Source organism: Paenibacillus sp. MDMC362 (assembly GCF_003269305.1).
Classification (GTDB): Bacteria; Bacillota; Bacilli; order Paenibacillales; family Paenibacillaceae; genus Paenibacillus_AQ.
This window is the reverse complement of sequence record NZ_QLYT01000006.1, coordinates 1-115,343: the sequence shown is the minus strand read 5'-3', so window position 1 is coordinate 115,343 and position 115,343 is coordinate 1. Positions and strand designations below refer to the sequence as shown.

Sequence of the window (115,343 nt, the reverse complement as noted above, 5' to 3'; positions counted from 1 at the left end):
CGAACTGTCAGCATGAAGTCTAAAGTCCGAATTGGGAGCCATGTCAGCACACGGGGCGGATTTCTCGCAGCAGCCCAGCATGCAGCCGGGATCGGTTCACTAGCCTATCAGTATTTTCCGAAAAATCCGCGCAGTCTTCACTTGAAGATGCCGGACGTCCGCAACGCCGCCGCGTGCTTCAAGTTTTGTCAGGAACAAGGACTCGTTTCGATCGCGCACACCCCATATCCGACGAATATGGCGGTTGGCTTAACCCGGGGCGAAGAGTTTTACCAGTTGACCGTAGATTCCCTTAAGAATGATCTCATGATTGCCGAGGCTTGCGGATCGCTGGGTATCGTGGTTCATTTTGGGCATCTCAAGAGCCAGGATATCCTTGAAGGGTATCAGAATATTATCCGCTGCATGAATGATGTGTTGTCTTCCTGGACGGGAAGGGCTAAGCTGCTGATCGAGAATCAGGCGGGGGATCATGGAACTATGGGGATGACGCTTGAAGAAAGCGTGAAGGTCAGACAGCTTGCTGATTATCCGGAGAAAATAGGCTTTTGCCTGGATACCTGCCACTTGTTTGCCGCCGGGGGTTGGGATATTTCGAATACGGAGGAGCTCCTAGCCAGGGGCAAATCGCTGGCCTATTGGGAATCTACCGTTGCCGTTCATTTGAACGATTCGAAATATGGGGCCGGCTCAAGAAAAGATCGCCACGCCCGCATCGGACAAGGTATGATAGGTACAGAAGCTCTGAAACGCCTGGTTCTGGCGCCGGAACTTGCAGGCAAGGCATTTGTCCTGGAAAGTGAAAAAGGGGCTGACGGCACGCATCGGGAAGACATCGCCAAGGTGCTGTCCTGGTCCTGATTAAGGGAGAGAGTAATATGATTCATCTGTATTTAGACGACTGGCGCCCCAATCCAAAAGGATTTGCGCTGGCACGAAACGGGGAAGAGTGTTTGCTGATGCTCCGTGAATGTGAAGTGGATGTTCTGTCCCTTGATTTTGAATTGGGACATGGCCAAATGAACGGCGGAGACGTGGTTGCAGCCATGATCGCCGAAAATCTGCAGGCCCGAGAAATATTTTTGCATACCTCAAGCCCATCTGGCAGAAGAAAAATGTATGAGCTGCTCTATGAGCATATGCCGGAAAGCGTCCGGGTTCACAATGGACCGATGCCGGAATCCGTTCTGCGGGAAGTCGCCCAGGGTTCAAGATGATAGAGGTAACGCAGCGTGAATTGACGGAGAGGCTTGAATGGCACGAGCGCCTGACGAAACGGGATGCGAATGCGGACCCAGTCATCGTATTTTTACATACGCCATTCTGCGGCACATGTGCCGCTGCGCGTAAAATGATCAACATTGTAGAACATGTGGTGCCGGATGTACAACTGCTCGAAGCCGATGTGAACTTTCTTCCGGACATTGTGGAACGGTATCAAATCCGCAGTGTTCCTGCATTGCTGGCTATTCAGTCGAGTCCCCTCCCCGCACCGGAAGTGCTGTACCGGATGGGTTCCGTGCAGGATATCGTGAGTTTTGTGAGGAGCGTGAAGCCATGATTTCGCTACAGCATTTGTCGCTCGTCAGAGGGAGCCGTCAGATTCTGGATGATGTTAGTATCGAGATGAAGCCGGGACAGAACTGGGCCGTCTTGGGCAGGAACGGATCAGGCAAAACGACGCTGCTGGAAATGATGACAGGATATATGTTTCCTTCCAGCGGGCGTGTTGAGGTCCTTGGCCATGTTTACGGACAATGCGACGTTCGTGAGGTCCGCAAATCGATCGGTTATATTAGCCAGTCGTTATTGGAGAAATTGACGCTGAGCGACCCGGTCTGGGAGGTTGTGGCAACAGGGGCTTACGCCTTTCTGCGCTTTTACCAAGACATACCGGAAGAGGCCAGGAACCAGGCCCATGCCCTGTTGAACGAAATGAATTTCGGCCATCTGGCGGAGCAGCCTCTCGGGATGTTGTCACAGGGTGAACGTAAAAAGGTAATGCTGGCACGCTCCCTCATGGCCGATCCGAAGATTCTGATTATGGATGAACCGTGTGCGGGTCTGGATTTGTATGAACGGGAGAAGATGCTGCAGGAGATTGACAAGCTGAGGCAGCGCGAAATTACGGTTGTGTATGTCACGCATCATATCGAGGAGATTGTCCCTTTATTTACTCATGTGGCGCTCATGAAAGACGGCCGCTTAACAGGTGCGGGAACAAAAGAAGACGTATTAAACCATGAACTTATCAAACAAACTTATGATATCGACGCTCAGCTGGAATGGGACGGCGGACGTCCCTGGATCAAAGTTATTTCTGGAGGTTAATCCGTTTGGATGAATTAAATGTTATGCAAGAGCTTGAGGAACAGAATCAAAGTCACCGGGATTTTCACAGCAAGTGGGTATGTACGGCAAACCATGGTTTTGCTCCTTACGCCCAAGAAGAGCTGCGCCGGATGTTTGGCAGTATAAAGAGCACGATGATGATACCGGGTGAGGTGTTTTTGGCGACAGTCGGCAGCTCCGAAGATGAGGCGAAGCGGCTGATTACGTCTTCCCCGCCTATTTTTCTGCGGCATTTGTTTCCGGTACATCTGGAGGTGACAGCGGAAACCGCTGACGATGCATTGCATGCTGTCGTTGAGCATGTCATGAAGCGGGAGGAGATCGGCGGCAGCCGTGTATCCATCCAGATCCGAAAAACGGAGGACAGCTCGTGGAAGGAAAACCCCGCGGCTCTTCGGGATGAATTACAGCATCGTTTGGCTGCGCTGGAACTTGAATACACGGTACAGGCGCCGGAGTGGATCATTTCACTGTTTGCTGCCGACAGCGTCTGGTATGTGGGCGTGTCACGGCCGGAGGACAACCTGTCGGATTGGAACGGAGGCGCCGTCCGCTTTCAACGGGAAGAGGGACAAATCTCTAGAGCCAAATTCAAGCTCCTTGAGGCGGAGAAGCAGTTCGGAATTCCGTTTGATTCCTTTCGCAAGGCTGTCGATATCGGGGCAGCGCCTGGCGGATGGACCTCGTTTTTATTGGAGCGCGGGCTGCAAGTTACGGCCATTGATCCGGCGAAAATGCATCCATCCCTCGATGGTCACAAAAACCTCCGCGTGATTCACAAGAATGCAGCGGACGTATCGTTTAGAGATTCTGAGTTTGACCTGTTGGTGTGCGATATGAGCTGGAGTCCTAAACTAATGGCCAGAATGGTGACCGGGCTGCTGCACAGTCTTCAGACGGGCGGCACAGCTGTTATTACGGTTAAGCTGCTGACTAAGAAACCGATGGCGCTGGTGAAAGAGATCATGTCGGTGTTTGAAGAGTCCAGAATGCAGATTCAGGGAGCAAAGCAGTTGTTCCACAATCGGGACGAGATTACGTTATATATGATCAAGTATTAAAAAAGTCTTTACAAGTCAATGCATCATGTTCTATAATGATTCCAAAATTAACCAACGACAACAATAGGGAAAGCATCCCGCTATTCATCACGATTCAGTGATGCGGCGGAGTGCTTTCCTTTTTTGTTGTGCTTGTAAGTCAGGGGAGAGGGCGTTGAGATGAACCAGCCTTGCAGATTGGTGCATGGGGAAGTGTTGGGCGAGCGTTACGTGATTGACCGCGTGATCGGAGAAGGAGGCATGAGCTGTGTATATCTGGCCGAGGATCTGAAGCTGCCCGGGAAGAGATGGGCAGTGAAGGAGAGTTTGTCTGAACCCGGTATGCAGCGCACCGTTCAGGACGAGGCACAGCTTCTGATTAAACTCAGTCATCCGCGACTGCCGCGCATTGTCGATTTTTTTCATGCTCAGGCTACCGGCTACACCTATTTAGTTATGGATTATATTCAGGGCATGACATTGGAGAAGTACTTCCGGGGATATCGGGGGAATGTGAATCCGGACTTTATCATGGAACTGACGGAGCAACTGCTGGATGTTCTGGAGTATCTCCATAATCACGAACCTCAGGTTATATTCCGGGATTTAAAGCCATCAAACATTATGCTGACCGATCAGCTGGAGGTTCGACTCATCGATTTTGGAATCGCCAGAAGCTTTAAACAGGAGAGCGGCGAGGATACGGTCAAGCTAGGCACGGTTGGATTTGCAGCGCCGGAGCAGTACGGAGGAAGGCAAAGCGATGCGAGGTCGGACTTGTATGGGCTTGGAGCGCTTCTGCTTTATCTCTCAACCGGCGGTAAATTCAGTGAATGGATAACGGGCGTGGAGCGACATATCCGTGGCGATTTACCAAGAGAGCTTGTGCCCGTTATTCGAAAGCTGCTGCAATATGCTCCGGAGCATCGATATCAATCCGCGGCAGAAGTTCGTTCAGCGCTCAGTCGGCATCAGTCGATCACTGCCAATTTATCAAGCGCTCGGTCCAACACGCTAGCCGGGACGATTGTGGCAGCCGTATTGGGAGCATCATCCGGTGTAGGAACAACACATAGCTGTATCGCATTCGGGCATTACTTGGCTTCAAGGTACGGGAAGGTAGCGATCGTAGAAATGAGCGCAAAATCCACCGCCTTTACCCGGATTCAGGAAATTGCCGAGGGGGGGAAGCTGGGGTCTATCCGAAAGTTCGAAATCAACGGGATTCACTTTTGGCGGCAAACAGCCAGAACGGAAGTGATCTCATTGCTCGGGGGCAGTTACGATGCAGTGGTGTTGGATTTGGGAGCATACCGGGACAGCGAACGGCTTGAGGAGTTTCTTCGGGCCGATCTCCCTATCGTTATCGGATCAGGAGCGGAGTGGCGACAGCATGATGTGGTAACGCTGGCCCGGATGCTGTCAAGACATCCTCAGCCGGCCAGGATCTACGCGCTGCCTCTTGCTGGAGAAGAAACGATTCATGAGATGAGAAGAACGCTAGGAACGAATAGAGTTCATTCATTGCCCATGCAATTGGACCCGTTTGAATTGCCGGACAACAGCCGGGAGGCATTTGCACAGTTATTTCAGGACTACCTGCCGCCGGCAGAAAGGAAGCGAAGATTCAGGTTTCTAAAGAATTAACTGCAAATGAACTGAAGGAGATGAAGCAATGCCGATTATCAGGAGGCGTAGCCGCAAACTGATATTTGCTGGCCTAGCCGGCGCAGCCGTAACAGGTGCCGTATGTGCCGGGGCAATGATGTATTATGTGCACGGCCATAAGGAGCAGCAGAGTATAGAGCGTACTAAATACGAGCAGCGAATCACGGAGCTTGAAGAGACGCAGCTTCAGCAGCTCAACGCAATGAAAATTGCCTGGGTCCCGTTAAAAGATATTCCGCCTGGTCATTTCATCGATGCGAAGGATATTATGGAAGTGCGTTTGCCTGACGACGGTTATTCCAGCAATCTGTTCTCGATCAAGGAAGAGATTGCGGGGAAGGGGGCAAAGATCGAGCTGCTGCAGGGCACACCGATTACCCGCTCGATGCTCTTTGAAGAAGAGCCGACACCGTCCGATCTTCGTCATCGGGAGATGAAGTCCGTATATCTGCCAAGCAATTTACGCCAAGGGGACGTGATCGATGTAAGGGTCCAGTTTCCAAGCGGACAGGATTACATCATTTTATCCAAGAAGAAGATCGACAGGCTTCAACATCCGGCGTTCTGGACAACGTTAAGCGAACAGGAGATTTTATTGCTTTCCAGCGCTTTGGTGGATGCTTATCTGCATAATGCCACGCTCTATGCACTCACCTATGTAGAGCCGGAGCTGCAAGAGAGAGCCATACCTAACTATCCTCCGAACGTTGAAGTGACGAAGCTGATTGGAAGCAACCCGAATATTGTGAAGAAAGCCGAGAAGCATTTCGAGGTTACGCTGCGAAACACGCTGGAAGAGGATTTAAGCAAGCTTCAGCCGAATCAGCAGGCACAGGTATCCGATATGCATCACAACTCCATCTTCGCTAGTGGGGCAAGAAGTCCAGACTCCTGGAGTCCAGCATCCAATTTAAGCTCCCAAACGAAATCTTCATCGGATACAAAACGGAATACTGCTGACATCCGTCCTGACGACGAGGATAATACAGAGACTCCGCACCGTGAAGAGCGGGATTCAGAAGCGGAGCAGATATTGGGGTCATCCGGTCGGCCAGCGGCCGAGGCGGGCAGTGATAAGGAAACACAAGAAGCGGAGTTGATATTCTCAAGTCCTTAGTGAATACAAGGTTAAGCCCGAAGAACAGATGAGTCAGCGAAGGAGTGTAATCAAAGTGAAGACGTGGATATTTACAGGCATCTGTGATAAGAGCGACATGCTCCTCTACACGTGCAAAATATTAGCCAATGGACACAACAGGGTACTGCTCGTGGATGGTGCGATGGATGCGAAGTACAAACATTGCATAGGCGTGATGCACCCGAAGTTGCCGGTTATGGAGTTTGCCGGATTCGACGTGGCAACAGGATTTGAGAACTATACGTCGCTCATGGACTATCTGGAAGAAACAGACGAGAAGAAGTACGACTATATCGTCATGGACGTGGAGAGGTCGGAATTCCTGGACAAGATGCAGTGGGATACAGCGGATGCCCATGTTTGGGTTAGCGGGTTCGAGGTAACCGGACTGCGCAAGAGTACGGTTTTGCTTAATGAATTAAGAGCCGCAAGAACAGATGATCCGCTCCCTCCTTTTCATCGGGTATATGTTCAGGTCATTGAAGATTTGATGGATGAGTCCTACATAGAAGGCTATCTGGAAGACAGCCGGATTCAGTGGCTGGGTCCTCCCGTGAAAATGCCGTGGGATGAATTGTTCTTCGCCTTGAAAATAAAAAATGAACATGCCGGAAGACTGGGCATTAAGCCATTATCCAGACAGTATAAACGATCGCTTACCGAACTTCTCCGCCTATTAACGGAAATGGAGCAGCGGCATATTCGCCGGGCACTTCGGCAAGCAGGAAGGAGGCATGCATGAGTTTGATTGCTCTATGGAGTCCTTTGAAGAGCGGCAGCGGCAGTACGATGGTGGCATCGAGTTTACCTATCGTATTGGCGTTTGAATATCAGGTCAAAGTGCTGCTCGCCCATGGTGGACATGCAGGGGAGCGAGTGGAACAAGCTTTTTCCTTTAAGCAGGAATCATTTGATTATATGACGGCATTTCAAGATACCGGAATGGATGCCTTGGAACGACTTCGTACAAGCGGGAGGTTGAACCCGGAGAATGTACGCAACTATACTTTGCCGCTCCTGTCTGATCGACTAGATCTTTTATGTGGACCGAAGCCAATGTCCGCCGAGGATATACATATCGTGAGCAGTGCGGAGGACAGAAAACAGGCGGAACTTATGACCGGAGTTATGGGGTCCTCCAAGCGAAGTTACGACGTCACGGTGGCCGATGCAGGTAATGGAGGTCCGGGAGCGGTAGATCGCGCGATACTTCAAGCCGCCGACTTCATCGTGGTTGGTTTGAATCAAAATATGCATGTACTGGAGAATAAGCTTGAACAGCAGGGACTGCCCCCCGAACTGAAGGACAAGGCAAGTGTGTATATCGTCGGCAAATATGACCGGGAGAGTCATTGTACACTGCAAAATATCAAGCGCCGCTTTGGCATCAAGACGACGGTGCTCGGTGTTCCATATTGTTCCGGCATGACGGATGCATGGAATATGCGCTCCGTTATGTCCTATATGCAGCGAAGTCGGGGAGGCACTGACCTGAAACGCATGAGCTCACTGTATGATGCCGTTCGTAATTTGGCTGATGCCGCGGCCGAACAACTTGGTCTTCCTTCCGGGGGTTCGAAAGCGGGAGGCCGACATGCTTTTGGGTAATTCCATCAATACGATATGGATCATCGTCATAATATCGTTTGTCCTGCTGTTTGTATATCTGCGTTATTTGGATACCCGAAAACCGGCGGCTGCTATTTCGCGTGGATCGGATCCCTATTCTCTTGAAGCAATGACTGCGTTTGTCAAAGAAAGCCTCCATCAGCTGACGAACAGCCAGTTATCTGATTTAGGGCTGCACGAAGAGGAGTATCGCCGAAGGCTGAACAAGCGAAGTGAATTGAGAAGTGCCCTCAAGGGATGCGTATCCGGAGATGTGCTGGATAAAGCATATGTAAAGGATTTTTTAAAGCAGCTGCTGGTCAGAGATCTGGGTTTGAACGAGTCCAACATTCATGCGGCCATTCCGTTCGAAAACCTGACCGAGTTAACTGCCCAGGATCAATTCGAGATCATCTTATACCTGTATAAGCAGAGGCACGGAGAGAATGCGCTATCGGTACTTCTTGAGACGTATGATCTTGCAGCGCCGCGCGTGATACCCGGTTATGGAGATGGCAGCGTATATGCGGTAACCGCGGAAGATATTGCGTATATCTATGAGTCAGAACAGCGGCCGCTCTTGTTTCCGGAGAAGCTTGATATCGTCGTTCAGCGCATTTATCAGCAGTACAAAGGCTTTTCCGTCGTGGATGAAATCAGGGATCAACGGATCGACGGGATCAGTGGCGGAGTTAGTGGCATACCTGTTAACCGTGACAGCGGACAGGATATTTTTCACACCCAGGATGAGTTTTTGGGGTTTGGCTTTTCGAATACCGAATCGCCAGCAACAGGCTGTGAGAGTGTCTGGATTTTTTATCGAGGGGTGTCGCTGCATCTAGCTTTTTTATCGTTTGGTTCGATGCTGGAACTGAAGAGAGTATGTCAAAACATATACAAATACAATCATCCCGGGCAGCTTTCAGAAGCCAGCGGTTATAAAGTGAATGAGATGAAAGATGGCTCCAGGGTCGTTGTGGTTCGGCCCCCGTTTGCCGAGTCCTGGGCGTTCTTTGTCCGCAAGTTTGATCTGCCCAAGGCTTCGCTTGATCAGTTAATTACGGGAAACGGTTCGGAATTGGTGATCGGTTTGTTGAGGTATTTAATGAAAGGCAGCCGGATTACGGCAATCACCGGTGCGCAGGGTTCCGGAAAAACAACGCTGCTCATGGCGATGGTGGGTCATATTTATGCCTCCTATACCCTTCGGGTGCAAGAGATGGCCTTTGAGCTGCATTTAAGGAAAATCTATAGCCGCAGAAATATTCTCAGCTTCAGGGAAACCGAGCATATTAGTGGGCAGGCCGGTCTGGATCTGCAGAAGAAGACGGACGGTACCGTTAATATTCTTGGTGAGGTTGCCAGTGACGAGGTAGCGTCATGGATGATACAGATGTCTCAAGTGGCAAGTTTGTTTACCGTGTTTACCCATCATGCCAAGACATTCAAAGACCTTGTACAATCTTTGCGCAACTCCTTGCTCAAGAGCGGCGTTTTCAGGCAAGAGCATATTGCGGAGCAGCAGGTGGTCAGCGTGATCAACTTTGACATTCATCTAAGAAGAGACGCTTACGGTAACCGTTACATAGAACGTATTACAGAGTGCATCCCGGTTGAGAAGGGATCCCTGCCACCATTCGAGGGAACTTCAGAAAAGCGCTGGAAGAACAGTATGGAGGAATATTTTCAGTTAAGTACAGAACATATGCGGAGATTGAACGAAGTAAGTTATTTCGTATCTCGTAATGTGATTGAATACCGGGACGGCAGCTATATCGCTGCCGCCAAGTTATCCGAAAGCAGTGTTCGCGAAATGACGGAGCATATGCATCCGGAAGATGCCGAAGAATTCAGAGTGTTTCTGGCTTCGGGTTGGGGGGAACAAAGTGTCCTCTAAAGATGTAATAATTCTGATTTTAATCATATCTTTGGCACTATTTTCCATCACATTTGGTATCGTGTCGTGGATGAACAGAAGACGAGGGTATGGTGAGGTAGCTGTCGTAGAGGTTGATGCGGGCGAGGTAAGGTCATTGCGCGGGATGTACCGGCAATGGTTTCAATTGGCCTATAGGTATGGAATGAAGCTTCCTATAATCAAAGCCTATCTTAAACGGATCAGACAGCGGATCGCGATCATGCATCCCTATGACGAAATATCACTCCGGTTTGAAACCGTGAGATTAGCCTTCGCGATTACCGGTACGATCGGGTTAACCGCCATGCTCCTTATATGGAGTCATCCGGACCTGGGGTTTATTGTCATTGTTATTCTTGCAGCAGCGGTTATTAACAATATGCTTGTTGAGATGTTCATTAACCGACTGGAACGAAAAATACTTGTCCAATCGGTTGAATTGTTCTCCTCCGTCCGCCATCACTATCAGCAGCATGGAATGGTAGAGGAAGCTTTGTATGAGGGAGCGGAGACTTCAGGGCATGAAATTTCTATGCATGCTCATCGGATCTATAATGCCTTGGTATCCAACGATCCTAATGACGAGTTGGAGAGGTATTATGAGGTAGCGCCGAACCGATATCTTAAAGCGTTTGCGGGTATTTCACATCTTGTCATGGAGTTTGGTGATCATGCGAGAAAACAAGGCTCTATCTATCTGCATGGCCTAAGCGGGTTGACCAAGGAGATCCAATTGGAAATATTGCGCAGAGACAAGCTGGATTATTTAATGAAGGGCTTGAATGTGATTGCGTTGGCTCCGGTCTTTTTCACCAAACCGATTGAACGCTGGGCCAGGAGCAGTTTTCCGTCGATGGATGAGTTTTATATGAGCAAGCTCGGGTTTATGACCAAGATATCGATTTATGTCATCATTCTAATCTCTTACATCTTGCTTCAGAAGCTCCAGCAAAATCGGGAAACGGATTACCGCGCAGAGGTTCAGAAGATGACCCTGGAAGAAAGAATGTACCGGATTGCTGTTATGCGTTGGCTTGTGAAGGTAATGGCTCCGACACCCGGTACGGTGAAATATGACAGGCAGGTACGCTTACTAAAGGAAAGCAACGCGAGAATCAAGTTCGAATGGCTCTATATCAGAAGGGTGACGTTCTTCTGCCTGGCTTTCTTCCTGTCGCTATCGCTGGCTACAGGTCTGCATGTGCAGGCTAAACATCATCTGCTGTATGTCCCCGTTTCTTTGAATCATTCCCTGTTCGGCCAGATGAATGAGATCGAGCGTCGGCAGGCAGAGGAAACGGTTGAGCGCGATCGGCTGCTAATGGAACAATTGCATATGTCGCCGGAAGTGACCGATGATCAGGTCAAGCAGATGATTAGTGAGACAGATCCTACTTCATTGACCAAGGAACAAGTTGAGATCATAACCGATCGAATTATGACTAAACTGCAGCGCTATGACAGCGAGTATTTGAAATGGTGGGAGCTGCTGCTATCCTTTCTGGCAGGTGTGGCTGCATATGCGGCGCCATTATGGCTGCTGCATTTTCACCGGAAAGTACGCAATATGGAAATGAGGCATGAAATTTATCAATTTCAAACGGTCATATCCATACTGCGCGGAATGGAGCGCATCTCGGTTGAGGCCATATTGGAGTGGCTTAATCGGTTTGCTGTTATTTTTAAGATTCCCATTCAAAAAAGCTTGCTTCATTACGAACATGGCGCACAGCTGGCATTGCTGGAGCTGAAGGAAGACGTCTGGTTTCCTGAATTTCAGCGGCTGGTGGACAAGCTGCTGCTTGCGGTAGATAAAGTACCGATCAAGGATGTTTTTGATGACCTCGATGGAGAAATGATATACAGTTTCGAGCGACGCAAGCAGGAGTACGAAGCGATGATCGATACGAAGGCCGCATGGGGGCGAATGATCGGTTTTACTCCGATGTATGCGTTGATCTTTATGTATCTTGTTATCCCGCTTATCGGCATGAGTTTCTCCCAGATGGAAACGTATTATGAGCAAATTCAACGATTATAACGATACGTGGATTGGCTCAACCGGAATCATGATCGACAGGATCAAAAAATAATTGAAAGAATGAGGGAGATTTCAATGAATAATGCATCATCCGCTTTAAAGGTTGCAGCAGGCATATTTCTGACCATAGCACTGATTACCATTGTTGTTATTTTGTTTATTTCGGCGCAGGAGGCAACCAAAACCGCTCAAAACAATTTTTCAGATATTCAGACAGAGCTGTCCCAGGCAGCATTTACCGTGTATGACGGAACAACCATCAGCGGTTCTCAGGTGACAAACGCACTGCGCAAATACAAGGATAAGGATCAATTTGGCGTCTTTATAGCAACAGGGAAAAATAAAGCAGGGCAATGGTACGGCAATGTGTTGGAGAAGGACGGTTCGATTCTCAATCCGGATTCAAGACAAGGGAATATCGAACTCGTCATGGATGAGAAAAGCCCAGAGTACGTCAATCCAAGCGGGAAATTTAAGGCGACTATTGTTAAGGATAATTCTAACGTAATCAGAGGCATTAAATTCGATCAATAGTTATGAATGGAAAGGTGACTTGCCTTGCGTGGACAAACGATAAGTGCACTTGAATTGGCAGCAGCGGTGGCATTATTTCTTGGCGCAGCCCTGTATGCCTTCCATATTCAGACGATGGTGGATGGCGGTATATCAGCCGTAGGCAGAATGACTCAGGAGCAGCATGCGGGTGTGATCACCGTAGAGATGACGAACGAGAACAGAAAGCTCATTTATAAGGGAAGCGAAGTCTTATTCACGCTGCGAGAGGTTCAAGCTGGCGGCTTCAATATGTATGTGGATGGCGTGCTGTTCCAATCAGGCAGTAATCCGGAGGAACTGGATCTTTCGATCATCGATCTGGAAGCCCATTATGATGCGGAGTACGTTCGGAGGATCGATGGAGAAGTGGAGAGCATCCAGTTTGTAAAAGTGAGGTAACAACAATGTCAAACTCGGTTTCGAAATGGTTTGCTGCCTTTCTGGCCCTTCTTCTGCTGTACTTGGTTCCCGCAGGCGAGATGGCCAGAAGACAGGATGATCTGTCACGACTCGTTGTTTATCAATCCGTTACCAAATTCGTGGACAGTGTTCGTACGAAGGGGTATATTACTCCGATCATGTACAATGACTTCCTGCAAGAGCTGGCAGCCACCGGGAACATTTACAATGTGGAAATGGAACATCATCATAAGAAATACCACCCGGAATATGCCGATCCTTCAGATCCTGGAACATTCTTGAACCGCTATTCCGTCGTATATGATGCTTATTATCAGGAAGATGTTATGGGTTATCTATTCCCGGAGTCGAATGTCGATAAACAGGATGACAGACGCCGATACCGTCTAACGGCTGGAGATCACTTTCAGGTAAGTGTCAGTACTCTGAATCGAACACCCGGATTGTTCATGTTCGATGTGTTGACCGGATCAGATACTGGTGGCCAAGCAGCAATCGCATTTCCATACGGAGGCTTGGTACTGAATGAAGATTACTGATCTTGCCATCGTATTTACCGCCGTGTTTTTCCCCATGTTTATTATTCTGGGTATGCGCGCCGAGAGTCTGGAGGATGTCCGGTACGTAGAGATGAAATACTCGGCTGCTCTGCGCACTGCCGTCCAAGATGGCGGGATGATGCTGAACGATAATGAGACCCAGGACAAAGAGTCGGCTTATGATTCTTTAAAATTTATGCGTGCGGATAAAGAACGAGCGCTGGAGTCCTTTTCCCGTACGCTGTACATCAATATGGGGATCGCGGATGATCCGGCTGCGCAGTCTGCTCTGTGGTGGTATATTCCTGCTATCGTTGTTCTGGATTATGACGGGTTTTATATGTATGCTTCACAAACCTTCACCAACGCGGATGGGGAGGAGCTCATGGAGCATAGATGGACGCCCAAAATCCCTTATGCCTGGAATGATGGCAGGGGCAACAGCATCCAGTTTACATTGGATTCCTTCGTTCAGGCATATGAATCAGGTGGAGGCTCCTCCATCTGGCACTCCGGCTATCGAGAGGATCTGAGTGGCAGGACGGGTATAGCTTTGCTGGAAGATAAGGATAGGTTTGAACAAGTCAGGCGGATCACGATTGTGAATAGCGTTCAAGATCAGCTTGCTTATTACATACAGCGGCACAACCAAGTGGCGCTCCGAAACGGAGTATCCTATACGTTCGCGCTTCCGTTGATATCCCAGGAAGAGTGGGTGAATACGATGGATGACATCGGTATGATGGCGTTTATTCAAGGCATTCCCATGGGCGATCAGTATTATAATAACTATGCCCTTGGAGGCGGCAGACTTGTTAAAGCTCCGGTTTATTTCGGAGGGGTGGATAGCAGGGGACTCAAATATTATTACCGTGACGTCTGTCAATTCAACTATCGCGTCGAAGAAGTGTTCCCGAGTGCCAAGGATGCAGCGGCAGCAGGATATCAGGAGAAAAGCTGCTCTAATCCCGGTGTCCTCTAATCCCTGAAAGTTATGGTTTCTGCCGGACTCCATGATGTGATACAATAAACTCTTGACTGTGTATATTTTGCTAAATTAACATGAAATAAGTTCATTTTATACAGACAGGAGTTACTATAGCCATGAGTTTATTGACTGTAGAGAACGTATCGCATAATTTCGGGGAACGTACTCTATTTAAGAATGTATCCTTTCGTTTGCTGGCAGGCGAACATGTAGGTTTGGTTGGAGCAAACGGCGTAGGCAAATCAACACTAATGAACATTTTGACCGGGCAGCTGTTAAAAGACAGCGGCAAGGTGGAGTGGACACCGAAGATTCGGTACGGATACCTGGACCAGCACACCAAGCTGACACCTGGCAAAACGGTTCGCGATGTGTTAAAGGATGCCTTCCTGCCTCTACTGGAGCTGGAAAAAGAAATGATGGAGATCACCAACAAGATGAGTGATGCTTCTCCTGAAGAGTTGGAGCTGCTGCTCGAACAAATGGGTGAAATTCAGGAGCAGCTGGATATCGGGGACTTCTACATGCTGGACGTAAAGGTCGAGGAGATGGCGAATGGTCTTGGGTTATCCGTCATTGGCTTGGATCGCGATGTCGCAACATTAAGCGGGGGACAGCGTACCAAAGTACTGCTCGCGAAGCTTCTTCTGGAGAAGCCGAATGTGCTATTGTTGGACGAGCCTACCAACTATCTCGATGTTGAGCATATTGATTGGCTCACTCAATATTTAAAGCAGTACCCATATGCTTTCATTCTGATATCCCATGATACGGAATTTATGAACCAGGTGGTGGATGTGATCTATCATTTGGAATTTGCGAAATTAACTCGCTATACAGCGAACTACGAGAAGTTCCTGGAAATGGCTGATATCAATAAGAACCAGCATATTGATGCTTACGAGAAGCAGCAGGAGTTCATCAAGAAACAGGAAGACTTCATTCAGCGGAACAAGGCTCGTTATTCCACCTCTGGCCGGGCGAAGAGCCGGGAGAAACAGCTGGATCGCATGGAGCGGATTGACCGTCCGGAGGAAGCGGCTAAACCTGTGTTTAACTTCAAGGAAGCCCGTGCCAGCGGTAAAACGGTATTCGAGGGAATTGACTTTGAGATCGGATACGATCGGCCATTGCTCCCCAAAATGAATATCCTGATCGAGCGAGGAGAGAAAATTGCTATTGTAGGCTGTAATGGCGTAGGTAAATCTACGCTGCTAAAGACTATACTTGGCAAAATCCCAGCGCTCTCGGGGAAGACCTATCAAGGGGATTTCCTGGTGCCTGCGTATTTTGAGCAGGAAGTACGTCCAGGAAATATTACGCCCATTGATGATGTGTGGAACGAATTTTCCCATTTGAACCAGCACGAGGTCCGGGCAGCGCTTGCTCGCTGCGGGCTCAAAAACGAGCATATTACTCGTCCAATGAAGGCACTTAGCGGAGGAGAGCAAGCCAAGGTCCGTCTGTGTAAACTTCTGATGCGCGAAAGCAACTGGATTCTGTTTGACGAACCGACGAATCACCTTGACGTTGTGGCTAAGGAGGAACTAAGACGTGCTTTGAAAGAATATAAAGGCACGATTCTGCTGGTTTCCCACGAACCTGAGTTTTATGAGGATTGGGTGACCAAGATCTGGAACGTTGAAGATTGGTCCAACCAGAATTCCTGATTCATATCAAAATCTCCATCCTGCCCTCAGCAGGATATATGAAACCTTGATTAGAATGACTATACTAGTATTTTCATAAGGAGGATGGGCAGCTGCCTGTCCTCCTTTGGTTTATCCGGCAAGATGGTCGTACGATTTATGGTTTATTTGTGATATGCTAGAAACAACCTGAAATGAACGGAGGAGATGTTGATGGAAGACATGGACTTATCCATCGGGGCATTATTCTACGAAGGGGATTCGCATCCATAGCCCCATGAACCCGTGTAATTCCCTTCTGAAGGGGAGTCGTTTCTTAATGAATTCGGATAATAACTCAAGTCAGGGAGAAGAAGTCTTGCTCTCTCCTGAGAAGTTGGTTGTACGGCAGGGCCAGATTGTGTACCGCCCATCAGGACCTTGGACTCCGGCTATACACTCTTTGTTGAGGCATTTGAAGCATACGGGGTTTACGTTGATTCCGGAAATTATAGGTTCAGGATGTAATGAGAAAGGCCAAGAGATGTTAAGTTTTATCGAAGGCGAATTTGTTCATCCGGGGCCCTGGAGCGACGAAGGCATCGTCGAAGTAGGACAATTATTGCGTCAGCTTCATGACGCCGCCGCTACATTTAAACCGCAGCCCGGGAGTGTCTGGAAGCCGTGGTTCCTGCGTGAGCTGGGTGACAGCGGACTTGTATACAGTCATGGTGATATAGCACCTTGGAATATGGTTACCCGTGATGGGATGCCAATTGGGTTGATTGACTGGGAATACGCCGGACCTGTACATCCTATTGCCGAATTAGCCCGTGTGTGCTGGCTCTTTCCGCAGCTGCACGATGATGATGTTGCGGAAAGAGTCGGTTTGCCGGATGTTAATGCCCGTGCAAGGCAGCTGCGTTTATTGGTTGACGCCTATGGCGTCGATCCGTCCCTTCGGACAGCCCTGTTTGATATGATCGTTGAGGTGGTCGTTCGGGAAACGGCAGAGGAAGCGATCGAGCAGCAGATCACGCCGGAAACGGAAGGCCCTCTATGGGGATTGGCCTGGAGGGCGCGGAGTGCGGCCTGGATTTTGCGTCATCGCGGTGTCCTGGAGAAGGCGCTGAAAACAGGGTTGTTTTAGGCTGAAATGATATACAGCCCATCCTCTTCGGGGGATGGGTATTTCTAATCATAGGTTGTCATCCAAAAACTTCGTGAAGTCTTCTCTTATTTAGAAGATTTGCAGATATTGATCGGAGGATAATTCATGTCTCGTTTAAACGATAACAGAGAGGAAGCAAATCATACGCAGCCTCTCTTCATGGCAGCCTCGGAGTCCACGGACCGTGGTGTAGCAGTACCTATGGAACGAGAGGATCGATATTCTAGGCAAGAGCGGTTTACCCCATTTGGAAAAGAAGGTCAGCTTCGTCTCCGGGAGAGCCATGTGCTCGTCCTTGGTGCCGGGGCGCTGGGAAGCGCCGTTGCGGAAACTTTGGTTCGCGCAGGTGTCGGGCATGTAACCATCGTGGATCGGGATTACGTGGAATGGAGCAATCTGCAGCGTCAGCAGCTGTTTACCGAACAGGACGCGATCGATCGATTGCCGAAGGCCGTAGCAGCGGCTAAGCGCTTATCTGCAATTAATTCAGAGGGTATCGTGGACGGTATCGTTATGGATGTACGCGCTCAGGAACTGGCAGTACTCAGTCAAGGCGTTGATCTGATGATGGACGCTACCGATAATTTCGGAACCCGGCTGATCCTGAACGACATTGGATATAAGCATGGAATTCCTTGGATATACGGAGGCTGCGTCGGAAGCTCAGGCATGAGTTACACATTTTTGCCGGGAGAGACGCCATGCTTGAACTGTCTGCTTGGGACGATTCCCTTGGGCGGTGACACCTGCGACATTAACGGAATTCTTCCGCAAGCGGTACAGATGGTCGCTGCCCATCAAACGATGGAGGCGATGAAGCTATTATCAGGGCATCGACATGTTCTTAGAAAAAAGATGCTGTCCTTCGATTTGTGGCGTAACGAACGGGTGGAGTTTGGCGTAGACCGAGCGAAAAAATCGGACTGCCCCACATGTGGGGAGCATCCGAAATATCCTTACTTGACGGCTGAACACGCGGATAAAAGCGAAGTGTTGTGCGGGAGGGATACGGTACAGATCAGGCCAGCCAGACCCCTTGAGCTTCAATTGGACGAAATGGCCGAGCGATTGAACAGGCTACACCCAGGAAAAGCAACCGTAACACCGTATATGATCATCTACCAGGTGAATCCACATCGTTTGGTTATATTCCGGGACGGCAGAACCCTGGTGCATGGCACATCGGATATCGCCAAGGCCAGGTCGCTGTATAATCAATACGTTGGGGGTTAATCTGGAACAAACCTAAAAGCTACTTATTTAATCCGCCATACATCAAAAGGAGGGGTCCTATGCGACTCCTCCTTTTTAATGTTTTAGCCGGGTTATTGCACAATCAATTGAAAACCGTTCTGAATGAAAAACAAATCAGGATGGGCGATATTTTGCGTTGTCAGATTGTTAAATGTTGCCGACCCGTTGCCTGTATATGTGTAAATTGCCGCACCTGGATGAGGATTAGAGAATCTGGAGGATGTGACCCCGTCAAGCCCCGTACCGTCAATATGGATGTTGTTAAATACGATGTTCTGAAAGCCGCCGCCATAACCAAGCTGAACGGCGCTGCGCTGGGTGTTCAGGATATCGATGTTGGTAAACGTGACATTGCGGATCGCATCATTTGATGCTTCCAGATCGATGGCGCCGCGCTCTCCATCGTACAGGTCTTTACTGGTTCCACTCCCAATGATCGTTGTATCGGAGAACAGAATGCCGGTATTATTCTGGAAATGGTAACCCGGGAACACGGTATTCATTCGAATACCGGAACCGCCTACGGTGTCAACAATCAGGTTGTGAGTGGCCTTATGACCGCTTCCCCCAAAGAATGCAATTGCTGCCGCACGCCAATTATTTTCGATGGTGTTATAGGAGAAGTTGTTGTTAACGCCCGCAGGTGCGCCATTCACGTTACTCGTCCATACGGCGAGACCATCGTCTCCGTTGTTTCGAATGCTGCTGTTACGTACGGTTGAATGGCTGGTTCCTTGAGCAAAATTAACACCGTCCGCAAGATTATTGCGGATCCGGCTGTTTTCAATGATCAGCCCCTCCGCGATAATAGCTGGGGTGTGCGCATAATCGCCTACCCAAAATCCGCACTCAAAATGTTCAACCCACACATTGTGGATTTTGGAGTTGGTGCCGAAGTTATCCATAAATCCCTTGTAGACTGCGTTTTGATTATAACGCGACCGCAGATTTGAGTTGAGGTAGATATGGCTGAAATCAAGCTGACCCGCGATCCGAAGCGATATCCCTCCAGAAGCTGCATTCGGGTTGGTAAATTGAATATTTGTATGCCAGATGCCTGCCCCTATGATCTTGATGTCATCAATCATATTTCCAACCGAGCCGATCTTCCACATGTTGCCCAGATGGAATGTCCCTTCAGGAATGTATAAGGTTTTGCCGTTTGAAACGGCAGCCTGCACAGCAGCTTCAAACGCCGATAGGTCATCTTGGCCGTCGTTCGGCGTTGCACCGAAATCCGTTACGGAAACCGAGTTGGCCGGGCGGGCGATTGCTGCGGGGACCGGCTCGATTTCGATAAAATCAACGCCATATTCCAGGTTATCCGCATTGGACTTTTGAATACGGATTTTGTCACCCGGCTGGAGCGGCGTATCCATCTTCCAGTGTACTTCATCGAACCGGAAGAGAGGGCGTCCTCCATCAGGTGCGTCTGCAGGATGATCGCTGGAGAAATACTGCCAGCTGTAGTAAGAAGTTAATGGAACGGTTTTCTTCTTCGCACCATTTACATAAACGTCGAGCGAGCCGGTTAATCCCATGCCGTTCGATGAGTCCGGCATCGTGTAGCGCATAGTGACGCCGGCTCCGCCCTCGCCAGGTCGAACCGTCCACTCCAGATTGGACCCGTTGGAAGGAAGCGCGACATAACGCTGCCCGGATGCTTCCGATGCTGTAAGCGCTTGATCGAAGGTCGGCGCGGTCTTCAGCTGAGCCCCGCCGCCGCGTAATGCATCATCCGTATCGTATCGGGTATATGGCATACTGGCACCCCGAGCAGAATATACCGTGAGATTGGCCTGGCTGACGTTGTTCTCTCGTTTGAGGGGGACTTCGTTTGTGTCGGGTGCCACGGTTGTTGTTAATGTAAAGCTGCCATTTGCCGCTGTCCATGTACCCGGAATATGGATAGGAACAGAGGAACCTGCGGCAAGCGCGCCATCATAACTTCCGCTGAAGGTTTGAATTGTTGAACCGGCCGGATTCTTCAGAGCGACGGATATCGCGTGGGATCCGCTTGCCGTGGCTTTGTTGCCCTGGTTCTTAAGATTAACGGTAAAGGCTACTGCATTCCCTGCGACTGGAGTGGCGGGTGTCCATTGTACAGTTCCTACCAAATCGGAACTTTCAACGGCACCGATGACGAGCGGAGAAGCATGCGAATAGTTGTTATTTTCATCATTCTGTTCCATGATTTCATTATTCTCATCAACCTTGGCACTGACGGAATAGGATCCGGCGGCCTTGGTTCCGGCTTGTAGAGTTACCGTGGCGGAAGCGCCTGCCGCAAGCGGAGCTATCGGGGAGGAGCCTGCTTTATCCGCATTTAAGTAATAATTGAGCGTCGTAGCCCCGGCTTCCACGTCCCCAATGTTTTTAACTATAGCACGGAGTGTGATGTCATCGTTTTCAATCGGCGAAGATGGGGTCCATGACATATCCGTAATGGTCAGGTCCGGATTCTGGGCGGCTGTTCCGTAAACTTCGAATTCCGCAATCTGCCCGGCTGGCGCGCCGGTATTGGACGTTATGTTTAATTGAAGACGTTTCACAGTTGCCGTTACGGGAATCGTCACAAAGTTGCCGGACGCGGGGTTGAACGTATAGGACTGCGCCGATGCCAAATTGCTAAAATTTGTTGTGCTCTGGTCATGTCCGAGCACTTGTATGGTTTGGGTGCGCGTACTCCACGCCGGAGACGGATTCAGCTTCAGTACGATGGAGGTGATATTGTGATTCGTTCCCAAGTCGAGCGTCAGGGTGCTTGGATTGCTTCCGCCTTCCCAGTAGGTTTGGATGTCGTTGTCGTTAGCATGGGTTGCAATGTACGTAAAGGTGTTTGAGGAGGCGGTAATCGGTTTGCCGCTGGCGATATTGTTTCCCGTTGGAGGCGTTGGCGGGGAGACCGATGGTCCATAAATCTCGAACTCAGACAGCTGCGCAGCCGGCCACGTCGTGTTGCTGGTTACGGTCAGGCGAACATATCTCGTGCTCGCTTCGTCTAAACGGATGGTCACCGAGTTTTCTGCTGTAGAGGGGTTAAATTCATAGTCAGCCGAGTCCACCAAATTGGAGAATGTCGAACCGTTCGAGCTGCCTTGTACGGTTAGCGTTTGTGTCCGAGACTCCCAGGTGACAGGAAGTTTAAGGACGATCCGGTTGATGCTGGTGTCAGCGCCGAGATCGATTTGAATCCACTGCGGAAACGCATGATTCGTGCTTTCCCAGTACGAACCCTGATTGCCATCAATAACGTTAGCCGGCCCGTAGGTTTGGGATTGACCACTTGCTGTAACGGCTTTGCCAAGCGAGAGGTTGGTTTCGCCTGCTGCCGAAACCGGGGCTGGCGGCACTGCGGCCGAGCATACGATAGATATCAGTATAGCCATGACAAGAGGCCATACCACGAGTTTGTTGCGCATGTTATTTTCCTCCTCCAGAGTGTTCACTCGATATTTTTCGATGAAATGACTAATCGGTGAAGATATCCCCCTTTCTTAATCCTTTATCCCATTATAAAAATAGCGCTGCTGCGGAGATAAGATGTATTTCTACGGAAAACGTATGTGATCCGAGCATCTTTTGGAGTGAAAGCAGGATGAAACAGCCATACTTACATTAATAAGCGTTGAAAGCGGGGGGGAACCCGTGGAGAAAGTAATACTGATCGCGACAGATCATCAAGATCGGTTCCAGAGCGTTATGGAGATTTTGGAACAAGCGGGTTATAAGGTTAAACATGCCATGAATTATTCGGAAGTGGTCGCCGTTTTGCAGCACTCAGGCGCAGACCTGCTGCTTATCGACAGCAGATTGCCGGGTATGAGCGATTTTAATCTCGTGGAGCGATTGACGGGCAAGAGGGAACAGATCCCGATCATCGTCATCGGAAATGACGGATCTGATGAAGCCATTCAGGCATTGGAGGCAGGTGCCCATGACTACATCCCTAATGACAGAGATACAAGGGAGCTGCTGGCTCGCATTTCCAATTTATTAAAACTATATCAGATTGGTCGCATGGAGTTGGAGGAAGTCATCCGAATCGGAGATCTGGTGATCGATCCTCTGGGCCGGAATGTATCCCGAGCAGAGGAAGCGATCGAGTTGACTCATCGCGAATATGATCTGCTGTTGTTTTTGGCTAGAAGGCAGGGGCAGGTATGCACACGTGAGGATATATTAAAACAGGTGTGGGATTACGATTTTCATACAGGCACCAATGTGGTAGATGTTTATATTCTTCATCTGAGAGAGAAAATCGATCGAGGACGCAAACAAAAGCTGCTGCGAACGATTCGGGGAACCGGATATAAACTGCTATCGCAGGAAGAATTCAATGCTGCAAGCAAAAAAGACCGCCTTCCATGATTGGAAGACGGTCTTTGATATAATTCCATAGTAACAACGGTGTAGTAATTAAACTACAGTACGCGACGAGCTTTCAGGTAAGTTTTGCTCCAGTTGCCAGACAGGCTGGAGATGGTTACGCCGGGCTTGCCGTAAGTGTGCAAAATTTTGTTATTACCCATATAAACGGCAACGTGAGTCACGTTTCGGCCATTTGCACGGCTTCCGCTCGAGAAGAATACCAAATCGCCGGCTCTCAGGTTCGATTTCGATACTGCTTTACCCACTTTGGATTGGGCAGCAGATGTACGAGGCAGATTCACGCCGTATTTTTTGAAGATATGCTTCATAAAGGAAGAGCAATCAAATACTCTTGTAGTGGATGTAGACGCTCCGAATTTATAAGGTGTTCCCATATATTGTTTACCGAAGTTAACGACTCGAGTTCCCGTGCTTACCGATGCTGCTTCTACAGGAGCCGGTGGTGCAACAGTAAGAACTGCTCCTACACCCAAAGTTGCGCTCAAGCTGATTACTACGGCCTTCTTAATCCAATGCTGTCGATTCATGTTGTTATTACCTCCAAGCAGTTTTGTTTTTTGCGATGAACCGAGTATATCAGATTTGAAACCGACTATATTTTGGTTAATCGGCGTAAACCCTTGGGCCACATGAAATGAAAGCGGATTATTAAAATATCATTAAAAGTTACAAAATATTAAGAAATAGGTGCGGGTGATGAGTCGATAATGAGAAAAAACCCTTGATACACAAGGGTTTTTAACAATGAATTTGATTGTTAATATTACCGTGTTAAAGATGACAAAATAGTAACGATTAGCGGTCCTTACTCTGAATAATAAGGAGCAGACCGCCTTCGATCCGGACCGTCCCTTTGTCCTCAGCCAGCTTATTGCTGACTCCTAGTGACTGTCCCAAGCGCAATGTGGCATCGTGGAGCGGATACTCGAATCCTTCGAGATTAATCCCGGTAACTTCCGTTGTGAGCGGCAGCAGGGAGACATATGTAAACCCTTTGTTCTCGACAATGCAGCTGGAGCCTGTCAGGGTTATAAAGTTGTTCTCATCTAATATAGAACACGGAATATGATGCTGGAGTCCGCGAATCAGCATGTGGATGTTAGCCAGCGTGTGATCCAGGCGTGTCCCCGTTGCTCCCAGAATCATGATGGATTCGGGGGAATGCTCCAGTGCCAGCTCGAAGGCAAGCTCGGTGTCGGTTAAATTTTTATCGATCGGATCACAGTCAATTACCTTGCCGCTATTGGAGTGGATTTGATCCATCTGTTCTGGCGGAATGGAGTCGAAATCTCCAACCGACAGGTTAGGTTTGATCCCATGTTCAATCAGGTAGAGGGCTCCGCGATCGGCCCCTATAATGAAGTCCCCGTTTTGAACCTCATCCAGGAATCGTGGTGACAACTCCCCACCTGTAAAGATCAGGACGCGAGTGTGTTTCATTATAATTCCTCCTTTTTCGAGAGAATTGTCATTGTATTCTAGTATAGAGCAGTTTTCATGCTTGCACAATTTTAATAGGCGCGGCTACAATGTAGTATGTAAATTGACGGGGAGCGGGGGAACTGAATTTTGGACATGCATGTGTTTGACGTATTCAGTATCATTGGCACCATTGCGTTTGCCATGTCCGGAGCTTTTGTAGCTATGGAAGAGGAATACGATATTCTGGGGGTTGTGGTATTAGGTTTAGTCACGGCCTTCGGCGGGGGTATTATAAGAAACGTACTGATCGGCGTGCCGGTTACCACCTTGTGGGGACAGGGCGATTTAATCATGCTTGCGATGATTTCGGTATTTGTAGCGTTTGTGCTGCCGCTCGGGTTAATTCAGCACTGGAAGAAAACGGAGGCGCTCTTCGATGCGATCGGACTATCAGCCTTTGCGATTCAAGGGGCTCTATACGCTACGCAAATGAATCACCCCATGAGCGCGGTGATTGTGGCTGCCGTCCTTACCGGAAGCGGCGGGGGAATGGTCCGCGATTTATTGGCAGGGCGGAAGCCGCTGGTGCTCCGTGATGAGATCTATGCGGTGTGGGCCATGATAGCAGGGGTCGCCATCGGCCTTGGCGTGGCCACCAAGACTTGGGAGCTGCTTACCCTGTTTGTTGTGGTGATTGTATTCCGGATGCTGTCCGTGCTTTATAAATGGAGACTGCCCAGAAGGTCACTGCAAGAGGGCCATCCTGCTGCAGCCAGTGGGAAAAAAGTCAGTTCAGGTTAATGGATGGTAGGTAACGTCATTCATGAACGTAGAATTTTTAGTGAAGTGGCGATGAATTATAGCGTGAAGGAGAGAGGGTTATGGTATCCGTTTTATTTGTATGTTTGGGCAATATCTGCCGCTCGCCGATGGCGGAAGCGGTGCTGCGACATAAAATTGAACAGCGTGGACTGCAGGAAAAGATCAGTGTGGATTCTGCCGGAACAGGGGATTGGCATATCGGAAGCGTTCCTCATGAAGGAACCCGAAAGCTGCTGGACAGCTGGCAAATCAGCTACGAAGGAATGGTCGCTCGCAAAGTGGTAAGCCAGGACCTGACCAAGTTCGATTACGTCATCGGCATGGATGATTCGAATGTGGCGAATTTGCGCAAGCTAGCGGGAGGCAACCAGGCCGCGATTCTGAAGTTTATGGATTTGCTCCCTGATGAAAAGCTGCGTGAGGTGCCTGATCCGTATTTCACTGGAAATTTTGATGAAGTGTTCCGGCTTATTGATGCAGGGTGTGACATCTTACTGGACAAAATCATGAAAGAAAAGCTATAATCGATTCGAACAAGCGGTGAGTCTACCGCTTTTTTGACGAGAATAATTGAAAGCGATACCAAGAAGAACGGGCTGCTGAACATAAAAGATGAACAATGCACATTCCAGAAAAAATGCGCGGTTGTTCATCTTTTTTTGAAGTGAAGCAACAGGAGCGCATAGCTTGCGCTTAATGTAGCTTCAAAGGTATTCTTTTTTGCCAACTGCCATAAAGCGTAACGCGTAAAAAGTCCCCAGTGGGACAGGCAATGAACTTTGCTGTAACAGGTCATTTAAATAAGCCAACGGATTTTGCCAATCAATCGATTAATCCAGGAAGTACATAAGAGCAGCAGGGAGCTCTTTTTGCCAGAATCCCCAAAGGTGACGGCCGTCTTTTTCAAGATAAGATATGGTGGCACCCCGTTCTTCCAGCAACGCCTTTGTTGAACGATTCAATTCAACGAAGTTATAGACACCTGTATCGGTTGTATAGTTGTCTTCTTGCAAGCCTACAATCATATAGATGTCGAGCCAGGACAAATCCTTTTCTTCTCTGATCATAGCCTGGGACTTCTCATAGAAGGCGCCGGACAAGCTGATGATTCGGGTGAAGAGATGCGGGTAACGCAAGGCCAGATGCACGGATACGCTTCCGCCAAGGGAGTCGCCGGCGAGTACTCTTTCGGCAGGCTCTTTGCGCACAGGATATTTTTGTTCGACGAAGGGAATAATCTCTTCGGCGAAGCAGGATAGATAAGCATCGAACCGGTTGCCGAATGGCGCATACTCCTCGGTGCGAACTTTGGTGTTCACTTCCACGCCTACAATGATGAACGGCTCCACGCCTTCTTCGAGAATGAGCTGGTTGGCCCAAGTCGCGATGCGACCAAAATTGAAGAATTCCTCTCCATCCTGACAGTAAACAACGGGATAGCTGAGAATTTCATTGTATCCGGGAGGAAGATAGATGCGCAGCGTTCGATTCTCCTGCAGAAACTGGCTTTCAATCACTTCTTTTACGATGGTTCGCTTCAATAAACGTTCATTCGTCATCATTCGTCACCTTTTTCGGGTTAGTTTTTGAAATGCGGTAAACAATAAGTTAAAATTACCCTGACATGTTGAAGTTGGCTGCTGTTTTATGATGTTTGTCATACTGTTATAGTATTATTCACAAACTGTTATACATACAAACGTTAAGAAATGTGAAATTTTATCCCGTATTTCTTTGACGAATGAAGTAAAACAGGTGTATAATAATTCTATAACAGCGGAACTTGATATTCAAATATTTATTGAGGTGAAAAAAATGACCAAGGTTCCTTATGAAGTATATACCGAGGAAGTCGATACTCTATCTGTACTTTCCCCGGATGGCAAAATCGTAAACAAAGATCTTCTGCCTGAATTGTCAGACGATCAATTGAAAGAAATTATGTACCGTATGGTATTTACCCGTACTTGGGACGACCGTGCCGTAAATCTCGGCCGTCAAGGGCGTCTCGGTTTCTATGCTCCTGTATCCGGTCAAGAAGCAACGATGGTAGGTAGCGAATTCGCGCTTGAGAAAGACGACTTTGTCTGCCCGGGCTACCGTGATATGCCGCAAATCGTATGGCACGGACTTCCGCTTTATCAAGCATTCCTCTATTCCCGCGGACATCAGCATGGCGGGCAAATTCCGGAGGGTGTTAACGTATTGATGCCTCAGATCATCATTGGCGCGCAAATCTTGCATGCTATGGGTATCGCTATGGGTTACAAATTGAAGAAGCAAAAACAAGTGGTTATTACGTATACCGGTGACGGCGGCTCTTCCGAAGGCGACTTCTACGAAGGCTTGAACTATGCAGGCGTGTACAAACTGCCAGTTATCTTCTTCGTGCAAAACAACGGCTATGCCATCACGACTCCATTCTCCAAGCAGACTGCAGCATTGTCTATTGCACATAAAGCCGTAGCAGCTGGTATCAAGGGTGTTAAGGTTGACGGCATGGACGTCCTCGCTGTGATCAAGGCCGTTCGTGATGCTGCAGAACGCGGCCGCAATGGCGAAGGCGCAACGCTTATCGAAGCTGTGACATACCGTTTCCGTCCGCATTCCCTGTCTGACGACGCTTCGAAATATCGTACGAAGGAAGAAGAGGGCGAGTGGAACGAGAAGGATCCGATCGCACGTCTTGCGAAGTACCTGGAAGCAAAAGGCCTCTGGACAGAGGAAGATACAGCTCGCGTGAAAGAAGAAGCGAAAGCGAAAGTCAACGAGCAAATTAAAAAAGCAGAACAAACGGAAAAAATGACAGTACCTGGTTTGATCGACAGCATGTTCGAGCAAACGCCGAAGCATCTGGAAGAGCAGAAAGCTGATTTCCAATAAAAATGACGAGCCGATGATTGTCAAAGGTTGATCCTGGATAATCATCTGGTTTTGTCATGGCTGTATCAGGTCGGTTTTTGAACGTTTTGACATCGATATATACACTGAAGTTTTTAGTGAACTGTATTTCTTAAGGAGGAAATGAAGCAATGGCACAAATGAACATGAAAGAAGCGATTCGCGACGCCATGCGCGTTGAATTGAGCCGTGACCCTAACGTTGTCATCTTCGGTGAAGACGTAGGTAATGTCGGCGGTGTTTTCCGGGTAACGGAAGGCCTTCAAAAAGAATTCGGGGAAGAGCGCGTATTCGATACGCCGCTGGCTGAGTCCGCTATCGGCGGTTTGGCAGTTGGTCTCGGTATTCAAGGCTTCCGTCCGATCGCTGAAATTCAATTCGTTGGATTTATCTTTGAAGCGCTCGACCAAATCGTCGTTCAAGCAGCGCGTATGCGTTACCGTTCCGGTGGACGTTACAACTCCCCGATCGTATTCCGTACGCCATTCGGCGGCGGGGTTAAAGCGGCCGAGCTGCACACCGACGCACTCGAAGGTTTGATCACGCAAACCCCGGGTATTAAAGTTGTAGTACCATCCAATCCTTATGATGCAAAAGGACTCATGATCGCAGCAATTCGCGATAATGACCCCGTGTTCTTCATGGAACACTTGAACCTGTATCATGCGTTCCGCGCTGAAGTTCCTGAAGGTGATTACACGGTTGAGCTTGGTAAAGCTAACGTGGTTCGCGAAGGAACCGATGTTACGATTATCGCTTACGGTTTGATGGTTCATACCGCAACGAAAGCGGCGGACGAACTTGAGAAGAACGGAATTAAAGCGGAAATCATCGACTTGCGCACGATCTCTCCAATCGACATTGATACCGTGCTTGCTTCGGTTAAGAAAACCAACCGTGCCATCGTGGTTCAAGAAGCGCAAAAATCTGCAGGCGTAGCCGCAGAAGTTATCGCTCAAATCAACGAGAAGGCGATTCTGCACCTGGAAGCTCCAGTGCTTCGCGTGACTCCGCCGGATACCGTGTATCCATTCGCGCAAATCGAGGACACTTGGTTGCCTACACCAGCACGTATCGTGGATGCCGTCAATAAAGTATTGAATTTCTAATAGCAGCAATTTCTAGGGAGGTTTTTCAGTTGGCAAAATTTGAATATCGTTTTCCAGAGCTGGGTGAAGGTCTGCATGAAGGTGAAATCATCAAAATGCATATCAAGCCAGGCGACAAAGTAACAGACGACGACATCATCATGGAAGTACAGAACGACAAGGCGGTCGTAGAAGTTCCTTGTCCCGTGAACGGTACGGTTCAAGAAGTTTTTGCCAAGGATGGTCAAGTATGCCGTGTCGGTGAAGTGGTAGCTATCATCGATGCTGAAGGCGACATTCCTGAGCAAGAGGCTCCTGCTGAAGAGCAGTCTGCGCAAGAAGCTGACGCAGCTAAAGGCAGCGCGGATACAACTTCTTCCCCTGCTCAAGATGCACCGGCTGACGCTAAACAAGGCGGAAACGGTGGAGCAGCTGCACCGGCAGCGCCTAACCGTGAAGTTCTGGCTACGCCAAGCGTGCGCAAATTCGCTCGCGAGCAAGGTGTAGACATCGCACAGGTGCAGGGCTCCGGCAACAACGGTAAAGTGACTCGCGACGATGTTGAAGCCTTCAAGAACGGTGGAGGCCAAGCAGCAGCTCCGGCGCAAGAAGTCGCTTCCGAAGCGAAAGCAGCCCCTGCAGCAGCATCCGCAGCGGTGGACACTCGTGCAGAAGAAGAGCGCGTACCATTCAAAGGTATCCGTAAAGCGATCTCGAACGCCATGGTTAAATCGGCTTACACAGCTCCTCACGTTACGATCATGGACGAAGTTGACGTAACTGAGCTGGTAGCGTTCCGAACTCGCATGAAACCGATCGCTGAGAAAAAAGGCACGAAAGTTACGTATCTGCCATTCATCGTTAAAGCACTCGTTGCGGCTAGCCGTCAATTCCCGGCTTTGAATGCGATGATCGACGAAGAAGCGAACGAAATCGTGTACAAAAAATACTACAACATCGGTATTGCTACGGATACAGACAACGGTCTGATCGTACCGGTTATCAAAGATGCGGATCGTAAGAGCATCTGGATGATCGCTGACAGCATCCGTGACCTGGCTGCTCGCGGCCGTGAAGGCAAACTGTCTCCTAACGAAATGAAGGGCAGCACGATTTCCATCACGAACATCGGATCCGCAGGCGGCATGTTCTTTACGCCAATCATTAACTTCCCAGAGGTTGCTATTCTCGGTACCGGCCGCATCAGCGAAAAAGCGGTTGTGAAGAACGGCGAGATTGTAGCAGCACCTGTTATGGCATTGTCCTTGAGCTTTGACCACCGTATCATCGACGGCGCAACGGCTCAAAACTTTATGAACTATATTAAACAACTGCTCGCTAACCCTGAGCTGCTTGTTATGGAGGTGTAACTAATGGTAGTTGGAGATGCTTCTTTAGATATTGATACTCTAGTCATTGGTGCTGGTCCTGGTGGTTATGTGGCGGCGATTCGTGCCGCCCAACTGGGTCAAAAGGTTCTGATCGTTGATAAATCGGAACTCGGCGGTGTTTGCTTGAACCGTGGTTGTATTCCTTCCAAGGCTTTGATCGCTGCAGCTCATCAGTTCGAATCTGCTAAGCATGCCGATGCATTCGGTATTTCCGTGGAGAACGTAACGGTTGATTTCGCGAAAACACAGGAATTCAAAAACGGCGTTGTCAAAAAAATGACTGGCGGCGTAGCCGGTTTGCTGAAAGGCAACAAAGTGGAAGTTTTCAACGGTGAGTGCATGTTCATCAACGAAAACGAAGCGCGTGTATTCAATGATCATGAATCACCGCGTTACCGCTTCAAGAACTGCATCATTGCTACAGGTTCCCGTCCAATCGAACTGAAGCCATTCCCGTTTGGCGGACGCATCCTGTCTTCTACCGAAGCATTGAACCTGCCTGAAGTACCGAAGAGCATGATCGTAATCGGTGGCGGCTACATCGGTGCCGAGCTGGGTCAAATGTACTCCAAATTCGGTTCGAAAGTAACGATCATCGAAGGTCTGGACAGCGTTTTGGCTGGCTTTGACAAAGACATGACAAGCCTCGTTACGAAAAACATGAAGAAAACCGGTATCGAAATTATCACAGGTGCTAAAGCTGAAAGTGCTGAGCAAAATGATAAAGAAGTTACCGTGAAATACTCCGTGAATGGCGAAACCAAAGAAGTAACAGCAGATTACCTGCTGGTTACGGTTGGCCGTCGTCCGAACACGGACGGAGAGCTTGGTCTGGACCTGATCGGCCTCGATATGGATGAGCGCGGATTCGTGAAAGTCGACCATCAAGGACGCACAAGCATTCCTCATATCTTCGCGATCGGGGATATCGTGTCCGGTCTTGCGCTTGCACACAAAGCTTCCTATGAAGGTAAAGTGGCTGCTGAAGCCATTTCCGGAATGCCGTCCGTCGTGGATTACAAATGTATTCCAGCGGTTGTGTTTACGGATCCAGAATGCTCCAGCGTAGGTTACACCGAAGCTCAAGCGAAGGAAAAAGGCCATAAAGTGAAAGCAGGCAAATTCCCATACGCAGGTAACGGACGTTCCGTATCCTTGAACCATCCGGAAGGCTTCGTGAAGATCGTGGCTGAAGAAGGAACAGGACTTATTCTTGGAGCGCAAATCGTAGGTCTGGAAGCTTCCAACCTGATTGCAGAGCTCGGTCTTGCTATTGAGATGGGCGCTACGCTTGAAGATGTGGCCTTGACCATCCATGCGCATCCAACGCTTGGCGAAATCGTAATGGAAGCTGCGGAATTGGTTATGGGTCATCCGATCCACATCATTGCCCGTTAATCCAAACGACGTTCGCATTACGAGTCATTATATATTCGGCCAGGAGGCAGAGAACGCGCAGGCGGTTTCTGCCTCCTGTTTTTTTATGTGGATACGCAAGTGATATCCGGCCAATTCGGCAGGGTTATTTTAAGCATCCCAATCCTTCCACGAACATGATAGACTGTTGATATGAGATTCTCTAGTGAGGTGACTACTGATGAAACAATACTTGGAGCTGCTGCAAGACATTCTTGATCATGGCGTAGAGAAAGGGGACCGCACGGGGACAGGAACGTTATCCGTTTTTGGAAGACAGCTGCGGTTTGACCTTTCTAAAGGCTTCCCTCTGATGACAACCAAGCGAATTCACTTAAAATCGGTGATACATGAGCTTCTCTGGTTCTTAAGCGGGGAAACAAATATCCGGTATTTAAAAGAAAACGGCGTGCGGATATGGGACGAATGGGCTGATGAGAACGGCGATTTGGGACCGGTCTACGGCTCGCAGTGGCGAGCATGGGAAACGCCGGATGGACGCCATATCGACCAGATTGCCAATGTCATCGATTCGATTAAAAACAATCCCGACTCCCGGCGGCATATTGTCAGTGCCTGGAACGTGGCAGAGATCGATAACATGAAGCTGCCTCCATGCCATTTTGTATTCCAATTCTACGTGGCGGGCGGGAAGCTCTCCTGCATGCTTACCATGCGTTCCGTGGACAGCTTCCTCGGACTTCCGTTCAACATTGCAAGTTATGCACTGCTTACCCATATGGTTGCCCAGCAGTGCGGCCTGGAGCCGGGTGAATTCATCTGGTCCGGTGGCGACGTCCATATCTATTCCAATCATATGGAACAGGTCAGAACGCAGCTTGAACGCGAGCCTTATGAGCTGCCGAAGCTGATCATCAAGCGCAAGCCGGAGAGCATTTTTGATTATACATTCGAAGATTTTGAATTTGAGGGTTACCGGTATCATCCAACCATTAAGGCGACCGTAGCTGTGTAAATAAAAAAGTATGGCCGGTATTCGGCGCAATCCATTTGTACATGGAAGGAGTGACTGTGTAATGATATCGATGATATGGGCAATGGGCAAGGACCGGGTAATCGGACTGAACGGCACCATGCCGTGGCGATTGCCGCGGGATATGGCCTTCTTCAAGGAGACGACCCTGCACAAAACGATTCTGATGGGGCGCAAGACCTGGGAGTCCTTCGGCAGCAAACCTCTGCCTCACCGAAAGAATATCGTGCTGACGAGAGACAATAGTTTCACGCTGACGGACGAAGAGGGCATCGTGATCCATGATGTGGATGAAGCCCTTCCCTACGCGGAGAACGCAGAGCTGATGGTGATCGGCGGATCACAGATTTATGAATTGATGCTTCCGAAAGCGGATCGGCTGTACTGCACGTTTATTGATGAAACTTTTGAAGGGGATACGTTCTTCCCTGAAGTGAACTGGGACGAATGGAAAATTATCGAAGAAGTTCCCGGCATAACGGATGAAAAGAATCCGTATGCGTATCGGTTTGTTACGTTTGAACGAAAATAAAGAGCTTGATGGCGAGCTTTGAAGGGATAGACATACTCCAATCCATCCATGTTGACAATGTTTTGTTAGTAGGATAATACAAATGATCATGCATATAGTCCATTTAACAGGGGAAAAGCGAAATGCTACTATATTTTTAATGTTTATACAAATCGCTGCTTAAATAGCCGCTAATCATGGGGATTCATGCTCTGATAAAAAATTTTTTAGCATAAATAGAAAAAATAAATCAGACTGAAACCTGTTTCTTGGGTCATCTGAAGATCGATATCGGATGATTTATGATATGATAAATTGTACATGGTAACCAGCATGGATAGAACGGATGGGGGTAAAGCAGTATGTCTACACCAACAGGATTTATGGAATATCAGCGCCAGCTTCCGGCAGATCGGAGCCCGGCCGAACGAGTTAAAGACTGGGAAGAGTTTCATAAACATTTAGAAGAAGAAGAGCTCCAGACCCAGGGAGCACGCTGCATGGATTGCGGTACGCCATACTGCCATACAGGAATCGATATGCTCGGCGGCACTTCGGGCTGCCCGATTCATAATCTGATTCCCGAATGGAACAATCTTGTATACCGGGGCTTGTGGAGAGAAGCCTTGGAGCGTCTCCACAAAACAAACAACTTCCCGGAGTTTACCGGACGCGTATGTCCAGCTCCTTGTGAGGGTTCCTGCACCGTCGGTTTGATTGGGGAGCCGGTCACGATAAAATCCATCGAGCAAGCGATCATCGACAAGGGCTTTGAGGAAGGCTGGGTCGTTCCCGAGCCGCCGGCGAAGCGTACGGGACGCCGCGTAGCCGTTGTCGGTTCTGGTCCGGCAGGATTGGCTGCGGCTGCTCAATTGAACAAAGCAGGCCATTCCGTAACTGTCTATGAACGTGCCGACCGTATCGGCGGATTGTTGACTTACGGGATTCCATCCATGAAGCTGGACAAGGGTATTGTTCAGCGCCGTGTAGATCTGCTCGCAGCTGAAGGCGTTGAATTCGTTGTCAACACCGAGATCGGCAAAGACATTCCCGCCAAACAGCTGATGGAAGACTACGATGCCGTCGTACTATGCGGCGGGGCAACAAAACCGCGTGAATTCAATATTGAGGGAAGTGACCTCAAGGGCATTCATTATGCGATGGACTATCTGAACGGAACCATCAAGAGCCTGCTGGATTCGGGTCTCGAGGACGGCAACTACTTGTCGGCAAAAGACAAGGACGTTATTGTCATCGGCGGCGGCGACACCGGCTCTGACTGCGTCGCGACAGCGCTGCGTCATGGCTGCAGCAGCGTTACCCAGTTCGGCACGCATAAACAGGCTCCGCTGCAGCGTGATCCGATTGCGAACCCTTGGCCTCAGTTCCCGAACGTGTACACGCTCGATTATGCACACGAGGAAGCCAAGGCGCTGTTTGGCAGCGATCCACGCGAATTCTCCATTATGACGACGAAATTTGTCGGGGATGAAGAGGGCAATTTGAAGGAGCTTCATACTGTTCAAATCGAGCGTATTGTAGACGAAACCGGCCGTAAAGTGTATCAACCGGTTCCGGGCACGGAGAAAGTATTTCCTGCTCAAATGGCGTTCATTGCCATCGGTTTTGACGGACCGGAGCATACGCTGGTCGAGCAGCTTGGACTTGAAACGGATCGCCGTTCCAATGTGAAAGCACCGTATGGCAAATATACGACCAATGTGGATAAAGTATTTGCCGCTGGAGATATGCGTCGCGGACAAAGCCTCGTGGTATGGGCCATCAACGAAGGCCGGGAGGTAGCGCGCGAGGTAGACAAATATTTGATGGGTGCGTCCGTACTGGTTTAATCCTTCTCCTAAATATGCTATCATACTAATAGTAGTTAAAAGGACTTCGCGAGAGCGAAGTCCTTTTTGGAGTTAGCCACCGCGCCATGGTTACTCATCGGGAAGGAGAATGTCATTTGAAAACGTTGGTCATTGCCGAAAAGCCGGATATGGGACGGAACATCGCAGCGGTCATCGAGCCGCGGGCCAAGAATAACCGTACATATCTAGAAGGTGAGCAATACATCATAACTTGGGCTATCGGACATCTGGTTGGGCTGGCGGAGCCGGATGCATATGATCCGAAATACAAACGCTGGAATTTACGGGACCTGCCCATCATTCCGGAGCAATTCAAAATCATCCCGAATCCGAAAACCAAGGATCAGCTGAAGGTCATTGGAGAGGTCGCCAAGCGCTGCAGCCATATCGTAAACGCATGTGATGCGGGACGAGAAGGACAATATATTTTCGCTCTTATCCAACAACAATTAAAATTGAAACAGCCTGTAAAAAGACTATGGATTTCGGATTTAACGGCGGAAAGCATCGCCCGTGGCTTTGCGGAGCTGAAGGATGGGGTTGAATTCGAGAATTTAACGCAAGCTGCGCGCGCACGCAGTGAAGCCGATTGGTTGATCGGTATGAATGCGTCGCGTGCCTTTACGACCCGTCATCAGACTTTACTGTCGGTTGGGCGGGTCCAGACGCCGGTTCTGGCTCTGATCTATGACCGGCAGAAGGAAATTGAAGCTTTTGAATCGCAAACGTTCTACGACGTGAAGGCCGTGTTTAAGCAAGAGCAGCTGGAATATACCGGAACATGGCAGGGAGAGCGGCTGACCTCGCAAGAGAAAGCAGAGACGATTGCAGCCAAGGTTAATGGGAAGAATGCACTCATCACCAAATATGAAGTCAAAGAAACGAAAGAATATCCGTTTAAATTGTATGATTTGACCCTTCTTCAGCGTGAAGCCAATGCCAAATACGGATACTCTGCCAAAAAAACGCTGGATCTTGCGCAAGCGTTGTATGAGCGTCACAAGGTCATTTCATATCCGCGTACCAACTCCAATTACGTGAATGAACAGAACATCGAAGGCATGCACAAGGCACTTCACATGTTGAAATCGACCTCCTATAAATCGATGGCGGAAGGAGCGGATCCTAGCCGGGTGCACATTCATAATAAAGCGGTATGCAATCCGCAGCGGGTTGAGGATCACCATGCCATCCTGCCGACATTAAAGCGTCCGGGCACGCTCAGCAAGGAAGAACAGCATATTTACGATCTGGTCATCATCCGGTTCCTCTCGCATTTTTACCCGCCGGCCATGTACAAGCAGCATACGGTGCTTACCGAGGTTGAGGGCGAAACGTTCAAGACGGGAATTAAGGAACTGCTGTCGCTTGGCTGGAAGGTGCTGATTGCCCAGGATAAAGAGCAGAAGAAAGCCAAGTCTTCCAAGAAGGGAAAAGAGGACGAGGAAGAGGAAACCCAGGAATGGAACGACCGTTCCTTTGATCTGTCCCCCGATGATCCGGTGCACTGCAAGAAATCCGAAGTGAAAGAAAAGGCAACCCAGCCGCCTAAGAGTTATACGGAAGGAACGCTGCTGAAGGCGATGGAAAGTGCCGGTAAATCCATCGAGGATGAAGCGCTTCGGGATGCGATGAAAGATAGCGGGCTGGGAACGCCCGCTACGCGTGCAGCGACCATTGAACGCTTGAAGAAGGTCGGATACATTACGATGCAGGGCAAAAGAATCACGGTTACCCAAAAAGGAAGGACGGCGGTGGAGCTGATCCGTCATGCTGGCGTAGAATTACTTGCTTCGCCTGAGATGACGGGTCAATGGGAACGTCGTCTTCACCAAATATCCAAGGGCGAGGCTTCCGCCGACGTGTTCATGCAAAACGTGCAGAAGTTTACCATTTCGATCATCAATAAGGTATCCTCGCAGCGTCCCGCGCCTTCGTCGCTTTTCGGCGGAGATGAGGACAAGACCAAAGGCAGAGGGAAGCGAAGCGCGGGAAAAACTGCCGCAGCCCCACGCGACAAGGAAGAACGGGCGGCAAAGCGGACTCCGAAATTTAATGCCTCTACTTCAAACGAAACGTCGTCCGTACGTTCTTCATTAGGACGATGCCCTAGACCCGGATGTGAAGGGCATATTATTGAGGGACGCAAAGGCTATGGTTGTGCCAATTTCAAAACCGGCTGCAGTTATGTTATTTGGAAGGAATTTGCCGGGAAACAGGTTTCGCATGCGATGCTGAAATCCTTGCTGCTGCAAGGCAAGACCCAGGTATTGTCCTTTAAAAACGAGGACGGCAGCACGTTTAAAGGCAGAATGGTCCTAGCTGCTGAAGGGAACGGAAAGCTTGCTGTTCAGGCAGAGGACTCGAGTGAAGCCGTGAAATCGTGAAACGGCACAGTGAAATAAAAAAACCGAACCGATCAGGGATATCATCCTTGATCGGTTCGGTTTTTATTTTGACTAATCCAAATGCTCTTCAATGACCTCGGGCACTTCGGTCAGCGCCGATACGGTATATAACACGTTATGCGGCTCTTGCTTCAGTTCGACCAGGTTATATTGCCATTCGCGCTGCTGTTTGATATAGATGCTGTTGATGCCGGCCGTCAGCGCCGGTACGACATCGGTGCGAAGCGAGTTGCCGATCATCCACGTATCGGAGCGGGAGAATGTCCCCATCGTGAGGATTTCTTCCAACGCCGCAATATTTTTATGCTGGCGAATGTAGATTCGGTCTTTGAAGTAATCGGCCAGCTTCATCTGTTCGATTTTCCGTTTCTGAATCCTGCTCTCGCCTCCTGTGTAGAGATGGAGACAATGACCATCCTCCTGTAGCTTCTCAAGCGTCTCAACCATGCCGGGGTAGGCTTCGATTTCCTGCTCATATACACTGAGTCCTAATTCGTAGAGAAGCTCTTCTTCCTTGGGCGAACTTTCTCTTCCATGAATGCGGCCGAAATAATGATACGTGTCGATAAGGGACTGCGGGAAGTTCGCACTTGCAAATCCCAGCTTATCTATGCCGGCTACGTCGATCTCCATCTGCTTGGCTCGGACTTCTTCGGTAGTCAAGCCATAATGCTGAAACCATTCGGTCATCCACTCGAAGTAATCGCCAAGGATCAGATCGAAATATTTGTTGCAGTGTATTAATGTGTCATCCATGTCGAAGATAATATGCTGCGATGTTTTACTCATGGTTCACTCCTTCTTACTATGAAAGTCGAATGTATGACTCCAGGAACATCTGAAGTTCGGCAGCCCCATCCGGCCGCAGGCTGAATCGTTCGTTATTCTCGGATTTCAGATGGGAGCGCAGCAAGCCGGCTGCCCTCAAGATCATTAAGTGATGCATCAATTCCTCATAAGGCTGACCTAACTCGGACGCCATTTCGGACACGGCCTTCGGCTCATCGGCAATATATCGCAGGAGACGCAGGCGTTCCGGATCCGCAAGAGCCTCGGTCATGCGGAGGAGAACGACGGGCGGCTCATCTTCATCTTCTTCCGGGATATCGATCGGATACTGCAGCAGGAGTACGTTCTCATAGAAGCAATAGGTATTGATCGGCCGGAAATGCGTGCCCGGGAACAAGACTACATTCTCCTGAGGCACGTCGTCAAGTATAACGCCGCTAGAAGCATATTCGATTAAATTTTCGTCGTCCATTTTCGGAAGGAGCATTCGCTTCTCTTCGGCATCTTCTTCCAGGAGCTGGTACAGTTCAGGCTCCACTTCCGAGAAGTAGTGCTCATACCACAACTTCATCAACGGAGTGTAGTTTTCTCGAATTCTAGATGTTTCATCCAGCGAGAGGGACGGCAAGTGCGGCAGAAGCAGGTCATGCAGCTCTTCCACGGCGGAAGATTCGATCCAATTCAGAAAATCCGGGATTTCAAGGTGCTTTCCTCGAAGCATGATCAAGGCGTATAACACATCATAATCCGCGAGGGGCCATGAACGGGCTCGACTGAACTGGACACGAACAGGTTGAGGCAATCGCTCGTCCATCTCCGTTATCAGCTGTTTTCCGATATCCAGGTTATCGGTCCATTTCCTTGTTGCATATATCATGAAGCTGCCCAGCAGCTCGTAGACCATAGATACATCAATACTGACTTTATATTTCATTAACGGATACCCTCCCAATTGATGGCATTGTTATTATTATGGCTTGTATGGATTGGGCTTGTCCACTATAATGTTCATCTGACTGTTTAAATTCATCGTTTTTTCACATTAGAGGAGGACTATATTTCAGTGACAGAAGCTGTAACCCCCCGTCAGGGGAGAACTCATTATTTCATTTTAATTGCCGTCGTGGTTGCGGCTGGTTTAAGCCAGGGACTGTTATTGCCGGTGCTGGCTATTTTTTTGGAACGGATGGGCATCTCATCCTCCATGAACGGATTGAACGCGGCGGCCTTGTATGTAGGCTCGTTTGCGATGACGCTTGTTGCGGAAAGGCTTCTCGGCTGGGTCGGCTTCAAAAAGCTGATCATTTCGGGACTGGTCCTGGTAATGCTGTCACTGGTCGCCTTTCCGTTGATTCCGAGCGTGGCCGTCTGGTTTGTGCTGCGCGTGCTCGTGGGTATTGGGGACAGCGCACTTCATTATGCGGCACAGCTATGGGTGCTGATGATGTCAACGGCGAAGAACCGGGGGCGAAGCATATCCTTTTACGGCATGTCCTACGGTTTGGGATTCAGCATAGGACCGCTTGGCATTCCGCTGCTAAAGTATGGCGAGGCGGTACCGTTTATAATTCTGGCGGTGCTGTTCTTGTTCATTCTGCTGGTCGTGCTCTTTAAACTTCCGAACCTGAAGCCGGAAAAAAACGAGAACGGGGAGCAGCAGCCGGCTGGACGATATCTCAAAAGCTACCGCCTGGCCTGGTTTGCATTGATTCCCGCGTTTCTCTACGGTTATATGGAAGCAGGAATTAACAGCAACTTCCCGGTTTACGGTTTAAGAAGCGGATTTACATTGGGCGAACTATCAGCATTGCTTCCTTTTGTAGGCATCGGCGGTCTGGTGCTGCAGCTTCCGCTCGGCATTTGGAGTGATAAATTCGGACGCAAACGGGTGCTGACAATCGCCGGTATTGTGGGCGGATGCTGTTTCTTGCTCATTCCTGCGGCAGGAACGAATTTCTGGGCAACCTTAATATTGCTAACGCTGGCCGGCGGACTGGTTGGCTCCTTCTTCTCGCTTGGTTTGGCTTATGCGGCGGATATCCTTCCCAGAGTGCTGCTCCCGGCTGCCAACGTCGTGGCTTCCTTCCATTTTAATGCAGGCAGCATAGCAGGTCCGAATGCCGGGGGCGCCATCATGGAAACGGGGTGGAACGGGGGGATCTTCATTCTGCTTGGAGGATTGTATATTCTGTTTGCGTGTACGGGATTATGGTTTAAAGTCAAAACTGCATCAGCACAGGGATAGAACATGCGTTCTCATGGCAATTGCTTTCGCTTTCTTCTAAACTAGAGAGTAGGAATATGCACTTGACGGGAGAGACGATAACATGATTAAAGTGGATCGGCTGAGGAAAACGATGGGTCCTGAACGCACGCCGGTGTTAAAGGATATCACTTTTCAGATGGAGCACGGGGAAATGATCGGTCTGATCGGTGCTAGCGGAAGCGGGAAAAGCTTGTTAATGAGCTGTCTATCCATGCAGCAAAAATGGGACGGCGGCAAATTAACGATTGATGGCGAAGATATGATGAATCCTGCGGGAAAACGGAAAATTCGCCGGGAATGGGCTTATCTTGAGCAGAACCCGTCCTTGAATGTTAATCGAACGGCACTTAAGAATGTATTGATCGGACAATCCAGCCAAACACCGCTGTGGCGGATGGTAACCGGGATGGTCCGATCTGATGATTATATGGGGGCTATGGATACGATCGAGCACCTTGGGTTGTTGGACAAGGCCAAACGAAAGGCCGGCGAGTTAAGCGGCGGCGAGAAGCAGCGAATTGCTATTGCCCGCGCACTTGTGCATGGTGCCAAGGTCATTTTGGCGGACGAGCCGGTCACGGGACTTGATCCAGCCTCGGCCGAGCATGTATTGAAGACTCTTAAAACCTTGTGCGAGGAAGAACGTTTAACCGTATTTACCGTGATACCCTTGGAGCTGGCCGAGAAGTACTGCACCCGGATCATGGGTCTATCCGGCGGAGAGCTTGCGGTGGATGTGACCGGGAGACGTTTAACCCATGGCGAGAAGTCAAGACTGTAATTATCGATCACCAAAAACGCCAGGTGAATGTATAGAAATGAGTTGATACTTATTGAAATATAGAGTGATGCAAGCCCTCTTGGCAGGCTTGTTACTATTGATCATAAGCGGCTGCACGTTTATTCAGGACCCGGTCTCCTTAATGAAGAAACCGGATTTGCCGACGGATAAAGCGACGCTGAATGGTGCTATCCAATCTGCGCTTCTGAAGAATAAGCTGGATGGCGGTGCCATTATCCGGCCGCGGAGTGACGTGGACAGCAGTTCGATCCGTATCCATGACCTGGACAATGACGGAATATTGGAGGCTGTCGTCTTCTATCAGACGCCGGACGACGAAGTGAAAATCCATGGCATGATCATGCAGCAGCAAGGCGACACCTGGGTGAAGAAGCTGGATTTCGATGGAGAAGGGACGGTATTGGAGTCGTTTGATTTCGTCGATTTTACGAATGACGGCAAGGTCGACATCGTAGCCGGCTTCTCCCGCGGAGAAGAGGAACTTCAGAACCTGCTAGCTGTGTATTCTTTCTCTGGGGACTCGCTCGAAAAAATACCGGCTTTGCCATATACACACTTTAATATCGGAGATATGAACGGTGACAAGATCAACGATATTACGGTTGTCTATCTTCAGCAGAAAGAGCTCTCGTATATCAGCACCTACCAATACGATAAATTCGAGGACGCCTTTGTCGAGCTGAATAAGCTGGATCTGGGACCGAATATCGAAAGTTATTACAATGTTGTCGCAGGTAAAGTGGCCAAGGACAAAGAAGGTATCATTTTGGACGCATCGGTCGTATCCAACTCTTCTTATTCCAAGCTCATCATTATGGAGGATAACGAGTTTATTGACGTCCTCCAGGATGAATTGCTTACCTATAAGGAACTGCCTGTTGAGAGCGAAGATGTGAATGATGACGGTATTCTAGAGTTTGGTGTTCTTACAAGACCAAGCGGCTGGGAAGATCGGCTAATCCTGGATGAGATCCCGTTCTTCACCACGTACTACCAGTGGGACGGGGAAGTACGGGAGAGCAATGAAAAAGAAGGGCTTCAATTCGTACTCCAAAGGTACTACGATATGAACAATCGCTTCTATCTGGACTTTCCGCCCGACATGTACAATAAGATTACCATCACGCCGGAATCCAACAAAAATGCTTATTTAAACTTTGTCATGACCGATACGGGAGAGTCCGTTGCAGAGATTAAATTCTTTTCCACGGCCCAGTGGGGGAAAGCCGAGTCCGACTGGGATATTTTGGTGAAGGAGAAGAACCGCGTCATTGCTTATCGCAGTCATGGTGATCTGAAACTGAGTAAAAAAGATAAAAAGCCAAACAGCAATAATGTGGCTCCTATCGAAAGAAAGGGGAACTAGACCTTGAGTAAAGTGCTCATATTAGAAGATGAAGAATCTATTCGCAGTTTTATCGTCATTAATTTGAAACGAAACGGCTTTGAAGTCCTGGAGACTGGGGACGGCAACGAAGCCCTCCGTTTGCTGCAAACGACGCCAGATATCGATATCGCCTTGCTCGATGTCATGGTACCCGGGATTGACGGATTTGAAGTTTGCCGCAGAATTCGGGAAACGAACGAGCGGATCGGCATTATTTTTCTGACGGCAAAAGTTCAGGAGCAGGATAAAGTGTATGCTCTCTCCGTTGGGGCCGATGACCACGTAAGCAAACCGTTTAGTCCAACGGAGTTAATCGCCAGATTGCAATCTCTGCTGCGGAGGGTCAATGTCCAGCGTGCGGGAGCCGCCAAGGTATCGTTTCAATCTGGTCCGTTTACACTGGATCTGATCTCCAAGCAGTTTAAGAAAAACGGGCAGCCGGTGGAACTGACGCCTACTGAATTTTCGCTGGTGCAGTTTTTCCTGGAGAAAGAAAACACGCCGCTTAGTCGTGACGTGCTGCTCGATCACGTATGGGGAAAAGAATATATGGGCGACCCCAAAATCGTGGACGTGAACATTCGGAGACTGCGCCAAAAAATCGAAGGCAATCCTTCCGAGCCGGAATACCTCCAGACGGTATGGGGACACGGCTATAAATGGAAGGGTCAGGGACAATGATCATCAAAAAAGGCATTCGGCGGCAAATCGTGCTGCACTACTTTCTGGTAGTGTTCATTGCCTTGCTGCTGATTGAGGTTATATTTCTAATCGCTTTACGATCGTATTATTACGATACGGTATACAATCATATTGTGAATCATATAAATACCGCCAACGCTTTTTATCAGCCCTTCCGTTTGACGTCAACGGACAACGTCAACCAGCTGAGCGAGATGGTTCGTCATTTTGAATTGTATACAACGGATCTTCAAATTTTGAATCCGGCTGGCCAGGTCCTCTCCACATCAACCGGCTTCGAAATCGAGCAGACCATCAAGACCAGTGATGTCACCCAAGCGCTTGCAGGCAATACGGGCCGCTGGATTGGGAAGCAGCAAGGTACGGGGCAGATCGTCATGGCCGTTTCCCAAACCGTTTCGAACGGTTTTGAGAAAACGTACATTCTCCGCTACGTGACTTCGCTTGAGTTCATTAACGACAAGCTGATGAAAATCACGCTGTTTGCCGTCAGCATCGGGGGGGCCGTGCTAGCGATTGTGCTTGCCTTCAGCATTGGGCTGGCCAACTCCATCGTAAAGCCGCTTAACAACATTACAACAGTATCGGCGCAGATGGCTAAGGGCAAGTTTAACGTGAGAATCAAAGGCGACTATAAATATGAGCTTGGTGAGCTGTCGTCAACCCTGAACTACATGGCACAGGAGATTGTTCGAAGCAATCAGGTGAAGGACGATTTTATTTCATCCATTTCGCATGAGCTGCGTACTCCGCTCACAAGCATTAAGGGCTGGAGTGAAACGCTCGACTCCGGCGGCTATGATCCGGAAGAAACGAAGATCGGGATGCAGATAATATCCAAGGAAACCGATCGCTTGATCGGTCTTGTTGAAGAGCTGCTCGACTTCTCCAAGCTCCAGCAGAATGAGATGAAACTTGTGAAGGGTATCGTGAATCTACGGGAGCTTCTGCAGGAGATTATGCTCAATCTGTGGACGAAGGCCGAGAAGAAGGGCATCCAGATTAAACTGGAGACCGACGAAAAACCGATTCTCTACGGGGATGCCAACCGCTTGAAGCAGGTGTTTTTGAATATTGTGGACAATGCGATTAAATTCTCGCATGAGAACGGCGTGATCAACCTTTCCTTCGCTATGGAAGACAAGTTTGTTATCGTAACCGTGGAGGATCACGGGATTGGCATATCGGACGAACATCTGCGGCGGGTAAAGGACCGGTTCTTCCAGGTTAATCCGCTTAACGGGGGAACGGGCCTGGGCCTGGCGATTACGCAGCAGCTCATTGAGCTCCATGGTGGCACGATGGAGATGGAGAGCGAGCTCGGTCACGGAACATCCGTTATCGTCAAGCTGCCGCTGCCTGAAGGGAAAATCCCGATGGCCGGCGGATTGGAGAACGGTGAGGATGACGTAGCCGGACCGACCGTATAAGCCTTGCCGGGTTACCGGCAAGGCTTTTTCTTAAGAATACAGCATTGATACGTTTTCAGCGAAGCGTAAGCAATTCTAAAGCATAGACTCCACGTTGTGGGGCTGTTTAAAAGGGGGAGTATGGAAGTGGGAAACACAGCAGCAACGTTTTCTACGGAGCAAGGTCTGTTTGAATTAAAAGCGGCTGAACCTGATCAGGCAGGGGAGATGCTGTCGCTTCTCAAGGAAGCGGCGGAGGTGATGGAGCGGCAAGGACTCAAACAATGGAGTCCATCGCTCTTTTCCTTGGACTTGATGAAGCAGTACCTGACGGAGCGTGAAGTGTTCATCCTGTGGCATAGTGACGTGGCCGTCGGCATGTTCACGTTACAGTATGGGGATCCAGCCTATTGGGGGGAGCAGGACGATCCATCCTATGGTTATTTGCATCGGCTGACCGTACGCGCTCCCTATCGGGGACTGGAGCTGGGAACCAAGATGATTGCTTTTGCGGAATCATATTTGTTATCCAAGGGTAAACAGGGTTTCAGACTGGATTGCGTATCCCATCTGCCAACGCTGAATCAATTTTATCAGCGTCAAGGATTTCTGTTCGTGGCTGAGCAGGATATGGGTGGTCGCTTCGTGAATTTATATGAGAAGAGGTTTATGTAATAGTTGTATTTTGTTACCATTCTTTGTCGCATGCGCTTGAGATACAGTCAGCAGGGCACGATACATGAGAAAAAGCGATCCGTCACGGATCGCTTTTTTGTATAAAAGTCTGAAGGAATTTATCTTAGAGCTAATATTCTGTTGAAGAAACTCGTTTAAGATGAAGAGACATTCGCCCGCAAACGTCCTTTTTCGTATACATCCTGAAGCAGTCGGGACGGTTGGGTACGAATGGTTGGTTTCGGAAGCACGGTCTCGTAAGGTCCAACGACCACAACGTTGCCGAGGGCTCCTTTCACAATCGCTCCATCCTTGATGATCGCTCCCTCGCCGATAATAGCATGCTCGATATGGACGCCTTTGCCGATTTTGGCATTCGGCATGACCACACTGTCCTTGACGATGGAGTATTTGCCAATCTCCGCACCGCAGAATATAACGGAGCTCTTGGCTTTTCCTTCGAAGGTGCATTGTTCATGAATCAAGCAGTCCGTGTGTTCCGCATTGCGTGTCCGTGCTGCCGAAAGCTTGGTCTTCCATGCACGGGTATACATGGGCCAATCGGATCTCTCAAGAACAAGCTCGTTTTGGCTAAGCACATCCATGTGGGCTTCCCAGAGGCTCTCTACGGTGCCCACATCGCGCCAGTAGCCCTGGAAGCGAAACGCAAGCAGCGACTCTTCTCCGGACAGCATCTTAGGGATGACATCCTTCCCGAAGTCATGGCTGGAGTTTGGATCAGCTGCGTCCTCAATGAGGTGCTGCTTCAGATAGTCCCAGCGGAACAAATAAATGCCCATTGAGGCAAGGTTGCTTTGCGGTTCTGCCGGCTTTTCGGCAAATTGGGTGATATTGAGATTGTCATCAACGCTCATGACGCCGAACCGGCTGGCGTCTTCCCAAGGCACTTCCATCACGGAGATCGTGGCAGGAGCCGCTTGTTTCATGTGAGCTTCAAGCATCTCGCGGTAATCCATCTGGTAAATATGGTCCCCGGATAGAATAAGGACGTGTTCGGGATTTTGATCATCGATGTATGGAATGTTTTTATAAATGGCGTCTGCTGTACCCAAGTATCCATCTTGGTGCGTGCTGTTGGATGGAAGCAGAGCAATGCCTTCGCGTCCTGTATGTGTTAGTCCCCAGGGTTCACCTTCACCGATATGTTCGTGTAATGATTCTGCCTCATATTGTGTAAGTACTCCAACCGTATCGATTCCGGAGTTCACACAATTGCTGAGAGGAAAATCGATTATACGATAATGTCCGCCAAAAGGAACGGCGGGTTTTGCCAGCTTGGACGTAAGGGGAGCTAATCGTTTACCCTCTCCACCGGCCAGAAGCATAGCAATACAGTCTTTTCTCTTCATCACGTTTCCCTCCCAATGTATTTTCACGTTGTACATTACATAAACGACATTCCCGGGGTTTGAAACGATTATATTGAAAAAGTGAATTGAAAATTACAAAATTATCTTTCATGGACATTTTTTATTTTCAACATGGTTAGAATGGGGTAATAGCACTAATAATATTTGGATTTTTAAGAAAAAGCGGGTGACGATGATTGAACCAAGTTAGGGAAGGAAACATGACTCCGGAACAATTGTATTTATTTCATGAAGGAACCTGGTATCACAGTTACCAATGCATGGGCGCACACCGTGTAACGGAAGATGGAGAAGAAGGCGTGCGGTTTACGGTATGGGCTCCACATGCAAGGCAGGTGGGTCTTGCCGGAGACTGGAACGGCTGGGACGGGTCCCAAGACACGTTATATAGGATACCCGATTCGGGAATTTGGAGTCGGTTTTTCCCTGGGATGCAGACTGGAACTTATTACAAATACCATATCACCGGACCGTATGGAGAAACGTTCTTGAAGGCCGATCCATACGCCTTTCAGGCTGAAGTTCGACCTGCAACGGCATCGGTTGTGACTGATCTCTCTGGATATCATTGGCAAGATGCTGCATGGAAAAGAAAGAACAAATCCCCCTACACCAAGCCGATGAACATATATGAAATGCATTTTGGAACCTGGCGGCAAAAGGAGGACGGCTCGTTCTATACATACCGCGAACTGGCGGGCCAGCTGATTCCTTACTTGCTGGAGATGAGTTATACCCATGTGGAATTCATGCCCTTGGCTGAGCATCCGTACGACCTTTCATGGGGGTATCAGGGAACCGGATTCTTTGCGCTGACCAGCAGATACGGAAGTCCTCATGATTTCATGTATCTTGTTGATCAGCTGCATCAAGCGGGTATCGGCGTGCTGCTCGACTGGGTGCCCGCACATTTTGCCAAGGATGCCCACGGGCTTCGACTGTTTGACGGGGCGCCTCTTTATGAGTACGCAGATCCGCAAAAAGCAGAGAAACCGGGCTGGGGAACATTGTCTTTCGATTATGCCAAACCTGAGGTGATTTCATTCCTCATCTCCAATGCCTTATTTTGGATGGATATGTATCATATTGATGGTCTTCGCGTTGACGCTGTGACAAGCATGATCCGGCTGGATTTTGAAAAGCGAGAAGGTCAGTACAGCCTTAATGAGCATGGTGGGGTGGAAAATCTCGAAGCGATATCCTTTCTGCAGGAATTGAATAAAGCCGTATTTCGATATTACCCGAATGCCTTGATGATGGCCGAGGAATCCAGCGCATGGGCAGGGGTTACCGCACCCGTGCACGAGGGAGGTCTCGGGTTTAATTACAAATGGAACATGGGCTGGATGAATGACACGCTGTCCTATGTGGAGCGGGAATTCGATCAGCGGCCTACTCATCATAATTTACTGACATTTCCCATTTGTTATGCCTATTCGGAGAATTTTACATTACCGCTGTCCCACGATGAAGTAGTTCATGGGAAAAAATCTCTGCTTAATAAAATGCCGGGGAGTTATGAACAAAAGTTTGCGGGACTCCGAATTTTGCTCGGATATCAGATCACCCAGCCCGGCAAGAAGCTCCTGTTTATGGGGGGCGAGTTCGGCCAGTTCATTGAATGGAAGGATCAGGAGCAGTTGGATTGGCTGCTGCTGGACTACGAAAGCCACCGAAAGCAGCTGGCTTACACGTCAGCGTTAAACCGCATGTACGTGGAGGAGAAGGCGCTATGGGAGCAGGATCACAGGTGGGAAGGCTTTGAATGGCTTAGCGCCGATGATCATGAGCAAAGTGTCATATCGTACATGAGAATGGGCTCAAAACCTGGTGATACACTGATTATCGTCATTAATTTTCAGCCCCGGGCATATGACCAATATCGGATCGGCTTGCCAAGATCGGGGCAGTACGTGGAAATATTGAATTCCGATCACACCGATTATGGCGGCTCGGGACGGGTCAATGGCGAAGTCATGAAAGCGGAGAAAATGGCCTGGCATGGCCAATCATACAGCGTCGAGATCAAGCTGCCTCCGCTGGGCATGGTGGTGTTAAAGAAAAAGCCGCGTTCCAGAAAGCCGCAGGCTCAAGGGGACGTTTCACTGAAGGCGGCAGCAGGAAAAGAAAAGACGGCACGAAAAACCAAGCGAATTCAAAGGGGGAAGCAGGATTGAAATTGTTATTTGCAGCCTCAGAATGTGGACCGTATATTAAAACAGGCGGATTGGCGGATGTGATCGCTGCTTTGCCTAAATCCCTTCATGGCAAGGGCGAGGATATTCGGGTGGTTCTGCCCAAGTATCGGGGAATTCCTGAGAACTACCGGGAGCGGATGGCGCATGTAGGGGAAACCCGGGTTCGGGTAGGCTGGCGCGAGCAGTATTGCGGCATCGAGTCCCTGGTTGAGGACGGGGTCACGATCTATTTCATAGATAATGAATATTATTTTGGCCGCGACGGCATTTACGGCTACATGGACGATGGCGAACGCTTTTCGTTTTTCAACCGCGCCGTCCTTGAGATATTGCCGGTTATCGACTTTCAGCCGGATGTGCTTCACTGCCATGATTGGCATACGGCCATGATTCCGCTTCTCCTTGAAGATATCTACCGTCATGATCCCTACTATTCGGGAATCCGAACCGTATTTACAATCCACAATTTGTTGTATCAAGGAGTATATCCGTACGAGGTACTAGTCGATTTGCTGGGAATCCACAGCCGCCATTTTACAGCGGAAGGCGTGGAATATTACGGAAACGTGAATTTCATGAAAGCGGGCATCGTCTATGCAGACCATGTCACGACGGTAAGCCCGACTTATGCCTCGGAGATTCAGACCGGTTATTACGGATACGGCCTCGACGGTCTTTTGTCAGCCCAAGGTTCGAGATTGAGCGGCATCGTGAATGGCATTGATACCAAGAGCTACAACCCGGCGACCGATCCGCACATCGCGATGAAATACCGGAGCGGTTTAAATAAGAAAACGCAGAACAAAATTGCCCTGCAGGAAGAGTTGAATCTTCCCGTGGCACCGCATATTCCGTTGGTGTCGATGGTAACGCGGCTGGTCGATTCGAAGGGACTCGATCTGGTCATTCGGATTCTGGATGAGCTGCTCTACTACGATGAGATTCAATTTGTTGTCCTGGGAACGGGGGACCCTTCTTATGAACATTGGTTCCGGGAAGCGGCGAAGCGGTATCCCAATAAAATGTCGGCCCAGATTCGCTTTAATGAACCGTTATCCCGGCGCTTCTACGCTGGCAGCGATCTGTTCTTGATGCCTTCCAAATTTGAACCGTGCGGTATCAGTCAACTCATCGCCATGCGGTACGGCAGTGTGCCGATTGTCCGCGAAACAGGCGGACTGAATGATACAGTTCATGCATATAACGAATATACGGGGGAAGGGAACGGGTTCTCCTTTAAGGATTACAATGCGCACGATATGATGAACACGATCCGGCGAGCGACCTCTATTTACCGCATGCCTGAGCACTGGCGTAAAGTAAGCAAGAATGCGTTGGGCGGAGATTACAGCTGGAACGTTTCGGCTAAGGAATATCAGGAGATCTATCAGAAAATTACCAAATCTCTAGCTTAAATACGGTAACCGGACAAACTCAGGGGTGCAAGGATAGCCGAATAACGCTGCTATCCTTGCACCCCTGTGCTCGTTAAAGCCTGGTATGGCCGCTATGTTGTCAGTGCTTACATAGATGGTTTACGAATGTTTCAATTGCCGGCATAAAATTCGATACGAATATGGTTCTAAATCGATATGCATCGTGCCGTTTACCGGTTTTACGGGATCATTCGTCTCGGCATCAATCCAATCGGTTGTGACAATAGGATGCGAGATGGTCCGCTTCGAGTCGCTATTGTTCATCCATACGATAAAATGCATGGTCTCGTCCGCACGCTCGTACACAATGCAAGGATCATGGAGATTCGCTTGCAGGAAGCGGAAGCGTCCCTGTCTCAGTGCCTTATGCTTTTTCCGAAGGGCGATCATCCCTTGATAGAACGTATAGAGCTCTTGATTTCGTTTCTTAGGATCCCATTCCATGCATTTGCGGCAATCAGGATCTCCGTTCCCTGTCAATCCGATTTCGTCGCCATAAAAGATGCACGGCGTTCCCATGAATGTAAACAGAAATACAACCGTCAGTTTCATGCGCCGGATATCTCCACCCACACGGGTAAGCAGCCGCGGCGTATCGTGGCTGCACAGCAGATTAAAGACCACTTCGTTGGTCTGCTGCGGATATCGCATCAGGATCGAGCCGATGCGGTTGGCGAACGTAAGCCCGTCCATGTTGCCGTTGAAGAATTCCAGGACCTTATCGGCAAAAGGATAATTCATCACGGAATCAAACTGGTCACCCTGGAGCCAGATTAAGGAATCCGACCAGACCTCCCCCACGATATACGCTTCAGGGTTGGCCTTCTTGACTACCTGTCTGAAATCCCGCCAAAAATGATGGTCAATTTCATTGGCAACGTCCAGACGCCAGCCGTCGAGATTGATTTCCTTGATCCAATATTCGGCTACGCCCAGCAAATACGCCTTCACTTCAGGATTGGCGGTATTGAACTTCGGCATATTTCCGAAAAAGCCGAAGGTGTCATAGCTGGGAATGCCATCCTTGACCTCACATGGGAACTGGTTCACATGAAACCATTCGGCATATCTGGATTTTTCCCCGTGCTTCAGCACGTCCTGAAAGGGAGGAAACTCTTCGCTGCAGTGATTGAATACCGCATCGAGAATCACTCGAATGCCTTTTGCGTGGCAAGTATCTACTACTTTTTTCAGCAACTCATTATCGCCAAAGTGCGGATCCACCTGTTTATAATCAACCGTGTCATATTTATGATTGGAGGGGGAGAGGAAAAGCGGAGTAAAATAAATGGCGTTTATGCCCAGATCAACGAGATCATCCAGATGATCCAGCACGCCCTGCAGATCACCGCCGAAGAAATTGTCCACCTCTGGCTTGCCGCCCCAGACCTCGGTATCTTCAGGATTGATGGCGGGGTTTCCGTTAGCAAAGCGTTCCGTCATAATTTGATAAAACACGGCTTCTTTGGCCCATTCCGGTACTTTGAATACATCGACCTCATGTATGTACGGAAATTCAAAGTAACCTGCAGGCGGATACGGATAGTCCCATCCAATCCCGCTGTCCACCATATATACCGTCTCATCTCCGGCATGAATCCGAAATCCGTAGGACAGTCTTTTGTATTTCGGCCTGACTCCGCATTCCCAGTAATCAAACATGTCATCCGAGGCGGCCTTTTCCATGGTGATCTCGAAGTACGTACGGTCCCAATCGTATTTGTCGCCAGTCATGGCAACAACTGAATCAATGTCGTTTTTCTTGGTTCGGATCCGAAGATGAATGGTTTTTGTATCATATGCGTATGCCCATTTATCTCTTGGAACATGATACAGCGCTTCTAACAGCATGGTTACACCTCCTATATGAGTAAAGCTATAGCTAATTAATAACCAACTGCTGGCTTGCATGAATCATGGAGTGAAAGAGACTGTCCGGAGAGCCTTCATTTTATCATGGATACGCTATTATAAGATGGGAAGGGAACGGATAGATTATACATCGTTAGAAAGGAGTACATCCCAGATCCTCTTATCATCTAGTGGGTGATGCTGAAGTCCTGTATTTACATTAATATGAAGGAAGAAATATATGTCCCGTAATGGCTATATGGGCAAAGAATTATCCACAATATGGACTATCTATTGATTTTACCCCCTAATTTATTTGTTTAAATGTTAAAGGAATGAAGAGTAATATAACCCATGTGTATGATGAATTGACCATTGTATTAAAATAATGAAGCAAACGCCGGTGGTAAGGTTTAAAACAGGTTTGATGCTTTGGAGAACCCATGAATTTTCATTGCATATTCATGCATCCTGTTTTATAATGACTCAGTTGCATTTTTTCTACGATTGATTCTATTCGTAACAGTTAGGGGAGAAACGAGACATATGAAACGTAAATTTACAGCGTGGATGACCCTGTTCATGGTGGTCGTGCTGTCTTTTGGCAGTATCGTCCATGCGGAGGGCGAGAAGAAAACGGTGATTCTCGGCACGAGTGCAGATTATGCGCCTTATGAGTTCCATAAAACGATAGATGGCGTCGATACCATCGTCGGATTTGACATCGATATTGCGAAGGAAATCGCCAAGGATCTTGGCGCTGAGCTCATTATTAAGGACACCTCCTTTGATGCACTCTTGCCTGAGCTGACGAGCGGACGCGTGGATTTTGTCATATCGGGCATGAATCCGACGGAAGAGCGCCGAAAGAGCATCGATTTTTCCGAGCCTTATTATGCAGCGGAACAATCGGTCGTCGTCCGTAAGGAAGACGCACTAAAGTTCAACACGGTTGAAAGCCTGGAGGGAGCTCAGATCGGGGTTCAGAAAAGCTCCATTCAGGAGACAATTGCAAAAACAATCCCGAATGCCAATGTAATATCATTGGATAAAATACCGGACCTGCTGCTCCAGCTGGAATCTGAACGTGTGGATGTTGTTCTCGCCGAGTATCCGATCGCGAAGACCAATATGAATGAAGCAACGATGGTGATCACGGACGCTAAACCGAAGGCTGAGAACGACGCCTATGCCATCGGGGTTCGTAAAGGGAACGAAGAGCTGCTGAAGAGCATTAATGCTACACTCGAGCGCTTGAAGGAGAATGACCAGATCCAGAAGTTTGTCGACGAGGCTAGTGATCTGGCTGCAGGCCGTACGGCAGAGAATCTGAATACATTTGAATTCTTTTGGAAATATCGCGATTATTATGCCAAGGGCATCCAGTTTACGCTGCTTATTTCGGCACTTGGTGTATTTTTCGGATTCATTCTCGGTTTGATAATCGCTTTAATGCGGATGTCGGGAGTCAAAATCCTTAAGTTTTTGGCTACTGCTTATATCGAAATTATCCGCGGTACCCCGATGCTGGTCCAGTTGTTTATTATTCATTACAGCTTGGCGGCGTTCGATATTAAATTCTCACCGATACAGTCGGGTATTTTGACGCTTTCAATCAACAGTGCGGCATATCTGGCTGAAATCTTCCGTGCCGGCATTCAGGGCGTGGACCGCGGTCAATTGGAGGCCGCACGCTCCCTCGGAATGGCCAAGGGCAAAGCGATGCGCCACATTATTTTGCCTCAGGCGTTAAAAGGCGTTTTGCCTGCCATCGGTAATGAGTTTGTTGTCATCATTAAGGAATCCTCCATCGTCTCCTTTATCGGTGTGGTGGACATTATGTATCAAGCCCAGATTTTGCGCGGCATGACCTTTGCGGCATTAAATCCGCTGCTTGTGGCTGCCCTGATCTACTTTATACTGACATTCGTTCTTTCGAAGCTTCTGGGTGTCTGGGAAAGGAAGTTGAGTGCTAGTGATAACCGTTAAGGATCTTCATAAATCATTTGGCAAGCTGGAAATATTGAAGGGCATTAACATCGATATTGCAAAAGGAGAAGTGGTGGTTGTCATCGGACCGAGCGGCTCCGGAAAAAGCACCTTTTTACGCTGTCTCAATTTGCTTGAAGTGCCGACCAGCGGCGAAATTTCGTTCGAGGGTGAGCTGATCACCGCCAAGAATCACAATATCAATGCTACCCGCGAGAAAATGGGCATGGTGTTTCAGCAGTTTAACCTGTTTCCTCACAAGAAGGTCATCGAGAATATTACGCTTGCTCCCATTCAGGTGAAGGGGGTCTCGGCAAAGGAAGCCGAGGCTACTGCCGACGAGCTGCTGAAGTCGGTGGGTCTGCAGGATAAGAAGGAGTCTTATCCCTCCCAGCTGTCCGGTGGACAGAAGCAGAGAATCGCCATAGCGCGAGCACTCGCGATGCAGCCGCATGTCATGCTGTTTGACGAACCAACCTCCGCATTGGACCCGGAGATGGTGGGTGAGGTACTGGAAGTAATGAAGAAGCTTGCCGAAGGCGGGATGACGATGGTCATCGTCACCCATGAGATGGGCTTCGCCCGGGAAGTGGGGGATCGGATCCTGTTCATGGATGGCGGTAAAATCGTAGAGGAAGGTACGCCGGACCAGCTGTTTGGTAATCCGACTCATCCTCGTACGCAAGAGTTTTTAAGTAAGGTTTTGTAACTTTTATATCTACAATGTAACAGACGAAAACAGCGCCATACCTGATTGTTTCAGGAATTGGCGCTGTTTTTGTTTGCGTATTGGTAACAATTGCTTGCAGTATAGGTTACAAAATTGTGATATATTCATGTTCGTTGACATACTACATCCGATTTACCAAGTTACATATAAGGAGGCATCTTTAGATGTTACAACAAATGAAAGCATGGACTAAACAAAATGGAATCAACCATATGATTGCTGGAAAAACCGCAAAATGGTTTACCATTACAGCCGTTGCGCTTGGCTTGACTTTTGCCGGGGGCGGCTTGCAAGCCCATGCAAGCTCCGTACACGTAGCGAAGAACGGCGATACCTTCTATTATTTATCCAAACAGTACGGCGTTAATATGGACAAGCTGATGAAAGCCAATCCGAAAATTAAAGCAACGAATATATACTCTGGTCTGAAAATCACCATTCCCGGCTCGGTATCGATGAACTCGACAGCGTCTGCTGCACCCATCGTTCCTGGCGCTTCCGGGTTTACGCCTAGCTTGAGCGTTTCCCCTGAGAAGAATGTAGTGGAAGCATGGGGCAAGACATTTAATTACAGCAAAACATTGTCCGTCAAAGCAACCGCATATTCTGCTGCTGCCAGCGAGAACGGCAAATGGGGCGCTGTAGATTACTTCGGCAACTCCCTTGAGCTTGGTACCATTGCTGTCGATCCAAAAATCATTCCGCTCGGCACCAAGGTGCTTGTAACAGGACATGAGCATCCAGGTCTGCCGAAAAAGGCATTTGTGGCAGAAGCACGTGATATCGGCGGGGCTATTAAAGGGAATAAGATTGACATCTTCATTCCGGGTTCCCAATCGTCCGTGAAGCAATTCGGCATCCAGGATATCAAGTTGTTCATAATCGAATAATCCAATCCATCACCATGGAAAGCAATTCTAATATGTAGACGGCTAGTCTGGATCAATGATCCAGTCAGCCGTCTTTTTTATGTTATGGGGATCTATCTCGACTCTGACACGCCTAACATTTCCGGCAGTGTCACGAAGCTATATCCCTTTCTCTGCAGTTCGGTAATAATATCCGGGAGCGCTTCGATCGTTCCGGTTAGGTCCGATCCCACGCCGCCTCCGGCATGCTGGAGTACGATTGAGCCTGGCCCGACCGCTGACAGAATGTTGCTCTTCACCTCTTCCTTAGGCAGACCTTTCCAATCGAGCGAATCGACATTCCAGTTCACGACTTTGTACCCGTTTTTGCGTGCCCACTGTAGCTGCTCTTCATTTATATCGCCGTATGGAGGTCGGATTAGCCGAGGATCCACTCCGGTCAGTGATTTCAAGATGGTGTTGGTACGTTCGATTTGGCCTTTAAATTTGTCCAGGCTCAGCTTGTTCAGCTGCGCATGATTATAGGAGTGATTGCCAATGGCGTGACCTTCATCATGGATTCGTTTTGCGAGATCGGGGTGTTTTTTGGCCCGCTCCCCTACTGCAAAGAATGTGGCTTTTACCTGAAACTCTTTAAGGACGTCCAGTACTTTGCCGGTAAATCGGGGATCCGGAACATCATCAAAGGTCAGAGCGATCTGTTTGACCCGGGGTCCGCTAGAGCGAAAGGTATCCGGGTATTTCCTCAGCAATTGACTTAAAGACGGCGCATCGTCTGAAATTTGGTTCTTGCTTTGATTGGCATGCTGACCGGACTCCGACATGACGGAAGTGTCCTGGGGGTGAAGTGACAAACGATGTACATCGGATGCGTTTGCCGGAATGTCCGGCCCCATTAAAAAGAGTAACATGATCCACAACAGGCAGCTTCCTGCGCGGTATCGTTTGAACATCACGATCGGCCCCTTTAGCTTTTTAATATGGTATGCCCAGTTGATTGGGCGATTATCCTCAATATGGGAATGCGATGATTTTTAGTTTTCCCTTAGAAAGGTGTATAATAACCGGTATCAGATTTTATTACATCTTGATCATTTGGATATGGAAGGAGATAATCGCTTGGCAGACTTGTTTACACCTTACAATTTCAAGAATTTGACCCTCAAGAACCGCATTGTTATGCCACCGATGTGTCAATATTCCGTTCAAGCCGAGGACGGGATTCCGAATGATTGGCATTTTGTTCATTACGTCAGCCGTGCCGTAGGAGGTACTGGCTTAATTATTGTGGAAATGACAGGCGTCCATCCTGATGGACGGATAACGAATCAGGATACGGGGATATGGGACGACAACCAGATTCCGGCCTATCGCCGTATTGTGGAGAGCGTGCATTCTTATGGGACCAAGATTGGTATCCAGCTTGGACATGCCGGAAGAAAAGCGCAGGATGCAGAGCCGTCGGTGGCCCCTTCTTCGATTCCGTTCAGCTCCCATTACAAAATGCCCAAGGTGCTGTCCGGGGCCGAAGTGGAAGAGCTCATTCAAGCCTTCAGGGAAGGCGCACGTCGAGCTGTTGAAGCCGGGTTCGATACCATAGAGATTCATGGAGCCCATGGCTATCTCATTCATCAGTTTCATTCGCCGCTCACGAATCAGCGCAGTGACGAATATGGTCAAGATCTCCCTCTATTCGGGGAGCTGGTTGTTCAAGCGGTTAAAGAAGTGCTGCCTGAAGGCATGCCGATCATTATGAGGGTATCTGCGAAAGAATACGTGGACGGAGGCTACGATGTGCATTACTGCGCGGAAGTCTGCACACGTTACCGGGATGCCGGCGTCGATATTTTTCATATCTCCTCGGGGGGAGAAGGCCAGGTCGGCGCAAATGGCGGCCCGGAAGCGAAGCCCGGTTACCAGGTGGATCTGGCAGCAGAGTTCAAGCAGCTGTTAAAGGTTCCTGTGATTGCGGTAGGAATGCTGGATGATTACCATGCCGCGCAAGAGGTGATTTTGTCAGGCAAAGCGGATCTGGTGGCGATCGGCCGGGGGATGCTCCGGGATCCCTACTGGGCGGTTCACGCAGCCAAGGCGCTTGATGGAGGTCAGAAAGTTCCCAAGCAGTATGAACGGGGATATTAAAAGTGCGTGTTCCACAGCACCGAGAAGGTTGGATGAAGATAGGGACTGAGGAGTTACTTCTTGATTCACTTCGTGTTAGATATAGGATTTATAAGTTATCAACGGAGTTGATGGAATTCTATATCGCAAGAAAACCTACTTCCGAATCGCGGTCGCTCAGCCTTGAATTTGCCTCGATTGGTTTTCTTATCAAAAGATGACTTTTTGAACAACACCTTTAAAAAATTTTGAAACGTTTTGGATCATGGAACGTAAACATTAATCATATACCAGTATTTTAAAGTGAAAGCGAGAGGAAGAGAACGATGTCCATATTTAAAAGATTGCGCGATTTGACCATGTCCAATATTAACGCCATTATCGACAAGGCGGAAGACCCGATTAAAATGACGGATCAGTACATTCGGGATATGACGGAAGACCTTGAGGATGCCGAGAAAGCGGTAGCTTCGCAAATTGCCATCGAGAAACGCTTTAAAGCACTTTATGAAGAGCAAGCTGCACTTGTTGAAAAACGCACACAGCAGGCTCATACGGCAGCACAAGCTCAAAACGTTGATCTTGCCCGCCGCGCGCTGGAAGAGAAGAAGGCCGCCGAGGCCAAGCGTGATGAGTACAAAGCAAGCTACGATCAGAACAAACTGGCAGCTGACAATCTGCGCGGCAAACTGGAAGAAATGCGTAAGCAGCTTACGGCGATGAAGAACAAGCGCGAAACTTTGGTCGCCCGTTATAATGCGGCTAAAGCGCAGACCGAGATCAACAAAGCGATGAACGGGTTTGGTTCCGACACAGCGTCGGCAGGGTTGAAACGTATGGAAGAGAAGATGCTCGCTATGGAAGCACGTGCGGAAGCAAGCAATGAAATGTCGGCAAAAGAAAAATCCCTTGATGAAGAGTTTGAGAACCTTGGCAAGGACAAAGTCGTTGAGGATGAGCTTGCAGCTTTGATGAAGCAATACGAGAACAAGTAATAAGGGATTCAACGGTCTAACAGGTATCTAGTTTAGGGGGCGAGGGAGAAACAGCAGGGCTGAATGCAGCCGTGCTTCTCCTTCGCTTTTGTTTGATTGATTGTAGATATACATGGGGCACATCCCCTTTATGAGCGTCTGTCTTCGATTAAAGCAGTTCAGGCTCAAGGTGTTGTTTGTATGTTGAATGTGGAGGCTTAGAGATGGATTTTGATATGATCTTGCGTGTATTGCTTTGGACAGCTGTCGGTGGGCTGCTGTTGTTTGTTTTGATGTTTGTGGATTCCCTGTTCACGAAATATAACGATCTTGAAGAAGTGAAAGCGGGTAATATGGCGGTAACCACAAGACTGATACTGAAGCTGTTTGCTCAAGGGTATATTTTATCCGTGTCGATCGGAACGTCATATCATCTGCTTGAGGCCATTGTGGTATCGATCATTTCATTTGTCATATTGCTGGTCCTCGAATCGTTAACAGAGCTCATGCTTCGTAACTTCGGCAAGCTGAACCTTGACAAAGGGACCCGCGAGGGAAAGACGGGATACGGTTTGTTTGCAGGTTCGCTGCATGTGGTTGGGGCGTTAATTATTACCGCTTGCCTATAGAACGCATAATGGAGATAGGGGACAGGAAAGATGAGTATGTGGAAAAGAATCAGCAATTTATTTAGTAAGCCGGAACCGCCCAAGGTAGAGAAAAGCATGCTGCAGCTGGCTCCTGGCGATATTTGCGAAGTGTCTCTGGTCACTTATGAAGTCACGGGTCGCGTGCACAATCGCGGTCGTAATGCGGTCGTCTTGACGCTGCAGGACGGCAGCACCATTGCTTATCTTCATATCGAAGAACGCGAGACGGTTCAGTATGCGTTATACGCTCCGATCGATGGACGGCTTGATTCTCCGGATGAGGTTCCGTCCATCATCGATTTGGATGATCATGTATTTCATTTGGAAGAGGAATACGGGGGACATGTTTCGATTACCGGTCGTACCGCGTTTACGCAAAGCGGGGAGCAGCACGTATGGCAATACCAATCGGATGATTACAAGCTGCTGCGAATTGAATGGCAGAACGGGCGGTTTATGTTGTATGAAGGCGAGAAAGTGATACCGGGGGACGTTCGAGTTATCCGGGCGACTTAGGAGTGGTGGCATGAAGGAACGCTCTTTTATATCTGTAAAAATCATATTGGTGCTGAGTTTGCTCGTATCATTATTGAGTGGATGCGGCGCGCCGAATATCAAGGATACCTATCCGCTGGAATCCGTCAATCGAGACGGAAATGCAACGTCCTATGTGTACCGGGCAGCTGATAAAAGCGTTCCGGTTGTCGCAGGCGAGCTCATCGCGGCGAACACCCCGGATCAATCGTCTCCTGAGGATACCGAGCGGATGTTTTTGGTATATGGCGATGAGTATTACCATTTGCAGCAGGATCCCCAGAAGCCGACCGATACGCTGATCGAAATCGACTCCAAAGAGTACGTGCAGCGCAATTACGATTCAAGTTTCCTGCAAGGGTACTTAACGGCCGTTCTGATCGGGAATTTATTCGATTCGATGGGCGGCGGTGGTTACCGGGGATATACCAGCAAAGATGTGTATAAACCGGCACAAGGTAACTATAAGAAGCCAACAAGCCAAGATAAGAAGATGGCTCCGCCGCTGACGGTGGACCGGAGCGGGAAGATTACCCGGCGCGGCCAGGATTCTGCCGGTACGGGCGGAAGCCTGTTCAGACGAAATCCGGATACAGGCGGAGACCGCGGCACGATTAAGCGCGGCGAAAGCGGCGGAGGTTTGTTCGATTCGCCGAAGAAATCGTACAAGAAGCCGAAGACCCGAATCGGATCGGGCAAGATCTCCCGAAGGGGACGAAGGTAAAGCCCCTGGAGTTCAAGCGCATGGTCAAGTGACCATGCGCTTTTTTTGTCTGGAGACCCGTACGTACTCGGCTGCTGTCTTCATACTACAAAGCGGCGCATGGATGATGGTCGGTTTGAAGATTGCGCAGAATGTAGTACAGTAAGAATGTCAGTTTTTTCTTTGAGTCAGAAAGCGAGGAATGCGTAGTGGAGGACAATCATTCGATATTGCCTAAGAAACACAATCATAAATTTGATCGGCGTGCATTGCAGGTTAGGGACGCGCAAGCGCTTGCCGCTTCTTATGCGGGGCTTGGTCAGGAGGAGCTTATTCGGCTGCAGGACAGCGACGGACGTGTCCTTGCTTCCGATGTTATCGCGCCCCACCCGTTCCCGGCTTTTGCGCGTTCGGGCATGGACGGTTATGCCGTACGATCAGCGGATTTAGCCGCATGCGATATAGGGGAACAGGTGTGGCTGGAGGTTGTCGACCAGATCCCGTGCGGATATGTGTCTTCCATTCCAATCGAGCAAGGCAAGGCTTCCCGCATCATGACGGGCGCTCAAGTTCCTGAAGGGGCAGACGCTGTCGTTATGCTTGAAGCGACGGAGCTTCGAACAGAGGATAGCCTTACCCATGTAGGCTTCAAACGGTCCATCGAGAAGGGAAAGAATATTACTCCCGCCGGATTCGAGCTTCAGGAAGGTGATTTAATCCTCCGCAGAGGAACACTTATCGGACCTGGAGAAATTTCGGTTCTGGCCACCTTTGGCATACACCAAGTTGAAGTGTTTCGTCAACCGGTGGTAGGAATATTCTCGACGGGCAGCGAACTATTGGACATCACCGAACCGCTTGAACCTGGTAAAATTCGCAACAGCAACACTTATATGCTCGCATCGCAAATTCGGGAAGCTGGTGGTGTGCCGGTCATTATGGAGGCGATCCCGGATGATATCGAGCTCGCCCGCCAGAAGGTGGAAGAAGCGCTCCAAGCGTATGACATCGTGGTGACGACAGGCGGCGTATCTGTAGGCGACTACGACATTATGGGGGAGCTGGTGACATCCGGCGGTCTGGACATGCTGTTTAATAAAGTCACAATGCGTCCCGGAAGTGTTACAACCGCGGCCGTGAAGGAGGGCAAGCTGCTTTTTGCGTTATCGGGAAACCCGGGGGCCTGTTACGTGGGATTTCTGTTGTTTGTCCGACCTGCGATCCGAAAGATGCTTGGCATGGAGCAGTTATTTTTAACCGAATGGACGGCAGAATTGGGTTCGGATTACTCAAAAGTGAACAACTTTACCCGTTTCGTGCGGGGGAGCCTGAAGGTGTCAAACGGCAAGCTTGTAGCGACACCTGCTTCCCTTGATGAATCAAGTGTCATGATCACGATTAAAGATAGTGACTGTTTAATCGTGATTCCGCCAGAGCTTCGTGGTGCGGTTAGAGGCCAAACCGTACAAGTTCTCGTTCTGCCGGGAGCCTGGACATGAAGATTTTCCAGATATGCGGTTATAAAAATAGCGGCAAAACCACATTGATTGCGAGCTTGATCCCGCAGCTGAAACGGCATGGCATTCGGTCAGCCGTCATCAAGCATGACGGGCACGGATTCGAAATGGACCGTGAAGGGACCGACACGTACAAGTTCCGAGAGGCGGGAGCGGAGGGAATCGCCATTGCTTCACCGGGGCGTACGGCGATGCTGATGGAAACGGAGCTCGAACTTGCGTCGTTGATCCATTTGTACATCGATTTTGATCTGGTTCTTGTCGAAGGCTATAAAATGCAGCCTTATCCAAAGCTCGTATTGCTGCGGGGAGCAGAGGACATGGGGCTGCTGGATCAAGTTAAGGAGATCAGGGGTATCGTCGTGCGTCCTGAAATGCTAAAGGAACCGTCAGCCCTGCGTGAGATGCAGCAGCGGCTAGCGGTTCCCCTATTTACTTGGAATGACACGAAGCGGATTACGTCGCTGCTGCTGTCATTATGAAGAAGTTAGTCTTCGGAGCGGCGTTCAATCGCTTCGGACATCGTTTTGTCCGTTAAGTGGGCATACACTTCGGTTGTCTCGGTGGACGCGTGACCCAATTGTTCTTTGGTCTTGTAAATATCATTTTGCAGATAATAATCGGTTGCAAACGAATGCCGCAGCTTATGCACGGTCAGGGAAGGCTTGCCAAAACGCTTGGCGTATTTGATGATCATTGCCTGAATCGCCCGCTTGGTCATGCGCTGCCCTTCATTCTGACCGTTACGCAGTGCAACGAACAGAGCCTTTTCTTTTTTCGGCACCTTGTAGCGGGCCTGCCGAAGCTGCAAATAATATTCAAGATCATCTTTGGCTTGCGCACGGAAGTAGACTGGGGTCTTAAAGGTTTCGTCGTTATTACCTTTCCGATAGACATGCAGCATTTTATTGTTCAGGTCGATGTCCGCAAGATTCAAATTGACCACTTCGGATACACGAAGGCCGGAATTTAATATAAGGCTGGCGATACAGGCATCTCTGACCTTATTTTGTTCATGCGCATAGAGCGCCTGTTTGTTCTGCTCCACATCCAGCCCATAACCTTCGTGAATGTAAGTGATGAAATCCTGAAGTTCTTCTTCCTCCAGTATTTTCCCTTTTAACTTGGCAGCCGTGTCTTTTGGTTTATGAATTCGCTTAATTTCGACTTTAGCCATGATGTTACGCTTGAGAAGCGGATAAAACTCCTCGTCTTCCGCAATCTGGCTTAAATAATGAAACAGGGAGCGCAGCGATGAGAGCTTGCGGGAAACCGTGATTCTGGAGTTGGTCCCCTCCCGGCGGGTAGTCAGATATAACCGGTAACTGGTGATGCTGTCCATGCGCAGCGTCTCCAGCTCAAGCAGCGTTACCTCGCGGTTCGAGGTTGCTTGTGACAGCCCCTCCGAACGGAGCCAATTAAAGAACGTTTCATAATCCCTTACATATTCGAGCAGGGTGGAGGGGGAGAGATCCGGGAGCTTGTAGTCGATAAACTGCTGTACGAACCAAGGCATGTCCGGCGATTTCTCATCGAGTCTTGCACGGTCGATATCTTTTTGTATATTCATGTTCCACCTCGAATGATTGTCTTTATAGCAATGACCTGTGTCATTAATTACTAGTGTAACATATGGAAAGTCGATCTTGCTTGGATGTGTCAGATCACCTTGGACGATTCTCACGAATTTGGTATGGCACTTGTGCTTCGAAATGTGCGGATAATACGATGTAGATAAGAAGCATTAAAATGATAGATGAGATGCTTTAGGGAGGCGGCAGCATGATTTCAGATCGATGTGAACGTATGGGAATTGAGCTGGTTCCCAAGCGGAAACAAGCCGTTATCGTAAACTTGATGCAATTGTACTTATATGATTTTACCAAGTATCTGGATATTTCGGTAAATGATCAAGGGTTGTTTTTACCTTATCCGGATCTGGATGAATTCTGGAAAAAACGAGAACGTAAATATCCTTATCTTATTACGTTTGATCAACGGCCAGCCGGGTTTGCCTTAATCGAGCGGATGGATGACGCTGCAGAAGCGGACTATTACATGACGGAGTTTTTCGTTATGCAAAAATATCGGCGTACGGGATTAGGGACTTGGGCGGCAAACCGGCTGTTCGATCATTTCCAGGGGCGCTGGAAGGTGACGCAAGTCAGCAGCAATATACCAGCCCAGGCTTTTTGGCGAAAAGTCATTGAATCTTATACGGGCGGCCGATATGAGGAATATATTGATCCGGTTCGTCACAATCCTTCGCAATATTTCAATTCCTAGTAATACTTCAATTCCTAGAATGGTTACACGGTCTTCAAGGAACGTTCCATTGTTTGATAATAAAATTTGGTTGCAGATCGATGCTTAGGAGGGATTCGATGTATTTACCGAGCTTTCATTTGGAAGGAAAAAAAGTTTTTGTTACAGGGGCGGGACGCGGGATCGGACGCGCTATTGCCATAGGATTGGCAGAGGCCGGCTGCGATGTCGGCTTGATGTCCCGAACCCGGAGCGATTTGGAGGAGACCGCAAATCTGATTAAGAGCTTGAACCAAGGGCAGGCATTTGTGCTGCCGGGTGATCTGACCGTAAGAGAAGAGCTGGAGGGAGCGATTCGAGAATTTGTACATCAGGCAGGACGAATCGATATACTGGTGAATAATGCCGGCATGAACATTCGCACGCCTGCGCTGGAAGTGACGGATTCGGAATGGGACTTGATTGTGCAAACCAATCTGAAATCGGCTTTTGTAGCTTCTCAAGCGGCTGCCCGATTTATGAAAGATCAAGGCAATGGAAGGATCATCAACATCTCTTCCGTAGGCGGACACACGGCTCTTCGCACAGGCGTTGTTTATGGATCAACGAAGGCGGCTCTTATTCATATGACCAAGGTGCTTGCGATGGAGTGGGCGCAGTATGGAATTCAGGTTAACTCGGTCGGACCTTGGTATTTCCGGACTCCGCTGACGGAGAAGCTGCTTAATGATGAAGCTTATATGCAGGCCATATTGGACCGGACACCGCTTAAGCGCGTGGGAAGTCTGGAGGAAGTGGTGGGACCTGTCGTTTTTCTGGCGTCGGAGGCTGCCAATTACATGACCGGGCAAACGCTGCTGGTGGATGGCGGTCTTAGCATATATGGATTTTAGCAGTGAAGTCGAAATTGTGATGAAAATAGGCTTTCAGGTTTATTCGTAGCGGGTAATGATGAAATGGGATGAACAGGGAGGAGAGTGAAGGAAGATGGAACGCAGAGCATTTGGACGTACGGACATGCAGGTTAGTGTGTTGGGATTTGGAGGGGCCGAGATCGGCCAGTCGGATCAGAAGACGGTGGACCGGCTTCTGCACAGCGCCATAGATGCAGGCCTTAACATGATTGATACCGCGGAATGTTATGGCCATAGCGAGGAAATAATCGGCAGGGCTTTGTCAGGTCGAAGAGATGATTACTACCTGTTTACAAAATGCGGCCACGCTTCCGGTTTGGATTATCCGGATTGGGATCCCGTGATGCTTGCGCAGAGCATTGACCGCAGCTTGAAGCGACTGCAGGTGGACCACGTCGATGTCATCCATCTTCACAGCTGCTCGGAGGAGATTTTGCGCCGGGGCGATGTGATTGAAGTATTAAAAAGAGCTAAGGAGCAGGGGAAAACGCGGTATATCGGCTACAGCGGCGATTCGACTGATGCGCTCTACGCCCTTCAAACCGGCGTGTTCGACAGCTTTGAAACTTCGCTGAACATTGCCGACCAGGAGGCGATCGACCTCACGATTCCGCTTGCCATGAAGCAGGGCATAGGGGTCATTGCGAAACGTCCGGTAGCCAATGTTGCCTGGAAGAACGAAACGCTGAGCGAACAGGATTATGCTTATCCTTATTGGATCCGGCTAGGCGAGTTAAATTACGATTTTCTCGCCGATGTTCAGCAAGGCGTTGAAACGGCATTAAGATTCACTTTAAGCACGCCGGGCGTAGCTACCGCCATCGTCGGTACCGCAAATCCGGATCGGTGGGAGCAAAATGCTGCATTACTGGAAAAAGGGCAGCTGCCGGAGGATATTTACGAGTCGATCCGCAACCGCTGGCGTGAGGTTGCCGGAGCGGATTGGGTGGGTAAGGTGTGAGTGTTTTGAAAAAGAGCCTGTCGAGTCTCTCGACAGGCTCTTTTTGCGGCTTAAAAGAATGCGAACGCTGGTAATAATATTGATGATGTTATTTCAACATATGAAAAATTCATAATAGAGAAGTACCTATCGATATCATCAGTGAGCTACCGCGTAATTTTACCCGGTATCCTTGTTACCTAACACATTTTCCTGGTCTTAAAAGGAAGGCGTGATGCGAAATAAAGATCGGTATGGAAATATTTCCCCCTGCAAAAGATGAATGTCCCCCTTTGAAACCAGTAGGGCTTGGAATAAAATTCTGGTAGACAGCAAGTATTTACATAGGGTTCTAAAAAAATACTTAGGGGGATTCGAAATGAAAAGGACTTCCATGTTACTCATGAGTGTCATGTTGCTGCTCTCCATGTTCCTCGCAGCATGCGGTAACAACAGTGGCACCAACACTCCTGCTGCTGGAGGGGGAGAAACGCCGAAGACGGAAACAACTCCGCCGGCAGATGATAAGAAGGATGAGGCCGCTCCGGTTTCACTCCGCGTGTTCTCGACTTTCGGAGGAACTGACGCAGCTCGCGAAGCCTTCCAGGCAGCGTTGGATGAATTCACGAAGGAACATCCGAACGTGAAGATAGACAACGACACGATGTCAGCAAATGATGACGGTTTCAGAACGAAAGTGAACACCGACATGAACAGCGGCAACGAGCCTGACTTGTTGTTCTACTTCATCGGTGCTGACGCAGAAGGATTCGTCAATGCCGGCAAAGTTGTGCCGTTGAACGAAATTCTCGACGCGGACGCTGAGTGGAAGAACGGCTTCATTCCTGATGCGCTCGAACTTGCCAAGCAAAAAGACGGTAACATTTACGCTGCGCCATTGACCGGTTTCTATGAAGGCTTGTTCGTTAACAAAAAAATCTTCGAAGAAAATGGTTTGGAGCTCCCAACAGACTGGGCGAAATTGACCACAGCTGTGAAAACGTTAGCTGACAAAGGCATTATTCCTTTATCCGTACCATTTGACCAATCGCACTACCTGATCGAGCATACCATTTTGTCTGCAGCAGGTCCTGAAGGACAAAACAAAGGTCTGCTTGAAGGCATCGATCCAAACTGGGAAAAAGCGTATGCGGCTATGAAAGAATTGTATGACCTTGGCGCATTCCCTAAAGATGCGGCAACGATCGACCTGAGCATGTCCGGCAACTATTACAGCGAAGGCCTGGCTGCCATGACCATCGAAGGATCTTGGGCCATTGGCGGTTGGAGCGATGATACTCGTGACAACTCTACAGTATTGCCATTCCCGACAGTTCCTGGCGGCGCTGGCAGCGGTAACGATATCGTTGGCGGCTTCGGTTCCGGTTTCTACCTCTCCAAAGCCACTTATGATGATGCAGCTAAAAAAGAAGCAGCAATCGCATTGCTGAAACACCTGACTTCACCGGCGTCCATTCAAAAAATCGCTTCGGCTAACGGCGGTACACCTGCGGCTGACGTTGAAGTGACTGGATTGCCGCAAGTAGCTCTTGACGGTTTCGCTATGGCAGCGAAAGCAGCTTCCATCAGCGCGCCGGTTGACAGTAAAGTCTCGCAAGAAACGTTTGGTAACCTTCGTGCTAGCGTCCAGCCTGTAGTGGAAGGCAAGAAAACTCCTGCTCAAGCGATCGAAGAAGCGAAGAAAACCGAGGATGCCAACAAAAAATAGTATTCATCAGATACGGTAGAAATAAAAGTGACGTTACGCCGCCCCTCTGCTTTCATTTGGGCGGCGTACTCATTTCGGCAAGAACGTTGAAGAAAAATAAACATCAAGGGTGATTAATATGAAGGGTGATCGAAAGTATATTGTGATGTTTTTATTACCCGCAGCAGCCATCATGACAATCTTTCTATATTATCCGTTCTTCAAGAGTTTGTATCTCAGCTTTTATCGCACAAGCGGCTTTTTCGATAAAAAGTTTGTGGGAGGGGCTAACTACGAGCGACTCGTTACGGATAAACTGCTTGGCGCTGCAACATTGCACACGCTCGAAATCATGCTCTATGTTATCGTGTTTCAGGTGGGCATCGCGCTTGTGTTGGCTGTCCTGGTAGATAACATTTCCAAGCTCAAAGGATTTTATCGAACGGTCTTTTTCTTCCCGGTTGTCATCTCCGGTACTGCCATTTCCTTATTATTTGTATTGTTCTACAATTACAACTTCGGTTTGCTGAACAATTTGCTGGCGAACTTCAATATTGAGAAGATATTGTGGCTGGATGCGAAGAATGCGCTAAAGGCGGTATCGATTCCGACGGTTTGGCATTATGTGGGCTTTTATTTTGTTCTGTTCTTGACCGCCATGTCCAAAATACCCGCGGATTATTATGAGGCTGCAAAACTGGAAGGAATCACGGGGCTCAAGAAAACAACGATGCTTACAATTCCGCTTATCATGAGTGACATCAAGGTTGTTATCACCCTTGCCATTACGGGTACGTTGAAGGTGTTCGAATTCATCTGGGTCATCACAAGCGGCCAGAATGGAACGGAAGTCCTGGGAACGTACATGTACAAAAAGGCCATGGTGGATCAGAACTTTGGTTACGGATCAGCGGTTGCGATATACATGGTTGTCTTTGGCGTACTGCTTGCGTTAATTGCCAACCGTTTGTTGAAAAGAGACGAGATTACATACTAAGCGTTATAGGGGTGTACTGTTATGGAGCCAACCATCGTCGTTGAACACAAAACTCAGCGCGTTAGGAAGAGTCGGTTTAGTTTAAGCACCACGTTGATGTACGTCGTTTTGACAGCGTGGTCCTTAACCACCATCTATCCGTTATTCTGGATCGTGAACAACTCGTTCAAGGTTTCTCGCGATGTGATGAATAATTCCTTTGGTATTGCATGGGAACCGGTGTTAGTGAACTATCAGAACGCATTTGACCGCATTAATATCGGAAGAAGTTATATCAATAGTTTGGTGATGTCCTTCAGTACCGTCTTCTTGGTATTACTGCTCGGGGGATTAGCCGCTTATGTGTTGTCCAGATTCAACTTCAGAGGCAAGCGCACCATCTATTCCATTCTGTATGCAACTTTGCTGATCCCAGCGTTTGCAACCGTAGTTCCGGTATACGAGCTGCTGATCAAAACCAGTCTGGTCAATACATACTGGGGCCTGATCTTCCCGCAAACGGCAGGCAATCTGACGTTTGCCACCTTGGTTATTGCCGGTTATATGGCAACTATACCGAAAGAGCTTGAAGAGGCGGCTTTCATGGATGGATGTAACCGATGGCAGATGTTTGTTAAGATCTTCGTGCCGATCTCTCAGCCGGTATTTGCATCGGCAAGCATATTTGTATTTATGTGGTCGTACAATGACTTGTTCTCAGCGTTGATCTTCGTAAACAAAGAGAATGTCCGTCCGATCGTTGCATTGCTGAATGAGATCAGTTCCCAATACGGAACAGACTTTGGTCTGATGGCTACGGCAGTATCGTTGACCGTTATTCCGGTGCTGATTGTATACCTGTTTATCTCAAAGTATATTCAGAAAGGTTTGACTGAAGGAGCTGTCAAGGGTTAAGAATAGAGCGAACTCAATGAATAGGCAAGTCAAGAGGGGACATTGTCGTCACCTGTTTGACTTGCCTATTCAAGTTATATCCCATTGAGTCTTTTAATCTGAAGCAAGAGTTTCAGAAATTTAAACGGTTGTGCGATTAAATTCGACTAAGCGTGAGAAACCATCTTCTCCATGACCGGCATGGATTGCTCTTTGGGCAATGGCTTTTGCTGCGTTTAAAACGCTGCTATCGATGCCGTGATGTTCGGCCACGTGGATGATATGCTCCATACTTGTCATATTGGAGATGAGACTAGAGCTTTGACCAGGGTAAACGCCTTGATCCACATCTTGTGCGATATAGGTCATGATATCCGGCATAATGTTGATGATATTTTGCGCATAGGGGGCGATGTCTTTCGCGGCAACGTTCTCAGCACGTGCGATAGCCAGAGCGTGTACATAGCCGCTCATGGCTGTCCAGAACACATCCAGCAATGCAACATCATAGGCTGCGGCACGACCGGGATCCTCCCCAAGGAACGAAGCGGTCCCTCCCAGACTGGAAAGTGTATTTCGATGGCTGCGGTAAACTTTCTCTTGCCCGCTGTACAGAACAACGGCGGAAGGCTGCCCAATGGTCGTTATCGGCGTCATGATCGCACCATCAATATAGTTAATACCGTTCTCCGCTGCCCAAGCCGCCATTTCGCGTGCACGTTCAGGAGAGTCGGCTGTCAGGTTTATAAGGGTTTTCCCTTTCAATGCGCTAGTTGCATTAGAGAGAATGGAGCGGACTGCATCATAATGGAGTACACAGATGATAATAAGCTGGCTGGCAAGTACGGCATCCGGAACAGTCGGAGCAAGCACTGCACCTTGTGTAATAAGTGGGTCGGCCTTAGCAGTTGTCCGGTTCCATACCGTTGTAGCATGGCCATTCTTGATAAAAGCTCCGGCAAGCGCTTGGCCCATAGGGCCGAGCCCGAGCACGGTCACACGTTCCTTAGTGGTGTTTTGCTGAGATTCACGAACATTCGGTTCAATCCCATGGCTTTGATTTTGATTCAATTGTTCCATCTTTTTTTCCTCCTTGAGAGTGGGCTTTGAATATAGTGTAGACCTTGACGCTAATGTCAAGGTCAATCGTTATTTTTAATCTTAAATAATAGGTGATTATTTCAATATGTGAAAAATTCATAATAAGTAGAAAAACGCTCCCTATCTCTAAATCAAGTTATATGCGCTTTCGAACGTACCTAATTACGATGATCCTAATAAAATCAAGCATGAAACTAACTAAAAGAAAGTTGTTGACAATATATTAGTGGAGTGTTAATTTGTATATACAAATGAGAGGTGTCTGGTTATGAACATAGATGATTCCATACTGAGTTCATGCTTGTTTTTTACTTCAAATCGATTTGCTCGTTCGATGACCAAGATGGCGGAGGATGCTTTTGCGAAGGCCGGCTTATCGCCTTCGTATTTCTACGTTCTGGTGGTGATCCATCAGTATCCCGGCATTACGCAGAAAGAGCTAAGCGATAAGTTATCGATTGCTCCATCCACAAGCACACGGTTCATCGATAAGCTGGAGGAGAAGCAGTTAGTACAGCGCAAATCTGAATGGAAAGAAACGCATGTTTTCTTAACGGATGAAGGGAAGTCGTTATATCAGGAGCTGAATCAATATTTTGAACAGCTGAATGGACAGTATGTTTCCCTCTTGGGGAAGGAACATAGCGAACAGTTAACTAAACTTCTCCATGAATCCAGTGAAATATTGAAAAGGGGAATCTAAAGCCTCTTTTTCGCCCCTCATTTGTTTATACAATTGATAAAGGAGAGATTCACAATGCAGATTGGTATTATCGGTGCGACAGGGAAAGCGGGAAGTCTGATTCGCAATGAAGCTCAAGCACGCGGCCATGAAGTAACGGCAATTGTACGGAATGCGTCCAAGATCTCCGATTCCAGTATTAACATTTTGGAGAAAAACGTGCTTGATTTGACGAATGCCGATCTTCAGGGCTTCGATGTCGTCGTGAATGCTTTTGCGGCGGCGCCTGGGCAAGAAGCTCAATATGTGGAAGTTGGCAGGGTATTAATAGAAGCTCTGAAAGGCACGAATACCAGACTGTTTGTGATAGGCGGGGCCGGAAGTTTGTTCGTTGATGAAGCCAAAACCTTGCGACTCATGGAAACTCCTGATTTTCCTAAGGAATACTATCCGACGGCATTTCATGCCGGTGAGAACTTGAAGGACTTGGAACAGTCTTCCAATGTGAAATGGACGTATCTAAGTCCGGCAGCGTTCTTTAATCCGCACGGTCAGCGCACGGGCAGCTATCGGGAAGGCAAGGACCATGTCATTGTTAATTCAAATGGTCAAAGCTATGTCAGCTACGCGGATTACGCGATCGCGGTATTGGATGAGCTTGAACAGCCGAAGCATATCTATGAGCGTTATACGGTAGTATCCGAGGCGGAATAAGCCCGGCAACGACCTTTATATAGAACTCGAACAAGCTGATTTCATCAGGAAATCAGCTTGTTTTGATGCGAAATATCTGTCTCAATAAGCGATTATTTCAACATATGAAAAATTCACAATAAGAAAACAACTTCTATTTACCTAGCCACTTTTATCTCTCTGCACCCCAAACACCCGTATAGGCCCTGTCATTCAAGTATAAAGTGGTGGGGGAAATCTAGCATGCACAGGCAGCAATTCTTCGTTGCGATAGTGCATAAGCTATGAGTGAAGCGTATTGTTGCATCTCTTTGTGACCTGCATACAACCAATGTTGTACGCAGGTTTTTTCAGGTGACTAACTTAAGTGATAGGAGTTCATAAGAAACGAATATTGATATCGTGAAATCGGCCTGTAGACATTTTAGGCATCTTAATTTGTAAAGTGGGTTGTTTATAGGTCGCAATGCTTTGCGCAGGCAGAATGGGGACGGGCAAGACGATGGTCTGGCTTTGCTCTTTTGGCAAACCGTGGATTTTGATCTGTGTTCGATTGACCTTAATCCATAAGTTTTCCGGATGGACACGTTTGGGTACATAGCATTTCACAACCAGAAAATTATGCGTATCAAAGGTTTCATATCGAAGCGTATTGGGGTTAGGCAGCATTTCATTTCCAGTGGTTGCTTGTCTTATCGTATCCTTCACATAATCTTCAATCACGTCTGGATCCAGCTGTAAATCCTCATTGAGGTCATTAAGATCTTTGAATGGAAAAGGACTGTTGCTGAAAAAGGAGTCCTTCGATAACCATTCAGGGCGCTTGGATCTTGAGTTCACGAGATATCCCTCCTTCGTTCTGTAATTTCATTGTATGGGCGAAGGAAGGTTATAGTGACATCTGGGCATCCAACCACATAGAATAAATCCAAGCGTATGATTTTGAATGAAGAGGTGGAATTGTGGTTTCGATTATCGGCAATATGAAAATTGTTAACGTGGGCCCCAGTTCCACGGTCTTGGTTGGAAATACAGGCGTCATTGAATTAACCAGCTCCTCAAAAGCGTATTCCGGCGCCAACTCGTTCACCACCGGTGACAGTATAGGCACGAATATAACAAACAACCAGGCCAACAGCACGAATACATTTGATCCGGACCTGATTGATTCGCCTAATGCTTAATTAAGGTTGTGATCCACTTTGAATTTAACTGTACATCAAAGTATTAACATACAGCAGCTTCGGGTTGAGGCGGTAACGAATTCTTCGGTGCTGCAGATTGGAACCGCAGGAGAGATCCGGGCATTGTCCAATATTTATAATACGGGTGGATTTACAGGCCCTGCTCCTGAGTTCGATCCTCAGAATAATAACAACCCACTGGTTCCATTACCTGCGCCGACTGAAGTACTGTACAGACAAGAATGAGGTGAATGGCCTGCGCATAGATTGTATAGGAGCAGGGAGGCGGTTCCATGTACGATTATTACTTACAGCAATTGTTCCATATTCTTCATAGCCAGACAGAGCAGCTAAGTCGAATGGAACAAATGCTGAAGGAAATGCGCAGTGAAATAGATCGATTAAGAGAGGGAAGCGAGAAAACGATAGATCGAGTGGAATATAATTTTGATTTATTGAAAATTGAAAAATTGGAAGGCACCTTAAATATTGGACTGATGCCAAAGGATGGGCAGTCACTGGAGGATATTACCGTGAATGGTCAGCCGCCGTTAGAACTGTCCCAGTCTGGATATTCTGGCGGTGAACTGTTTTCGAACATATATCAGAATGTAACACGTTATCTAGAAGATACAGTACCTGGGCAGATCGAGCGCATGATTCCTGAAGCCCACTTTGTGCTTGATAATGAATATGCTGCGGTTATCATTGAAGATGTACGTAAACAACTCGGAGACCGTATAACGCTGTATTTGAAGCAATATCAAACGAACAGGGAAACCATGAACCCGCAAGAGGTAGAGCAATCGATCGTCAAACAAATGAAGAGTGAGATCGCTTCGGCAGTTGAGCAGCACCTTCTTAATATGCAACGAGGGAAGTGGCATTCAAATGAAAATGACAGTCGTCAATAAAGAGCTCCAGGTTGGTTCGATCCGCATTACGGCGATCTCAAGTTCGTCCGTACTGTTGATTGGAGATACCCATGTGATTAATAGCTCCTCCATGTATGATACGCCTTCCGAATCACTTCAGATCAGCCCGCTTGTTCCGTTATCCCCGGGTTCCGCACCATGAAACGTCATTCACATGTTGATCACATGTATATCACCAATATTTCAGATAGTTCAGCATGTATATGCGGTGAATCGGGACATATCGATGCCAATACACGCGCATTAGCGGTTCAGCGGCAGGTGCCGGTGTTTTTTGAGGACGAGGGAGATTATGAGGTTTACTCGATATTTTCCAGATCCATACCCACATGGCCGCCGCAATCAGACGTAGAACTAAACATTATACAAGACCATAAGAAGATTCATGTGGGATGCATCGAAATTATAGCGACTGCATCTGCGTCGGTTGTACAGGTGGGACCGAACGATACCATGGATTTGGAATCGAGGTTGAAGGCAATCAGACACTTTATTACGGGCGCGCCCGAGTATTTAAAGGATTATAAGGGAGTCATTGTCAAAAAGAATTTCGTGAAGAAGGAGTAATCTCAATCGGCTCGAATGGAGACAGCTGATTCAAAATAGGTGATGTCCCGCGGCCAATACGATATGTAAAAAACAGGAGGCGCATTATTTGCGCCTCCTGTTTTTATATTGCTCAGCGGATTATTCTATTCTCCTTGCTGATGAGCAGCTTCGTCTTTGATCTCTTCCCGGAAGCCGGAAATACTCTTTTCACGACGAGCATTACGATCTTGAATCTGTTCTTTCTCGCTTGCCGGAATTTCATCCCCAAACTCCTCGAGATAATCTTCGGCTTCACGATAGTTCTCAATCGTGTTCTGGACCGCCTGCTGCAAATGCTCTACATTGTCTTCGCGATTATCGGGTTTTGCCATGAGTTTTCACCTCCTTAAAATTCATCTGCTTTGCTAAAATTACACACCTCAATAGTCTTCCATCATAAAAACATCCTTATGCATATGAGACTGACACTATCAAAAAAGCTACAGTATTGTAAATTTTGCAAGTCAGTTCTTTACATTTCTGTTGGACGGAATATGTTATAATGTCGAAAAAGCAGACTCACAGCATGACATTGAAATAAGAGGAGGAAGAATTCTTGAGATCAAGTCGTTTTATAGTCTGGCTCAGTATGCTAATGATGATGGCATTCATGTTAGCAGCCTGTACCTCAGAACCGATAAAACAACAGCAAACTTCTACAGTAGAAGGCCCTCCTGAATCGGTTGAAGATGAAGAAGAAGGTCAGACCATTACACTAGTAACGCCGGATACGGCGATGAAAGCACCCGAGGAAAAAAGCAAATATCAGATACATACACGGTTGACGGATTTCCAACTCTTGAATGAGTCAACGGGAATTGCTTGGGGGATAACGAACACGGAATTACGTCTGTATCAGACTCAGGATTATGGCGAAACGTGGGTTGATATCTCTCCATCCTCCAATGTACAGTTCGTTGATAAGCTGGAGTATGGGAAAGACATCGTGTTTACGGATAAGAAACATGGTTGGATTATACGCAACAAGCAGAGGTCAGCCGAAACGATCCTGCTCAATACGACGGACGGGGGAGACACCTGGAAGCTTTCTTCGCTGCCGGAGACGGGTGTCGTCACCGCCATGTCCTTCGTTTCATCTCAGCAGGGATGGATTATGGCGAAAGGCGATCTTTCCCGGGGCTCTGAGGAAAAGTCGCTATTTCGAACCAGCAATAATGGCGGGTTATGGGAAGAGGTCATGCAGAATTCGGAGTATCCGACGTCCCGTGTTCCCGGCAGCGTGATTCCACGAACAGGGTCCATCATCGGCTTAACCTTCACGGATTCGCTTGTCGGATTTGCGACCATCCGTGAAATGCAATCCTCCAAATTGTATATTACCCGCGATGGAGGCCAGAAGTGGAAGTCCTCCGGACAGATATTCAAGAGCAAGCTGCTGGATCGGTGCGGTTCGATCTTTGCCGGCGCCCCTAAGTTTCTGGGCAGAGGCAGTAGCGGAAGCGAAGTTTATATTCCGGTTACCTGCGTGCAGGATGATCAGGCAAGCTATTTGGGTTACTTTACGGCCGACACGGGGAAATCATGGAATTTGGTGTCATTCCCCATGACGGGTGATACCGGCAAGGGCTCCAATCAGCCTGTTTTCCGCCGGCTTCATGAGGGGTGGAGAATGGTGAACGGCATTGTTTATCATACGAATGATATGGGCAAGACATGGAAGCCATTTCCGAGGAGCAAGCTTCTGAACGATAATCTCGCTAAATATCCGAACGTGGTAAAACTGCAGTTTACATCGTCTGATGTCGGTTGGATGCTTATCGAAACAACGGACAAGAATCGATCGCGTCTGATGAAAAGCAGTGACGGCGGGGAGACCTGGCAGGGTCTATAAAACTACGGCAAGAGTACGTGATTTGAATATGCCAATAAAATAGGCCGGGATTAAAAAAGCTTTATCGACTGCAACTTTATCAGTTTGGATAAGGCTTTTTCGGCTTAAATTGTGAAATTAATCACAAATATTAGCTTCCATGTATGCTACTATAAAGATGTAATCAGGTACTCCAAATTGTTTAGAAGGGGACGATCCTCATGCATACCGATCAAATGACGATAAACTTCCTCCGCCTTTGCTACCATTGTGATGATGCATGTTTATGCGACACCGAGGAGCAGTGTCTGGCTTGCTGGAATGAGCAGGAATTGACACCACAGGAGCATGAAATGACGGGACAAGAAGAAACGATGAAATGGATGAGATTGGCTTACGATTGAATAATGGTGGCAAAGATAGCAATGATGACCATGAAGGGTATAAATGGAAGCGGACGCTCTAGTCCCGCGAAGAAGCTGATGACTGGTTAAGTACAGACATCGGCTTTTTGGTGCTCCCAGAAAAGGACAAGTTCTTTAAAATTTCAATCAAACTTTCCATGAGCTATGAGTTAAATTGTCCGAAATAAAGCATATACATATTTCAAGACAAGGTGGAGGGGGGAGCCGTATGGGATCGGGGTCAGTTTGGATGTTCGATTTTTTCGGCAGCGTTATGCCCGTGTTTTTCATCGTCGTCATCGGGATCATTTTGCTGTCGGCCGGTAAGGGAATCTTGCAATGGAGCCAGAACAACCGACAGCCTTTGCTATCGGTCGATTCCAAGATTGTGAGCAAACGAACGGAAGTGAAACATACGCAGCAGACGGATGATACGATGTCGAGCCGTACTCGTACCACCTATTACCTGACCTTTGAAGTGGAGAGCGGAGACCGCATGGAGTTTGTTGTGAATGGGGAGGAATTCGGCATGTGCGCGGAAGGAGACGAGGGACTGCTGCGTTTCCAGGGAACACGGTACTACGGATTCGTTAGACACCCTAGAGCGAATCTTAGCGTGGTCCGCGGTTATGACCATCCTAAATAAGAAACCGGCTTAATTTTATATCCGCCTTCTCCTGTGGTATATAATGAAGGAGAAGGAGGGTGGCATATGAAATTTGAGGATAAAACGGTCGTAATAACGGGCTCTGCCCATGGGATTGGCCGCGGATTGGCCGAGGCTTATGCTCTAAGCGGAGCCCGAGTGATATTAAGCGATGTACATGAAGAACAGGGCAACCTGGCGGCAAATGCCTTGAAGGAGCAAGGATTGAACGCGGTCTTCATCCCTTGCGATGTAAGGAAGGAAGAAGATATTAAACGCCTGATGAACCAAGCCGTCCAATATGCCGGCACCATCGATATTTTGATTAATAATGCCGGGGTCTCCCGTTGGAAATCGCCATATGAGCTTACGGTTGAAGACTGGGACGACGTGATCAACACGAATGCCCGAAGCTGTTTTTTGGCGACGCGTGAAGCGGCGGTACATATGAAAAAGGCTGGGAATGGCGGGGCTATCGTCAATATGTCATCCACGCGTTCGATCATGTCCGAGCCGAATTCGGAGGCTTATGCAGCTTCCAAAGGAGCCATTGTCGCGTTGAGCCATGCCATGGCCGTAAGTTTGGGACCCGATGGAATTCGGGTGAATTGTATAAGCCCGGGCTGGATTGAAACGGGCAGTTATGATGAGCTTCGTACAGCGGACCATAAGCAGCACCCAGCCGGACGGGTAGGGACCCCGGCTGATATCGCCAAGGCCTGCTTTTATTTTACCGATCCGGATAATGATTTTGTCACGGGGGCCCATCTGGTTGTGGATGGCGGCATGACCCGCAAAATGATATATGAGCCCTAGTTGTCTGAATATCTAGAGCGTCTTCCCATGGAAGGCGCTCTTCTTGATGCACATGGGGCCGATATCTCGTATATGATACAAATTCGTGATGCATTAACATTTTTGAAGAAAACCTGTTCATGATAAATAAAAACAGTATGATGTAATTAATGTAAGTATGAAGAAGGTCACATCTTAAGACTGGGAAGGAATGAGGGTATGGGGAAATTGATGACAACTAGTGCAAAAAATGAACGTTCCAATCGAGTGTCCGTGTTCGTTACACTGCTCATGTCCTATCTTGTAATACTGCTGATCCCGGTCATCGTGTTCTGGGGACTGTATACGCAAATCGAGCGGATTATGATCGAAAATGCCAACAACTCCAACATGGCGCTGATCGAGCAGGCGAAGCAGGTGGTGGACAGCCGATTGGATGAAATGCATCTGATTTCCCGGAACATCACTTCGCATCCGCGACTGGATACGCTGCTAAAGGCAAGCTCCCCTCAAAACGGGACCGAGAACTACAATTACTACACTTTCATGCAGGAAATGCAGCGATACCGGAACAGCAGCAGTTTTATCACCGATTTTTACGTATATTTACGGGAGAGCGATACGGTTCTCAGTCCCTCCTTAAAAACAACGTCTCGTGTCTTGTTTTCCGATATTTACGGATATGAAAAATTAACCTATCAACAGTATCAAGCAGATATTCTGCACGGTATCCATTTTAACCGGTATTTGCCCGTAACCGAAGTTGGCAAAGGGTTAAACCAGAAACGCATGCTCACATATATGCAAACGCTTCCATTTGGTGAAAAGACCAATCCTAAAGGCGCGCTTGTTATGCTGATTGAGGAGAGGCAGATCGCGGGATTGCTTGATGAGATTGTCAAAACAAACCAGGGAACCATTTACATCAAGGATGCCAGCGGCCAAGTGATTCTTAGTGCCGGTGAATCCGAGGTTCACAGTAAGGGTGAAACCGCGGATAATCCGCGTGTGATGACGGTATCGACAAGATCTGCGCGGAGCGGGTGGGAGTATGTATCGGCCGTGCCGGAAAAAGCGTTCATGGAAAAGGTCTATATGGTCAAGCGGATGGCCGTTGGCGTTCTGGCCATCTGCCTTGTCGCTGGAATTGCGGCCTGTGCGTTCATGACCTACCGCGCGTACTTCCCTTTGCGTGACATTATCCGTTTCATTCGGCAATCTCATCCGGCTAAGGAGGGTAAGGTACGTAACGAATATGATTTTATCAAATCGACGATGGCGGACTCCTTCGGTAAACAGACGGAGATGAAGGAGCAATTGTCCAGGCAAACACCGGTGATTCGGTCCAACTTTTTGCAGCGATTATTGAAGGGAAACGTGGATACGGCAGATATGTCCGATCATGCTTTGGATTTCATGGGGATCTCGTTCCCGCATTCGAGTTTTGCCGTTGCCTTGATCGAGCTGAGGGACGCCAGCGGGTTCATACATAATGAGCGGGAAAGCGAATGGGCCCTGATCCGTTTTGTGACCGGGAAGGTGGCGGAAGAAATTTATCCCTTTACCGCATATTCCGTGGAGCTGGAGAAGAACCTGGTTGCCATTATTCTAAACATGCCGGAACCGCTGCACGATAAGGCAGACCAGCTGTACGATTGGGCAGAGCAAGTGAAGATGGTGATTGAACAGCGATTTAAATCCGACATCACGATCGGGATCAGCGAAATCCGTACCGGTCTTGGATGTTTGGCGAGCGGTTACGGCGAAAGCTTGAAGGCATTGGAATATTCCATTTTTACTGCGTATAAACCGATTTTACTGTACGAGGAAATGAAACAGAAAACGGAGGTGTATTATGATTTTCCCATTGAGACGGAAATCCAGCTCATTAACGCCATGAAAAGCGGGGATACGGATAAGGCGCAAGATATCATCCAGTGTCTGTACCATAATAACTTCAACGGACAATCCATCTCTCCTGAGCTCGGCAGACTCATGTTCGCTAACCTGCTCAGTACGATGTTCAAGCTGCTGAATGCTTTGAATTTGAAGTACGAGGATATATTCGGCGAGTCAGGCAAAACGCTTGAAGAAATTACGGAGGGGACCACGGTTGAGGAGCTCTACCGGGAAGTGAAATGGATGTTCGGCAAGGTTTGTCTCTACGTAAAAGATCAAAGGGGCGATTCCTCTTCGCTGCTGCTTGACAAAATCAAGAGCTACATTGCGGATCATCACGACGATGCCATGATCAGTCTGGCTTCCATTGCCGAGCAATTTGATATTACGCCGCCGTATCTGTCGGCTTTCTTCAAGAAAAACAGCGGCACCAATCTCACGGATTACCTGGCCAAGATTCGGATCGAACGTTCCAAGGAAATGATGCGTGATGCCAAAAACACGATTTCGTACATTGCCCGTTCCGTCGGTTATACCAGTGACGTCGGTTTTATAAGGGTATTCAAGAAATACGAAGGGATCACCCCGGGAAAATACAAGGAAACCCTGCATTCCCTATCATCGACCTTAAGAAATGATCATCTCAATTCTTAATCGCTGTTTATGTATGTTGAAACTGTACGGTATACGATGTAAGCGCTTCAGCGTTACGATTTGAACAGGGCGGGCTGGTTGGAACCACCTAAGCCTAATCTTATCGAATGATCATTCACTAGGGAAAAAGGGAGGCGTCGTGATTTGAAGACAAACCGGAAACGTGTTGCGAGACTTGCGATCTTTATGCTGATTGTGGCTATGATTGCCGGATGCAGCGGAAAAAGCTCGGGGGCCGAGGAGCCTGCCGGGGAAAAAGGTAAGGAAGGAACAGGCATGGCTGTTGGTGGTGACCCGGAATATCCTGAACAGTTGACCTATTGGGTATCGCTGAATGCAAATGCCTCTGCAACGATGCAGGATATGAACGGGATTGCCGCATATCAGGAATTGGAAAAAACGACAGGCACCAAACTGAAGTTCCAGCATCCGCCGGCGGGCCAGGAGGCAGACGCTTTTAATATCATGGTCTCTTCAGGCAATTTGCCGGATGTGGTGGAGCATGGATGGGCCAACGTATCAGGAGGTCCGGATAAAGCCATTTCGGACGGGTCCATCATCCGTCTGAATGAGTTGATTGAAGAGCATGCACCAAATCTAACGAAAGTGTTGAACGAACACCCGGAATATAAAAAGCTGATTACGACAGACGGAGGGAATATTTACGTATTTCCATTTATCCGCGGGGACGAATATTTGCTGACCTTTAACGGCCTTATCATCCGTAAGGACTGGCTTGACCAGCTTCAGCTGCCCGTACCGGAAACGATGGATGAGTGGTATGAAGTATTGAAGGCGATCAAGACCAAGGATCCGAACGGAAATGGGCAAGCGGATGAAATCCCGCTGCTGCTGGATATGGATATGACGGGCATCAACCATGCTTTTGTCGGCGCGTGGGGAGTTACAACCGGATTTTATCAGGTGGATGGGAAGGTCCAGTATGGACCCATCCAACCGGAATTCAAATCTTATTTGGAAACGATGAGCAAATGGTATGCCGAAGGCCTGATCGATCAGGATTACGCGGCAACGGACGGTACGCTTAAAGATGCCAAAGTAACCAACAATCAAGTGGGTGCCTTCTCCGGTTACATGGGCAGCAGCCTCGGCCGCTATTCCGAGCTCATGATAAAAAGCAATCCGGATGTAGAACTGGTGGGCGCTCCGAACGTTGTCCTGAAGAAGGGGGATAAACCGACCCTTGGACAGAAGGATTCGCCGTTCAACGGATTTGGGGCGGCTGTGACGAAAGCGAACAAGTTCCCGGCGGAAACGGTGAAATGGCTCGATTACAAATATGGGGAAGAAGGACATATGCTGTTTAATTTCGGAGTTGAGGGAGTCAGCTACGAGATGAAGGACGGATACCCGACTTATACCGATGAAGTGATGAAAAATCCAGATGGGCTGTCGATCACCCAGGCGATGTCAAAATACAACCTGGCCAGTTATTCGGGACCTTTCGTCCAGGATCGCCGATACATCGAGCAGTATTCCGCGCTGCCTCAGCAGAAAGCGGCTATTGAGACATGGATGAATGCGGAGAATGACCGTTTGATGCCGATTATTTCGCCAACGGCTGAAGAAAGCACGCGTTATGCCTCGATCATGAATGATATTAATACGTACTATGAAGAAATGGTTAACAAATTCATTATGGGCGTGGAGCCGATCAGCGGGTTTGACCAATTTGTCCAAACGGTTCAGGGTATGGGCATTGAGGAAGCGCTCCAGATTCAACAAGCCGCGCTGGACCGGTTCAACAGCCGTTAAGTTGTAGGCGCATGAAGAGGGGGAAGTCCTCGGGATTCTCCCTCTAACTGTGAATGATTTTTTTGTCAGAGGAGGGCATACGGTGCAGCTAAAGGAAGAAACAAACCGCGTTACGATACAGAGCAAGCCAGAGAGGTTCAGCGCAAGAGCTGCGAAGGACTTTCGCCGAAACTCCACGATTTACCTGATGCTGCTGCCGGTTGTGGCGTTTTATGCCGTGTTTCACTACGGACCGTTATATGGCCTGCAGATTGCATTCAAAAACTTCTCGGCAGGGCTCGGCATATGGAATAGCCCGTGGGTCGGCTTTCAACACTTCAGCGATTTCTTTAACGGATTTTTCTTTGAACGAGTGGTTAGTAATACCATTATCTTGGGCGCGTACGACCTCATATTTGTTTTTCCCGCATCCATCGTGCTGGCGTTAATGCTAAATGAGGTACGACATCGCATATTTAAGCGGACGGTACAATCCATTACGTATATTCCCCATTTCATATCTGTCGTTGTGGTTGTCGGGATGCTGGTGGATTTTTTGTCGGTAGACGGGCTGATCAATCATATCATCACCTACTTCGGCGGCAAACCGATATCATTCATGCGGCTGCCGGAATGGTTCCGTACCATATATACCTCATCTGCGATCTGGCAGGGGGTCGGTTGGGGCTCCATTATATATCTCGCAGCTATTTCCAATATCGATCCGTCCCTCTATGAAGCAGCTAAAGTGGACGGTGCCGGCCGCTGGAAGCAGATGCTTCAAATTACGCTGCCTGGCATCCTGCCAACGGTCATCATTCTGCTCATCCTGCGGATTGGGTCCTTTATGGCGCTGCAAGATGAGAAAATCCTGATTATGTACAATCCGGTTACTTACGAGACGGCCGACGTTATCGGTACCTACGTCTACCGTAAGGGAATTCTGGAAGCAAGCTACAGCTTTAGTGCCGCCGTCGGCATGTTTAATTCCATGATTAACTTTATGCTGCTCATTGGAGCCAATTATCTCAGCAAGCGGTTTACGGATACGAAGCTGTGGTAGAAAGGGGGCATCTATGCGAACTTCAAAATCTGTCAGTGAAGTCCTGTTTGATTCTGCGAATGTCATTCTCTTGTGCTTGCTATCGATCGTCACGTTATACCCGTTTCTCTATGTATTGTTCGCTTCAATCAGCACGCCGGCTGATTTCGTTCAGCACCGGGGAATTCTGCTGTGGCCCAAGGGCTTCTCGCTGGATTCCTATCGTATGGTATTCGAGAACCCCAATATTATTCGAAGTTACCTGAACACGATATTTTACGTGGTGGTCGGCACGACGCTGAACATTCTGATGACGGCTCTCGGAGCCTATGGCTTATCCAGGAAAAACGTGATGTGGAAGGGCACCATCATGATGCTGATCGTAATGACGATGTTTTTTGACGGCGGGCTTATCCCGAAATACCTGCTCGTGAAAAATATGGGTCTGCTTGATACGTACTGGGCATTGATTATTCCAAGCGCCATGACGACATGGAACTTGATTATTATGCGAACGGCATTTCAAGGCATACCCGATGCGCTCGAGGAATCCGCGCGAATCGACGGAGCCAGCGACTGGACCATTCTGTTCCGGATCATCATCCCGTTATCGCTGCCGGTCATTGCCGTCATGGTGCTCTTTTACGGGGTGTGGCATTGGAATAAATGGTTTGACGCCCTCATCTATTTAAGGGACCGGAACTTGTTTCCGCTTCAGCTTATCCTGCGCGAAATTCTGATCCAGAACGATACCAGCAGCATGATGACCTCGGTAGGAGGGGGAGATAGGATGCCGGTTGGCGAAACAATTAAGTATGCAACGATTATGGTGGCTACGCTGCCGATTTTGTTTCTATATCCATTCCTGCAGAAATATTTCGTGAAAGGCGTCATGATCGGAGCCATTAAAGAATAAGGAGGCAGTTGACTCATGTGGGAGCAAGCCATTAAGGATGCGGTAGAAAAAACCAAGCGAAATATCGGTCAATTCCCGATGAAGTTTCCTCACATCACGGAAGAGAAGCGTTACGAGTGGGGAGAGAGCAATGACTGGATTGAAGGTTTCTACACTGGGATGATCTGGCTGTGTTATGAATACACGAAAGACCCGTTGTTTAAGGAAACGGCGATAGCCCAATTGGAGGATTATAAACAACGCCTGCAGGAACAGCGGCATCTGGACCATCACGATATCGGATTTCTGTATCTTCCCTCTGCACTGGCCGCGTGGATTGTGGATGAGCATGAAGAAGGTAAACAGCTCGCTTTGAAAGCAGCGGATCATCTGATGCTGCGCTGGCGGGAAGAGGGACAGTATATTCAGGCCTGGGGCAAGAAAGGCGACGAGAAGAACGGCGGTCGCATTATCATCGATTGCATGATGAACATTCCGCTGCTGTATTGGGCATATGACCAGACGGGCGATGAGCGATACAAGCGCGTAGCCGTAGCTCACGCGGACAAGAGTCGACGCTACTTAATGCGGGGTGATGATTCGTCGTATCACACCTTTTACTTCAATCCGGAGGATGGAACCCCCATCCGAGGAGGAACGCATCAAGGATATCATGACGGATCAACATGGACGCGCGGCCAGGCATGGGCCATCTACGGATTCGCGCTCTCTTACCGCTATACCCGTGATCCGAAATATTTGGATACGGCTTTACGCGCCGCTCGTTTCTTTATTGAATACTTGCCGGAGGATCATGTTGCGTATTGGGATTTTGACGTCCCGATTGAAGAGGGTACATCTCGCGATAGCTCCGCTTCCGCCATTGCGGCGTGCGGCATGCTGGAGATATTGGAGCATCTGGACGGAGAAGATGATAATAAAGGGCTATTGACAGAAGCCGTTGAGAAGTCGATGATATCTCTCGTAAACCAATATTCTACCATCGGTGAAGCTGCAGAGGAAGGCTTGATCAAGCATGGTTCCTATTACGTCAGAGGCGGTGCGGGTCCGGATGATTATATGATCTGGGGCGATTACTATTACCTCGAAGCCTTGCTGCGGCTGACCAAAGGGATACCCGGCTATTGGTATGAGAGAGGTTAGCATCATAGAATCTGTGAAACGAACTGGGGATGTCGCGTGTTATGCGGCACCTCCTTTTTTGTGTAAAATATGTGGAATTCATTGTTCACAATATACTCATTAGCATTGTCGGAATGTCTTTGTTATGATGAGGAAGATTCAAATTTGAGATAAGTGGTTTGGAGGAGATATGCGTGTTGAAACATGTGAAAACTTCAGTCTTGCTGACCTTGGGTCTGCTGCTAATACTGGTATTCCCGACTGCAACGTGGGCCCATTCCAAGCTGGAATCCAGTACGCCCGCGGCGGATTCCAAGCTGACGGAAAGCGTGCAGGAAGTAAGCCTGTCTTTTAATGAAAATATCGATGAAAACTTGAGCACGCTCAAGATTAAGAATGCGCAAGGCGAATCGGTTGAAGTAGGGGAAGTCAAGATCAATCAGAATACCATGCTGGGGACGCTGGCTGCACCGCTTCCGTCCGGCTCCTACACGGTTGAATGGAAAATTGTGGGCGGCGATGGACATCCCGTGGACGGGACATACGCCTTCGAGGTAGATGCCCCGGAAACGGAAACCACTCCGGAGACGCCAGCAGATACAGAAGAAACGCCTGCGGATCCAGGAAATACACAGGATGATACAACGCCTGCGGAGGACACGGCTGCGGTCAACACGGATCAAACGGCTGACCAGGATCAGCAGGCGGACAACACTTCGGCTCCCGAACAATCGGCAGCCAGCGGTTCAACCGTGTGGATCGTTGTCATCGTGATTGTAGCATTTGTCGCAGGATACTTTGGAATTCGAGCCTCACGGAAGAAAAAATAAATGTCTTACTATTGGTTAAGTGAGCCGTTTCTATATTTAGCCTACGCCATTCTGGCTGGCATCACCGTATTGTCCCTGGTACCAAAAGCATTTAGGCCGGACATTTCGGTTCCGGCCTGGCTTGGCCCGGTGGCGGCAGCGGCTGTCATCGTATTTGGATTTGTGCCGCTGCTGCAGATCATGATGTTCTTCAAGGATGATATCGGGTTCTGGAAGTCCTTTAACAGCATCATGTTCAAATTCAGCGAGGGTGAGCGTTACGCCTGGATTCTGGTTCTCTCGATCCTGTTGGCGATTCTGACCATGCTTGTCCGCCGGAAGCCGGGTTCTGTATTACGCTGGCTCATGCCCGTTGCCTTGCTGGGCATTGCGGTGGCCATGTCCTCGTTTAATCACGCTGCATCCCTGTTCGAAAGCGCAGGGCAGCTTGCATTCTTCGGCCATTTTACAGCGATGGCGATATGGACGGGAACGTTGCTGATAACAGGATGGTTCAGTACGGATCAGAGCCGCTGGAGTGCGTTTCTTAGATGGTTCCATCCAACAGCGATCATCTGTGTCATCATTGTTATCGGATCCGGACTATTCTTGATGACGGCCGTGACGCCGGAGCCCATAAACAGCTGGACGCTGTCTTATGGTCAGGCTCTACTGGTTAAGCATATTCTCATTCTGCCGCTGTTGGTATTCGCGTTTGTAAACGGTCATCTCGTCAAGCGCAAGCTGCGCCGGGATTCCGGTTATCATCCGGTGGCATGGGCACGAAGTGAGGGAGTTCTGATCTGGTTGATTTATATCGTCACCGGATACATGAACCAGCAGCCTGCTCCGCATGAGGTCATTGACACATTGGCCTTATATGGTCCTGCTGGAACTTTTGTTTGGTTCCATCCCGGGTTTACGATCGGTGAACTGGCTTTCACGTGGAGTTGGATAGGAATCCTTAGCCTCTGCCTCGGGCTAGCGCTTCTGTGGAACGTCGTGAACGTATTCCGCAGAAGCCGGGCCGTGGCAGGCGCGTTGTTATGTGGACTAGGCGCTGTTGTGTTCATTTATTGCGGCTTGATGTTCTCGGTTACTACAGTTTAAGTCACTACAGTTTAATATCGTTTGAGTTGACAAGGTCCTTGCTGTTTACGCGGCAGGATCTTTTTTTTATGATAGGAGATAAGGCCTGATGTGGTCCTGATGGATCTGAAGATGCCGGAGATGGACGGGGTCGAAGCCACGAAGCGAATCACAAACAAGTTTCCACATACAAAAGTTATCATTCTTACCAGTTTTGCCGACCGGGATTCGGTTCTGCCGGCAATTAAAGCGGGAGCTATTGGATATCAACTGAAGGATATCGAGCCTAAAGTGCTTGTCGAAACCATCATCGCTGCCGTAAACGGAAATCGCATGCTTCATCCTCAGGTAACGAATCAATTAATTGCCCATGTTGCGACAGATACCGAGCCTGTTAAAAGCATTGACATTCTGACTATTCGTGAGCAGCATGTACTTGAACAGATTACGTTCGGCAGGAGTAACAAAGAAATCGCCGCAGAACTACATATTACCGAGAAAACAGTAAAGACGCATATCACGCATATTCTGGGGAAAATGGAGGTGCAGGATCGCACCCAGGCGGCCTTGTACGCGATAAAGAACCGTTGGTTCGACACCTAACCATCAGACTATGGTCGTAGTGACAGGTCTTATCTTCGGATAAGGCCTTTTTTGTATGGCTGATTTAGACCAGGGCTGGACGTAACCGGTCTGGAATTGCGTTTAAATGGAACTACAGGGAACAGGAAGCACACCATTGTAGGTTGGAATGGCTAAAAAGGAGGAATTAACAATGACCATATTAGTTACAGGTGCGACAGGAAAAGTTGGTCGACAGGTTGTGAATGAGCTGCTTAAGACTGGACATCGCGTCAGAGCGCTCAGCCGATATCCGGCATCAGCCACATTACCTCATGGCGTGGAAGTGGTTGCCGGTGATCTGAGTAAGCCCGACACGCTGGTTCCAGCATTACGGGGTGTAACCGGCCTCCATTTAATCACGACAGGAGCAGGCTACGTCCCGCTTACGACAGGGGAGGAGATTATCCGAATCGCGGAGGCTGCCGGAGTAAGGCGCGTCAGCGTATTGTGGGACGGAAAGAAAGGGACGGTGGAGGAAGCACTAGAATCGAGTAATCTAGAATGGACACAGCTGCAGCCGGTAGATTATATGTCCAATGTTATGAACTGGAGAGAATCGATCCGAACAGAGGGCGTAGTCCGCGATATGTTTGGTGATTCGTTAAATGCTTCGATCCATGAGCGGGATATTGGACGGGTGGCTGCAGCAGTCCTGTCGGAGGACGTTCATGTGGGCAAAATTTATCCCCTAACCGGTCCTGAGGCGTTAACGGTTCCTGACAAGGTGCAGATTCTGAGTCACTATATCGGTAAAGAAGTAAAGTTTATTCAGTTAACCGAAGGGCAGGAACGTAAACGAATGGCCGAACTTGGGGTTGATGAGGGCGTCATCGATTATGTCATCAACTGGTACAAGAATCCGCCGATCGAAGCATACACCGTCAATCAAACGGTTGAACAGATCACAGGACATCCTGCAAGAACGTTTGCCGAGTGGGCGGAAGAGCACGCAAGATACTTCAAATAAGTAATGGAAAAGATGGAGTACATTCAAAAAGCATGATGATTGAGCGTTCAGGATCATCATGCTTTCATTATTTTGCCGGAGAGTCCGGTCGTTTATGAATGCTGCACATCGCTCCGGTATTGACCAGGCGTGAGTCCTGTATTTCGTTTAAACACGGAGTGGAAAGAATGCATGTCCTTATAACCGACCTTCTCGGCAATCGTGCTGATTTTGTCCGAGGTGGTGCGCAGCAGCTCGCGGCTCATTCGAATTCGTACGGTTTGCAAATAATGGTGCCAGCTCTGGCCTGTATATCGGCGGAACAGCCGCTGTAAATGGCGCTCGCTGAATCCGCTGATTTGGGCAAGCTGCGTTAAAGTGAGTTCGTGCATGTACTGCACCTCCACGTATTGAAGGACATCCTGAAAGGAATGGGGTTGCGGCACCGAAGGCATCGTGTATGGATGTTCAATGACACGACTGAATTCAATGATCAGCTGCAGCAGCAGCGTGTGCAGATAAACGGCAGAACCGCTGCCGGGCAGGGCATTTTGTTCATAGAGGGAGCTAAAGAGCCTCTCGAAGCGATCATGTCGGTCCATAATCGCGTGGTACCCAAGGGAGCCATCTTCCATGCCTTTCAAAAAGGCAGCCGTATCCGAACCTGTTGTAAAAGCAATCAGTTTGGGCAGCAGCTGTACAGAGAATATGCAATTATTCACGATGAGCGGCCTCCCGTTTGCAGAAGTGGGCCGGAATACATGAGATATTCCGAGTGGGATATAGAACATTTGACCTTTGCGTACGCGCTGTACCGAGTTCTCCAGGTGATGAAAACCTTCACCCTCCGCAATATAAGCAATCTCCAGAAAATCATGGTTATGGTATGAGCCTGTAAAATTCTCGGCGTTTCGATTCACATACATCAAGGTGTCATCCTGGAAAAAGGTATTTCCATAATAGGTTTCCATGGGTCGCTTCATCATCATTCTCCTTATCGTAATTAGGGAAAGGATGTCCGTTATGCCTTATATTGTTGTCCGGTATCCCCATAATTCCACGTTCAGGTTCACTTATAATAATAGTTGAAACAGGCACGGTTAGGGAAGCGAACATCCGTGTTGAGGCCTTTAAAACTTGATCGAGGAATAACCTTCAATGAAGGTGGACGGAGGGATAGACTATGTTCAGCGTCACGGACTTACGATGTGAGTATCAGCATAATCCGATTGGAATCGGCGAGAAGCACCCGCGTTTAAGTTGGAAGCTGGTCTCGGACGAAAGGGCAGTCATGCAAACGGCCTATGAGATTGAGGTTTCGAATGATGATCGTTTTGCTGCGCCGCTTTGGACTTCAGGGAGAGTGGCTTCTTCGCAATCGGTTCATGTGGAATTAAACGAATGGAGCGTATTGTCTTGTATGCGCTATATTTATCGAGTCCGCGCCTGGAATCAAGCGGGGCAGGTATCGGAATGGTCGGATGCAGCCTATTGGGAGACGGGTAAACTGCAGGGAGAGAAATGGGTAGGGGAATGGATATCGGCACCTAGTTCTTTGCTGCCATCGGGCTCTCCTCATCTACCGCTGCTTCGCAAGAGCTTCAGCTTGAAGTCGCCCATTGCTAAGGCGAGAATATACGCCTCGGCCTTAGGACTTTATGAACTGGAACTGAACGGGCAGCGGGTGGGAGATTGTTATTTCACACCCGGTTGGACGAGTTATGAACATGCGATTCAGACGCAAAGTTATGATGTGACGGATATGCTGGACGCTGGCTTAAACGGAATCGGCGCTTGGCTCGGAAATGGTTGGTACAGGGGGCAATTGGGATGGGAGGAACGGAGCGCAATCTATGGGGATCGATTGGCCCTTTTGCTGGAGCTGCATATTACGTATGCAGACGGGAGCGAGGAAGTAATTGCAACCGATTCAAGCTGGCAGTCGGCCAAAGGTCCGATCAAGATGTCAGAACTTTATCATGGTGAAACCTATGACGCCCGGTTGGAGCTGGAAGGCTTCAGTTTAGGAGATTTCAACTCAAATGATTGGTATGGTGTCGAAACGATCGACCATGGGTTTGACATGCTGAAGCCTCAGATTAACGAGCCCGTAAGAGCCATCCAAAAGCTGCAGCCCGTTGAATGTCTGATTACACCCAAAGGTGAAACCGTCATCGATTTCGGACAGAACCTGGTGGGCTGGGTCCGGTTTAGCGTGTTCGGCGCGAAGGGGGCGATCGTGACGCTGCAGCATGCGGAGATACTGGATTCCGAGGGGAACTTTTATACGGAGAATCTCCGAACCGCGAAACAAACCATTCAGTATACGTTAAAAGGTGGAGGACAAGAAACTTATGAGCCTCATTTTACGTTCCAAGGCTTCCGGTATGTCCGCTTAGACGGTTTCACGGAGGAGCAGCTGAACCGTGGGGTTTTCGAAGCAGTTGTGCTCCATTCGGATTTTGAAGAAACCGGAACTTTTCAGTGCTCAGAACCCATGGTTAATCAATTACAGAGCAATATTCGATGGGGGCTCAAGGGGAATTTCCTGGATGTGCCCACGGATTGTCCCCAGCGTGACGAGCGGCTTGGCTGGACGGGAGATGCGCAAATGTTTATGGGGACGGCGGCTTATCTTGCCAACGTGGCTCCTTTCTTCACCAAGTGGTTATCCGATCTGGCTGCAGAGCAGCGTGGCGACGGGGCAGTGCCTTTCGTTGTCCCCCATGTGCTTGGCGATGAGGCCTATGCTTCGGCCGCATGGGGAGATGCAGCTGTCATATGCCCGTGGACGGTATATGTCAGTTATGGCGACCGACGAATATTGGAACGGCAATATGAGAGCATGAAGAGCTGGGTTTCCTACATTCAGGCTCAGGGGGAGAATGAGTATTTGTGGAATACCGGATTCCATTTTGGTGACTGGCTGGGACTGGATGCAAAATCCGGCGACTATGTGGGTGCTACAGAGCGGGATATCATAGCGTCTGCATTTTATTGTTATTCGGTAGAACTGCTAAGGAAAACAGCGATCGTATTGGGACAAGAAAAAGACGCCGCCCTGTATGCGGAGCTTAAAGAAAAGGTGGTCGCTGCATTTCGCAACGAATTCGTAACCCCATCCGGCAGGCTAGCGGCTTCGACTCAGACCGCGCATGTGCTTGCGCTCATGTTTGGGCTGCTGGATGAAGATGCGGAAAAACGAGCAGCGAAACGTCTCTATTCGCTGCTGGAAGAGAGTAGATTTCATCTAACGACAGGCTTTGTGGGAACACCTTATATTAACCATGTATTAAGTCAGCACGGCATGCATGACGCGGCCTATAAACTGCTGCTGCAGCGGGACTATCCTTCATGGCTGTACCCGGTTACGAAAGGCGCTACCACGATATGGGAGCATTGGGACGGCATTAAGGAAGATGGCAGCTTCTGGAGCCGCGATATGAATTCATTTAATCATTATGCTTACGGAGCCATTGGCGAGTGGCTGTATCGTACGGTTGCCGGCATACAAACCGTGGAGGAAGCGCCGGGTTATAAGCATATCGTAATTGCGCCCGTGCCGGGCGAAGGGTTGACATGGGCTGAGGGCGTGATCGATACGCTCTACGGATCCGTCCGGTCAAGGTGGAGAATGGAACGTGGTGGAGAATTTCAATTAGAGGTAACCATCCCGCCAAATACAACAGCGGAAATCCGACTGCCAGGTGCTTTTGACTGTTCAAGCGTTAAGGAGGGCAGTGCAATCCCTTTAGACGAAGCGGAGGGAATTCATTCCGCGGATGATGGCGAAGCGGGCGTTGTGATTCAAGCGGGCTCAGGGGAGTATACGTTCCGTTATGTATACAGTAGTCCTAATGCAAAGTAATAGTACGAGATTAAAGTTCTTTACCGCGATGGACCGTGGCAAGGAACTTTTTCTTCGGATCCAGTCACATTTATGGGCGAATGCACATACAAATACAAAGTGATCTCAAGGAAGCGAGGGGAACTCTGTGGCAGTCATCAAAGTGAATTCGAATGATGTGGATCTTCTGGCAAGATTGATCCGCGCAGAGGCAGAAGGCGAAGGCGAGCAGGGCATGCTCATGGTCGGGAATGTCGGCGTGAACCGGATATTGGGCAATTGCCTGGATTTTCAAAACATCCGCAACATGAACGATATGGTTTTTCAGAGCCCGGGTGGTTTTGAAGCAACACAGAAAGGCTATTTTTATCAACGAGCCAGGGATCGGGATCGTCGGCTAGCCCAAAGGGTCATTAATGGGGAACGCATATGGCCGGCTAGCAACGCGCTGTGGTTTTTCCGTCCGGCAGGGGATTGCCCGGCAACCTGGTACAATCAGCAGAATACAGGTCGATTCAAAGCACACTGCTTCTTCACCCCGACATATGCCGATTGCCCGACTGTTTTTTGATTCATGTTATACAACCGCTTAAGCGGGAGCTATAAATTAAAGGAGGAAATTACTTATGTACAATCAAGGTGTGCCGCCTGTAAACTTCATGAATGGAGTCCGTTATCCAGGAGTGCCGAACCGCGGGACGGCTGGTTATACAGCAAACGTTCCACCGCAGGTGCCTAGCGGAAGCCCGATGACTCCAGGAGGCACCGTTGTTCCGGCCCCGCAATTCGAACAATCCTACGTAGAGAATATTCTACGATTGAATCTGGGCAAACAGGGAACCTTCTACATGACATATGAAAACAATTCGCAATGGAATGCCAAGGTATTCACGGGCATTATCGAAGCTGCAGGACGTGATCATATCATTATCAGCGAACGGTCGACAGGACGCCGTATCATCCTGCTGATGGTAAACCTGGATTATGTCGTGTTTGACGAGCCGCTTCATTATCAATATCCGGGTGTTATCGGCAATCCGCCTCCAACAGCTAGATAATCGATCCGATTGCATAAATAACCTTCGTTTACTCAGGCGTAAACGAGGGTTATTTCCTTATGTTTTACTTGGAAATATTCAAGGTCATGCAATCTTTCCCATCCAACGCGTATTCTATTAACATTTTGAATGTTTATTCATAGAATATATCAATTCATCGAAAAACGAGTGCTAACGGCTGAGAATCAAATTAAAGCTTATAACAACGCTGATTAATGTCATAAGACAACGTTTGACTGTGTATCGTAGTACTATATAATTACTTATATAGCTTGATTAAGTCGGAATAAGACAAGGAGATGAGACCATTGGGAAGTTGATGCGGAGTCCGAACACGCTGTTATGCTTGATGGCACCACACATTTTTAATAACCGAAGGAGGTGTTCCTATTCGTCATAGCATGCTGTATGGCGGGTAGGAGATCGATTGAGTGACCCCTTACCGAGTTTGATAAGTTTAACCTTGGTATTGATTCTCGTCCTGTTAAATGGATTTTTTGTATCGGCTGAACTAGCTTTCGTTAAAGTAAAAAGCAGCCGAATTGACGCTCTGGTCGAAGAAGGACATAGACGTGCAAAATTTGCGCAGAACATACTGAAGAACCTGGACGGATATATATCCGCATGCCAGTTTGGTATTACCATCGTGTCCATTGGACTCGGTTGGATTGGCGAAAGAACGATATCCGCCATGATTACGCCTTGGTTTCATGGCATAGGCTGGAGCAATACAGCCGTTCATGCCGTGTCCTTGGTGATTGCCTTCATCCTGATTGCACTCATGCACATTGTATTTGGTGCATTGGCGCCCAAGACGGTGGCTGTACGTAAGGCGGAACAAATTGCGCTGCTATCAGCAGGCCCACTGCGGGTGTTTTATACGATAATGTTCCCGTTTATCTGGTTTGCCAATGGGCTCTCCAATAATGTTCTCCGTCTATTCCGGATGCAACCGGTGGTTGAACGGAATGTTCATACCGAGGAAGAACTGCGGGATATGATGAAAGAGAGCAGTGAGAGCGGCCTGATGGATAGTACGGATATGGTGTTGGTAGACAACATTTTTGAATTTGCTGATACGACAGCAAGGGAGATCATGATCCCCAGAACAGAAATGATCTGCTTATACAACAATCTTTCATTGGAAGAAAATCTGAAGATCGCAAGCGAGGGGATGCGAACCCGTTATCCGATTTGTGACGAAGACAAGGATCATATCATTGGCTTTATTCACATTAAAGATCTGATGCGCGGATTCGTTCGCGACCAGCTTTCCTTGATTCGTCCGATCATTGCTGTTCCTGAGTCGATCAAGATCAGCGATCTGCTGCGAAGAATGCAGCGGAGCAAGACGCAAATTGCCATTCTAATTGATGAATACGGCGGAACTTCAGGACTCGTAACCCTGGAGGACATCATGGAAGAAATCGTCGGTGAAATTCAAGATGAGTTTGACGAAGAGCGTCCGGGCATTGAAAAGGTGGGGGAGGATGAATACTCCATTGATGGATTGATGCTGATCGATGAAATTAATGACCAATTTGGTCTGAACGTGGATACAGAAGACTATGATACGATCGGTGGATGGCTGTCCTCGCGTCTTGAGGTGCTGCTCCCACACAAGGGTCAATCTGTCATGTATGAGGATTATCGCTTTGTGATTGAGGAGACCGAGAATAAACGGATCTCGCGGATTCGTCTGATCAGGCAGCAGCAGCAGCTGATTCAGGAAGAAGCAGGTGCGTAAACTGGATATTAGAAGAAGCCTCGACATATTATGTCGAGGCTTCTTTTTATTTGCAGAAAAGTTTCAAAAAATATATCAATCCATGAAGAATTAGATACTTTTGTCCTGTCACTGCGTGTTAAAATATGGATGTTCCTATTACATTGAAAGAAAGGTGATATGATGTCAAAAGTACGCAGTCCTAAACGTATAGCTTCAGCAGTTGCAGTCAGTGTTCTATTAAGTTTATCTCTGGCAGGAGGGGCTTACGCGGATTCGGCTACAGACATTGCACCCGGTGCATTAACGACTCCGCCTCCTGTGGAAATGAACCTAAATTCTTCTCACAACACGTTAGCTAATAAATATTTGATGGATTATTTTTCTTCGATAGGGAAAGTAAGCAGTACTCAAGTAGGGATTAGCGCCACTACTAGTGCTTCTGAAGCTGTAGATTCTCTGGGAATCAATTATGTTCTTCAACGCTGGACGGGCTCCGCTTGGGTCGATTCGGGAGCTTCATACGACAACGGAACGAGTAGAGCCTCTCTGAGCGGAAGCAAAACTTTTAGTGTGCAGGCGGGTTATTATTACCGGGCCAAGACGATTCACTGGGTCAAAGAGAGCGGTACATATGAAGAAGGAACTTATCACACGAGCTCGATATTGGTGGCACAATAATACGAATATGGATTTATGAAGGGAGTGCCCGAAGATCTTAGATCTTGCGGGCACCTTCTTTTTTTTGCGTCGTAAGACGCTTCGTGAAGAAATCATTTCACCCATCGCTGGCCATCATCTGCTGATCTGCGGGCAACCAGGAACAAAAAGGTCGAAGACCAGCCCTTGAGCCTGTCTTCAACCATTCAATTGGGGACAGCCTGTTCTTTTTTTAGGTCAACCAAAAAATCATTGTATGCTGTTTGCAATTTTTATGAATTCTTCTTCTGTGAAGAAGCCGCTAATGGATACAATCACTTGATCATTGTCGTATAAGAAGCGAAGGTTTGTCTCGGTTAAATAGGCTTTTGCTCCGGATTCAAGAATAATCGTCTTCTTAATATCCCCATTGAGATTGATCATTTTACCTAGTGTCATCCCGATAAGATCTATATGGAAGAACTTATCATCCGAATTTTTATAATGAAGATGAAGCTCTTCAAAAACCGGATTTTCATCCGTTGTTAATGCTGTAGCCTCATAGAATTTGTAATCTTCCGGAAGATAATTGATTTTTGGTATTTTGAATGGTGCGCGTTTTTGCGATTCTGTCAGAGATTCATCGGTATCTGTGAAAGGAATATATTCGGTGTCCACTAATTGAGCTGGGGGTACATACCCTTCCGGCTCTATTCCCTGCTCCGGTGGGGGAGCCGTTAATGCCTTGCTCTTATCAACAGGCTCTCGCATACCGAAAATTTGGGTCACCACACCATTTCCCCAATCCTTGATCTCCTGATAAACCGGTGTTACCGCTTGAGTTACAGAGAAAGGAGAGAATATCAATGCACCAAAAGCCATCGATGCTGCGATGAGTCCGGCTAACTGAAAAGTGCGTCGACGCTGTTTCTTTTTGTGTACCTGTTTGATTTGCTGTTGAACCTGCTGCCAGGATTGTCGTTTGGATTCAATGTCAGTAGGGAGTGAGGAACGTGAAGCTGCACGATCAAAGGCTTCGTCAAAGGCCTCATCAAACCAATCATCGTATTTTTCGTTGCTCATCCAATTCACCCCACTCTCTATACAGCATTTTTTTTACGGATTCTCTGGCGCGGAACAAGCGCTGCTTCACGATCTCCTCGCGAGTATTCAGGAGCTCCGCAATTTCTCTGTACGTCAGACTATGCTTCCAACGGTACTCAATCAATAGCTTGTATTCAGGCTTCAACTGGTCGAGATAATGCTTGATGGATTCCTCCAGCATATTCGACTCCACCTGATGTTCGACGTTCGTGGAAGAAACTACCACGTCCTCTTCATTAATAAAAACACTCTCGACATCCACTTGGTTACGGTACTTTTTATTTTTTCTTAAATAATTCATGGTTGAGTTTTTGGCGACGACACGGAGCCATCCCCGCATCTTGCTTTCGGTTTCGAAATTCGGCTTACTTGTAATGACTTTTATAAAGGACTCCTGAATGATATCCTCAACAGCAGCATGATCCCGTACGACATATAGTATCTGTCCATAAACGAGATCATAAAATTCATAATAGACTTCTTCCTGAATAGGTTCGCTCAGATCAGCGAAATCTGCTGCAAGGAGGAGCTGTAATCGGTTGGACACGCGATAATCCCCTCTCTGGTGTAACCATCCTATTTCTCTCATCATTTTACAACATATCGGGTAAAAAAGCCCTATTAATTCTAATAACAGCCGACTCTGGAGACTGTTTCCGGGAACGGGTTGATCCTTATAAAGTCATGTGTTTGAAGCGCATTAGCTTATGAGTTAATATGGCAACTTAGATATGCGTCCATCTCTTCATCATATGCTCGGCAATCTATCGGTATTAATCGAAATAGGGTTGAAGTTGCATCGGGAAGGGAAGGGAAGGGAAGGGAAGGGAGGGGGCAAGAAAGTCCATTATAAAAAAAACAGAGCAGCCTTTGATTAAAAGACTGCTCTGTTGCAGATGTACGATCTCATTATCGGATGTGCTTATCCAGCACATAACGAGATTGTAGCGGTTTACGCCCAATTGCCGTCGATGAATACAGGCTCCTCCGTGCCATCATGCGTGATTCCGGTAATATTAAGCTCTTTGGAGCCCATCATGAAGTCAACGTGGGTAATGCTGCTGTTCAGACCGCTAGCTTGAAGCTGTTCGGACGTCATGGTCTTGCCGCCCTCAAGGTTAAAGGCATACGCGCTGCCGATGGCCAGGTGACAGGAGGCATTTTCGTCAAACAGTGTGTTGTAATACAAGATGCCGCTTTCCGAGATCGGGGAGCGATGAGGAACAAGGGCAACCTCGCCAAGATAATGCGAGCCTTCATCCATGGAGATCAGGCGGGTTAAAGTATCTTCGCCTTGTTCCGCGGAGAAATCGACGATGCGGCCGTTCTTGAACGTGATCGAGAAATTGTCGATGATGTTGCCGCCGTAACTCAATGGCTTCGTGCTGCGTACGGTGCCGTTCACGCCGGTTTTGAGCGGAGCGGTGAACACTTCCTCCGTCGGGATGTTGGCAACGAAACGCTCGCCTTTCTCGTTGTGACTGCCCGCTTGGGCCCAGATATGTCCCTCCGGAAGCTCGATCGTAAGATCCGTCCCTGGTGAAGTGAAGCGAAGCTTATGATACTTCTTGGCATTAAGCTCATCCGATTTGTGCTGGAGGGTCGTGATATGCTCTTCCCATGCACCAATGGGATCATCGAGATCTGCGCGGACCGCGTGGAATATCGCATCCCACATTTTATCCACCTGCTGCTCGGCCGGAACGTCAGGGAACACCTTGGCAGCCCAATCAGGGGAAGCGTAGGCAATGCCGGTCCAACTCATTTTATCGGCTTGCTGATATTGCCGGTATTTCGCCATGGCGGCGCCATATGTACGCTGGTAATTGGAAATACGCTCCGGATCAACGCCTTTAAGCAGGTCCGGGTTCGAGGAGAGGATGGTCAAGAAAGCAGCCCCTTGCTCGGCAAGCTCGGTTACTTCCTCCGCATAATATGTCGGCGGCTCCAGAAAAGCTTCGTCTGGTGCCAGGTCGTACCGTATCCGGTTCACAACCTCATCACTATAGTTCACCTTTACTTGCTTGGCACCCGCTTCATAAGCTTTCCTCACGATAAGACGTACCAACGGTGCAGCATCGATCATCGCGTTAACGACCAGCGTTTGTCCCGGCTGCACATTAGCACCCACCTTGACTGCAAGCTCCGCGTAGCGTTCCATTTTTTGTTCAAAGCTGGACATGAGAGACCCTCCATTTCCTTTATGCTATCAATAAGTAATTTGATGCGCTTTCTTGATTATCGCACAATTTTTTCGTTTGTAAATCAACCTCAGGTCAATTAAAGGCCGGAAAAGTTCAAGAAAGCAGCTACTTCATAAGAAATAGCTGCTTTATGCTGTCTTGTCTCGTTTATTAAAATGCCCAGTTTCCTTTCAAGAATACCGGTTCTTCTTTGCCATCCGCCGTCACCCCGTATATATCCATGTCGCCGGAGCCGATCATGAAATCAACATGGGTTACGCTCGTATTGAGACCGCTTTGAATCAATTGCTCCTGATTCATATCTTTTCCGCCTTCCAAGCAGAAAGCATAAGCGCTGCCGAGTGCAAGGTGGTTGGAGGCATTCTCATCAAACAACGTATTGTAATACAGGATGTTGGACTCCGAGATCGGGGATTGATGCGGCACCAGCGCCACTTCTCCAAGATAACGGGCACCTTCATCCATGTTCAGGAGACGCTCAAGGGTTTCATAACCTTGCTCTGCCGTGAAGCTGACCACTTTACCTTCTTCAAAAGTAAGGGAGAAATTGTTCACGATGTTTCCGGCATAACTCAAAGGCTTCGTACTGTGTACGGTTCCGTTGACGCCTGTTTTGAGCGGAGCGGTAAATACCTCTTCTGTTGGCATGTTAGCCACAAAGGAATGTCCGCGTTCGTTGATGCTGTCGCCTTGCGCCCAAATATGCCCTTCCGGCAGCTCGATGGTAAGATCGGTTCCCGGTGCGATATAGTGGAGTTTCTTGTATTTCTTAGCGTTCAACACGGTGGATTTCGCTTCAAGCACTTCGAGGTGCTTGTTCCAGGCTTCAACCGGGTTCTCCTGATCCACACGGACGGTGTGGAAGATGGCATCCCACAATTTGCCGACTTGTTCGGATTGCGGCACATCCGGGAACACCTTGGCTGCCCAAGCTGCCGAAGGCACAGCGATCAGACACCAGCTAAACTTATCGGACTGCTGATAAGCGCGATAGGTCTTCAATGCTTCTCCGCGCGCTTTGTAGAAGTTTCCGATACGCTCGGAATCAATGCCGCTCAGCAGATCAGGATTTTCGGCAAGCACGTGCAGAATGGCTGCTCCGTTCTCCACCAATTCTGTCATTTCGCCAGCATACCATCTCGGCGCTTCGGTAAAGACGTCATCCGCAGCTTTTTCGAATTGAAGTCTTGTTATCGTTTCGTCGGTCCACAGGATCTTAACCAGGCGGGCACCCGCTTCGTATGCCTTTTTGGCAATCAAGCGAGTAAATTCGGCGGAATCAACAGGAGCATGAACCACTAAGGTTTGTCCTTCTTGTATGTTAACTCCAACCTTTACAGCCAACTCGGCATATTTGTCCAAGTATGTATTGAAATCGGACATTTGGTACCCTCCAATGCAATTTAATTTACCAACCCATATTATACTAGATCCAGGCGTATAAGAAAAACAATAATCAGCTGCCTGGAAAAGTGATATACTGAGTCTTGTGAGTGCTTTACAACGTAATGAAGGAGCGTGAAAACGTGTCAGAAGTCCGAATCGAGCGTGCGGATATGAAGCGGGATGAGAGCGATCAGTTCGTAGGATATACCGTATTTTCTATAGATGGACATGCATCAGCCTACGAGATCACTTTCCTGAGCAAGAATGGCCGGGACTGGGATTACAGCTTGAACTTCGCTGGCGAGCCGGGAATCGAGGAGCAGTTTCTTCAGATTGACGAGCGGATTGAAGCCGACAACGAATTGTTTGATGACTTGCTGGATGCAGCCATCAATGCCAGCGAGTTCGGCGAAGATGCCAGCGAGTTCAGCGAATAGAAGCGATTTTAGAAATGTATTCCAATGAAAACAAACCGTATGCCTCCCATGGAAGGGAAGTGTACGGTTTGTTTAAGATTGTATATGCTTTCAGCTAAACCAAGCACTTTCGATAGTCGCAAGAAATGTTCCGACAGGGGAGAAGTATAACTTAACCAATCGTAATCCGGCCTTCCGGATGGCGGTACAGTTCTTTATTGTTCTTGCGACTCAGCGCATAAGCAAGGGTTAGCGGACCTAACCGGCCAAGGAACATGAGCAGGGAAATGGTCACCTTGCCAACCCCGGACAGCTCGGTTGTAAGTCCCATGGATAACCCGGCAGTACCGAAGGCGGATACGGCTTCAAACAGAATTCTTAGGAATTCGCCGGATTCCGTAACAGACAGAAACATGGAAGCTCCCACCAATAGCAGCAACGATAGGATCGTTAGTGTAATGGAACGGTAAACCAGGGCTTGGGAGATTCGATTGCGATAGAGAACAACATCCCGTTTTCCCTGGATCATCGTAACGACGGCACCGATGAGCACGGCGAAAGTAGTCACCTTAATTCCGCCTCCCGTTGAACCGGGAGCTGCCCCGATGAACATCAGGATAATCATGAAGAACTGGGAGGACTGCTCCAGACTCGCGATATCCAGGGTGCTGACGCCACCGGAACGGGGAGTGATCGATTGGAATAGGGAAGCCATGATTTTTACCGGGTACGAGAGCGGCCCTAATGTTTTGGGATTGCCATGCTCCAGAATAAAAATCATGACAGCCCCAATTACGATCAACAATGACGTTACGGTTAATACAACCTTGGAATGAAGAGACAGTTTCTTACATTTCGGGTATTCAATAAGGTCAAAAATGACGATAAAGCCGATTCCTCCGAGGAAGATCAAGAATATCACGACAATATTGACAAAAGGATCCGCTACATAGGTTGCAAACCCTGAGAAGGGTCCGTGAATTTGGCCAAAGAGGTCAAAGCCTGCATTGTTGAATATGGAAATACTCTGGAATATGCCGAAGTAAGCCGCATCGGAAAGCGGCATGATGGCAGAGAACCTGAGCGTCAGCAATAATGCGCCTGCCCCTTCGATGATCAGCGTATAGACGAGCACTCTTCGAATGAGGTCTACAATGCCTTGAATTTGGTATTGTCCCATGGCTTCCTGAAGGATCATGCGCTCCCGAAGCGAGATTCTGCGGTTGAACATCAATGCAATCCAGGTGGCCGAAGTCATAAAGCCCAATCCGCCAAGCTGAACGAGCATGAGCATGACAATTTGTCCAAACATGGACCAATGGGTCCCTGTATCCACAACGGTTAGACCCGTTACACTGATGGCGGAAACCGCAGTGAAGAGAGCATCTACAATTGGGGTAGAAGTTCCGTCCGCCGTTGCGATGGGAAGTTTGAGCAGGAATGTCCCGATCAGTGTAATCGAAGCAAAGCCGATTGCCAGAAATTTGGGAGGGGTCATTTGGTTGCGAAGGTCTTTCTTTTTCATGCCAATTATCCTTTTCCGAAAGTTTTAATTTTGAAATCATTCTCTAATATAACACGAAAGGTGAATCATTTAACCATCATGAATTCGAACCGAGCACCGCTTCCTGTATTTATTCCTCTGTTTATCGGCATCATCGCTATTTCTTTTTCCTCCATATTCGTAAAATGGTCCAGCAGTCCCGTATCCATTCAAGCGATGTACAGGCTGGTGATTACGTTCCTGATCATGCTGCCCTTCGCGGGCAAATATGCGCCAGCAATCAGATCGTTGAAGCGTTCCGAACTGCTGCTGCTTCTTCTATCCGGTTCGATGCTGGCCCTGCACTTTTTGTTATGGATGGGCTCCTTGAAGTGGACGAGCGTAGCCAGCTCTACGATTATCCTCGCCCTTCAGCCGGTGTTTGTGATGATAGGAGCTTATTTCTGGTTTAAGGAGAAAACATCGCTGGCGGCAATCGGCGGCATGGCGATCGCTTTCCTCGGCGTATTCCTTCTTATTGGGAGCAGCGGCCTCAGTGGGGCCAAGGGGCATTTGACAGGTGATATCATGTCGTTGCTGGGGACGGCTGCAGTCGCCGTCCATATGCTGCTGGGTCAATTGCTGCTGCGGCGTCTGCCGTCATTCTTATACAGCTGGCTTGTCTTTGCGGTAGCGGCGTCCGTCTTGGCGTTGTATAACGTGGGTATGAACATTCCGATGACGGGGTATTCCGGACGAGAGTGGGGGATTTTTGCTTTATTGGCCGTCGTGCCGACAGTATTCGGCCATCTGCTGTTCAATTGGCTGATGAAGTATGCCACAGCCTCCACCGTATCGATGAGCGTTCTTGGAGAGCCGGTTGGAGCAAGTTTATTGGCTTTTCTCCTGCTGAATGAATCGATGAACTCCCTGCAAGCGGCAGGGGGGGTGCTCGTGCTGTTAGGGCTGGTATTATTCTTGAAGGTCAGGAGATCGAAAAAGCAGCCTGTAGACCTTCAACCCGAAGCGCTGGGGTGATCCTCGCTTTATTTTTTGCTCTGCCGAGTAGTTCTGATTGAAATGGCGTACACTGAACCTAAAAAAGTCAAATCCTTACAAAAAATGGATATCGACTCGAAAAGGGGTTTCGAGCGTGAAAGCAGTCACTTATCAAGGCAGACATCGGATTGAAGTAAAGGATATGAAGGACGCGGTTCTTCGGCACAGCGACGACGTCCTGATCCGAGTCACCACCACGGCCATCTGCGGATCGGATTTGCATTTATACAACGGTGGATTAAAACAGCTGCACGATGATTATATTATCGGCCATGAGCCGATGGGAGTCGTGGTGGACGCGGGTCCGGAAGTAAGCAGGGTCAAAGTGGGTGACCGTGTCATTATTCCTTTTATTGTATCTTGCGGAAAATGCCTGTTTTGTCAGAATCACATGGAGAGCCAATGCGATTATGCGAATGAGGCCAAGAATACCGGCGGTTTTTTTGGATATAGTGACGCGTACGGCGGTTTTCAGGGTGCGCAAGCAGAGCTTTTGCGGGTTCCCTACGGAAATTCCATGCCCTTTGTTGTACCTGAGGACGCCGAGATGGAAGATGAGAAGCTGCTCATGCTCTCCGATGCGCTGCCCACAGCCATCTGGAGCGTGGAGAACGGAGGGGTTAAATCAGGCGATGTCGTGGTTGTTCTGGGTTGCGGCCCCATTGGACTACTAACGCAAAAGTTTGCCTGGCTAAAAGGCGCGAAGCGGGTGATTGCGATCGATCATGTGGATTACAGGCTGGATCATGCGAAACGGACCAATCACGTAGAAACTTACAATTTTGAGAAATTCCCCGAAGTGGAGAGTTATATCCGAGAGATCACCAAGGGTGGGGCAGATGTTGTCATTGATTGTGTTGGCTTGGATGCGAAACGGACCCCTGCTGAAATGCTGGGCAGCATGCTGAAGCTGCAGGGAGGCTCCTTGGGTGCTTTCCGCATGGCTGTGTCTATGGTTCGCAAATACGGGACCATCCAGCTAACCGGCGTGTATGGGCTTGTTTATAATGCCTTTCCGCTTGGAGAGCTGTTCGAACGCAACATTACGTTAAAAATGGGGCTGGCACCGGTCATTCATTACATGCCGCGCCTTTATCAAATGTTGAAAGAAGGGTCTGTGGACCCTTCGGATATCATCACACACCGGCTTCCGATGGAGAAGGCTGCCCATGGCTACGATATCTTCAATGAGCGGAAGGATGGCTGTATCAAAGTCATCTTAAACCCTTAAGCAGCTAAATAAAACGAATGAACAAGCGTTTCTGGCGAATGAGCAGCATTCCTGGGGCGCTTTTTGTGATGGGAAAATGGTGTAACGGCGTTGACAAGGCAGCGGGAAGAATTCATAGTAATTAAAAATAGAATTGTAGAGTGAGAGAGGAATCGAACACAGATGAGCATCAAGACAGAACGGCTCCCCGCTAGTATGGAGGGGAACCAGGGAAACACCTACCTTCAAGGCTTCAAAGATTGTATTCCAACCCTCCTGGGCTACCTCAGCATCGGTTTTGCTGCAGGTGTTGTCGAGCGCACCGCAGGTTTCACCCTGCTCGAAATCGCGCTCATTTCGCTGCTGCTCTATGCGGGCTCCGGGCAATTTATTGCGGCAGGGATGATAGCGGCTGCTAGCCCGATCCTATCGATCATCGTTACGATATTTTTCGTGAATGCCAGGCATCTGCTGTTAAGCGCAGCGCTTGCCCCTTACTTTAAAGGTCTTTCTTCGGGAAAAAGCTTCTTCATCGGTTCCCTGTTAACCGACGAGACGTTTGGTGTAGCGGCAGCCAAGGCCACCGAGCAGAAAAAACTGGGCTATAAATGGATGGTCGGCCTGAATATTACGGCGTATCTGTTCTGGTGCGCGGCCAATATAGCGGGCGGTTTAGTCGGGGAGTGGATTCCCGAGCCGGAGAAGTTTGGCCTTGATTTTGCATTGCCGGGGATGTTTATCGGATTGCTGGCGCTGCAATGGATCAGCCGGAAGAAGTATAAACTTGATTTCATGGTGGTTATGATTGCCGCCGTTTCCGTGGTAGCAGTCAGTACAATTATGCCGGGAAGCGCGGCGATCATAGTCGCGATTGTGGTTGCGGCTACTGCAGGGATGGTGATCGAACGATGGAAATAAGATGGCATATCGCTATCCTGATTATCGGTTGTGCTGTCGTAACCCTCATTCCAAGGGTTCTGCCGCTTATGATTTTGAGCAAGCTTCGCATTCCCGAGACGATGATCCGGTGGTTAGATCATGTACCGATTGCCGTCATGGGAGCCCTGCTAGCCCAGGAGCTGCTGTTATCGGATGGACGTATGGATCCAGGGGGGCATTTATTAGAATGGATTGCCGCCGTGCCCGCTTTCCTAATCGCTTTTCTCACAAAAAGCCTGTTTGCCACCGTCATTGTCGGGATCCTGACCTTGGTGGGACTCCGCTTGTTTTTCTAATGTAACGTCGCATAATTTACACAAGCTGTTCTTCCGACTGGTAAGCGGGAGGACAGCTTGTTTTATGCGGCCGGCGGCCCTCCCGGCAGGCTGGATCGGCACTGTCCGTGCAGGGGAGGTCGCATGATGTTCCAAGATGCTGTCCCTGTTGTTAATCCTATATAAGCCGTCTGCCTGTTATTTGGTCAAATGTCAGGGGACAGGGGTCCCTTTCGGAATGCGAGTGCACTGCATATGGTGTATTAACCCATGATATGTTTTGAGATCATATATCAAGATAGGCAGAAGGAGGAGACAGGGGATGATGCCGACGGTTACGATAGTCATACCTTTCTATAACTGCCAGTATGTACAGCAAGCATTGGAAAGTGCGGTACTACAAACGTACCCTGCCGTAGAAATCATTGTTGTAGATGATGGGTCAACCCAATATGCACATCTGATCGCACCCTACATGAACAGAGTTTACTATATGGGCAAAAGTAATGGCGGAACGGCCAGTGCCTTGAATCACGGCATTCTGCATGCTTCTGGTCAATATATTGCTTGGCTCAGTTCAGATGATCGTTTTGTTCCGCAAAAGATTGAACGGCAGCTGTCCTTTATGTTGAGCACGGGATTCGATGTTACGTATACCGGTTTTTGTGTCATCGATGAACATAACCGAGTAACAAGGCCGTACGAAGGCATACCCTTGGCAAATAATGCAGATTTGGCACGTCAGCTCACGTATTCTAATCCCATTAACGGCTGCACGGTCATTATGAAGAAAGAATGGCTTCACCGGGTAGGTCTGTTTAATCCACAGCTTCCCTACACTCATGATTTCGATCTTTGGATTCGGCTGTTAATGAGCGGCGCTTCTTTTGGGTTTATACCGGATATGCTTACGATGTATCGGGTACATTCCCAGATGGGCACGATCCGTCATCAAGCGACGATCGCTGGGGAATACGAGATGGTGAAAAATAACTACCGCCACGTACTTGAGCATTTGGCTCAGCTTGGCCAATAATGGGGGTTAACATGAAAATTCTGCTCGCTACCCACTGGTTAATCCCTCATGTTGGCGGAGTATGGAACTTCATGCAGCAGCTCAAGAACCGTTTGGAACAGCTAGGTCATGAAGTGGATCTGCTCGGAAACAGTCCGGATTACAAAAAAATCCATATTGTTAATCGGGGGGTGGAATTGGCCAAAGAAGCTTTGCTGCCCATGCTGGAGTCGAAGCTTTCGATACAGGCGGCACCCGGCATGAATCAGCACTATGCGATTCGTCATTATGAGTTGGAGCGCTACTGCATGGAGCTGGCGGCAGCCTATTTTGGGCTGGAACAATATGATATCATCCATACGCAAGACAGCTTCTCAACCCGTTCTTTAAGCAGAGTAAAGCCAAAGCGTACGCCGCTGGTCGCTCATGTCCATGGTTCGGTTGCACGTGAAATGAAGGATCATTTCCGTAATAACCCATCAAATGGCGTTGATGAAAGAAGTCCTGCCTGGCGTTACTTCCCTGCGCTTGAATATCACGCGGCGATGTCTTCGGATCTGACCATTGCTGCAAACCATTGGTCCAAAAATTTACTCATGACGGATTGCGGAGTGCCGGACCATCGGATTACGGTGTTTCAATACGGTATGGACGCTATGACTTTTCAAAGTAAGTATCACGCAGGCACGTCACTGCGGCGACCACCGGGGAAAAAGGTCATCATCTGCCCTGCAAGACTGGTTTACGTCAAAGGGATCCATGTGCTGCTCGATTCGCTCGCAATCCTCAAGCGGATGCGTAACGATTGGGTTTGCTGGATTGTAGGTGATGGCAATATGCGGGGACAGTTGGAGGAGCAGGCCGTAATGGCTTCGCTCCAGCAAGATGTATTTTTTCTAGGGGAAAATAATAATGTACCCGGCTTACTCAGCCAGGCTGACATCTTTGTCCATACGTGCATACATGATAACCAGCCGTTCTCGGTCATGGAAGCCCAAATGGCAGGTCTGCCGAGCGTCGTGTCGACTGCCGGGGGATTGCCCGAGATGGTAAGCCACGGTTATACGGGATTATTAACCCCGGTAGGAGATGCTGCAAGCACTGCCCAGCATTTGAGCGTGCTTCTCGAACAGGATAAGTACCGAACATTTTTGGGTCAGAATGCAAAGACATTCGCTAGTAATCACTGGTCCATGGATCTTATGATTGAACGTATATTGAACATATATCACGGTGCCATAGCCCAGAAATCTTCTATGTAAAATAGAGAGGTGAGCCAATGAATCAGCAAGATTTTTTCGTCATGAGCGATTTGTACAACCGAATCTTCGTCAATCAGATGTCAAACCCGGAGCTTCTGGTTGCTTATACGATATGGAATCGAATAATGCAGTCGCTCCCGAAAGATTATAAGCTGCCCGACGAACCGGTGACACACATTTAAGACCTTATGTAAAATGGCAGACCATGATTTTCATCGTGGCCTGCCATATTTATGGCTTGGGTCCGCTGGATAATTAAGTACATACTCATTGGTTTAAATCAAATACATGCCTTGAAACAAAAAGGTCCATCGAAAACGGTTGCTTATCCAGATATCGATATTGGGCATCTTTACGGCGCAGACATGTTCTATGTTCCAATCCATCATTTCGATCTCCTTGACGGGCTCATGATTAACCGCTAGCACATGAAAAGGTCCTTTGCATAGCTGTTTCAGGGAATCGACCAGTTCCTGAATATTCTCACAGCTGGAATCGGTCCGAATAAAGAGAATGCGCCCGCCGCTTTCCAATGTCTGCAGAAATCTGGCCACTCTGCGATCGTATTTGGCTTTGATAACAGGATAAGCCGGCAGGTGGGGAGGGAAATTGTTATGGACATAAAAATCATGATTGAGGTAAAGATCGTACTGTTGGTCCCAGATATTGTACAACTCATTAACCTGATCAACCATAAGCAAGTTGGAATATACGAGCATGCCTTCAAACCGATTGCGAAGCATTCTAGATATTTGAGGCAGTACCGGGGTACCCATCCAATCAATGGGTCCGGCAAATTTGCGCAATCCATGCTCTCTTAACTCAATGGCTGGCAAGCAGTTGTTTCCCAGACTGAATATCGCATGGTAAGGTCCTTTGATATCCTGGAGGTTCAACATCAATCGTCACCGATCCTTTCTATCGGATATAATATACATCTTATTAAATGCAAATCGTCAAGAAACGGCTTGGACCGAGGCATCAAGCCCCGCACATTTGGATGATCGTCTAAGGATATGCCCTTACCCGTTCAGAGGTAGTTACATAACCTGTATTAATGATGCTGCCATATCCAGGAGGGAATGAAATGTCCATCTTTCGTTTAGATGCAGTAGAGTACGGTAATATTGACGCGCGGTACATCCAATCCGTGGACCTTACGATTACGAATGCGGGGCCTGATGTATTCGATGTCCTCATACATGGATATCATCCCCAAGGGGTGTACTATGTCGGCCTTGTCCACGTCGGGGTCGGTTCCACGGTGTTCGTGCCCAATATCACGAATCATAATATTGCGTTCAGCCTGCTGCTCGTAACCAATATTAATTATTCGCACTCCACATTGGTCACTGTGCATGCCAAGAACGAAGGACAGCTTGTAGCCGTCTACTCACATTCTGATTTTCAAGTCATCGAATAACGGGAGGGGTACGACATGAAGGTGCTGTTCGTCTACTATGTGCCGAGCGGGGGGGTCGAAACATTAAACCGACAGCGTTGCGGTGCGCTTCGTCTTGCCGGAATCGAGGCCCATTGCCTGTATTACGCCTGGGGTTCGGGCATGCAGAATGCAGCCGACTTTCCGATTTACGTAACCCGCAATGATATCGAGATTAAGCATATCCTGGATTCGAATTCGTTTGACGTCATCGTCGTGACGACGGATCACGCAAGTTTTCAACGGTTTCGAATGCTCGGTTATAAAGGGAAATTCGTGCTGGAGATTCAAGGGTATGGCCCAAAGAGCGTGGCTCAAGCGCAGCTTACAAAGGCAGCTCCATATGTGAACCAGTATGCCGACGCACTCCTGAACCCCAATACCCCGCACATCGCTGCTCTATTCCAGCAGCTATATCCGCACAAGCCGCAATTTAATTTCAACAACTGCTTTGACACCCACCGGTTCACGTACACTCCATACAAGGCTCCCGCCAACCCGGTCATGGCATGGCTTGGACGGATTGAGGATAACAAGAATTGGCGTGAATTTCTTCATATCGGTCATGCGCTTAAGGAGCATGTTCCCGACTTGGAAATGTGGATGTTCGAGGATATTCAGCTCAGCCAGCCGGCAGAAAGGGAGCAGTTCCTTGCACTCATTGATGAGCTTGATCTGGCGGATCGATTAACCCTTCGGTCCAACGTACCCAATGCAGAGATGCCTTACTACTATTCGGTTATTGGTGATTCCGGCGGGTTTCTCTGTTGCACCTCCAAGGTAGAGGGAGCGCCTTATGCGGTTCTGGAAGCGATGAGCTGCCGATGTCCGGTGCTGACAACCGACTCGGATGGGGTATCCACCTCGGTGTACCACAATTTCACAGGCAAGTTCTACGTGCTCGGGGACGTACAGCATGCAGTGACCGAAGCCTTTGAACTGATGAGGGATTCGGATCTGCGTGAACAGATTCGCGGCAATGCAATAAAGCATGTCCAGCAACATTTCAACCCGCATATCTATGCGATGAATTTTGCCCGACTCCTTCAAGCGATAGGGCTGTAGTTCCCGTGATCCAAATTTCAGCACGAATAAAAACAGCCTGATTCCTCCAGATGAGCGAGGGATCAGGCTGTTTTTCTATGTTCGTTCTCCTACCGTCTCCAGTCCTCCATTGGTCGAATCAGGATGTGCGAAGCCAGTGGCGATAGGTTTCTTCGATGCCTTCTTCGAGGCTGAATAACGGACTCCACTGCAGCAATGCCCGGGTCTTCTCATTATTGAGGCAGCTGTGCAGAATATCGCCGTTCTTCGCGGGCAGATAATTAACATCAATGCGGTCAGGATGCAGTCTGTTGATATGATCGACGAGTGAATTGACGGAATGCCCGGTGCCGGTACTAACGTGCAGAACGCTCTCATCCCCGTGTTGAATGGAGGCGAGGTTTGCTTCCACCACATCCTTGACATAAATGAAGTCCCGGGTCTGATCACCATTGCCGTATATATGAAACGGAGCACCTTGACGCAGGCGATCACCAAATACCGCCACAACACCGCCTTCCCCCTTCGCAGTCTGACCCGGACCGTAGACATTCCCATAACGTAGAATGGTGTAGTGCAGGCCGAAGAAGCGGTGGTATAAGCGGATATATTGCTCGCCAGCCACCTTGGATAGGGCATAGAAGGAGATTGGATTAACCGGATCATCCTCCGTCAGCTGAGATTTCTCCAGGTCTCCATATACGCCTGACGTCGAAGCAAACACAATCTTACGAACCCCAGCCTTGCGGCAAGCTTCAAGTATATTGATAGTGCCCATTACATTCGCATCCGCATCAAGACGAGGCTCCTTGATCGACCGCTGCACATCGGCCTGTGCGGCCAAGTGGAACACAACGTCCGGCTTCAGCACGGAGATATACGCCGTTGTCTGCTGACTGTTTACATCGGCAACATGTAAAATCGCCTCGCTGTGAAGGCGACCTGGATCTCCGGTTGTGAGGTTATCAATCACATGGACTTCATAGCCTTGATTAACGAGTCCGTTCACCAGGTGGGAGCCGATAAAGCCTGCTCCGCCGGTTACAACCATCTTCATGTCTTATACCCTCCAGCCTTTTGATTGGGATGCTTTATCCTACGTGATACGTAAGGAACATGCATTGGACAATTGACAGGGGGCCGAAGGAATGGGCAGATTAGATTGACGTTTACATTCCTGTTATAATGGAAGCTGCAATTTAACATTATTTTTACACAAAAGAGGGAATGGGAAAATGGAACGCTACCTTGAACAAAGGTTGAAATTAAGCATAGTCGTTTTTTTGACGCTCTTATTGAAGCTGATCCTTCTAAGAGTGTTTCTGTTTAATGGGGTCGCATGGGGTAAGGTGCTTACCGACGCGCTATCCCTGTTGGCGCTGATTAGCTTTCTGGAGCTGCTTCTGCCGGCAAGAGGCAAAAAGATAGTCTACGTGATCTTAAATGTCGTATTATCTTTCATCATGTTTGCGTCCGCTGTTTATAACGTTCATTTCGGGTCCATACCGACATATACCGCGCTTGCGGGGATCGGGCAAGTAAACCAGGTGAGAGCCAGCATTACGGCTTTGTTAGAGCCGGAGCACTTTCTTTTCTTCCTGGACCTGCTGGTCCTATTGATCATATGGGCGGTTCGAAACATTCGTTCCCGCTCCCGAGGAGGATTGCATTTTGGTGGAGTCCGCTCCGGTTATTCCGTCTCCTATTCGCGCAGGCCTGGAATGAAGTGGCGCATATCCATGATGGTTGTGCTGGTCATTGCGGGTGTTCTGTCCGGACTTATTATCCGAAAAGAATGGGGAATCGAGAATGAAATCGTGCGAGCGGAGCAAATGGGATTCATGAATTACCAGGTTTCCTCCGTGATCCGGATTTCACAGGAGAACCGTGCGCTGGCCGAAGGGAGTCTGCAAGACACGATTCTGCGCTCCCAGCAGCACCTTGCGACTTATCCTTACGTTAAGGAAGCAAAGGACAAGCTGGACTATTACGGCGCTGCCAAAGGCAAAAATCTGATCATCGTTCAGATGGAATCACTGCAGAATTTTCCGGTTGGCCAATCCCTGAATGGCCAGGAGCTGACACCGGTGATGAACCAGCTCGCAGATGGCGGCCTGTATTTCCCGCATGTCTTCCAACAGATCGGGCAAGGCAACACTTCGGATGCCGAATTTGCGGTCAATACATCGATTTATCCGACCGGAACGGTGGCGATGTCCACCGGATTCGGAAATAAAGAGCTGCCTGGTCTGCCGCGGCTCTTGAACAAGCACGGTTATGTTACGACGACTTTCCACGTGAATGATGTGAAGTTCTGGGATCGAAGCAAAATGTACCCGGCGCTTGATTTTCAGCATTATTACGACAAGCCCTACTTCACGAATGATAACTTCAATGAATTTGGACCTTCCGATGAAGAGCTGTTCCGTGTCGGCGTGGACAAGCTGCTGGAGAATCAACAGCAGAACAAGCCTACCTATGCTCATTACATCACGGTATCCAACCATTCGCCATATCATGTGAAGGAGGAATTTGCGAAGATCACTCTGCCGGCTGAGCTGGAAGGGACCCATCTGGGGAATTACCTGAAGTCGGTGAATTACTCGGATTATGCACTCGGAACTCTGGTTGACCGTCTGAAGCAGAACGGATTGTGGGATGACACCGTATTGGTGGTGTACGGGGATCACTTTGGCATCAATCCGGCAGAAGCCGACGCCGAGATGATATCGTCAACGCTGGGCATTCCTTACCATGAGCGGGTCAGCCGATTTAATATCCCGCTTGTCATTCATGTACCCGGCATGAAGGAAGGAAAGGTCATCGAGCAGGTGGGGGGGCAGGTCGATATTCTGCCAACCGTCGCTAACCTTTTAGGCGTATCGCTTGAAGATGAAGGCTTTAATGCATTTGGGCATGACCTGCTGAATGTGGACCGCAATGTAATCGGGATGAGATATTATTTACCGACAGGCTCTTTCTTTAATAATGACATTCTGTTCGTTCCCGGTGACGGATTTGAGGATGGCACGGCGGTTTCCTTAAAGACGCTCGAGCCCGTCACGGATATCGAACCGTATCGCGGCGATTATGACTATATTCTGCAGTTAATGAAGCTGTCCGATGAATATGTGAAAATGCTGCCCAAACGAGCGCCATAAAGCCAATGCGTAATTAACGAGGATGAGGATTGTTTCATCATGCCGAAGCAGGCATGGATGAAGCAGTCCTTTTTTTGTGACGGATTGTAATATGAAGTGCGACACCTAAACAGAAATAGCCCATGGGAACAAT

111 protein-coding genes (1 of these 111 running past the window's edge) are annotated in these 115,343 nt (G+C 48.6%); 90 read left to right on the top strand and 21 right to left on the bottom strand.

The genetic code is table 11. From position 1 onward, the window contains the following. The 19 genes from mutM to DP091_RS01585 all read left to right on the top strand — a co-directional run. Positions 1 to 23, top strand: partial view of a DNA-formamidopyrimidine glycosylase gene (gene mutM / locus DP091_RS01675; protein ID WP_113056786.1) — the 3' end only. It extends 796 nt beyond the left edge of the window; only the last 23 of its 819 coding nucleotides appear in the window; its start codon lies beyond the left edge, outside the window; its stop codon occupies positions 21 to 23. After that, a complete protein-coding gene (locus DP091_RS01670) occupies positions 13 to 861 on the top strand; it encodes a deoxyribonuclease IV (protein ID WP_113056785.1) in 849 nt (282 codons plus the stop codon). Before mutM ends, DP091_RS01670 begins: the two co-directional genes overlap by 11 nt. Positions 862 to 878: 17 nt before the next feature. Further along, on the top strand, positions 879 to 1,217 hold the full coding sequence (locus tag DP091_RS01665) for a cyclic-phosphate processing receiver domain-containing protein (RefSeq protein WP_113056784.1): 339 nt from the start codon (positions 879 to 881) through the stop codon (positions 1,215 to 1,217). Next, positions 1,214 to 1,561, top strand: a complete 348-nt coding sequence (locus DP091_RS01660) for a thioredoxin family protein (protein WP_113056783.1) — start codon at positions 1,214 to 1,216, stop codon at positions 1,559 to 1,561. The genes DP091_RS01665 and DP091_RS01660 overlap by 4 nt, the downstream gene beginning before the upstream one ends. Further along, positions 1,558 to 2,331, top strand: coding sequence for an ABC transporter ATP-binding protein (locus DP091_RS01655; RefSeq protein ID WP_113056782.1), 774 nt, complete (start codon positions 1,558 to 1,560; stop codon positions 2,329 to 2,331). The genes DP091_RS01660 and DP091_RS01655 overlap by 4 nt, the downstream gene beginning before the upstream one ends. 5 nt (positions 2,332 to 2,336) lie before the next feature. After that, entirely contained in the window at positions 2,337 to 3,413 is a 1,077-nt protein-coding gene (locus DP091_RS01650; protein ID WP_113056781.1) for an SAM-dependent methyltransferase, read from the top strand. A gap of 159 nt (positions 3,414 to 3,572) precedes the next feature. Beyond that, positions 3,573 to 5,039, top strand: coding sequence for a serine/threonine protein kinase (locus tag DP091_RS01645; RefSeq protein WP_113056780.1), 1,467 nt, complete (start codon positions 3,573 to 3,575; stop codon positions 5,037 to 5,039). Positions 5,040 to 5,067: 28 nt separating this feature from the next. Beyond that, complete coding sequence (locus DP091_RS01640; protein WP_113056779.1) at positions 5,068 to 6,177, top strand: SAF domain-containing protein; 1,110 nt, start codon at positions 5,068 to 5,070, stop codon at positions 6,175 to 6,177. A gap of 55 nt (positions 6,178 to 6,232) precedes the next feature. Beyond that, positions 6,233 to 6,940: a hypothetical protein gene (locus tag DP091_RS01635; RefSeq protein WP_113056778.1), complete on the top strand. Its 708-nt coding sequence runs from the start codon at positions 6,233 to 6,235 to the stop codon at positions 6,938 to 6,940. Then, a complete protein-coding gene (locus tag DP091_RS01630; protein WP_113056777.1) occupies positions 6,937 to 7,806 on the top strand; it encodes a CpaE/TadZ family protein in 870 nt (289 codons plus the stop codon). Before DP091_RS01635 ends, DP091_RS01630 begins: the two co-directional genes overlap by 4 nt. Beyond that, positions 7,793 to 9,703 carry an ATPase, T2SS/T4P/T4SS family gene (locus tag DP091_RS01625; protein ID WP_113056776.1) on the top strand — a complete coding sequence of 637 codons (1,911 nt, stop codon included), beginning with the start codon at positions 7,793 to 7,795 and terminating at the stop codon, positions 9,701 to 9,703. Before DP091_RS01630 ends, DP091_RS01625 begins: the two co-directional genes overlap by 14 nt. Further along, positions 9,693 to 11,765 carry a hypothetical protein gene (locus DP091_RS01620; RefSeq protein ID WP_113056775.1) on the top strand — a complete coding sequence of 691 codons (2,073 nt, stop codon included), beginning with the start codon at positions 9,693 to 9,695 and terminating at the stop codon, positions 11,763 to 11,765. Before DP091_RS01625 ends, DP091_RS01620 begins: the two co-directional genes overlap by 11 nt. A gap of 75 nt (positions 11,766 to 11,840) precedes the next feature. Beyond that, the gene (locus tag DP091_RS01615; protein WP_113056774.1) at positions 11,841 to 12,299 is read left to right on the top strand and encodes an ABC transporter permease; all 459 of its coding nucleotides are present in this window, start codon (positions 11,841 to 11,843) and stop codon (positions 12,297 to 12,299) included. Positions 12,300 to 12,323: 24 nt separating this feature from the next. Beyond that, a complete protein-coding gene (locus DP091_RS01610) occupies positions 12,324 to 12,719 on the top strand; it encodes a hypothetical protein (RefSeq protein WP_258394365.1) in 396 nt (131 codons plus the stop codon). Between the two features lie 5 nt (positions 12,720 to 12,724). Continuing rightward, positions 12,725 to 13,279, top strand: a complete 555-nt coding sequence (locus DP091_RS01605; protein WP_113056773.1) for a hypothetical protein — start codon at positions 12,725 to 12,727, stop codon at positions 13,277 to 13,279. Next, positions 13,266 to 14,261 (top strand): hypothetical protein, encoded by a 996-nt coding sequence (locus DP091_RS01600; RefSeq protein WP_113056772.1) that lies wholly within the window; start codon positions 13,266 to 13,268, stop codon positions 14,259 to 14,261. The genes DP091_RS01605 and DP091_RS01600 overlap by 14 nt, the downstream gene beginning before the upstream one ends. A gap of 122 nt (positions 14,262 to 14,383) precedes the next feature. After that, positions 14,384 to 15,937, top strand: a complete 1,554-nt coding sequence (locus tag DP091_RS01595; RefSeq protein WP_071218209.1) for an ABC-F family ATP-binding cassette domain-containing protein — start codon at positions 14,384 to 14,386, stop codon at positions 15,935 to 15,937. Between the two features lie 298 nt (positions 15,938 to 16,235). Then, positions 16,236 to 17,045, top strand: a complete 810-nt coding sequence (locus DP091_RS01590; protein WP_113056771.1) for an aminoglycoside phosphotransferase family protein — start codon at positions 16,236 to 16,238, stop codon at positions 17,043 to 17,045. A 180-nt stretch (positions 17,046 to 17,225) separates the two neighbouring features. Continuing rightward, positions 17,226 to 18,299 carry a ThiF family adenylyltransferase gene (locus DP091_RS01585; RefSeq protein WP_258394373.1) on the top strand — a complete coding sequence of 358 codons (1,074 nt, stop codon included), beginning with the start codon at positions 17,226 to 17,228 and terminating at the stop codon, positions 18,297 to 18,299. A 92-nt stretch (positions 18,300 to 18,391) separates the two neighbouring features. Here the strand turns inward: DP091_RS01585 and DP091_RS01580 are convergent, their stop codons facing one another. Continuing rightward, entirely contained in the window at positions 18,392 to 21,742 is a 3,351-nt protein-coding gene (locus DP091_RS01580) for a discoidin domain-containing protein (RefSeq protein WP_113056769.1), read from the bottom strand. 226 nt (positions 21,743 to 21,968) lie between these two features. Between DP091_RS01580 and DP091_RS01575 the strand changes: the two genes are divergently transcribed. Next, positions 21,969 to 22,691, top strand: coding sequence for a response regulator transcription factor (locus DP091_RS01575; protein ID WP_113056768.1), 723 nt, complete (start codon positions 21,969 to 21,971; stop codon positions 22,689 to 22,691). A 53-nt stretch (positions 22,692 to 22,744) separates the two neighbouring features. Here DP091_RS01575 and DP091_RS01570 read toward each other — a convergent pair whose 3' ends face one another. Together DP091_RS01570 and DP091_RS01565 are read right to left on the bottom strand one after the other, a co-directional pair. Then, a complete protein-coding gene (locus DP091_RS01570; RefSeq protein WP_071218205.1) occupies positions 22,745 to 23,239 on the bottom strand; it encodes a C40 family peptidase in 495 nt (164 codons plus the stop codon). A 268-nt stretch (positions 23,240 to 23,507) separates the two neighbouring features. Then, positions 23,508 to 24,152, bottom strand: coding sequence for a thiamine diphosphokinase (locus tag DP091_RS01565; RefSeq protein WP_113056767.1), 645 nt, complete (start codon positions 24,150 to 24,152; stop codon positions 23,508 to 23,510). 135 nt (positions 24,153 to 24,287) lie between these two features. Between DP091_RS01565 and DP091_RS01560 the strand changes: the two genes are divergently transcribed. Together DP091_RS01560 and DP091_RS01555 are read left to right on the top strand one after the other, a co-directional pair. Then, entirely contained in the window at positions 24,288 to 24,935 is a 648-nt protein-coding gene (locus tag DP091_RS01560) for a trimeric intracellular cation channel family protein (RefSeq protein ID WP_113056871.1), read from the top strand. 80 nt (positions 24,936 to 25,015) lie between these two features. Further along, positions 25,016 to 25,480 carry a low molecular weight protein-tyrosine-phosphatase gene (locus tag DP091_RS01555; protein ID WP_113056766.1) on the top strand — a complete coding sequence of 155 codons (465 nt, stop codon included), beginning with the start codon at positions 25,016 to 25,018 and terminating at the stop codon, positions 25,478 to 25,480. Between the two features lie 306 nt (positions 25,481 to 25,786). On the opposite strand, the gene DP091_RS01550 is transcribed toward DP091_RS01555, so the two are convergent. Further along, positions 25,787 to 26,515 carry an alpha/beta hydrolase gene (locus DP091_RS01550; protein WP_113056765.1) on the bottom strand — a complete coding sequence of 243 codons (729 nt, stop codon included), beginning with the start codon at positions 26,513 to 26,515 and terminating at the stop codon, positions 25,787 to 25,789. A gap of 256 nt (positions 26,516 to 26,771) precedes the next feature. Here DP091_RS01550 and pdhA point away from each other — a divergent pair, with 256 nt between their 5' ends. The 8 genes from pdhA (at position 26,772) to DP091_RS01510 (ending at position 37,515) form a co-directional block, all read left to right on the top strand. Continuing rightward, positions 26,772 to 27,839: a pyruvate dehydrogenase (acetyl-transferring) E1 component subunit alpha gene (pdhA, locus tag DP091_RS01545; protein WP_113056870.1), complete on the top strand. Its 1,068-nt coding sequence runs from the start codon at positions 26,772 to 26,774 to the stop codon at positions 27,837 to 27,839. Between the two features lie 149 nt (positions 27,840 to 27,988). Further along, positions 27,989 to 28,966: an alpha-ketoacid dehydrogenase subunit beta gene (locus DP091_RS01540; protein WP_009589183.1), complete on the top strand. Its 978-nt coding sequence runs from the start codon at positions 27,989 to 27,991 to the stop codon at positions 28,964 to 28,966. 29 nt (positions 28,967 to 28,995) lie between these two features. Further along, on the top strand, positions 28,996 to 30,315 hold the full coding sequence (locus DP091_RS01535; protein WP_113056764.1) for a dihydrolipoamide acetyltransferase family protein: 1,320 nt from the start codon (positions 28,996 to 28,998) through the stop codon (positions 30,313 to 30,315). Positions 30,316 to 30,318: 3 nt separating this feature from the next. Continuing rightward, the gene (gene lpdA, locus DP091_RS01530; protein WP_009589200.1) at positions 30,319 to 31,734 is read left to right on the top strand and encodes a dihydrolipoyl dehydrogenase; all 1,416 of its coding nucleotides are present in this window, start codon (positions 30,319 to 30,321) and stop codon (positions 31,732 to 31,734) included. A 199-nt stretch (positions 31,735 to 31,933) separates the two neighbouring features. After that, positions 31,934 to 32,728, top strand: a complete 795-nt coding sequence (gene thyA, locus DP091_RS01525; RefSeq protein ID WP_113056763.1) for a thymidylate synthase — start codon at positions 31,934 to 31,936, stop codon at positions 32,726 to 32,728. Positions 32,729 to 32,789: 61 nt separating this feature from the next. Next, positions 32,790 to 33,278 carry a dihydrofolate reductase gene (locus tag DP091_RS01520; protein WP_113056762.1) on the top strand — a complete coding sequence of 163 codons (489 nt, stop codon included), beginning with the start codon at positions 32,790 to 32,792 and terminating at the stop codon, positions 33,276 to 33,278. Between the two features lie 341 nt (positions 33,279 to 33,619). Then, a complete protein-coding gene (locus DP091_RS01515; protein ID WP_113056761.1) occupies positions 33,620 to 35,107 on the top strand; it encodes a glutamate synthase subunit beta in 1,488 nt (495 codons plus the stop codon). A gap of 116 nt (positions 35,108 to 35,223) precedes the next feature. After that, positions 35,224 to 37,515: a type IA DNA topoisomerase gene (locus DP091_RS01510; RefSeq protein ID WP_113056760.1), complete on the top strand. Its 2,292-nt coding sequence runs from the start codon at positions 35,224 to 35,226 to the stop codon at positions 37,513 to 37,515. A 72-nt stretch (positions 37,516 to 37,587) separates the two neighbouring features. On the opposite strand, the gene DP091_RS01505 is transcribed toward DP091_RS01510, so the two are convergent. Then, entirely contained in the window at positions 37,588 to 38,325 is a 738-nt protein-coding gene (locus tag DP091_RS01505; RefSeq protein WP_113056759.1) for an HAD family hydrolase, read from the bottom strand. Positions 38,326 to 38,341: 16 nt separating this feature from the next. Next, positions 38,342 to 39,259 (bottom strand): ArsR/SmtB family transcription factor, encoded by a 918-nt coding sequence (locus DP091_RS01500; RefSeq protein WP_113056758.1) that lies wholly within the window; start codon positions 39,257 to 39,259, stop codon positions 38,342 to 38,344. 129 nt (positions 39,260 to 39,388) lie between these two features. On the opposite strand from DP091_RS01500, the gene DP091_RS01495 reads away from it, so the two are divergent. The 6 genes from DP091_RS01495 to DP091_RS01470 all read left to right on the top strand — a co-directional run bounded on the left by DP091_RS01495 (position 39,389) and on the right by DP091_RS01470 (position 45,566). Continuing rightward, complete coding sequence (locus DP091_RS01495) at positions 39,389 to 40,570, top strand: MFS transporter (RefSeq protein WP_113056757.1); 1,182 nt, start codon at positions 39,389 to 39,391, stop codon at positions 40,568 to 40,570. An 82-nt stretch (positions 40,571 to 40,652) separates the two neighbouring features. Further along, entirely contained in the window at positions 40,653 to 41,372 is a 720-nt protein-coding gene (locus tag DP091_RS01490) for a phosphonate ABC transporter ATP-binding protein (protein WP_113056756.1), read from the top strand. 52 nt (positions 41,373 to 41,424) lie between these two features. Further along, positions 41,425 to 42,759 (top strand): VCBS repeat-containing protein, encoded by a 1,335-nt coding sequence (locus DP091_RS01485; RefSeq protein ID WP_258394364.1) that lies wholly within the window; start codon positions 41,425 to 41,427, stop codon positions 42,757 to 42,759. Between the two features lie 3 nt (positions 42,760 to 42,762). After that, positions 42,763 to 43,461 (top strand): response regulator transcription factor, encoded by a 699-nt coding sequence (locus DP091_RS01480; protein ID WP_071218190.1) that lies wholly within the window; start codon positions 42,763 to 42,765, stop codon positions 43,459 to 43,461. Beyond that, the gene (locus DP091_RS01475; RefSeq protein ID WP_113056755.1) at positions 43,458 to 44,912 is read left to right on the top strand and encodes a sensor histidine kinase; all 1,455 of its coding nucleotides are present in this window, start codon (positions 43,458 to 43,460) and stop codon (positions 44,910 to 44,912) included. Before DP091_RS01480 ends, DP091_RS01475 begins: the two co-directional genes overlap by 4 nt. Before the next feature lie 126 nt (positions 44,913 to 45,038). Next, positions 45,039 to 45,566 (top strand): GNAT family N-acetyltransferase, encoded by a 528-nt coding sequence (locus DP091_RS01470; RefSeq protein WP_258394363.1) that lies wholly within the window; start codon positions 45,039 to 45,041, stop codon positions 45,564 to 45,566. A 155-nt stretch (positions 45,567 to 45,721) separates the two neighbouring features. On the opposite strand, the gene DP091_RS01465 is transcribed toward DP091_RS01470, so the two are convergent. Further along, positions 45,722 to 46,936 (bottom strand): glucose-1-phosphate adenylyltransferase, encoded by a 1,215-nt coding sequence (locus DP091_RS01465; protein WP_113056753.1) that lies wholly within the window; start codon positions 46,934 to 46,936, stop codon positions 45,722 to 45,724. A 221-nt stretch (positions 46,937 to 47,157) separates the two neighbouring features. Here DP091_RS01465 and glgB point away from each other — a divergent pair, with 221 nt between their 5' ends. Both glgB and glgA read left to right on the top strand, forming a co-directional pair. Continuing rightward, a complete protein-coding gene (gene glgB / locus DP091_RS01460; RefSeq protein WP_113056752.1) occupies positions 47,158 to 49,134 on the top strand; it encodes a 1,4-alpha-glucan branching protein GlgB in 1,977 nt (658 codons plus the stop codon). After that, entirely contained in the window at positions 49,131 to 50,570 is a 1,440-nt protein-coding gene (glgA, locus tag DP091_RS01455; protein WP_113056751.1) for a glycogen synthase GlgA, read from the top strand. Before glgB ends, glgA begins: the two co-directional genes overlap by 4 nt. Positions 50,571 to 50,690: 120 nt before the next feature. Here the strand turns inward: glgA and DP091_RS01450 are convergent, their stop codons facing one another. After that, positions 50,691 to 52,442: an alpha-glycosidase gene (locus DP091_RS01450; protein ID WP_113056750.1), complete on the bottom strand. Its 1,752-nt coding sequence runs from the start codon at positions 52,440 to 52,442 to the stop codon at positions 50,691 to 50,693. Between the two features lie 546 nt (positions 52,443 to 52,988). Here DP091_RS01450 and DP091_RS01445 point away from each other — a divergent pair. From DP091_RS01445 to DP091_RS01435, 3 genes are all read left to right on the top strand, one after another. Next, positions 52,989 to 54,431 carry an ABC transporter substrate-binding protein/permease gene (locus DP091_RS01445; RefSeq protein WP_113056749.1) on the top strand — a complete coding sequence of 481 codons (1,443 nt, stop codon included), beginning with the start codon at positions 52,989 to 52,991 and terminating at the stop codon, positions 54,429 to 54,431. Next, positions 54,418 to 55,140 (top strand): amino acid ABC transporter ATP-binding protein, encoded by a 723-nt coding sequence (locus DP091_RS01440; RefSeq protein ID WP_181469702.1) that lies wholly within the window; start codon positions 54,418 to 54,420, stop codon positions 55,138 to 55,140. The genes DP091_RS01445 and DP091_RS01440 overlap by 14 nt, the downstream gene beginning before the upstream one ends. Positions 55,141 to 55,325: 185 nt before the next feature. After that, on the top strand, positions 55,326 to 56,051 hold the full coding sequence (locus DP091_RS01435) for a 3D domain-containing protein (protein ID WP_113056747.1): 726 nt from the start codon (positions 55,326 to 55,328) through the stop codon (positions 56,049 to 56,051). A gap of 92 nt (positions 56,052 to 56,143) precedes the next feature. Here DP091_RS01435 and DP091_RS01430 read toward each other — a convergent pair whose 3' ends face one another. After that, positions 56,144 to 56,983 carry a polysaccharide deacetylase family protein gene (locus DP091_RS01430; RefSeq protein ID WP_113056746.1) on the bottom strand — a complete coding sequence of 280 codons (840 nt, stop codon included), beginning with the start codon at positions 56,981 to 56,983 and terminating at the stop codon, positions 56,144 to 56,146. A 166-nt stretch (positions 56,984 to 57,149) separates the two neighbouring features. Between DP091_RS01430 and DP091_RS01425 the strand changes: the two genes are divergently transcribed. The 7 genes from DP091_RS01425 to mobB all read left to right on the top strand — a co-directional run bounded on the left by DP091_RS01425 (position 57,150) and on the right by mobB (position 63,011). Then, the gene (locus DP091_RS01425) at positions 57,150 to 58,172 is read left to right on the top strand and encodes an NADH:flavin oxidoreductase/NADH oxidase (RefSeq protein ID WP_113056745.1); all 1,023 of its coding nucleotides are present in this window, start codon (positions 57,150 to 57,152) and stop codon (positions 58,170 to 58,172) included. 305 nt (positions 58,173 to 58,477) lie between these two features. Further along, positions 58,478 to 59,146, top strand: coding sequence for a PspA/IM30 family protein (locus DP091_RS01420; RefSeq protein ID WP_071218178.1), 669 nt, complete (start codon positions 58,478 to 58,480; stop codon positions 59,144 to 59,146). A gap of 203 nt (positions 59,147 to 59,349) precedes the next feature. Continuing rightward, on the top strand, positions 59,350 to 59,754 hold the full coding sequence (locus tag DP091_RS01415) for a DUF350 domain-containing protein (protein ID WP_113056744.1): 405 nt from the start codon (positions 59,350 to 59,352) through the stop codon (positions 59,752 to 59,754). A gap of 30 nt (positions 59,755 to 59,784) precedes the next feature. Next, a complete protein-coding gene (locus tag DP091_RS01410; protein WP_076321199.1) occupies positions 59,785 to 60,291 on the top strand; it encodes a DUF4178 domain-containing protein in 507 nt (168 codons plus the stop codon). 10 nt (positions 60,292 to 60,301) lie between these two features. Then, on the top strand, positions 60,302 to 61,033 hold the full coding sequence (locus DP091_RS01405) for a DUF4247 domain-containing protein (RefSeq protein ID WP_113056743.1): 732 nt from the start codon (positions 60,302 to 60,304) through the stop codon (positions 61,031 to 61,033). Between the two features lie 188 nt (positions 61,034 to 61,221). Next, positions 61,222 to 62,511 carry a molybdopterin molybdotransferase MoeA gene (locus DP091_RS01400; RefSeq protein ID WP_113056742.1) on the top strand — a complete coding sequence of 430 codons (1,290 nt, stop codon included), beginning with the start codon at positions 61,222 to 61,224 and terminating at the stop codon, positions 62,509 to 62,511. Continuing rightward, the gene (mobB, locus tag DP091_RS01395; RefSeq protein ID WP_113056741.1) at positions 62,508 to 63,011 is read left to right on the top strand and encodes a molybdopterin-guanine dinucleotide biosynthesis protein B; all 504 of its coding nucleotides are present in this window, start codon (positions 62,508 to 62,510) and stop codon (positions 63,009 to 63,011) included. The genes DP091_RS01400 and mobB overlap by 4 nt, the downstream gene beginning before the upstream one ends. Positions 63,012 to 63,016: 5 nt before the next feature. Here mobB and xerS read toward each other — a convergent pair whose 3' ends face one another. After that, entirely contained in the window at positions 63,017 to 64,099 is a 1,083-nt protein-coding gene (gene xerS, locus DP091_RS01390; protein ID WP_071218172.1) for a tyrosine recombinase XerS, read from the bottom strand. A gap of 212 nt (positions 64,100 to 64,311) precedes the next feature. On the opposite strand from xerS, the gene DP091_RS01385 reads away from it, so the two are divergent. The 6 genes from DP091_RS01385 (at position 64,312) to DP091_RS01360 (ending at position 70,247) form a co-directional block, all read left to right on the top strand. Beyond that, a complete protein-coding gene (locus DP091_RS01385; protein WP_113056740.1) occupies positions 64,312 to 64,815 on the top strand; it encodes a GNAT family N-acetyltransferase in 504 nt (167 codons plus the stop codon). A gap of 98 nt (positions 64,816 to 64,913) precedes the next feature. Further along, a complete protein-coding gene (locus DP091_RS01380; RefSeq protein WP_113056739.1) occupies positions 64,914 to 65,687 on the top strand; it encodes an SDR family NAD(P)-dependent oxidoreductase in 774 nt (257 codons plus the stop codon). 94 nt (positions 65,688 to 65,781) lie between these two features. Then, positions 65,782 to 66,669 (top strand): aldo/keto reductase, encoded by an 888-nt coding sequence (locus tag DP091_RS01375; RefSeq protein WP_113056738.1) that lies wholly within the window; start codon positions 65,782 to 65,784, stop codon positions 66,667 to 66,669. A gap of 358 nt (positions 66,670 to 67,027) precedes the next feature. Further along, positions 67,028 to 68,377: an ABC transporter substrate-binding protein gene (locus DP091_RS01370; protein WP_113056737.1), complete on the top strand. Its 1,350-nt coding sequence runs from the start codon at positions 67,028 to 67,030 to the stop codon at positions 68,375 to 68,377. A 118-nt stretch (positions 68,378 to 68,495) separates the two neighbouring features. Further along, complete coding sequence (locus DP091_RS01365; protein WP_113056736.1) at positions 68,496 to 69,353, top strand: carbohydrate ABC transporter permease; 858 nt, start codon at positions 68,496 to 68,498, stop codon at positions 69,351 to 69,353. 21 nt (positions 69,354 to 69,374) lie between these two features. Beyond that, a complete protein-coding gene (locus DP091_RS01360; RefSeq protein WP_113056735.1) occupies positions 69,375 to 70,247 on the top strand; it encodes a carbohydrate ABC transporter permease in 873 nt (290 codons plus the stop codon). Positions 70,248 to 70,367: 120 nt separating this feature from the next. Here DP091_RS01360 and DP091_RS01355 read toward each other — a convergent pair whose 3' ends face one another. Continuing rightward, a complete protein-coding gene (locus DP091_RS01355) occupies positions 70,368 to 71,306 on the bottom strand; it encodes an NAD(P)-dependent oxidoreductase (RefSeq protein ID WP_113056734.1) in 939 nt (312 codons plus the stop codon). 289 nt (positions 71,307 to 71,595) lie between these two features. Here DP091_RS01355 and DP091_RS01350 point away from each other — a divergent pair, with 289 nt between their 5' ends. Then, positions 71,596 to 72,030: a MarR family winged helix-turn-helix transcriptional regulator gene (locus tag DP091_RS01350; protein ID WP_113056733.1), complete on the top strand. Its 435-nt coding sequence runs from the start codon at positions 71,596 to 71,598 to the stop codon at positions 72,028 to 72,030. Positions 72,031 to 72,084: 54 nt separating this feature from the next. Further along, positions 72,085 to 72,723, top strand: a complete 639-nt coding sequence (locus DP091_RS01345; RefSeq protein WP_113056732.1) for an NAD(P)-dependent oxidoreductase — start codon at positions 72,085 to 72,087, stop codon at positions 72,721 to 72,723. Between the two features lie 357 nt (positions 72,724 to 73,080). On the opposite strand, the gene DP091_RS01340 is transcribed toward DP091_RS01345, so the two are convergent. Continuing rightward, positions 73,081 to 73,542, bottom strand: a complete 462-nt coding sequence (locus DP091_RS01340; RefSeq protein WP_113056731.1) for an Hsp20/alpha crystallin family protein — start codon at positions 73,540 to 73,542, stop codon at positions 73,081 to 73,083. Positions 73,543 to 73,664: 122 nt separating this feature from the next. Between DP091_RS01340 and DP091_RS01335 the strand changes: the two genes are divergently transcribed. From DP091_RS01335 to DP091_RS01315, 5 genes are read left to right on the top strand one after another with little or no spacing between them, the layout of a single operon-like run. Then, positions 73,665 to 73,886, top strand: a complete 222-nt coding sequence (locus tag DP091_RS01335) for a spore germination protein (RefSeq protein ID WP_113056730.1) — start codon at positions 73,665 to 73,667, stop codon at positions 73,884 to 73,886. An 18-nt stretch (positions 73,887 to 73,904) separates the two neighbouring features. After that, positions 73,905 to 74,132, top strand: coding sequence for a spore germination protein GerPB (locus DP091_RS01330; RefSeq protein ID WP_113056729.1), 228 nt, complete (start codon positions 73,905 to 73,907; stop codon positions 74,130 to 74,132). Between the two features lie 47 nt (positions 74,133 to 74,179). Next, positions 74,180 to 74,800 carry a spore germination protein GerPC gene (gene gerPC / locus DP091_RS01325; RefSeq protein WP_113056728.1) on the top strand — a complete coding sequence of 207 codons (621 nt, stop codon included), beginning with the start codon at positions 74,180 to 74,182 and terminating at the stop codon, positions 74,798 to 74,800. Further along, positions 74,778 to 74,963 (top strand): spore gernimation protein GerPD, encoded by a 186-nt coding sequence (locus DP091_RS01320; RefSeq protein ID WP_071218159.1) that lies wholly within the window; start codon positions 74,778 to 74,780, stop codon positions 74,961 to 74,963. Before gerPC ends, DP091_RS01320 begins: the two co-directional genes overlap by 23 nt. After that, complete coding sequence (locus DP091_RS01315; protein ID WP_113056727.1) at positions 74,960 to 75,388, top strand: spore germination protein GerPE; 429 nt, start codon at positions 74,960 to 74,962, stop codon at positions 75,386 to 75,388. The genes DP091_RS01320 and DP091_RS01315 overlap by 4 nt, the downstream gene beginning before the upstream one ends. A gap of 125 nt (positions 75,389 to 75,513) precedes the next feature. Here the strand turns inward: DP091_RS01315 and tlp are convergent, their stop codons facing one another. Continuing rightward, complete coding sequence (gene tlp / locus DP091_RS01310; protein WP_071218157.1) at positions 75,514 to 75,741, bottom strand: small acid-soluble spore protein Tlp; 228 nt, start codon at positions 75,739 to 75,741, stop codon at positions 75,514 to 75,516. A 224-nt stretch (positions 75,742 to 75,965) separates the two neighbouring features. On the opposite strand from tlp, the gene DP091_RS01305 reads away from it, so the two are divergent. The 13 genes from DP091_RS01305 to DP091_RS01245 all read left to right on the top strand — a co-directional run bounded on the left by DP091_RS01305 (position 75,966) and on the right by DP091_RS01245 (position 89,962). Next, positions 75,966 to 77,261: a YCF48-related protein gene (locus tag DP091_RS01305; RefSeq protein ID WP_113056726.1), complete on the top strand. Its 1,296-nt coding sequence runs from the start codon at positions 75,966 to 75,968 to the stop codon at positions 77,259 to 77,261. Between the two features lie 200 nt (positions 77,262 to 77,461). Then, positions 77,462 to 77,644 (top strand): hypothetical protein, encoded by a 183-nt coding sequence (locus DP091_RS01300; RefSeq protein ID WP_113056725.1) that lies wholly within the window; start codon positions 77,462 to 77,464, stop codon positions 77,642 to 77,644. A 229-nt stretch (positions 77,645 to 77,873) separates the two neighbouring features. Next, complete coding sequence (locus DP091_RS01295) at positions 77,874 to 78,290, top strand: DUF2500 domain-containing protein (protein WP_113056724.1); 417 nt, start codon at positions 77,874 to 77,876, stop codon at positions 78,288 to 78,290. A 66-nt stretch (positions 78,291 to 78,356) separates the two neighbouring features. Further along, complete coding sequence (locus tag DP091_RS01290) at positions 78,357 to 79,106, top strand: SDR family NAD(P)-dependent oxidoreductase (protein WP_113056723.1); 750 nt, start codon at positions 78,357 to 78,359, stop codon at positions 79,104 to 79,106. A 210-nt stretch (positions 79,107 to 79,316) separates the two neighbouring features. Next, a complete protein-coding gene (locus DP091_RS01285) occupies positions 79,317 to 81,638 on the top strand; it encodes an AraC family transcriptional regulator (RefSeq protein ID WP_258394362.1) in 2,322 nt (773 codons plus the stop codon). A 144-nt stretch (positions 81,639 to 81,782) separates the two neighbouring features. Beyond that, complete coding sequence (locus DP091_RS01280; protein ID WP_113056721.1) at positions 81,783 to 83,414, top strand: type 2 periplasmic-binding domain-containing protein; 1,632 nt, start codon at positions 81,783 to 81,785, stop codon at positions 83,412 to 83,414. 82 nt (positions 83,415 to 83,496) lie between these two features. Continuing rightward, positions 83,497 to 84,456 carry an ABC transporter permease gene (locus tag DP091_RS01275; RefSeq protein ID WP_113056720.1) on the top strand — a complete coding sequence of 320 codons (960 nt, stop codon included), beginning with the start codon at positions 83,497 to 83,499 and terminating at the stop codon, positions 84,454 to 84,456. 13 nt (positions 84,457 to 84,469) lie between these two features. Continuing rightward, positions 84,470 to 85,351, top strand: coding sequence for a carbohydrate ABC transporter permease (locus DP091_RS01270; RefSeq protein WP_100536541.1), 882 nt, complete (start codon positions 84,470 to 84,472; stop codon positions 85,349 to 85,351). 15 nt (positions 85,352 to 85,366) lie between these two features. Then, positions 85,367 to 86,494, top strand: a complete 1,128-nt coding sequence (locus DP091_RS01265) for a glycoside hydrolase family 88 protein (RefSeq protein ID WP_113056719.1) — start codon at positions 85,367 to 85,369, stop codon at positions 86,492 to 86,494. A 173-nt stretch (positions 86,495 to 86,667) separates the two neighbouring features. Next, entirely contained in the window at positions 86,668 to 87,303 is a 636-nt protein-coding gene (locus DP091_RS01260) for a copper resistance CopC family protein (protein ID WP_113056718.1), read from the top strand. Next, the gene (locus tag DP091_RS01255) at positions 87,304 to 88,392 is read left to right on the top strand and encodes a copper resistance D family protein (protein WP_113056717.1); all 1,089 of its coding nucleotides are present in this window, start codon (positions 87,304 to 87,306) and stop codon (positions 88,390 to 88,392) included. Positions 88,393 to 88,482: 90 nt separating this feature from the next. Beyond that, positions 88,483 to 88,974 carry a LuxR C-terminal-related transcriptional regulator gene (locus DP091_RS01250; RefSeq protein ID WP_258394361.1) on the top strand — a complete coding sequence of 164 codons (492 nt, stop codon included), beginning with the start codon at positions 88,483 to 88,485 and terminating at the stop codon, positions 88,972 to 88,974. A 172-nt stretch (positions 88,975 to 89,146) separates the two neighbouring features. After that, positions 89,147 to 89,962 carry an NmrA family NAD(P)-binding protein gene (locus DP091_RS01245; protein WP_113056716.1) on the top strand — a complete coding sequence of 272 codons (816 nt, stop codon included), beginning with the start codon at positions 89,147 to 89,149 and terminating at the stop codon, positions 89,960 to 89,962. A 92-nt stretch (positions 89,963 to 90,054) separates the two neighbouring features. On the opposite strand, the gene DP091_RS01240 is transcribed toward DP091_RS01245, so the two are convergent. Beyond that, the gene (locus DP091_RS01240) at positions 90,055 to 90,924 is read right to left on the bottom strand and encodes an AraC family transcriptional regulator (protein ID WP_113056715.1); all 870 of its coding nucleotides are present in this window, start codon (positions 90,922 to 90,924) and stop codon (positions 90,055 to 90,057) included. A 200-nt stretch (positions 90,925 to 91,124) separates the two neighbouring features. Here DP091_RS01240 and DP091_RS01235 point away from each other — a divergent pair, with 200 nt between their 5' ends. The 5 genes from DP091_RS01235 to DP091_RS01215 all read left to right on the top strand — a co-directional run bounded on the left by DP091_RS01235 (position 91,125) and on the right by DP091_RS01215 (position 97,253). Beyond that, the gene (locus DP091_RS01235) at positions 91,125 to 93,809 is read left to right on the top strand and encodes a glycoside hydrolase family 78 protein (RefSeq protein ID WP_113056714.1); all 2,685 of its coding nucleotides are present in this window, start codon (positions 91,125 to 91,127) and stop codon (positions 93,807 to 93,809) included. A gap of 127 nt (positions 93,810 to 93,936) precedes the next feature. Further along, positions 93,937 to 94,359 (top strand): cell wall hydrolase, encoded by a 423-nt coding sequence (locus tag DP091_RS01230; RefSeq protein ID WP_113056713.1) that lies wholly within the window; start codon positions 93,937 to 93,939, stop codon positions 94,357 to 94,359. A gap of 88 nt (positions 94,360 to 94,447) precedes the next feature. Next, entirely contained in the window at positions 94,448 to 94,846 is a 399-nt protein-coding gene (gene gerQ / locus DP091_RS01225) for a spore coat protein GerQ (RefSeq protein ID WP_373456880.1), read from the top strand. Between the two features lie 427 nt (positions 94,847 to 95,273). Then, the gene (locus DP091_RS01220; RefSeq protein WP_113056711.1) at positions 95,274 to 96,593 is read left to right on the top strand and encodes a hemolysin family protein; all 1,320 of its coding nucleotides are present in this window, start codon (positions 95,274 to 95,276) and stop codon (positions 96,591 to 96,593) included. Positions 96,594 to 96,752: 159 nt separating this feature from the next. Then, positions 96,753 to 97,253: a hypothetical protein gene (locus tag DP091_RS01215; protein WP_258394360.1), complete on the top strand. Its 501-nt coding sequence runs from the start codon at positions 96,753 to 96,755 to the stop codon at positions 97,251 to 97,253. A 228-nt stretch (positions 97,254 to 97,481) separates the two neighbouring features. Here DP091_RS01215 and DP091_RS01210 read toward each other — a convergent pair whose 3' ends face one another. The 4 genes from DP091_RS01210 to DP091_RS01195 all read right to left on the bottom strand — a co-directional run bounded on the left by DP091_RS01210 (position 97,482) and on the right by DP091_RS01195 (position 101,902). After that, positions 97,482 to 98,294 (bottom strand): DUF4367 domain-containing protein, encoded by an 813-nt coding sequence (locus DP091_RS01210; RefSeq protein WP_113056709.1) that lies wholly within the window; start codon positions 98,292 to 98,294, stop codon positions 97,482 to 97,484. Then, positions 98,272 to 98,862, bottom strand: coding sequence for an RNA polymerase sigma factor (locus tag DP091_RS01205; RefSeq protein WP_113056708.1), 591 nt, complete (start codon positions 98,860 to 98,862; stop codon positions 98,272 to 98,274). Before DP091_RS01205 ends, DP091_RS01210 begins: the two co-directional genes overlap by 23 nt. Before the next feature lie 405 nt (positions 98,863 to 99,267). After that, positions 99,268 to 100,497: an aminopeptidase gene (locus DP091_RS01200; protein ID WP_113056707.1), complete on the bottom strand. Its 1,230-nt coding sequence runs from the start codon at positions 100,495 to 100,497 to the stop codon at positions 99,268 to 99,270. 172 nt (positions 100,498 to 100,669) lie between these two features. Then, complete coding sequence (locus DP091_RS01195; protein ID WP_113056706.1) at positions 100,670 to 101,902, bottom strand: aminopeptidase; 1,233 nt, start codon at positions 101,900 to 101,902, stop codon at positions 100,670 to 100,672. A gap of 143 nt (positions 101,903 to 102,045) precedes the next feature. Between DP091_RS01195 and DP091_RS01190 the strand changes: the two genes are divergently transcribed. Continuing rightward, positions 102,046 to 102,342: a hypothetical protein gene (locus DP091_RS01190; protein ID WP_113056705.1), complete on the top strand. Its 297-nt coding sequence runs from the start codon at positions 102,046 to 102,048 to the stop codon at positions 102,340 to 102,342. A 151-nt stretch (positions 102,343 to 102,493) separates the two neighbouring features. On the opposite strand, the gene DP091_RS01185 is transcribed toward DP091_RS01190, so the two are convergent. Further along, positions 102,494 to 103,846 carry a TrkH family potassium uptake protein gene (locus DP091_RS01185; RefSeq protein ID WP_113056704.1) on the bottom strand — a complete coding sequence of 451 codons (1,353 nt, stop codon included), beginning with the start codon at positions 103,844 to 103,846 and terminating at the stop codon, positions 102,494 to 102,496. Positions 103,847 to 103,924: 78 nt separating this feature from the next. Here DP091_RS01185 and DP091_RS01180 point away from each other — a divergent pair, with 78 nt between their 5' ends. The 7 genes from DP091_RS01180 to DP091_RS31185 all read left to right on the top strand — a co-directional run bounded on the left by DP091_RS01180 (position 103,925) and on the right by DP091_RS31185 (position 109,746). Further along, on the top strand, positions 103,925 to 104,842 hold the full coding sequence (locus DP091_RS01180) for a DMT family transporter (RefSeq protein WP_113056867.1): 918 nt from the start codon (positions 103,925 to 103,927) through the stop codon (positions 104,840 to 104,842). Between the two features lie 115 nt (positions 104,843 to 104,957). Continuing rightward, on the top strand, positions 104,958 to 106,094 hold the full coding sequence (locus DP091_RS01175) for a zinc-dependent alcohol dehydrogenase (RefSeq protein WP_113056703.1): 1,137 nt from the start codon (positions 104,958 to 104,960) through the stop codon (positions 106,092 to 106,094). Positions 106,095 to 106,256: 162 nt separating this feature from the next. Beyond that, entirely contained in the window at positions 106,257 to 106,991 is a 735-nt protein-coding gene (locus DP091_RS01170; RefSeq protein WP_113056702.1) for an AzlC family ABC transporter permease, read from the top strand. Further along, a complete protein-coding gene (locus DP091_RS01165; protein ID WP_113056701.1) occupies positions 106,982 to 107,308 on the top strand; it encodes an AzlD domain-containing protein in 327 nt (108 codons plus the stop codon). Before DP091_RS01170 ends, DP091_RS01165 begins: the two co-directional genes overlap by 10 nt. 301 nt (positions 107,309 to 107,609) lie before the next feature. Further along, positions 107,610 to 108,323, top strand: a complete 714-nt coding sequence (locus DP091_RS01160) for a glycosyltransferase family 2 protein (protein ID WP_113056700.1) — start codon at positions 107,610 to 107,612, stop codon at positions 108,321 to 108,323. Between the two features lie 11 nt (positions 108,324 to 108,334). Further along, positions 108,335 to 109,564, top strand: coding sequence for a glycosyltransferase family 4 protein (locus DP091_RS01155; protein WP_113056699.1), 1,230 nt, complete (start codon positions 108,335 to 108,337; stop codon positions 109,562 to 109,564). Between the two features lie 17 nt (positions 109,565 to 109,581). After that, positions 109,582 to 109,746, top strand: coding sequence for a hypothetical protein (locus DP091_RS31185; RefSeq protein ID WP_181469700.1), 165 nt, complete (start codon positions 109,582 to 109,584; stop codon positions 109,744 to 109,746). Between the two features lie 93 nt (positions 109,747 to 109,839). Here the strand turns inward: DP091_RS31185 and DP091_RS01150 are convergent, their stop codons facing one another. After that, positions 109,840 to 110,463 carry a DUF1796 family putative cysteine peptidase gene (locus DP091_RS01150; protein ID WP_113056698.1) on the bottom strand — a complete coding sequence of 208 codons (624 nt, stop codon included), beginning with the start codon at positions 110,461 to 110,463 and terminating at the stop codon, positions 109,840 to 109,842. A 188-nt stretch (positions 110,464 to 110,651) separates the two neighbouring features. On the opposite strand from DP091_RS01150, the gene DP091_RS01145 reads away from it, so the two are divergent. Next, positions 110,652 to 110,987 (top strand): hypothetical protein, encoded by a 336-nt coding sequence (locus tag DP091_RS01145; RefSeq protein ID WP_113056697.1) that lies wholly within the window; start codon positions 110,652 to 110,654, stop codon positions 110,985 to 110,987. 15 nt (positions 110,988 to 111,002) lie between these two features. Further along, positions 111,003 to 112,070, top strand: a complete 1,068-nt coding sequence (locus DP091_RS01140) for a glycosyltransferase family 4 protein (RefSeq protein WP_113056696.1) — start codon at positions 111,003 to 111,005, stop codon at positions 112,068 to 112,070. A gap of 118 nt (positions 112,071 to 112,188) precedes the next feature. On the opposite strand, the gene DP091_RS01135 is transcribed toward DP091_RS01140, so the two are convergent. Next, positions 112,189 to 113,106, bottom strand: coding sequence for an NAD-dependent epimerase/dehydratase family protein (locus DP091_RS01135; RefSeq protein ID WP_113056695.1), 918 nt, complete (start codon positions 113,104 to 113,106; stop codon positions 112,189 to 112,191). 178 nt (positions 113,107 to 113,284) lie between these two features. On the opposite strand from DP091_RS01135, the gene DP091_RS01130 reads away from it, so the two are divergent. Next, positions 113,285 to 115,210, top strand: coding sequence for an LTA synthase family protein (locus DP091_RS01130; protein ID WP_113056694.1), 1,926 nt, complete (start codon positions 113,285 to 113,287; stop codon positions 115,208 to 115,210). The last annotated feature ends 133 nt before the right edge of the window (positions 115,211 to 115,343 follow it).

Coding starts and splice junctions, on each gene's coding strand:
- DP091_RS01445 (WP_113056749.1), top strand. CDS start 52,989: ATGAAACGTAAATTTACAGCGTGGATGACCCTGTTCATGGTGGTCGTG.
- DP091_RS01615 (WP_113056774.1), top strand. CDS start 11,841: ATGAATAATGCATCATCCGCTTTAAAGGTTGCAGCAGGCATATTTCTG.
- DP091_RS01155 (WP_113056699.1), top strand. CDS start 108,335: ATGAAAATTCTGCTCGCTACCCACTGGTTAATCCCTCATGTTGGCGGA.
- DP091_RS01180 (WP_113056867.1), top strand. CDS start 103,925: ATGAATTCGAACCGAGCACCGCTTCCTGTATTTATTCCTCTGTTTATC.
- DP091_RS01580 (WP_113056769.1), bottom strand. CDS start 21,742: ATGCGCAACAAACTCGTGGTATGGCCTCTTGTCATGGCTATACTGATA.
- DP091_RS01435 (WP_113056747.1), top strand. CDS start 55,326: ATGTTACAACAAATGAAAGCATGGACTAAACAAAATGGAATCAACCAT.
- DP091_RS01560 (WP_113056871.1), top strand. CDS start 24,288: ATGCATGTGTTTGACGTATTCAGTATCATTGGCACCATTGCGTTTGCC.
- DP091_RS01500 (WP_113056758.1), bottom strand. CDS start 39,259: ATGAAATATAAAGTCAGTATTGATGTATCTATGGTCTACGAGCTGCTG.
- DP091_RS01520 (WP_113056762.1), top strand. CDS start 32,790: ATGATATCGATGATATGGGCAATGGGCAAGGACCGGGTAATCGGACTG.
- DP091_RS01585 (WP_258394373.1), top strand. CDS start 17,226: ATGGCAGCCTCGGAGTCCACGGACCGTGGTGTAGCAGTACCTATGGAA.
- DP091_RS01145 (WP_113056697.1), top strand. CDS start 110,652: ATGTCCATCTTTCGTTTAGATGCAGTAGAGTACGGTAATATTGACGCG.
- DP091_RS01315 (WP_113056727.1), top strand. CDS start 74,960: ATGAAACGTCATTCACATGTTGATCACATGTATATCACCAATATTTCA.
- DP091_RS01505 (WP_113056759.1), bottom strand. CDS start 38,325: ATGAGTAAAACATCGCAGCATATTATCTTCGACATGGATGACACATTA.
- DP091_RS01255 (WP_113056717.1), top strand. CDS start 87,304: ATGTCTTACTATTGGTTAAGTGAGCCGTTTCTATATTTAGCCTACGCC.
- thyA (WP_113056763.1), top strand. CDS start 31,934: ATGAAACAATACTTGGAGCTGCTGCAAGACATTCTTGATCATGGCGTA.
- DP091_RS01295 (WP_113056724.1), top strand. CDS start 77,874: ATGGGATCGGGGTCAGTTTGGATGTTCGATTTTTTCGGCAGCGTTATG.
- DP091_RS01645 (WP_113056780.1), top strand. CDS start 3,573: ATGAACCAGCCTTGCAGATTGGTGCATGGGGAAGTGTTGGGCGAGCGT.
- DP091_RS01515 (WP_113056761.1), top strand. CDS start 33,620: ATGTCTACACCAACAGGATTTATGGAATATCAGCGCCAGCTTCCGGCA.
- DP091_RS01360 (WP_113056735.1), top strand. CDS start 69,375: ATGGAGCCAACCATCGTCGTTGAACACAAAACTCAGCGCGTTAGGAAG.
- DP091_RS01235 (WP_113056714.1), top strand. CDS start 91,125: ATGTTCAGCGTCACGGACTTACGATGTGAGTATCAGCATAATCCGATT.
- DP091_RS01465 (WP_113056753.1), bottom strand. CDS start 46,936: ATGAAGAGAAAAGACTGTATTGCTATGCTTCTGGCCGGTGGAGAGGGT.
- DP091_RS01285 (WP_258394362.1), top strand. CDS start 79,317: ATGACAACTAGTGCAAAAAATGAACGTTCCAATCGAGTGTCCGTGTTC.
- DP091_RS01140 (WP_113056696.1), top strand. CDS start 111,003: ATGAAGGTGCTGTTCGTCTACTATGTGCCGAGCGGGGGGGTCGAAACA.
- DP091_RS01430 (WP_113056746.1), bottom strand. CDS start 56,983: ATGTTCAAACGATACCGCGCAGGAAGCTGCCTGTTGTGGATCATGTTA.
- glgB (WP_113056752.1), top strand. CDS start 47,158: ATGACTCCGGAACAATTGTATTTATTTCATGAAGGAACCTGGTATCAC.
- DP091_RS01660 (WP_113056783.1), top strand. CDS start 1,214: ATGATAGAGGTAACGCAGCGTGAATTGACGGAGAGGCTTGAATGGCAC.
- DP091_RS01345 (WP_113056732.1), top strand. CDS start 72,085: ATGCAGATTGGTATTATCGGTGCGACAGGGAAAGCGGGAAGTCTGATT.
- DP091_RS01150 (WP_113056698.1), bottom strand. CDS start 110,463: ATGTTGAACCTCCAGGATATCAAAGGACCTTACCATGCGATATTCAGT.
- DP091_RS01365 (WP_113056736.1), top strand. CDS start 68,496: ATGAAGGGTGATCGAAAGTATATTGTGATGTTTTTATTACCCGCAGCA.
- DP091_RS01130 (WP_113056694.1), top strand. CDS start 113,285: ATGGAACGCTACCTTGAACAAAGGTTGAAATTAAGCATAGTCGTTTTT.
- DP091_RS01670 (WP_113056785.1), top strand. CDS start 13: ATGAAGTCTAAAGTCCGAATTGGGAGCCATGTCAGCACACGGGGCGGA.
- DP091_RS01355 (WP_113056734.1), bottom strand. CDS start 71,306: ATGGAACAATTGAATCAAAATCAAAGCCATGGGATTGAACCGAATGTT.
- DP091_RS01265 (WP_113056719.1), top strand. CDS start 85,367: ATGTGGGAGCAAGCCATTAAGGATGCGGTAGAAAAAACCAAGCGAAAT.
- DP091_RS01320 (WP_071218159.1), top strand. CDS start 74,778: ATGAAAATGACAGTCGTCAATAAAGAGCTCCAGGTTGGTTCGATCCGC.
- pdhA (WP_113056870.1), top strand. CDS start 26,772: ATGACCAAGGTTCCTTATGAAGTATATACCGAGGAAGTCGATACTCTA.
- DP091_RS01475 (WP_113056755.1), top strand. CDS start 43,458: ATGATCATCAAAAAAGGCATTCGGCGGCAAATCGTGCTGCACTACTTT.
- lpdA (WP_009589200.1), top strand. CDS start 30,319: ATGGTAGTTGGAGATGCTTCTTTAGATATTGATACTCTAGTCATTGGT.
- DP091_RS01300 (WP_113056725.1), top strand. CDS start 77,462: ATGCATACCGATCAAATGACGATAAACTTCCTCCGCCTTTGCTACCAT.
- DP091_RS01210 (WP_113056709.1), bottom strand. CDS start 98,294: ATGAGCAACGAAAAATACGATGATTGGTTTGATGAGGCCTTTGACGAA.
- gerPC (WP_113056728.1), top strand. CDS start 74,180: ATGTACGATTATTACTTACAGCAATTGTTCCATATTCTTCATAGCCAG.
- DP091_RS01490 (WP_113056756.1), top strand. CDS start 40,653: ATGATTAAAGTGGATCGGCTGAGGAAAACGATGGGTCCTGAACGCACG.
- DP091_RS01410 (WP_076321199.1), top strand. CDS start 59,785: ATGAGTATGTGGAAAAGAATCAGCAATTTATTTAGTAAGCCGGAACCG.
- DP091_RS01380 (WP_113056739.1), top strand. CDS start 64,914: ATGTATTTACCGAGCTTTCATTTGGAAGGAAAAAAAGTTTTTGTTACA.
- DP091_RS01165 (WP_113056701.1), top strand. CDS start 106,982: ATGGAAATAAGATGGCATATCGCTATCCTGATTATCGGTTGTGCTGTC.
- DP091_RS01385 (WP_113056740.1), top strand. CDS start 64,312: ATGATTTCAGATCGATGTGAACGTATGGGAATTGAGCTGGTTCCCAAG.
- gerQ (WP_373456880.1), top strand. CDS start 94,448: ATGAATGGAGTCCGTTATCCAGGAGTGCCGAACCGCGGGACGGCTGGT.
- xerS (WP_071218172.1), bottom strand. CDS start 64,099: ATGAATATACAAAAAGATATCGACCGTGCAAGACTCGATGAGAAATCG.
- DP091_RS01555 (WP_113056766.1), top strand. CDS start 25,016: ATGGTATCCGTTTTATTTGTATGTTTGGGCAATATCTGCCGCTCGCCG.
- DP091_RS01655 (WP_113056782.1), top strand. CDS start 1,558: ATGATTTCGCTACAGCATTTGTCGCTCGTCAGAGGGAGCCGTCAGATT.
- DP091_RS01375 (WP_113056738.1), top strand. CDS start 65,782: ATGGAACGCAGAGCATTTGGACGTACGGACATGCAGGTTAGTGTGTTG.
- DP091_RS01605 (WP_113056773.1), top strand. CDS start 12,725: ATGTCAAACTCGGTTTCGAAATGGTTTGCTGCCTTTCTGGCCCTTCTT.
- DP091_RS01215 (WP_258394360.1), top strand. CDS start 96,753: ATGATGTCAAAAGTACGCAGTCCTAAACGTATAGCTTCAGCAGTTGCA.
- DP091_RS01195 (WP_113056706.1), bottom strand. CDS start 101,902: ATGTCCGATTTCAATACATACTTGGACAAATATGCCGAGTTGGCTGTA.
- DP091_RS01550 (WP_113056765.1), bottom strand. CDS start 26,515: ATGACGAATGAACGTTTATTGAAGCGAACCATCGTAAAAGAAGTGATT.
- DP091_RS01570 (WP_071218205.1), bottom strand. CDS start 23,239: ATGAATCGACAGCATTGGATTAAGAAGGCCGTAGTAATCAGCTTGAGC.
- DP091_RS01135 (WP_113056695.1), bottom strand. CDS start 113,106: ATGAAGATGGTTGTAACCGGCGGAGCAGGCTTTATCGGCTCCCACCTG.
- DP091_RS01420 (WP_071218178.1), top strand. CDS start 58,478: ATGTCCATATTTAAAAGATTGCGCGATTTGACCATGTCCAATATTAAC.
- DP091_RS01565 (WP_113056767.1), bottom strand. CDS start 24,152: ATGAAACACACTCGCGTCCTGATCTTTACAGGTGGGGAGTTGTCACCA.
- mobB (WP_113056741.1), top strand. CDS start 62,508: ATGAAGATTTTCCAGATATGCGGTTATAAAAATAGCGGCAAAACCACA.
- DP091_RS01625 (WP_113056776.1), top strand. CDS start 7,793: ATGCTTTTGGGTAATTCCATCAATACGATATGGATCATCGTCATAATA.
- DP091_RS01245 (WP_113056716.1), top strand. CDS start 89,147: ATGACCATATTAGTTACAGGTGCGACAGGAAAAGTTGGTCGACAGGTT.
- DP091_RS01160 (WP_113056700.1), top strand. CDS start 107,610: ATGATGCCGACGGTTACGATAGTCATACCTTTCTATAACTGCCAGTAT.
- DP091_RS01270 (WP_100536541.1), top strand. CDS start 84,470: ATGCGAACTTCAAAATCTGTCAGTGAAGTCCTGTTTGATTCTGCGAAT.
- tlp (WP_071218157.1), bottom strand. CDS start 75,741: ATGGCAAAACCCGATAATCGCGAAGACAATGTAGAGCATTTGCAGCAG.
- DP091_RS01600 (WP_113056772.1), top strand. CDS start 13,266: ATGAAGATTACTGATCTTGCCATCGTATTTACCGCCGTGTTTTTCCCC.
- DP091_RS01170 (WP_113056702.1), top strand. CDS start 106,257: ATGAGCATCAAGACAGAACGGCTCCCCGCTAGTATGGAGGGGAACCAG.
- DP091_RS01595 (WP_071218209.1), top strand. CDS start 14,384: ATGAGTTTATTGACTGTAGAGAACGTATCGCATAATTTCGGGGAACGT.
- DP091_RS01350 (WP_113056733.1), top strand. CDS start 71,596: ATGAACATAGATGATTCCATACTGAGTTCATGCTTGTTTTTTACTTCA.
- DP091_RS01240 (WP_113056715.1), bottom strand. CDS start 90,924: ATGAAGCGACCCATGGAAACCTATTATGGAAATACCTTTTTCCAGGAT.
- DP091_RS01540 (WP_009589183.1), top strand. CDS start 27,989: ATGGCACAAATGAACATGAAAGAAGCGATTCGCGACGCCATGCGCGTT.
- DP091_RS01370 (WP_113056737.1), top strand. CDS start 67,028: ATGAAAAGGACTTCCATGTTACTCATGAGTGTCATGTTGCTGCTCTCC.
- DP091_RS01590 (WP_113056771.1), top strand. CDS start 16,236: ATGAATTCGGATAATAACTCAAGTCAGGGAGAAGAAGTCTTGCTCTCT.
- DP091_RS01415 (WP_113056744.1), top strand. CDS start 59,350: ATGGATTTTGATATGATCTTGCGTGTATTGCTTTGGACAGCTGTCGGT.
- DP091_RS01450 (WP_113056750.1), bottom strand. CDS start 52,442: ATGCTGTTAGAAGCGCTGTATCATGTTCCAAGAGATAAATGGGCATAC.
- DP091_RS01630 (WP_113056777.1), top strand. CDS start 6,937: ATGAGTTTGATTGCTCTATGGAGTCCTTTGAAGAGCGGCAGCGGCAGT.
- DP091_RS01200 (WP_113056707.1), bottom strand. CDS start 100,497: ATGTCCAGCTTTGAACAAAAAATGGAACGCTACGCGGAGCTTGCAGTC.
- DP091_RS01185 (WP_113056704.1), bottom strand. CDS start 103,846: ATGAAAAAGAAAGACCTTCGCAACCAAATGACCCCTCCCAAATTTCTG.
- DP091_RS01290 (WP_113056723.1), top strand. CDS start 78,357: ATGAAATTTGAGGATAAAACGGTCGTAATAACGGGCTCTGCCCATGGG.
- DP091_RS01405 (WP_113056743.1), top strand. CDS start 60,302: ATGAAGGAACGCTCTTTTATATCTGTAAAAATCATATTGGTGCTGAGT.
- DP091_RS31185 (WP_181469700.1), top strand. CDS start 109,582: ATGAATCAGCAAGATTTTTTCGTCATGAGCGATTTGTACAACCGAATC.
- DP091_RS01665 (WP_113056784.1), top strand. CDS start 879: ATGATTCATCTGTATTTAGACGACTGGCGCCCCAATCCAAAAGGATTT.
- DP091_RS01640 (WP_113056779.1), top strand. CDS start 5,068: ATGCCGATTATCAGGAGGCGTAGCCGCAAACTGATATTTGCTGGCCTA.